This window comes from Litorilituus lipolyticus (assembly GCF_006439335.1).
GTDB lineage: Bacteria > Pseudomonadota > Gammaproteobacteria > Enterobacterales > Alteromonadaceae > Colwellia > Colwellia lipolytica.
On the sequence record NZ_SAWY01000020.1, the window covers coordinates 1 to 115,343 of the forward strand.

The 115,343-nt window shown below is 37.9% G+C and carries 93 protein-coding genes (1 of these 93 running past the window's edge); 49 read left to right on the plus strand and 44 right to left on the minus strand.

Annotated features, from left to right (window positions below):
• Window positions 1–100 (plus strand): integrase core domain-containing protein (locus tag EPA86_RS09355; protein ID WP_140603182.1); only part of this gene is annotated, 100 nt, incomplete at its 5' end.
• 55 nt (window positions 101–155) lie between these two features.
• Here the strand turns inward: EPA86_RS09355 and EPA86_RS09360 are convergent.
• Window positions 156–2,321 (minus strand): M3 family metallopeptidase, encoded by a 2,166-nt coding sequence (locus tag EPA86_RS09360; RefSeq protein ID WP_140603183.1) that lies wholly within the window; start codon window positions 2,319–2,321, stop codon window positions 156–158.
• A 343-nt stretch (window positions 2,322–2,664) separates the two neighbouring features.
• Window positions 2,665–2,979 (minus strand): EF-hand domain-containing protein, encoded by a 315-nt coding sequence (locus EPA86_RS09365; protein ID WP_170309618.1) that lies wholly within the window; start codon window positions 2,977–2,979, stop codon window positions 2,665–2,667.
• Between the two features lie 420 nt (window positions 2,980–3,399).
• Between EPA86_RS09365 and EPA86_RS09370 the strand changes: the two genes are divergently transcribed.
• The 3 genes from EPA86_RS09370 to EPA86_RS09380 are packed head-to-tail and all read left to right on the plus strand — an operon-like array spanning window position 3,400 to window position 6,756.
• On the plus strand, window positions 3,400–4,815 hold the full coding sequence (locus tag EPA86_RS09370; RefSeq protein WP_140603184.1) for a HAMP domain-containing sensor histidine kinase: 1,416 nt from the start codon (window positions 3,400–3,402) through the stop codon (window positions 4,813–4,815).
• A 4-nt stretch (window positions 4,816–4,819) separates the two neighbouring features.
• Window positions 4,820–5,380, plus strand: a complete 561-nt coding sequence (locus EPA86_RS09375; RefSeq protein WP_140603185.1) for a hypothetical protein — start codon at window positions 4,820–4,822, stop codon at window positions 5,378–5,380.
• A gap of 23 nt (window positions 5,381–5,403) precedes the next feature.
• On the plus strand, window positions 5,404–6,756 hold the full coding sequence (locus EPA86_RS09380; protein ID WP_140603186.1) for a sigma 54-interacting transcriptional regulator: 1,353 nt from the start codon (window positions 5,404–5,406) through the stop codon (window positions 6,754–6,756).
• Between the two features lie 33 nt (window positions 6,757–6,789).
• Here EPA86_RS09380 and EPA86_RS09385 read toward each other — a convergent pair whose 3' ends face one another.
• Both EPA86_RS09385 and EPA86_RS09390 read right to left on the minus strand, forming a co-directional pair.
• Window positions 6,790–7,725, minus strand: a complete 936-nt coding sequence (locus EPA86_RS09385) for an SEL1-like repeat protein (RefSeq protein WP_140603187.1) — start codon at window positions 7,723–7,725, stop codon at window positions 6,790–6,792.
• A 201-nt stretch (window positions 7,726–7,926) separates the two neighbouring features.
• Window positions 7,927–8,838, minus strand: coding sequence for a LysR family transcriptional regulator (locus EPA86_RS09390; RefSeq protein ID WP_140603188.1), 912 nt, complete (start codon window positions 8,836–8,838; stop codon window positions 7,927–7,929).
• Between the two features lie 294 nt (window positions 8,839–9,132).
• Between EPA86_RS09390 and trxA the strand changes: the two genes are divergently transcribed.
• The 5 genes from trxA to EPA86_RS09415 all read left to right on the plus strand — a co-directional run bounded on the left by trxA (window position 9,133) and on the right by EPA86_RS09415 (window position 15,024).
• A complete protein-coding gene (gene trxA, locus EPA86_RS09395; protein ID WP_140603189.1) occupies window positions 9,133–9,489 on the plus strand; it encodes a thioredoxin in 357 nt (118 codons plus the stop codon).
• Window positions 9,490–9,602: 113 nt separating this feature from the next.
• Window positions 9,603–10,808 carry an NnrS family protein gene (locus EPA86_RS09400; protein ID WP_140603190.1) on the plus strand — a complete coding sequence of 402 codons (1,206 nt, stop codon included), beginning with the start codon at window positions 9,603–9,605 and terminating at the stop codon, window positions 10,806–10,808.
• 89 nt (window positions 10,809–10,897) lie between these two features.
• Complete coding sequence (locus tag EPA86_RS09405) at window positions 10,898–11,860, plus strand: D-2-hydroxyacid dehydrogenase (protein WP_140603191.1); 963 nt, start codon at window positions 10,898–10,900, stop codon at window positions 11,858–11,860.
• A gap of 87 nt (window positions 11,861–11,947) precedes the next feature.
• Complete coding sequence (locus tag EPA86_RS09410; protein WP_140603192.1) at window positions 11,948–14,395, plus strand: Ig-like domain-containing protein; 2,448 nt, start codon at window positions 11,948–11,950, stop codon at window positions 14,393–14,395.
• A 50-nt stretch (window positions 14,396–14,445) separates the two neighbouring features.
• Entirely contained in the window at window positions 14,446–15,024 is a 579-nt protein-coding gene (locus tag EPA86_RS09415) for a GNAT family N-acetyltransferase (RefSeq protein ID WP_140603193.1), read from the plus strand.
• 19 nt (window positions 15,025–15,043) lie between these two features.
• Here the strand turns inward: EPA86_RS09415 and EPA86_RS09420 are convergent, their stop codons facing one another.
• The 10 genes from EPA86_RS09420 to EPA86_RS09465 form a co-directional block, all read right to left on the minus strand.
• Window positions 15,044–15,343, minus strand: coding sequence for a hypothetical protein (locus EPA86_RS09420; protein ID WP_140603194.1), 300 nt, complete (start codon window positions 15,341–15,343; stop codon window positions 15,044–15,046).
• A gap of 113 nt (window positions 15,344–15,456) precedes the next feature.
• Window positions 15,457–16,137, minus strand: coding sequence for a uracil-DNA glycosylase (ung, locus tag EPA86_RS09425; RefSeq protein ID WP_140603195.1), 681 nt, complete (start codon window positions 16,135–16,137; stop codon window positions 15,457–15,459).
• Window positions 16,138–16,147: 10 nt separating this feature from the next.
• Window positions 16,148–17,461, minus strand: coding sequence for a threonine synthase (gene thrC, locus EPA86_RS09430; RefSeq protein WP_140603196.1), 1,314 nt, complete (start codon window positions 17,459–17,461; stop codon window positions 16,148–16,150).
• Between the two features lie 34 nt (window positions 17,462–17,495).
• Window positions 17,496–18,488 carry a homoserine kinase gene (thrB, locus tag EPA86_RS09435; RefSeq protein WP_140603197.1) on the minus strand — a complete coding sequence of 331 codons (993 nt, stop codon included), beginning with the start codon at window positions 18,486–18,488 and terminating at the stop codon, window positions 17,496–17,498.
• Entirely contained in the window at window positions 18,488–20,974 is a 2,487-nt protein-coding gene (gene thrA, locus EPA86_RS09440; protein ID WP_140603198.1) for a bifunctional aspartate kinase/homoserine dehydrogenase I, read from the minus strand. The genes thrB and thrA overlap by 1 nt, the downstream gene beginning before the upstream one ends.
• A gap of 318 nt (window positions 20,975–21,292) precedes the next feature.
• On the minus strand, window positions 21,293–22,291 hold the full coding sequence (locus EPA86_RS09445) for a sensor domain-containing diguanylate cyclase (protein WP_140603199.1): 999 nt from the start codon (window positions 22,289–22,291) through the stop codon (window positions 21,293–21,295).
• Window positions 22,291–22,899 carry a chemotaxis protein gene (locus EPA86_RS09450; RefSeq protein ID WP_140603200.1) on the minus strand — a complete coding sequence of 203 codons (609 nt, stop codon included), beginning with the start codon at window positions 22,897–22,899 and terminating at the stop codon, window positions 22,291–22,293. The genes EPA86_RS09445 and EPA86_RS09450 overlap by 1 nt, the downstream gene beginning before the upstream one ends.
• Window positions 22,896–23,261, minus strand: coding sequence for a response regulator (locus tag EPA86_RS09455; protein WP_140603201.1), 366 nt, complete (start codon window positions 23,259–23,261; stop codon window positions 22,896–22,898). Before EPA86_RS09455 ends, EPA86_RS09450 begins: the two co-directional genes overlap by 4 nt.
• 451 nt (window positions 23,262–23,712) lie before the next feature.
• Entirely contained in the window at window positions 23,713–24,441 is a 729-nt protein-coding gene (locus tag EPA86_RS09460) for a M48 family metallopeptidase (RefSeq protein ID WP_140603202.1), read from the minus strand.
• Window positions 24,442–24,465: 24 nt separating this feature from the next.
• A complete protein-coding gene (locus EPA86_RS09465; protein WP_140603203.1) occupies window positions 24,466–24,834 on the minus strand; it encodes a YebG family protein in 369 nt (122 codons plus the stop codon).
• Between the two features lie 434 nt (window positions 24,835–25,268).
• Between EPA86_RS09465 and EPA86_RS09470 the strand changes: the two genes are divergently transcribed.
• The 3 genes from EPA86_RS09470 (at window position 25,269) to EPA86_RS09480 (ending at window position 27,046) form a co-directional block, all read left to right on the plus strand.
• Complete coding sequence (locus tag EPA86_RS09470; RefSeq protein ID WP_140603204.1) at window positions 25,269–25,613, plus strand: DUF3718 domain-containing protein; 345 nt, start codon at window positions 25,269–25,271, stop codon at window positions 25,611–25,613.
• A 325-nt stretch (window positions 25,614–25,938) separates the two neighbouring features.
• Window positions 25,939–26,283 (plus strand): DUF3718 domain-containing protein, encoded by a 345-nt coding sequence (locus EPA86_RS09475; RefSeq protein WP_140603205.1) that lies wholly within the window; start codon window positions 25,939–25,941, stop codon window positions 26,281–26,283.
• 418 nt (window positions 26,284–26,701) lie between these two features.
• Window positions 26,702–27,046, plus strand: coding sequence for a DUF3718 domain-containing protein (locus EPA86_RS09480; RefSeq protein ID WP_140603206.1), 345 nt, complete (start codon window positions 26,702–26,704; stop codon window positions 27,044–27,046).
• A 93-nt stretch (window positions 27,047–27,139) separates the two neighbouring features.
• On the opposite strand, the gene mrcB is transcribed toward EPA86_RS09480, so the two are convergent.
• Together mrcB and hrpB are read right to left on the minus strand one after the other, a co-directional pair.
• Complete coding sequence (gene mrcB / locus EPA86_RS09485; protein WP_140603207.1) at window positions 27,140–29,446, minus strand: penicillin-binding protein 1B; 2,307 nt, start codon at window positions 29,444–29,446, stop codon at window positions 27,140–27,142.
• A 13-nt stretch (window positions 29,447–29,459) separates the two neighbouring features.
• Window positions 29,460–32,018: an ATP-dependent helicase HrpB gene (gene hrpB / locus EPA86_RS09490; RefSeq protein WP_140603208.1), complete on the minus strand. Its 2,559-nt coding sequence runs from the start codon at window positions 32,016–32,018 to the stop codon at window positions 29,460–29,462.
• Between the two features lie 156 nt (window positions 32,019–32,174).
• On the opposite strand from hrpB, the gene EPA86_RS09495 reads away from it, so the two are divergent.
• The 7 genes from EPA86_RS09495 (at window position 32,175) to EPA86_RS09525 (ending at window position 37,152) form a co-directional block, all read left to right on the plus strand.
• Window positions 32,175–32,663 (plus strand): acyl-CoA thioesterase, encoded by a 489-nt coding sequence (locus tag EPA86_RS09495; RefSeq protein WP_140603209.1) that lies wholly within the window; start codon window positions 32,175–32,177, stop codon window positions 32,661–32,663.
• Window positions 32,660–33,193, plus strand: a complete 534-nt coding sequence (thpR, locus tag EPA86_RS09500) for an RNA 2',3'-cyclic phosphodiesterase (RefSeq protein ID WP_140603210.1) — start codon at window positions 32,660–32,662, stop codon at window positions 33,191–33,193. Before EPA86_RS09495 ends, thpR begins: the two co-directional genes overlap by 4 nt.
• Window positions 33,194–33,320: 127 nt before the next feature.
• On the plus strand, window positions 33,321–33,770 hold the full coding sequence (locus tag EPA86_RS09505; protein ID WP_140603211.1) for a hypothetical protein: 450 nt from the start codon (window positions 33,321–33,323) through the stop codon (window positions 33,768–33,770).
• A 144-nt stretch (window positions 33,771–33,914) separates the two neighbouring features.
• Window positions 33,915–34,631 (plus strand): DNA/RNA nuclease SfsA, encoded by a 717-nt coding sequence (gene sfsA, locus EPA86_RS09510; protein ID WP_140603212.1) that lies wholly within the window; start codon window positions 33,915–33,917, stop codon window positions 34,629–34,631.
• Window positions 34,632–35,017: 386 nt separating this feature from the next.
• Window positions 35,018–35,464 carry an RNA polymerase-binding protein DksA gene (dksA, locus tag EPA86_RS09515; protein ID WP_140603213.1) on the plus strand — a complete coding sequence of 149 codons (447 nt, stop codon included), beginning with the start codon at window positions 35,018–35,020 and terminating at the stop codon, window positions 35,462–35,464.
• A gap of 19 nt (window positions 35,465–35,483) precedes the next feature.
• Window positions 35,484–36,392, plus strand: a complete 909-nt coding sequence (gene gluQRS, locus EPA86_RS09520; protein WP_140603214.1) for a tRNA glutamyl-Q(34) synthetase GluQRS — start codon at window positions 35,484–35,486, stop codon at window positions 36,390–36,392.
• Between the two features lie 94 nt (window positions 36,393–36,486).
• On the plus strand, window positions 36,487–37,152 hold the full coding sequence (locus EPA86_RS09525; RefSeq protein WP_140603215.1) for an SDR family oxidoreductase: 666 nt from the start codon (window positions 36,487–36,489) through the stop codon (window positions 37,150–37,152).
• Between the two features lie 69 nt (window positions 37,153–37,221).
• Here the strand turns inward: EPA86_RS09525 and EPA86_RS09530 are convergent, their stop codons facing one another.
• Window positions 37,222–38,997, minus strand: coding sequence for a GGDEF domain-containing protein (locus EPA86_RS09530; RefSeq protein ID WP_246058357.1), 1,776 nt, complete (start codon window positions 38,995–38,997; stop codon window positions 37,222–37,224).
• A gap of 330 nt (window positions 38,998–39,327) precedes the next feature.
• Here EPA86_RS09530 and pcnB point away from each other — a divergent pair, with 330 nt between their 5' ends.
• The 4 genes from pcnB to panC all read left to right on the plus strand — a co-directional run bounded on the left by pcnB (window position 39,328) and on the right by panC (window position 43,006).
• A complete protein-coding gene (gene pcnB / locus EPA86_RS09535; RefSeq protein ID WP_281284874.1) occupies window positions 39,328–40,677 on the plus strand; it encodes a polynucleotide adenylyltransferase PcnB in 1,350 nt (449 codons plus the stop codon).
• 9 nt (window positions 40,678–40,686) lie between these two features.
• Window positions 40,687–41,181, plus strand: a complete 495-nt coding sequence (gene folK / locus EPA86_RS09540; protein ID WP_140603218.1) for a 2-amino-4-hydroxy-6-hydroxymethyldihydropteridine diphosphokinase — start codon at window positions 40,687–40,689, stop codon at window positions 41,179–41,181.
• A gap of 146 nt (window positions 41,182–41,327) precedes the next feature.
• Window positions 41,328–42,122, plus strand: a complete 795-nt coding sequence (panB, locus tag EPA86_RS09545) for a 3-methyl-2-oxobutanoate hydroxymethyltransferase (RefSeq protein WP_140603219.1) — start codon at window positions 41,328–41,330, stop codon at window positions 42,120–42,122.
• A gap of 14 nt (window positions 42,123–42,136) precedes the next feature.
• Window positions 42,137–43,006 (plus strand): pantoate--beta-alanine ligase, encoded by an 870-nt coding sequence (gene panC / locus EPA86_RS09550; protein ID WP_140603220.1) that lies wholly within the window; start codon window positions 42,137–42,139, stop codon window positions 43,004–43,006.
• Window positions 43,007–43,145: 139 nt separating this feature from the next.
• On the opposite strand, the gene panP is transcribed toward panC, so the two are convergent.
• Entirely contained in the window at window positions 43,146–44,789 is a 1,644-nt protein-coding gene (panP, locus tag EPA86_RS09555; RefSeq protein WP_140603221.1) for a pyridoxal-dependent aspartate 1-decarboxylase PanP, read from the minus strand.
• Window positions 44,790–45,138: 349 nt separating this feature from the next.
• Between panP and EPA86_RS09560 the strand changes: the two genes are divergently transcribed.
• A complete protein-coding gene (locus EPA86_RS09560; protein WP_170309619.1) occupies window positions 45,139–45,663 on the plus strand; it encodes an outer membrane beta-barrel protein in 525 nt (174 codons plus the stop codon).
• A gap of 48 nt (window positions 45,664–45,711) precedes the next feature.
• Window positions 45,712–47,007 (plus strand): Ig-like domain-containing protein, encoded by a 1,296-nt coding sequence (locus tag EPA86_RS09565; RefSeq protein ID WP_140603223.1) that lies wholly within the window; start codon window positions 45,712–45,714, stop codon window positions 47,005–47,007.
• 501 nt (window positions 47,008–47,508) lie between these two features.
• Here EPA86_RS09565 and trmB read toward each other — a convergent pair.
• Genes trmB through EPA86_RS09580 form a run of 3 tightly spaced genes read right to left on the minus strand, consistent with a single transcriptional unit; the run spans window position 47,509 to window position 49,909 of the window.
• The gene (gene trmB, locus EPA86_RS09570; RefSeq protein WP_140603224.1) at window positions 47,509–48,186 is read right to left on the minus strand and encodes a tRNA (guanine(46)-N(7))-methyltransferase TrmB; all 678 of its coding nucleotides are present in this window, start codon (window positions 48,184–48,186) and stop codon (window positions 47,509–47,511) included.
• 13 nt (window positions 48,187–48,199) lie between these two features.
• A complete protein-coding gene (locus EPA86_RS09575; protein ID WP_140603225.1) occupies window positions 48,200–48,964 on the minus strand; it encodes an ABC transporter permease in 765 nt (254 codons plus the stop codon).
• Entirely contained in the window at window positions 48,965–49,909 is a 945-nt protein-coding gene (locus EPA86_RS09580) for an ABC transporter ATP-binding protein (RefSeq protein ID WP_140603226.1), read from the minus strand. It abuts the gene before it with no gap.
• Between the two features lie 301 nt (window positions 49,910–50,210).
• Here EPA86_RS09580 and EPA86_RS09585 point away from each other — a divergent pair, with 301 nt between their 5' ends.
• On the plus strand, window positions 50,211–52,520 hold the full coding sequence (locus EPA86_RS09585; protein WP_140603227.1) for a S9 family peptidase: 2,310 nt from the start codon (window positions 50,211–50,213) through the stop codon (window positions 52,518–52,520).
• A 61-nt stretch (window positions 52,521–52,581) separates the two neighbouring features.
• Here EPA86_RS09585 and EPA86_RS09590 read toward each other — a convergent pair whose 3' ends face one another.
• Complete coding sequence (locus EPA86_RS09590; RefSeq protein ID WP_140603228.1) at window positions 52,582–54,837, minus strand: ABC transporter substrate-binding protein; 2,256 nt, start codon at window positions 54,835–54,837, stop codon at window positions 52,582–52,584.
• Window positions 54,838–54,956: 119 nt separating this feature from the next.
• Complete coding sequence (locus EPA86_RS09595; protein ID WP_140603229.1) at window positions 54,957–55,358, minus strand: nuclear transport factor 2 family protein; 402 nt, start codon at window positions 55,356–55,358, stop codon at window positions 54,957–54,959.
• A gap of 112 nt (window positions 55,359–55,470) precedes the next feature.
• Between EPA86_RS09595 and EPA86_RS09600 the strand changes: the two genes are divergently transcribed.
• The 4 genes from EPA86_RS09600 to EPA86_RS09615 all read left to right on the plus strand — a co-directional run bounded on the left by EPA86_RS09600 (window position 55,471) and on the right by EPA86_RS09615 (window position 58,192).
• Entirely contained in the window at window positions 55,471–56,223 is a 753-nt protein-coding gene (locus tag EPA86_RS09600) for an SDR family oxidoreductase (RefSeq protein WP_140603230.1), read from the plus strand.
• 348 nt (window positions 56,224–56,571) lie between these two features.
• A complete protein-coding gene (locus EPA86_RS09605; protein ID WP_140603231.1) occupies window positions 56,572–57,342 on the plus strand; it encodes a substrate-binding periplasmic protein in 771 nt (256 codons plus the stop codon).
• Window positions 57,343–57,387: 45 nt separating this feature from the next.
• Window positions 57,388–57,633 carry a DUF6868 family protein gene (locus EPA86_RS18520; RefSeq protein ID WP_425462569.1) on the plus strand — a complete coding sequence of 82 codons (246 nt, stop codon included), beginning with the start codon at window positions 57,388–57,390 and terminating at the stop codon, window positions 57,631–57,633.
• Between the two features lie 154 nt (window positions 57,634–57,787).
• Window positions 57,788–58,192 (plus strand): nuclear transport factor 2 family protein, encoded by a 405-nt coding sequence (locus EPA86_RS09615; RefSeq protein WP_342777398.1) that lies wholly within the window; start codon window positions 57,788–57,790, stop codon window positions 58,190–58,192.
• A gap of 53 nt (window positions 58,193–58,245) precedes the next feature.
• Here the strand turns inward: EPA86_RS09615 and pulA are convergent, their stop codons facing one another.
• The 3 genes from pulA to EPA86_RS09630 all read right to left on the minus strand — a co-directional run bounded on the left by pulA (window position 58,246) and on the right by EPA86_RS09630 (window position 68,289).
• The gene (gene pulA, locus EPA86_RS09620) at window positions 58,246–61,110 is read right to left on the minus strand and encodes a pullulanase-type alpha-1,6-glucosidase (RefSeq protein ID WP_140603234.1); all 2,865 of its coding nucleotides are present in this window, start codon (window positions 61,108–61,110) and stop codon (window positions 58,246–58,248) included.
• 182 nt (window positions 61,111–61,292) lie between these two features.
• The gene (locus tag EPA86_RS09625; protein ID WP_246058336.1) at window positions 61,293–65,492 is read right to left on the minus strand and encodes an alpha-1,6-glucosidase domain-containing protein; all 4,200 of its coding nucleotides are present in this window, start codon (window positions 65,490–65,492) and stop codon (window positions 61,293–61,295) included.
• Window positions 65,493–65,694: 202 nt separating this feature from the next.
• On the minus strand, window positions 65,695–68,289 hold the full coding sequence (locus tag EPA86_RS09630) for a hypothetical protein (RefSeq protein ID WP_140603235.1): 2,595 nt from the start codon (window positions 68,287–68,289) through the stop codon (window positions 65,695–65,697).
• A 463-nt stretch (window positions 68,290–68,752) separates the two neighbouring features.
• On the opposite strand from EPA86_RS09630, the gene EPA86_RS09635 reads away from it, so the two are divergent.
• From EPA86_RS09635 to EPA86_RS09650, 4 genes are all read left to right on the plus strand, one after another.
• Window positions 68,753–71,734: a TonB-dependent receptor gene (locus EPA86_RS09635; protein ID WP_140603236.1), complete on the plus strand. Its 2,982-nt coding sequence runs from the start codon at window positions 68,753–68,755 to the stop codon at window positions 71,732–71,734.
• A 190-nt stretch (window positions 71,735–71,924) separates the two neighbouring features.
• A complete protein-coding gene (locus EPA86_RS09640; protein WP_140603237.1) occupies window positions 71,925–72,851 on the plus strand; it encodes an aldo/keto reductase in 927 nt (308 codons plus the stop codon).
• Between the two features lie 90 nt (window positions 72,852–72,941).
• Window positions 72,942–74,027, plus strand: a complete 1,086-nt coding sequence (locus EPA86_RS09645; protein ID WP_140603238.1) for an MBL fold metallo-hydrolase — start codon at window positions 72,942–72,944, stop codon at window positions 74,025–74,027.
• Between the two features lie 277 nt (window positions 74,028–74,304).
• Window positions 74,305–76,887 carry a PilZ domain-containing protein gene (locus tag EPA86_RS09650; protein WP_140603239.1) on the plus strand — a complete coding sequence of 861 codons (2,583 nt, stop codon included), beginning with the start codon at window positions 74,305–74,307 and terminating at the stop codon, window positions 76,885–76,887.
• A gap of 23 nt (window positions 76,888–76,910) precedes the next feature.
• Here EPA86_RS09650 and EPA86_RS09655 read toward each other — a convergent pair whose 3' ends face one another.
• From EPA86_RS09655 to EPA86_RS09670, 4 genes are all read right to left on the minus strand, one after another.
• On the minus strand, window positions 76,911–77,546 hold the full coding sequence (locus tag EPA86_RS09655; RefSeq protein WP_140603240.1) for a thiol:disulfide interchange protein DsbA/DsbL: 636 nt from the start codon (window positions 77,544–77,546) through the stop codon (window positions 76,911–76,913).
• Window positions 77,547–77,654: 108 nt separating this feature from the next.
• Window positions 77,655–78,863: a hypothetical protein gene (locus EPA86_RS09660; RefSeq protein ID WP_140603241.1), complete on the minus strand. Its 1,209-nt coding sequence runs from the start codon at window positions 78,861–78,863 to the stop codon at window positions 77,655–77,657.
• Between the two features lie 84 nt (window positions 78,864–78,947).
• Window positions 78,948–80,741, minus strand: coding sequence for an alpha-amylase family glycosyl hydrolase (locus EPA86_RS09665; RefSeq protein ID WP_140603242.1), 1,794 nt, complete (start codon window positions 80,739–80,741; stop codon window positions 78,948–78,950).
• 86 nt (window positions 80,742–80,827) lie between these two features.
• Window positions 80,828–82,480 (minus strand): alpha-glucosidase family protein, encoded by a 1,653-nt coding sequence (locus EPA86_RS09670; protein WP_140603243.1) that lies wholly within the window; start codon window positions 82,478–82,480, stop codon window positions 80,828–80,830.
• A gap of 340 nt (window positions 82,481–82,820) precedes the next feature.
• Between EPA86_RS09670 and EPA86_RS09675 the strand changes: the two genes are divergently transcribed.
• The 3 genes from EPA86_RS09675 (at window position 82,821) to EPA86_RS09685 (ending at window position 88,038) form a co-directional block, all read left to right on the plus strand.
• On the plus strand, window positions 82,821–85,307 hold the full coding sequence (locus EPA86_RS09675; protein WP_140603244.1) for a glycoside hydrolase family 31 protein: 2,487 nt from the start codon (window positions 82,821–82,823) through the stop codon (window positions 85,305–85,307).
• A gap of 3 nt (window positions 85,308–85,310) precedes the next feature.
• A complete protein-coding gene (locus EPA86_RS09680; RefSeq protein WP_140603245.1) occupies window positions 85,311–86,297 on the plus strand; it encodes a glucokinase in 987 nt (328 codons plus the stop codon).
• Window positions 86,298–86,535: 238 nt separating this feature from the next.
• Window positions 86,536–88,038, plus strand: a complete 1,503-nt coding sequence (locus EPA86_RS09685; protein WP_140603246.1) for an MFS transporter — start codon at window positions 86,536–86,538, stop codon at window positions 88,036–88,038.
• Window positions 88,039–88,129: 91 nt separating this feature from the next.
• On the opposite strand, the gene EPA86_RS09690 is transcribed toward EPA86_RS09685, so the two are convergent.
• The 3 genes from EPA86_RS09690 to efp all read right to left on the minus strand — a co-directional run bounded on the left by EPA86_RS09690 (window position 88,130) and on the right by efp (window position 90,563).
• A complete protein-coding gene (locus EPA86_RS09690) occupies window positions 88,130–89,152 on the minus strand; it encodes a LacI family DNA-binding transcriptional regulator (protein WP_140603247.1) in 1,023 nt (340 codons plus the stop codon).
• Window positions 89,153–89,283: 131 nt separating this feature from the next.
• On the minus strand, window positions 89,284–89,949 hold the full coding sequence (locus EPA86_RS09695) for a porin family protein (protein ID WP_140603248.1): 666 nt from the start codon (window positions 89,947–89,949) through the stop codon (window positions 89,284–89,286).
• Window positions 89,950–89,993: 44 nt separating this feature from the next.
• On the minus strand, window positions 89,994–90,563 hold the full coding sequence (gene efp, locus EPA86_RS09700) for an elongation factor P (RefSeq protein WP_140603249.1): 570 nt from the start codon (window positions 90,561–90,563) through the stop codon (window positions 89,994–89,996).
• A 106-nt stretch (window positions 90,564–90,669) separates the two neighbouring features.
• On the opposite strand from efp, the gene epmB reads away from it, so the two are divergent.
• On the plus strand, window positions 90,670–91,686 hold the full coding sequence (epmB, locus tag EPA86_RS09705; protein ID WP_170309629.1) for an EF-P beta-lysylation protein EpmB: 1,017 nt from the start codon (window positions 90,670–90,672) through the stop codon (window positions 91,684–91,686).
• Window positions 91,687–91,734: 48 nt separating this feature from the next.
• Window positions 91,735–92,040 (plus strand): hypothetical protein, encoded by a 306-nt coding sequence (locus EPA86_RS09710; protein WP_140603251.1) that lies wholly within the window; start codon window positions 91,735–91,737, stop codon window positions 92,038–92,040.
• Window positions 92,041–92,044: 4 nt separating this feature from the next.
• On the opposite strand, the gene EPA86_RS09715 is transcribed toward EPA86_RS09710, so the two are convergent.
• From EPA86_RS09715 to EPA86_RS09725, 3 genes are all read right to left on the minus strand, one after another.
• Window positions 92,045–93,586, minus strand: coding sequence for a mechanosensitive ion channel family protein (locus EPA86_RS09715; RefSeq protein WP_246058338.1), 1,542 nt, complete (start codon window positions 93,584–93,586; stop codon window positions 92,045–92,047).
• A 291-nt stretch (window positions 93,587–93,877) separates the two neighbouring features.
• Window positions 93,878–94,384, minus strand: coding sequence for a DUF3016 domain-containing protein (locus EPA86_RS09720; protein WP_246058339.1), 507 nt, complete (start codon window positions 94,382–94,384; stop codon window positions 93,878–93,880).
• Between the two features lie 75 nt (window positions 94,385–94,459).
• Window positions 94,460–95,032, minus strand: a complete 573-nt coding sequence (locus EPA86_RS09725; RefSeq protein ID WP_140603254.1) for a DUF4136 domain-containing protein — start codon at window positions 95,030–95,032, stop codon at window positions 94,460–94,462.
• Window positions 95,033–95,173: 141 nt separating this feature from the next.
• Between EPA86_RS09725 and EPA86_RS09730 the strand changes: the two genes are divergently transcribed.
• Together EPA86_RS09730 and EPA86_RS09735 are read left to right on the plus strand one after the other, a co-directional pair.
• On the plus strand, window positions 95,174–96,865 hold the full coding sequence (locus EPA86_RS09730) for a substrate-binding domain-containing protein (protein WP_140603255.1): 1,692 nt from the start codon (window positions 95,174–95,176) through the stop codon (window positions 96,863–96,865).
• Window positions 96,866–97,048: 183 nt separating this feature from the next.
• Window positions 97,049–97,636, plus strand: coding sequence for a hypothetical protein (locus tag EPA86_RS09735; RefSeq protein ID WP_140603256.1), 588 nt, complete (start codon window positions 97,049–97,051; stop codon window positions 97,634–97,636).
• A gap of 168 nt (window positions 97,637–97,804) precedes the next feature.
• Here EPA86_RS09735 and groL read toward each other — a convergent pair whose 3' ends face one another.
• From groL to EPA86_RS09750, 3 genes are all read right to left on the minus strand, one after another.
• Window positions 97,805–99,457 (minus strand): chaperonin GroEL, encoded by a 1,653-nt coding sequence (gene groL, locus EPA86_RS09740; protein ID WP_140603257.1) that lies wholly within the window; start codon window positions 99,455–99,457, stop codon window positions 97,805–97,807.
• Window positions 99,458–99,639: 182 nt separating this feature from the next.
• Window positions 99,640–99,930: a co-chaperone GroES gene (locus EPA86_RS09745; RefSeq protein ID WP_140603258.1), complete on the minus strand. Its 291-nt coding sequence runs from the start codon at window positions 99,928–99,930 to the stop codon at window positions 99,640–99,642.
• A 144-nt stretch (window positions 99,931–100,074) separates the two neighbouring features.
• The gene (locus EPA86_RS09750; protein WP_140603259.1) at window positions 100,075–100,581 is read right to left on the minus strand and encodes an FxsA family protein; all 507 of its coding nucleotides are present in this window, start codon (window positions 100,579–100,581) and stop codon (window positions 100,075–100,077) included.
• 230 nt (window positions 100,582–100,811) lie between these two features.
• Between EPA86_RS09750 and cutA the strand changes: the two genes are divergently transcribed.
• Together cutA and EPA86_RS09760 are read left to right on the plus strand one after the other, a co-directional pair.
• Entirely contained in the window at window positions 100,812–101,123 is a 312-nt protein-coding gene (gene cutA, locus EPA86_RS09755; protein ID WP_140603260.1) for a divalent-cation tolerance protein CutA, read from the plus strand.
• 4 nt (window positions 101,124–101,127) lie between these two features.
• Window positions 101,128–102,954, plus strand: a complete 1,827-nt coding sequence (locus tag EPA86_RS09760; protein WP_140603261.1) for a protein-disulfide reductase DsbD — start codon at window positions 101,128–101,130, stop codon at window positions 102,952–102,954.
• Between the two features lie 61 nt (window positions 102,955–103,015).
• Here EPA86_RS09760 and EPA86_RS09765 read toward each other — a convergent pair whose 3' ends face one another.
• Genes EPA86_RS09765 through EPA86_RS09775 form a run of 3 tightly spaced genes read right to left on the minus strand, consistent with a single transcriptional unit; the run spans window position 103,016 to window position 107,175 of the window.
• Entirely contained in the window at window positions 103,016–105,475 is a 2,460-nt protein-coding gene (locus EPA86_RS09765) for a putative bifunctional diguanylate cyclase/phosphodiesterase (protein WP_140603262.1), read from the minus strand.
• Between the two features lie 13 nt (window positions 105,476–105,488).
• Complete coding sequence (locus tag EPA86_RS09770) at window positions 105,489–106,775, minus strand: TonB-dependent receptor (protein ID WP_211664924.1); 1,287 nt, start codon at window positions 106,773–106,775, stop codon at window positions 105,489–105,491.
• Window positions 106,753–107,175 carry a type 2 periplasmic-binding domain-containing protein gene (locus EPA86_RS09775; protein WP_211664925.1) on the minus strand — a complete coding sequence of 141 codons (423 nt, stop codon included), beginning with the start codon at window positions 107,173–107,175 and terminating at the stop codon, window positions 106,753–106,755. The genes EPA86_RS09770 and EPA86_RS09775 overlap by 23 nt, the downstream gene beginning before the upstream one ends.
• Before the next feature lie 309 nt (window positions 107,176–107,484).
• On the opposite strand from EPA86_RS09775, the gene aroQ reads away from it, so the two are divergent.
• The 6 genes from aroQ to EPA86_RS09805 all read left to right on the plus strand — a co-directional run bounded on the left by aroQ (window position 107,485) and on the right by EPA86_RS09805 (window position 111,313).
• Entirely contained in the window at window positions 107,485–107,943 is a 459-nt protein-coding gene (aroQ, locus tag EPA86_RS09780; protein WP_140603425.1) for a type II 3-dehydroquinate dehydratase, read from the plus strand.
• A 116-nt stretch (window positions 107,944–108,059) separates the two neighbouring features.
• Window positions 108,060–108,509, plus strand: a complete 450-nt coding sequence (gene accB / locus EPA86_RS09785; protein ID WP_140603263.1) for an acetyl-CoA carboxylase biotin carboxyl carrier protein — start codon at window positions 108,060–108,062, stop codon at window positions 108,507–108,509.
• Between the two features lie 23 nt (window positions 108,510–108,532).
• Window positions 108,533–109,879: an acetyl-CoA carboxylase biotin carboxylase subunit gene (gene accC, locus EPA86_RS09790; RefSeq protein WP_140603264.1), complete on the plus strand. Its 1,347-nt coding sequence runs from the start codon at window positions 108,533–108,535 to the stop codon at window positions 109,877–109,879.
• Window positions 109,880–109,973: 94 nt separating this feature from the next.
• On the plus strand, window positions 109,974–110,141 hold the full coding sequence (locus tag EPA86_RS09795) for an oxidoreductase-like domain-containing protein (protein ID WP_140603265.1): 168 nt from the start codon (window positions 109,974–109,976) through the stop codon (window positions 110,139–110,141).
• 125 nt (window positions 110,142–110,266) lie between these two features.
• Window positions 110,267–110,872 carry an outer membrane protein assembly factor BamE gene (locus tag EPA86_RS09800; RefSeq protein ID WP_140603266.1) on the plus strand — a complete coding sequence of 202 codons (606 nt, stop codon included), beginning with the start codon at window positions 110,267–110,269 and terminating at the stop codon, window positions 110,870–110,872.
• 252 nt (window positions 110,873–111,124) lie between these two features.
• Window positions 111,125–111,313, plus strand: coding sequence for a hypothetical protein (locus tag EPA86_RS09805; protein ID WP_140603267.1), 189 nt, complete (start codon window positions 111,125–111,127; stop codon window positions 111,311–111,313).
• Between the two features lie 104 nt (window positions 111,314–111,417).
• Here the strand turns inward: EPA86_RS09805 and EPA86_RS09810 are convergent, their stop codons facing one another.
• Both EPA86_RS09810 and EPA86_RS09815 read right to left on the minus strand, forming a co-directional pair.
• Entirely contained in the window at window positions 111,418–114,498 is a 3,081-nt protein-coding gene (locus tag EPA86_RS09810) for an efflux RND transporter permease subunit (RefSeq protein WP_140603268.1), read from the minus strand.
• Window positions 114,491–115,343 carry the 3' portion of an efflux RND transporter permease subunit gene (locus EPA86_RS09815; RefSeq protein WP_140603269.1) on the minus strand. It continues 2,429 nt past the right edge of the window, so 853 of the gene's 3,282 nt are visible here — the last part of the coding sequence; its start codon lies off the right edge, out of view; the stop codon is at window positions 114,491–114,493. Before EPA86_RS09815 ends, EPA86_RS09810 begins: the two co-directional genes overlap by 8 nt.

The following is a 115,343-nucleotide window of genomic DNA, read 5'->3' on the forward strand; positions in this document are numbered from 1 at the left end:
AAGAAAAATGGTGAAAGAGTCCATTGCGATTTATAATAAGCGAAGGCCTCATATGGCCTTAAAATACAAAACGCCTGATGAAATTCATCAAGCGTTTTAGAAAAAAGTGTCAACCTATATCAGGACAACACATTATCTTAGGTTAAATAACTGTACTATTTAACAGGGAATCCGCGGTCACGCATTAATGCTTCAACTTTTGCATCTCGACCTCTAAAGGCACGGTATGCGTCAGCAGGATCAACAGCATTTCTTACGCTAAATAAATGATCAACAAGTTTTTGAGCCACTTCTTCATCATAAAAACCACCAGGCGCTTCAGCGAATGCTTCTGCAGCATCAGAGGTTAATACTTCAGCCCACATATAACCATAGTAGCTTGACGAGTATCCTTCGCCGCTAAAAACATGACCAAAATGAGGACTACGATGACGCATTACAATTTGCTTAGGCATATTTAAGGCATTTAACGTGTCACGCTCAAATTTATCAGCATCAATACCTGTAGGATCAACAGTGTGGAATTTCATATCAACTAATGCAGATGCTAAATATTCAGTAGTTTTAAAACCTTGATTGAATGTTGCAGCTTGTTTGATTTTAGCAACTAATTCAGCAGGCATTGGCTTGCCTGTTTTGTAGTGAACTAAATAATTATCAATCACTTCATCCGTTGATAACCAACGCTCTAAAAGCTGTGATTGGAATTCAGTGTAATCACGTACGCCACTGTTCAGCGTTGGATATTCAACTTTTGACGCTAAAAAGTGTAATGCGTGACCAAATTCATGGAAGTAGGTTTCAGCATCAGACCAAGAAATTAACGTAGGTTGTCCTTCAACCCCCTTACTGAAGTTAGAGTTATTTGACGATAAAACATTTTGCTTACCGTTAAAGGTAGTATGGCTACGGTATGTCGTTGCCCAAGCGCCTGAACGTTTGCCTTTACGAGCAAACGGGTCTAGATACCACAAACCAATATGTTCACCAGATGTTTTATCCGTTACTTCCCATACTCGTACGTCTTCATGGAAAACTGGTACAGAACCGTCAGTTACTTCGCTAAAGCTGAAATTGAATAAACGACCAGCAACATAGAACATTGCTTCACGTAAATTATTTAACTGTAGGTATTGTTTTACTTCATCTGAATCAAGGTTGTATTTATCTTGACGCACTTTTTCAGCATAAAAACGGTAATCCCACGGTTCAATGTTTTCAATGCCGTCTTGTTTCTTACCAATCGCTAACATATCGGCAACTTCTTCATCAACACGAGCAATGGCTGCAGGCCATACTGCTTCCATTAATTTAATCGCATTTTCTGGAGACTTCGCCATGCGATCTTCTAAGCGCCATGATGCATAGTTTTTGTAACCTAAAAGACCAACACGCTCATGACGTAATTGTAAAATTTCAGCAATTAATGCGTTGTTATCAAACTCATCGCCATTGTCGCCACGGCTGTAGTAGTTTTCCCATACTTGCTTTCTTAATTTGCGCTCTGTTGAATAAGTTAAGAATGGATCCATTGAAGAGCGTGTATTAGTAATTGCATACTTACCTTCTTTACCACGCTCTTTCGCCGCCGCAGCCGCAACTGTCACAATTGATTCAGGTAAGCCACCTAATTGTGCTTTGGTTAAGTACACAACGTAGTTTTCTTCATCAGCTAAAACGTTATTACCAAATTTAGTATGAAGCTGGGCTAAGCGTTGGTTAATTTCAGCATAACGCTTTTTATCTGCTGCATTAAGTGTTGCGCCATTACGTGCAAAACTATTATAAGTTAATAAAACTAAACGCTGCTTTTCAGGAGAAAGTCCCTTAACTTCGTCTGAGTTATACACTGCTGCAATACGTTGAAATAGTTTGTCATTTTGGCTAATTTTTGAGAAGAAAGCTGACATTTTTGGTGCTAATTCAGCTTGTAGCTTTCTAAATTCAGGTGTTGATTTATTTGCACGCCAAATACCATAGTAGGCGTATAAGCGGTTTAATTCAGCGCCGGTCTTTTCCATTTCAACGATAGTATTTTCAAAGGTAGGTGCCGCAGGATTGTTTGCTATAACATCAATCTCAGCTAAATTAATAGCCATTGCATGTTCCATCGCAGGGATGATGCCATCAATCGTCACTTTATCAAACGCAGGTACACCTTGGAATGGCCCTTGCCACTCGGCTAGTAATAATGCCTTCGACTGCTCTACCGCACTTTTTTCTACAACAGCGCTGGCTTGAGCATTTGCTGTATCGTCACTTGTACTACAGCCCATTAGTATACTTGATACTAAAAAGGCACTAATAAATTGTTTATTCATTTCATTATCTCGATGTTATGTAGATTAAATATTCTCTTTATTATTGCTTTACCGTTATGTGAAAGTTAGCCGCTAAATCAGCCGCACACATTACTGTTTTCAAAGAAACACTTCCCATAAGATAACACCATATTAACAAGTATTTTTCCTGAGCAATACATTTGCTTGAGTTATTCACCGCTTAATATCGACCACTAAACGTGTTTAGCGCATTAAACCTGGGTGTAGAAAATAAAAAAGGCCGGCAACCAAAAATTGGTGCCGGCTTAAAAAAGGGGGTATGTTGGTTGGGAGTCCCCTTTATAACAATTGGTCGAGGGTAACCATGTTTACAATGAGCTATTTATTTCGCACTAGCGACATAGCTTTCTAGTTCTTTTTGAGTTAATAAATTATCAGAGTTGCTGTCTATTTCACTGAACGTTCTCGCTAATAATTTGTTATTACTTGCTTTAACTTCCGATAGACTTAACTCACCATCTTTATTGGTATCTAATGAGCTAAAAGCAACAGCATCTGATTTTTTTGCAACTTCAGTGGTCGCATCTTTTGCTTTAACTACATCCGCTTCAGTTTTTTCATTAGCGTTTACGATAAAAGAAGCCGTAATAGCAGTTGCCACAAATAGGCTTACTTTTGTTAAACTTAAACTTTTCATTGTTGTTCCTTGCATAATTCAATAGTAGGGGTAATACAGCAGCTGTATTGAACTGGATATAGCACAAGCCATACCAACAAAACTAAGTATTTGTTTTATAAGCACTTTCAGCATTGCATACAGAGTACGAAGCCACAAATGCGTCTCCAATTAACAACAATATTTATTTTTTCTTATATATTTAGTAACCACTTCATTCAAATAAATAAAAATAACCAAATAAAAACAAAGAATTACAACAAAGCCAAGCCTCTTATGTAACTGTCTCAAATTAACGACAACATTGTTTTCTGTGCAGAATTAACTTAAAAAGGGAGGCTAAGTTTACACACTAACCTATTCTGGATTTAATAACCTTTGAACAAGCTTACTTTTAGCCGCACTTTAACAAAGTTAACGAGCAAACTTTCTAAGTTATCTATGGTGAATTTGATCTTACTGGGCTTTTCATTTGTCGCTCTGCCGTTAGTGATCTCATTACTTTTCACAGCAAACAAGTTATCTTATTTGGCACAACAAAGTAGTGAAACTATTTTTGAAGTGGCCTCTTTAACACAGCTAAACACTAAGCTTTCAGATTCATTAAGCAATATAGAACGCTCAGCCAGTCAATATTTGGTACTTAATGATGATGAATTACATCAGCTTTTTATTAAGCAACAACAAGAGCTTAGTCAAATAATTAAAAAAACCCTTAAGCAAAACCCCAACAAAACACTAGCCCAATTACTAAGCCAAGTACTTACTGCAAGCATACAAATTAAAAGTCAATTAAGTTCAGATAATCTAAGCAATATCAGCCTTGAGCAGCTGCAACAAGAGTTTAAAAAGCTAGTCATTCTTAAGGCTGAAATAAAACATTACAGTAACTCGTTAATTAAGCAAAAAGCGGATGATGTTCAACGTTCAAATGAAAAGGCACGAAGTAATATATTTAACAGCTTATATATTATTCCTGTGAGTTTACTTATTGCTTTACTCTTTCTTGTCATTATCATTCGTCCACTAAAGCGCTTAATTTCGCGCATACAAACTCTAGAGCAAGGTAACTTCCAAAATGAAATTACCTTTTCAGGTGCCGCTGAGTTTGAAGGGATTGCTCATGCGCTTGAAATGATGCGCGTCAGACTTCACTCTTTAGAATTGCAAAAATCCAGTTTTATTCGCCATATATCTCATGAACTGAAAACACCACTTGCTGCTATTAAAGAAGGAACAGAATTAATTTACGATAACAGCGTAGGCCCATTAAATAGTGAGCAACAAGAAATTTGCGATATTATTAAAATGAGTGCCCATAGGCTTCAATGCTTAATTGAAGACCTACTTGATTTCAATATTGTCTTAGACTCTACCAGTTTAGTTGCCAGTGAAAATATCACTTTGTCACCATTACTTTCTGAGGTCATTAATGAAAGACAGCTTGATATTAAACGCAAAAACTTAACTATCATTACACCTGATAATGATATTCAGCTGCACTCAAATGCAACTCAACTAAAAGTTGTGTTTGATAATATTTTGTCTAATGCAATTAAGTATTCGCCTCAATCTGGCACTATCACCCTCTTAAGTCGATACCAAGAAAATGACGTTGAAATAGCTGTTATTGATGAGGGTATAGGGATCTCTTTTGAGCACCAAGATAAGGTTTTTGATGCCTTTTATCAGGGAACTCCGCCTGAACATAGCCAGATTAAAGGCAGTGGTTTAGGGCTTACTATCGTCAAAGAGTTACTGTCACGTTTACAAGGGACTATTCAGTTTGTGAACAGAGAAATTGGCGCTGAAGTGACGATTAAGTTGCCAAACGCTAGCCCCACATATAAGAAGTAATATTATGTCGAAATTAATCTATAAATACCTAAGGCACGACTACCATTTACTAAGTAAAAAAGTATTATGCGGGTTAATACTTTTGTTATTAAGCGCTTGTCACATTACTCCTAAAACCATAGACCCAGTCTTTAGCTACAGCAGTTATTACTTATGGCTTAAAACCTTAACTCAAGCAGAGTTAATGACTGAAATTGATAAACAAAAGCAATTTAGCCAATCTCAAAAAGACTTAAATTCATCGATTAAATTAATGCTAAGCCATAGCTTACCAAGCTCACCTATTTATCAACCTTACCAAGCAAAAACAATGCTTAATCAATACACTATTTCTTCAGCAAATTTCGGTAATGAAGCCAACCTTGCTTTTTTATTGCTACTAAAAGATCAACTTAATGCCCAACTGTTACTTATTGAAAAGCATAAGCTCAAACAGCAAAAGAGCCTGAAAAAAATAAAGCAACAACAGCAGGAAATCACCCAATTATCCTTCCAGCTTGAATTACTATCACTGAAGTTAGAACAGTTAAAAGAAATAGAAAAAAGCATTAATCAACATAATTAATCACAAAAGCAATGAGCCAACTAATGAATAAAAGTCATGAAAGTAAAATACTGATTGTAGATGACGATCCGAGTTTACTTCGATTATTAAGCATTCGATTAAATGCTGCAGGTTATCAAGTAGAATCAGCCGCTAGCGCTAAAATTGCTTTAGGTATTTTACAAAGCTACCAACCGCAAGTAGTTATTAGTGATTTGCGTATGGAGGGCATGGATGGTATGGCGCTATTTGAACAGATTAGGCAGCTTCACCCTAACCTTCCGGTTGTTATTATGACCGCACATGGCACTATTCCCGACGCTATTAATGCCACTAAACAAGGGGTTTTTAGCTTTTTAACTAAACCGTTTGAAAGTCAAGAATTACTCGATACTGTACAGCAAGCTATTCGACTACAGCCCTCTGTCACGCAGGAATCCAACCTTGACAGCTGGCGAGAGCATATTATTAGTCGTAGTGCAGTTATGGAGTCATTGTTACAACAAGCCAAGCAGGTGGCTCCAAGTGATTTCAGCCTATTAATTCATAGCCAAAGCGGTACAGGTAAAGAGTTACTTGCTAAAGCCATTCATCTTGCAAGTCATCGTAAAGACAAACCGTTTACTGCCATTAACTGTGCTGCCGTACCCGAGCAATTGCTTGAGTCAGAACTATTTGGGCACTGCAAGGGGGCATTTACTGGCGCAGAAAAAAACCATCAAGGCTTATTTCAGGCGACCGATGGCGGTACTCTGTTTCTCGATGAAATTGGTGATATGCCAGCAAGTTTTCAAGTCAAATTATTGCGAGTATTACAAGAAAAAGAAGTACGCCCCATTGGTAGTACTCAATCAATCAAAGTTGATGTCAGAGTTATTTCTGCCACCCACAAAAATTTACAACACGCCATTAGAAATAAGTCCTTTAGGGAAGATCTATATTATCGCCTCAATGTAGTTGAGCTTGAGTTACCACCACTAGCTGAGCGACAAGAAGACATACCGTTACTCGCCCAATACTTTTTAAAACAAGCAATGACTCGTTCGAATGCCGCCATCAAAAGTTTTAGCCAAGAAGCCATGGAAATACTCATCAGTGCGCCTTGGCCAGGTAATATTCGACAATTGCAAAATGTTGTTGAACAAAGTGTCGCGCTTTCAACAGAGTCGGTTATTACCGAGGTATTGGTTAAAAATGCCCTACGTGATGAAACCACGCAGTTTCCTTCTTTTGTGCAAGCTAGAGATCATTTTGAACGTGATTATTTATCAAAGCTTTTAAAGATAACGGCAGGTAATGTTTCACAGGCTGCAAGAATCGCGCAGCGAAATAGGACAGAGTTCTATAAATTGCTTAACAAGCATCATTTAGTCGCTGAAAACTATCGTGAAAATTGATGCTACTACGAAAGTAAAAATAAAGCGTTCAGGTTAGTTTATGACTGAGCGCTTACTGAGCGAAAAATCTATTTCTCTTACCTTAATGTTAACGCCCGCACTTTGTAATTGTTGAAAGAAATCAACGATATTACATTGCTCGACTTGTTTACATACAATTTCATATTTGAGAATGCCAGCTTTATTGCTTTGTAAAGCTGCTTGCTTAAACCAATATAGCGCCAAGTTTAAATCTTTAGTGTATTCTGAAGATAAATACGCTTGTGCTAATGCAACTTGCCCCTTGGCATAGCCTAGCTTTGCTGATTGTTGCCACAAGGTAAAGCTTTGTTCAATATAATCTTCAATATGCTTAGATTTTGCAACGGCATTTGCTTCAATAAACTCACGCTTTCCAGGTATAAATATTTGGGGATTTTCTTTATCAATCTCATTTTTATCTGGACTAACATTATTACCGTACAAAACATCATGCACAGGCCTTTTTACCTTATAAATCGCCCCTTTTTCAAATAAGCCATGTAAGGATTCTAGGGAAAAGTCATAACGTTTTGGCTCTAAATATTCGTGATAGCGCAATTGGCCATAACGAATACCATCAATAACCGATTGCTGATTGGGGTATAGCAAATTTCCATAGCGCAGAGTAACAATACTCCCTGTTATATCAACAACCTTAGCCACTCGGTAGCGCTCTTTGGGACGCACATTATTAGTGAGTTCTTTAATATCTAAGAAGTAAATATCATTAAGGTTAGGTTGTAATAAGTAACTTTGAGTTTCTATTTGTTCAATATCACTTTTATTCACTTTTGAGACAATAAAATAAAGAATAAGCAGCACCACAATTAATTTAAAGACATCACTTGCATTCACTGAAAACACCGAACGGATACTGAATTTTTTAACAGCTTTTTTATGTTGGCTGACATCACCTGAAGAAACGGATGCTTTTGGTAATAATTCCATGTAATAACCCTTGTATGATCCGAATTGTCTTAAAAGATAGTTACGCAAGTTTATGAGTAAAAAATACTTGAGTATGGCATTTGTAACGTGTGCTTGGTTCTCAGCTTAATAGCTTACTCTTAATCAGCATTGCTATTAACTACCGATAATTTCGTAGTAGATAATTTAATATACGTTAAAGCACAAGATGAAAGCAACTAATTACAATAATTGACCAATTCGGCTTTGAAAAAAATCTAAAAATGTTCTGGTTTTTACGGCAATATTTCTACTTTGATATAGCACCGACAAGCGTTGTGCTACTGGCGGACATACCATATCTAGCATACTAATATTTTGTTGCTTAGCTTGATTATTGATAACATACTTTGGCAGCTTACAAACGCCTAAGCCTTGTTGACATGCTTGTAAGCGCATCTCTGGGCTCGACAACACTGCGCGCCCCTTGACATAAAAAACGTGTTCCATTTCCCCTTGTCTAAAAAACCAAGGCTCATTTTGTTCTGCTAACACACACTCAATCGTTGCTAAAGTGTCAATTGTTAATGAATTTGCATCATGATCGGCTGGAAATATCTGCTCATAATATTGCTTTGAAATATAAATCGCCTGTGGAAAACTAGCTAACTCACGGGCAATCCAATTTGAAGCAGGTAAAGTTTGTTCATGTAATACAAACGAAAGATCATAATGAGGATCAAATGCAGGCATAGAGCCCGAATAGTGATGACAAGTCACTGCAATTTTAGGATGTTGCTGCAAAAAATCAGCAATAATATGACTTATCGCTCGGTTAAAAAACTCCAACGGTAGAGAGATATTGATTTGTCCTTGCAGCTCATTATGAGTTAAAGCTAACCTTTCTTCGACTTGAGATAGCGCCTCAATATGCTGTCGGCTTTCACAAAAAAGTAGTCGGCCAGTTTCAGTGAGTTGCTGACTTCTGGTTGTTCGAATCAGTAATTCGCAACCTAACTTCTGTTCAAGCTGCATAAGACGACGACTCAATTTTGACTTTGCGATATTAAGCTTTTTGGCTGCCGAGGTAAAAGAGCCCTCTTCAACCAAAACAACAAAAAGACGTAAATCATCAATATTGGCAATATTATTCATCGTACCCTTATTACTCCAATAGCCAATCCTGCAACTCATTCAACCAAGGCTGTTAATTGGGTGTGCTAAGTTAAGCTCAATGCTCTCACACAATGTATTCAACATAGTGGTTAGGCTGATTTAATTAAACAAATTTAATTTACCAGCTTTATTGTTCTATTTACAGAACAATAAATCCTATTAGCACCAGCTAATCAATTAACTCAATTTTAATTACTATGACTTCCACATCAATTCAGCAGTAATGCTATTGACCATCGAAACAACTATATTAAATAAATTAAGGAGTCATTTATGAATGATAGCGCCGCATCAATATCTGCAACCAATAACGCAGTCACAATGTCACAAGAGATAACAGCAGAGCAATTTCAACAAGAGGTGATTGAATATCAAGGAAAAGTATTAATCGATTTTTATGCCCCTTGGTGCGGCCCTTGTAAAATGATAGCCCCCATTGTTGAACAAATAGCTCAAGAACAAAGTGACTTAAAAGTGTTGAAAGTCAATGCGGATAATAGCCAAGCCTTAATGGCAAGTTATGGCATTCGCGGAATACCTACTTTACTACTAATAGAAAATGGTGAGCTAAAGGCTACTCAAGTTGGTGCCGCTTCTTTAAAACAGGTACAGCAATTTGTTAACGGCTAACAATAAATCTGTGATTTATTGATCTAATTCGAGCATCATTTCGCGCTATTGATTACAATAGCGCTGAATTCATCAACAGGGCTATTAGCTCTCCTCGATAGAAAGGCATAAAAATGATGCAAATCACTGATCTGCAACAAGAGCAAAAAATTACTCCGCTATTACGTTTGGGCTTTCGCCCGTTTTTTTTATCAGGCGCAATATTTAGCGTATTAGCTATTTTACTATGGCTTTTAATGTATCGAGGTATAGTCAGCTTTTCACCATTAGGTGGTGGTTATTGGTGGCATATCCATGAAATGGTATTTGCCTTTGGTGGCGCTATTATCGCGGGGTTCTTATTAACCGCGGTTCAGAACTGGACAGGTGTTAGAGGTGCACAAGGTACTACGTTACTTGTACTATTTCTTTTATGGCTTGCTGGCCGTATTGTTTTATTATTTCCTGAGTTACTTGGTAACACTATCACCACGATAATCGACTTAAGCTTTTTACCTGCCGTAGCTTACGTATTAGCGAAACCTATTTTGGCAATTAAACAATATCGAAACCTTTTCTTTGCACCATTACTCTTATTATTAACCATTGTTAATATTGAGATGCATGTAGCGATATATTACCCAGAGTCCTTCTCTATTATATATTCTGGTTATGCTGGCGTTATGTTAGTGACCTTTTTAATGTCAGTAATGGCTGGGCGTGTTACGCCAATGTTTACCGCTAATGGCACTAAAACCCAAAAAGCAACACCATTACCTTGGTTAGATTTTATCACCAATGGCAGTTTAGCGATTGCAATGTTCTATTTAGTCTTTCACCCAATGCTCGCTTTTTCGCCAACATTCTTTGGTTTATTGCTTATCATCGCCGGTATTTTTCAAACCATAAGATGGTTAAGATGGCGACCTTGGATCACGCTTAACGTGCCATTACTTTGGTCTATTCATGCAGCAATTAAGTTTATTTGCTTTGGACTTATCGTATTAGGGGCTAGCTATTTAATTCCTGAATTACCAAGTAACCATGCTTGGCACTTGCTTACCGTTGGCGGTATGGGTGGTTTAATTTTAGCTATGATTTCACGTGTTTCTTTAGGTCACTCTGGTAGGCCATTAACACCACCTAAATCAATGACTATTGCATACATTGCCATTAACCTAGCAGCAATCATAAGGGTATTTGGTCCTTGGGCTTTACCTGAGAAAACACAACTATTTATCGATATCAGCGCTACTTTCTGGATGTTTGCCTTTGCGATATTTGTGATTAAATATGCACCAATGTTAACCAAGCCAAGATTAGATGGTCGCCCAGGCTAAGCTAATAGTTCACTCAACCCAATACTATCGTTAAGCCTCAGCAAGAATTATACTGCTGAGGCTTTTTATTTTTCATAGGCTATCCCCATATGCACGCTGTTTTTCTTGATAAACAAACCTTTAGTTCATCTATAGACTTCAATGCAATCGAACGTGAAGTAACGAAGTTAAGCTGTTATAACATGACGCAAACAGAGCAAGTTATTGAACGTTGCCTTGATGCAGAAATTATTATCACGAATAAAGTGTTATTAACTAACGAAGTGCTAAAACAGTTGCCTAAACTAAAACTTATTTGTATTGCAGCAACGGGCACAAATAATGTTGATATTAATGCGGCTAAGTCACTAAATATTGCAGTTACCAACGTTAGTGGTTACGCTGGCACATCAGTAGCACAATATGTTTTTGCACAAATATTAAGTTATTACCAACAAATTGAACATCATAATAACAATACGGCACTAGGCTTGTGGTCGTCTTCTGAAACCTTCTGTTATCACGGAAATGCCATCGCTGAATTGGCAGGGAAGAGTTTAGGCATTGTCGGTTATGGTAATTTAGGTCAAGCCGTCGAACAAATTGCTAAAGCCTTTCAAATGCGGGTATTAATAAGCGAAAGACCAAATGCAAAATCAATAAGAGCAAATAGGCTCTCATTTGAGCAGGTTGTTCAACAGGCTGATATTCTTAGCTTACACTGCCCTCAAACACCTGATACTGAAAAGGTAATCAATGAAGAGGTATTAAAGCAAATGAAAGCTTCAGCAATGCTAATTAACACCGCTCGCGGTGCATTAATTGATAATAATGCTCTCTTGCTAGCGTTACAAAGCAAGCAAATCGCATTTGCGGCATTAGATGTACTTGAACAAGAACCACCGCCAGCCAACCACCTTCTGCTAAATACCAATCTAAGCAATTTGAAAGTGACCGCTCATATCGCCTGGGCAAGTAGTGAAGCTCAGCAGCGCTTGATCAACTTGTTGGCTAAAAACATCACCAGCTTCAAGTCTGGTACTGTACTCAATCGTGTTGATTTAGAAACATAATTTATTCTACCGTTATTCGTGGACTTTTATTTTATAGCACTTTATTCTTGCTAATGTACTCCATCATTTTGCCTAGGAATTATAAGCATGAGAAAACTCAGCTTTTTATCGATTTTATTTTATTTAGCACTACTAACGGGATGTAATGGCCATACTGATAACGGTGACAGTTCAACACCTAATGCTGTCGCAAGCATTCAGTTTAGTCTGTTAGATAGCCAAGGCAATACAAAACAAAGCTTTAACAAAAATGAAGCGATTACATTACAAGCCAAATTGCTTGATAAAAATAATGCTATTGTCGCGAATAAGGCCGTGGCTTTCGCGGCTACCATTGGTACGTTAACTGTCAGCTCTAAGCTTTCAGACAGTAACGGCATAGCAATAGTAACTTTAACTAATGAAAATGGCTCTTTAGGTGCAGGTATCGCTGGAGCAGCTATTGGTGATGTTGTATCCAATACCATAGAGTTTGAATTTATTGATACGGAAGTGCCGTCCACCTCTCCCAAAATCACTAGCGCCATGATGCTAAATGGTGAAGCGGTCAATCAATTTAAAGCCGACCAGCAAGTTCAGTTAATTGCCACCTTAACCGATGAAAATGATCAAGTCATGGCGAATCAATTAGTGAGTTTTACTGCTGATATAGGCACAGTTTCACCAGCAACGGCTTTAACTAATGCACAAGGCATTGCCAGTGTTAATTTGAGCAGTGATGATGAACAATCGATAGGTGCAGGTGTAGTTTCTGCTTCTTTTTCCTTAACCAACGATCTTGAAAACGCCACGATTAATAGCACATTTAACTATCAAATATTACCTGCCGATGCCATTGTTGATAGCGATATTCGTTTAGGCTATTTCGATGACAATGAAAACTTTATTGAAGGCCAGATAAAATTATCAATAGATAACAACCAAATTAGTGCGGGTGGCACGTTAGGTTTAAGTGTTGATTTAGTTGATGAAACAGGTGCACGTATTTCTTCTCCTGTGCCAGTATCGTTTACTTCTAACTGTGTTCAAAACGAAAATGCTTCCATTGATGCCTCTGTGTTAAGTATTAACGGGACTGCTAGCTCAACATTTGAAGATATCAGTTGCGCTGGCGCAACTGGAACAGATGATGTCATATTAGCCACAGTAGCACTTAACGGAATCACCAGTTCCGCGAGTGAAACCATCACAATTAGTGGAGAACAATTAGGTTCAATCGAATTTATTTCTGCTGAGCCTAATGCCATTGTTTTAAAAGGAACTGGCGGTCAAAATAAGCAAGAAACTTCAACGTTAACTTTTAAAGTAAAAAGTGATTTAGGAAATATCCTTCCACAACAAGCCGTTGATTTCACCTTAAGCACAACCGCTGGTGGTATTACCTTAAGTCGCAGCTCTGGTTTAACCAACTCTCAGGGCTTAGTCACAACACAAGTCTCTGCTGGCTCTGTTCCTACAGCAGTTCGTGTTACCGCGACAGCAACAATGGATATTGATGGTGCAAGTCACCAAGTACAAACACAGTCCGATTTACTTTCGATTAACACTGGCCTAGCTGAACAGCGTTCAATGACTATCGCAGCAAGTGTATTAAACCCTGAAGCCCATAACTATAGCGGCGAAAAATCAACAATCACCGCTTGGCTATCTGATAACTTTAACAACCCTGTTCCAGATGGCACTACGGTCAACTTTACCACTGAAGGTGGTTTAATCGAACCAAGTTGTTCGACCGTTAATGGTAGTTGTTCGGTTGAATGGGAAAGTGCTGAACCAAGAGTGGCTGATCACCGCGTCACAATTTTAGCCACAGCCCTTGGCCACGAAACCTTTTTTGATACTAACGGTAATAATGTTTTCGATGATAATGATGGCTCAGCAATTTCTGCTGATGGTAATTGTAAAGCCGCTAATGTCGCCTCAGGTTTTGGCAATATTGCGGCACAATCTTCTGGCTTTATTGATATGTCAGAAGCATGGCGAGATGACAACGAAAACTGTACTTATGAAGTTGGCGAAAAGTTTATCGACTTCAATAACGATAACGTATTCAACAATGAAGATGTTTTATTTAACGGTCCACAATGTCAAGGCGATAAATGTGCTGATGAAGCGATGCAATCAAGCCATGTTAGAAAAGCATTAGTGCTCGTTATGGCAAGTTCAAGCGCGGAGTATTATTTAACTGATGATTTAGGGACCACAATTTACGAGCAAAGTTCTGGCGCCTCTACTCCTATTCCTGATATTAGCGACGGAGCCAGCAAAGCCTTTATTTTTAGCTTTGCGGATACGGGTATTCCTAATCAAACCATGCCACTAGATACTCAAATTGCCATTAGCGCCAATGCAGGTGATCTACAAGGCAATACCAATGCAGTGGTAACAAATAACGCCGGACAAGGTTTTAGTAGCATGGAGTTTTGGTTATCAAATGAAGCTGGTGGTAGCCCAACAACAGCCATCATTACCATTACTATAACGACACCTAAAGGTCATGTGACGTCTATGATTACCAGTGTTGAGCTGCTATAGAATGATTCAATTCTCCCGTAACTCACTGATCCAGATAGAGAATATGTAGTATGTCTAACGAGATTAATTATCACCCCTTAACAGCTGAGTATTATCAGCAAGTTATTGACTTGGGCAATAGCGTACATGGTGATGGCTACCTAGATTCCAATAAAATTGTGCTTTGGACAAATAAAGGCATTAGTCAAATCAATGGAGAAACTGTCAATACAAACTTTGTCGCCTTGCATCAAGATAAAGTCGTCGGTTTTAGAATTACTTACTCTGCTAAACAATGGCCTATTGATCAGTGGTGTAGCCCTTCATTATGGCAAGTGCCTCAAGAGCAATGCTGCTACTTTAAATGCAATACCGTGAATGAACAGTATCGCGGTAAAGGTATTGGGAAAAAACTTCTGATGCTCGCCATTGAAGCTGCAAAGAAACAAGGAGCCGTTGCAGGCATAAGTCATTTATGGAAGCAAAGTCCCAACAATAGTGCGGTAAAATACTTCACGCATTGTGGCGGTAAGCATATCGCCTCACACGTAGGTAAATGGAACGAAGAAAGTAAGCAAGGTTATTGTTGTGTGATATGTGGTTATGACTGCCAATGTGAAGCAGCTGAAATGATTATTTATTTTGACTAAAGCAGTTTAAAGAATAAGTTCAATCAACTTCATATTGTTGTAGCAGTGACGCCAAATGGTTTTTAACGTCACGTCCAAACAATGTTAATCCATGACTTGTTAAGATAAACGATGAAGCACTGCCCATTTCATGGGCAATAAGATTTTCATGGCGTAAAAAGGCAATTACGCCAATATGCGCTTCCCTTTTCTCAGTATCATCTTGCTCATCAGGATATAAGTCGACATAACCTATCTTTGTTGATGCAGGGAAGTTTTCCATCAAGGTGGTTAATATCTTTATGGCACTAATATCAAATTTCTGAAACTGACTGTCCATTACAAATCCTCATTTCCTCTTCAACAGTTCAAGATTTACTTATGTTATTACCTTTAAACATAGCACAAATCAGCCATTAAGACGCAATAGGTGAGTTTTAGCGAATTTTATCTTTACTCAGGAATAGACCAGTCTATTGGTGCTTTTCCGACTTGATTTAACCATTGATTCGCTTTTGAAAAGTGCTGACAACCAAAGAAGCCACGATAAGCAGAAAGTGGTGAAGGATGAGGCCCTTTTAACACACAATGTTTATCAGTATTAATGTGCTTACCTTTTTTGTGTGCGTGAGCTCCCCACAAAATAAATACACATCCATCATGTTGCTCATTCAAGGTATTGATAATAGCATCCGTGAATATTTCCCAGCCTAACTTAGCATGAGAGTGCGCCTTAGCTTGTTGCACCGTTAATACTGTATTCAGTAGCAACACACCTTGTTGTGCCCAAGCAGTTAGATTTCCATGACTTGGCGTTGAAAAAGTATCTATATCAGTTTCAAGCTCTTTATACATATTCACCAATGACGGAGGAACTTTAATACCCTTTTGCACAGAAAACGCTAAACCGTGGGCTTGGCAAATGCCATTCCCCATACCGTGATAAGGGTCTTGTCCAAGAATAACCACTTTGGTATCACTTAACTCAAAAAAGCCAAAAGCATTAAATACATCCTGCGCTTGTGGAAATATCTTAATACCTTCAGCTCTTTGTTTGGCAACTTCGCTTTCAAGTTGCTTAAAATAAGGCAGCAGTGATTGCTCATCAATCACTGTTTGCCAACTTTGAGTCATCGTCATTGGTTTATTTAGCTAATAAATAAGCACGCAACTGTGCGAAGTCTGCCGACATATCCATCGATAAAATAGGTTCGCCTGCACAATCAGCTAACTCTTTTGGCAAGCCGATTGGCTGACCAATAATACTCTCAACCACTTCTTTGAATTTAGCAGGATGTGCTGTTCCTAAGAACACACCAAATTCACCTTCTTCAGCGCTATATTGCAGTGCTTTATAAGCAACAGCGGCATGAGGCTCAGATATATAACCTAACTTAGTTAGTTGAATAACTGTTGACTGTGTTTGTTCTTCATCAATAGATACTGAGCTAACACAATCTGCTGGCACAATACCAGATTTAAGCATGTGCTCGACACGTGGCCAGTTATTAGGGTTGCTTACGTCCATAGCATTTGAAATAGTCGCAACAGTTTCATGAGGCGACCATTCACCTGTTTCCAAGTAACGAGGAACTGTATCATTGGCGTTAGTTGCCGCAATGAATCGTTTGATTGGTAAGCCCATGGCTTTAGCAAATAAGCCTGCGGTTAAGTTACCAAAGTTACCACTAGGCACCGAAAACACGATACTGCTTAAATCAGACTTAGCACGAGAAAGTTGTGCTACGGCTTCAAAGTAATAACATACTTGAGCAAGTAGGCGACTGATATTAATCGAATTAGCAGAGTTTAATCCAATAGTTGTCGCTAACTCATTATCATCAAACGATTGCTTAACCATAGCCTGACAATCATCAAAACTGCCATCAATGGCTAAGGTTTCAATGTTTCCGCCTAAGGTGGTAAACATTTTTTCCTGAAGTAAGCTAATTTTGCCTTTCGGATACATGATAACAACACGAATATTATCAATACCATGAAACGCATGTGCGACCGCAGCACCTGTATCACCTGACGTTGCAGTTAAAATTGTTAGTTTCTTTTCAACACCCGTCGCTGCGGTTTCTTTTTGGCAAAATGCTTGCAAACATTTAGCCATGAAACGACCACCAAAGTCTTTAAACGCTAAAGTAGGGCCATGGAACAACTCTAAAATAGCTCTATCAGTACTAATAGGTTGCAATAATGCAGGGAAATTAAAGGCATCAGTCACAATAGTGGTTAATTCAGCTACCGTGAGATCTTCTGCAACAAACGGATGCAATATTTTAACACTACGCTCAACTAACGGCATCGCTAGTAACTGAGTGATTTCACTTTCACTAAATTTAGGCAATTCTGTTGGAAAAAATAACCCTTGGTTTTTACCTAAACCTTGCTTTACCGCACCGGCAAAACTCACCTGTTCATCGTTTTCTTTTAAATTATAAAATTTCACTTCATCATTCCTAAAAATTCTTGTTCTTAAATGTCTATTTTGCTGCTAACTCTGCAGCACCATTTTCATCAACTTGACACACATGAACAAAGCCAAAGCTCTGGCCGTTCACCTCTTGTAAATAATGTGACTCTAACCACTGGGCAAACTCTTTCGCCTGTTGCTCACTTTGGCAAACACTAAAGAGTGTTGGACCAGATCCCGAAATACCTACGGCTAAAGCACCTTGTGCCATTAAATAATCATGTGCTTGCTGATATTTTGGTAACAAACTTGTGCGATAGGGCTCAGCTACAACATCAGTTAATACAGAAAATGCTTGTTGTTTATCTTGTCGATGACAAGCATCAACAAAGGTTGCTAAATTTTGCCCATGGCGTATTACATCAGCACGAGAGTATTGTGCTGGTAGTACTTCCCTAGCCGCTTTTGTTGAAACTTCAATACCAGGGTATGCCATCACATAAAAACAATCATTAAAGCTTGGCAAAGTACGCGAAATAACTTTTTCATCCGGTACCATTAATTGCAAACCACCGTAATAACAAGGTGCGACATTATCATAGTGTAAGCTACCACTGATTTGCGCTTCCATTTGCCCCATCATTTCCAGCATTTCTTGCTTTGAAAAACTAAACTGCTGGAACGTTTGATAGTAAAGGTTTAGTGCTGCAAGTGCCGCAACAACAGAGCATGCACTTGAACCTAAGCCACTACCAACAGGCATTTTCTTATCAAGGGTTAATGAAACGTCAACAACTTCTTGATTAGCCTGCGCTAAGGCCTGATTAAATAATAATAAACACGACCATACTATATTATCTTCTTTATTGCTTGGCAGTTTATCTGCAAATTGACCTATCACAATTAAATCACTGCTGTTGTCACTGTATTCAACGTCGACAACATCGCCCAGAAGAGTACCATCTACTGGCTTTACTGCCATACCGAGCACATCAAAGCCAACGCTAACATTGCCAATTGATGCAGGGGCAAATACTGAAACTTTTTGCTTATTGTTAGCCATTAGTGCTGTTGCTCCCATGCCAGTGTTCTTAATAAATCACCAAATACACCTGCAGCTGTTACCGCAGCTCCTGCGCCGTAACCACGAAGTACAAAAGGTAAAGGCTGGTAATAACGACTATGTATAGCCAGAGCATTTTCACCATCTTTAATGCTAAATAATGGGTGCTCGGCGCCAACAGCTTCAATGGACACTTTACATTGTCCGTCCACGATATTACCAATATAACGCAGTACTTTGCCTTCTGCTTTAGCTGCCGCAATACGCTCACTAAAACTGCCATCAATTTGTGCAAGATTATCCATGAACTGATTAACATCGCCAGAGGCATCAAAGTCATCAGGTAGTACTGACTCAATAGTGATATCTGAGAGCTCTAATTGCATACCAGACTCACGCGCCATGATTAACAATTTTCGCGCCACATCCATACCACTCAGATCATCACGCGGATCTGGCTCAGTAAAACCATTTTCTTTTGCGATTGCTGTTGCTTTAGAAAGCGCCATACCTTCATCAAGCTTGCCGAAAATATAAGATAGTGAACCAGATAGCACCCCTTCAAAGCGCTGTAACTCATCACCTGCTTTGATTAAGCTTTGTAAGGTATCAATCACCGGTAACCCAGCACCGACAGTTGTTTCATAGAGAAATCTGCGGTTAGTACTTTGCGCTGCATTGCGTAGTTCTTGATAATATTGCCATGAATCCGTGTTCGCCTTTTTATTTGGCGTAACAACATGGAAACCTTCATTCAAATAATCAACATAACTCATGGCAAGTGCTTCATTTGACGTAGAGTCAACAAATACTGGGTTGATTAAATGGTTATCCCTAACAAATCCTTTTAAATTTTCAATAGTAACCGGCAGTGCTTTTTTGCTGTCAATGCCTTGCTCTAAAACCAATTGCCAGTTATCTAAATCTATTCCTTCTTTCTCAAAAACCATACCTTTACTTGTGGCTATACCATAAACTTTCAACGCAATATTTTGCTCTTTTAAACTGGCCTGTTGCCTTGATATTTGAGCAATTAATTCACTACCAACAACACCACAACCAACTAAAAACACATCGATGGTTGGTTTATGTGAGAAGAAATTCTGATGACTCACCTTCATCGCATCAGTACATTTACGTTGCTCTACCACTACGGAAATACTACGCTCGGATGAATCCTGTGCGATGGCTACCACGTTAACTCGCGCTTGAGCAAGCGAACTAAAGAACTTGGCAGCAACACCTCGTTGGTGATGCATGCCATCCCCCACCAAAGAAACAATAGATAAATCATCTTTAAGTGCTAATGGCTCCAGTAAGCCATTGAGTAATTCCAGCTCAAACTCTTCTTGCAGGCTCTGCTTTGCTTGCTCAGCATCATGTGAGTAAATACAAAAACTAATGCAATACTCACTAGAAGATTGACTAATTAACACTAATGAGATGTTTTCACGGCTCATCGTGGCAAAGACACGACTAGCCATACCAACCATACCTTTCATGCCAGGGCCTGAAACATTGACCATAGTTAAATCATCTAAATTAGATATCGCTTTAACACGCTTTTGTTGGTCACTTTCATTGGAAATAAGTGTACCTTCTGCACTTGGGTTACTGGTGTTCTTGATTAAACAAGGGATATGGTACTGGGCAATCGGTCCAATAGTTTTTGGATGTAACACGCTTGCACCAAAATATGAAAGCTCCATGGCCTCTTGATACGATAAGTAATCGAGTAACTTAGCTTCTTTGATCATGCGAGGATCAGCGTTATATACTCCATCAACATCCGTCCAGATTTCACAACATTCTGCTTCTGCACAAACGGCTAATACGGCAGCAGAGTAATCTGAGCCATTACGGCCAAGCGTCGTTACTTCAGCAATTTCTGAATTACTCTCTGCATTAACACCGATGAAACCCGGCATTAATGCAACAGGATTTAATTTTTCATATTCTTGAGAAAATTTTTCCTTAGAGAGAACAAGATCTGCTACTGCATTTAATGATGACTCATTCGTGTATAAAAACTTCTCTGGCGAAATTAGCGATACATTAACACCTTCGGCTTGAAGCACTGCATCTAAAATAGCCACACTTAAACGTTCACCTGTACTGATTATGCGTGCGCGAATATGATCTGGGCAATATGACAACATAGTTGCACCTTGCATATACCTTTCTAACTGGTGTTCATAATTAGTTAAAGCTTGCTCACAATGTTGATGATTAAAGCTAGTAATACTGGCAGATAAGTCGTCGATAATTGTGGTAATTGCGCGTTTGAAATGCCCTAAATCAGTTACTAGCTTTGCTTCGTCACTAATATTCTCTGCCATAGCAACTAAGTGATTAGTTACCCCTTGTGGAGCAGAGACAACAACGGCAAGGTTTGATGTTTGTCCCTTATCCATGATGATATTCGCAACTTGACGAAAACGCTCTGCCGAGGCAAGTGATGAGCCACCAAATTTAAGTACACGCATTTTGTTTCCCTTTTTTAATAAAAGTAAGCAGTTTTATACAGAATTTCTTTAGTACAAAAAAAAAGCCCGTAACCTTTTTCAGGTCACGGGCTTCGATAAAATTTCTATTTTTTACACGTTAGCCAGCGACCGCCATCCTAATTCGGGTGGTGGTTGTAATAATAATGGTAAGTTGGCTGTTTGTAATTTTCATAGTTATAAAATGCCTGATACTCGATAAGGTGTCAACCTATTTTGAGTATTTACTCTGAATAAAAAGTTATAGTTTATGAATAAAAACAAGATTTGAAGTAATTGTATGCGAGAATTTTGAATTTTCTAGGCTGAAACTTGCTTTAATAGCTCATTATCACTGCCTGAGCAAACCTGATTTCGACCATTGTTTTTAGCAATATATAATGCATCATCAGCATGCATAATTAAACTTTCAAAATGGCTGTCACGTTCTGTTAATTGAGCTACGCCGATACTAACGGTAGCAATGATATTCGACTCTTTAAATTTTATAGGTGTATTTGCTACCGTTTGACAGATGCGTTCAGCTAGCTCGATAGCACCTAAAATAGATGTTTCAGGTAATATTACAGCAAACTCTTCACCACCATAGCGCCCGAAAACATCTTCAACCCTTAATAAATTACCAATAGTTTTACTGATTTCAATTAAGACTTGATCACCACCTTGATGACCATAGTGATCGTTTAACTGTTTAAAGTTATCAAGATCAAACATAATCAATGAAAGTGCTTTATCATGCCTACGCGCTTTCGCAAACTCTTGCTCAAGAGACTCTTGCCAATGTTTACGGTTATATATTTGCGTTAAGCCATCTATTCGACTCATCAAAGCAAGCTTATCTAAAGCTTTTTGCAGCTGACCTTGGTAATGACAAACATCGGTTGCATCTTCAATAAGGATACTTATGTACTCAATTTTTCCCGATTCTTCCATCGGTAAAAAAGTACAATTTTGCGCCATAAACTCACAATCAGTAGTGATAGGCCTCGTATGTGGTAATTCAAATAAATGACGTCTTTGTTCCCAAGAACAAAAATTTGGAGTACCTAATTGCAATACACTGGATAACTTCCTTGATAACCACCTTTCTGGCAGTTCAGAAAATACCTCGAAAACATTTTTACCAATGATATCATTGCTAACTTTTGTTGAATGCACTTCTAAAAAGCTATTCCACATAACAATATTAAAATCAGTATCTAATATTAATATGCCGGTATTTAACTGATCAGTAATTTTGCTAGAGAGTTTCTCAGCAAACTTTTTAGTAACTTCATCAGTTAATACACCTGGATTCATTAGAGTTCTTCCAATATTCTGTTAAGCACGACTTTTATGTTATTAATTGCAGTTTCTGGGATGAGCAATACCATATTGCAATTGAAGGAATAATCAGTCACTTGATAATTAATATTAACTTTCAAAGCTAAGTCCCAATTAAAGGTTAACTGCTCAAGATGCTCGGACAAGCTGTTTGCTCTACTTGGTAATAATTTCGGCGCGCTATAAGAGATTTGATTTTCAATTTGACTTGCAAACACGTTCAAAAAGGTAGTCGTCAAAATAGAGCTAATATCTATAAGCTGTTCATCTTTAGATAACTCATCTGGCTCATAGCCCAATAGATCGGCTAAACGCTCTGAATCTTCATCCTGATAAACTAATAATGCTTCTCCGCGTATGCCTTCATAGCCAAAGAAACCTTGACTAACAACAGCCATGGCCGCTTGTTGTTGATCTAAAGTCGTAGCTAAACTATCAGCATCGACACTTTCAATACTTGGTACTTTTAAATAAACAAAACTATCTAAATATCGCGCAAGCTGATCACTCGCTTGCCCCATGGCAACATTAATAAGCTCTTGTAAACAATCTTGCTCATCTTCAGATAAATGTAACTTATTCATAGTAAGCCATGCTTCTCTAGGTTAGATTGAAGCACATCTGCTTTAATAGGTTTTCTTAAAAACTCTTTCGCTCCTAAACCTAACACTTTGCTTTGCATTTCTGGTTGAATATCAGCGGAAATAACAAAAACATGGCAATCAACATTCAACTTTTGAATACCTTGCAACACGCCAACACCATCAATACCTGGCATAGTGAGATCAAGGAAAAGTATATCGATTTCGCCATTTCGCAAAATAGTTAAGGCTTCAGCACCATGCTGTGCAGTTTGAACATTACTGTGCCACTGTTCTGGAAGGCTTCTAAGTACCTGCTTTCGAGCCATATTTGAGTCGTCACAAATAAGTACTGTAGGGTTCATACAGGAAAGATCCTTAGATTCTTATTATTTTAATGCAGACAATTTACCCTAAATAAGACAAATTGTTAATCAACATTTGCATTTTTTTAAAATAATAGCTAAGTAAATCAGAAAAATTTTATAAATGAATATGTTACCGTAAATAACAATAGGATTACTTCATAAAAAAATGTCAATTAAGTCTTTTTCAATAGAGAGGAAAGAGATGAAAATATAATTTTAATTATTAAATCAATTCAACAATTAATGCAATCGAAAGACCAGCTGAAAGCAAGTAGACAAAGAGAACTTTAGCTGTATGTTTATATTTCTTCATTTCATCCAACCGATGGGCGATGGGGGTGTAATGAAGGTATATTATATTTCGTCAGTTGGATGTTTTTTAATCCATATCAACTTTCAGGTTGATAGTGTTTAAATATTACCGCTTAACTGTAGAGATAATTATCAGCTAACGAGGGGTTAGCCACTGCAACTGAGATTGATGTTGCTTAAACCAATGTTTTGCCCTTTTATACTCAGGATAGTAAGAAGCCACCAGCTGCCAAAAGTCGGAGGAATGGTTTAAGTGCTTTAAATGGCAAAGTTCATGAATGATGACATAATCAATGATATGACTAGGTGCCATCATTAATAAGTAATTAAAACTTAATTCACCACGGTTGTTACAACTTCCCCATCGTGACTTATATTGTCGAATTTTATAAGCCGAAGGACATAAAGAAGTTAACTCACTTAGCTCTGCAAGCCTTTGCGGTATTGTATTTTGCGCATGATGTTTATAAAAACTTTCTAACTGTTTTTTAACCATTAAGGCTTGAGTTTGAGCATTTTTGGCTTTTTCTTTTTGACGATTAGCTAATTCAACAACAAGATACTTCTTCCCTTGCTCATCAGTACTAGGGTAAGTATTTTGTTTAGGAGCAAAACCTATCAATAAGCTATGTAAATCGCCCATAAATAATATGCTGCAGCCATGATGAAAGGTACAACAATCCTCATCATAAACATTTAGCTGCTCATCTATTTTCGCCTTTAACCAAGATGATTTTTGGCTAATAAAGTCATTAATGACTTTTTCAGAAACGTAATTAGGTGCTCGAACTACGACTTTGCCCAACTTAACTTGCAGGCCTACTGTTTTTCGACGATCACTACGAATAAGCTGATAGCTAACCATAAGTTAATAGCACGTATTTATTTACTAGCTTGCTTCACTTAACTTCACCGCTTTCGCTTTGCCCGGCTTCTTCTTTACTTTCTCTTCCGCATTTTCGCTGTTTTGAACATCATCTTCATTATTAATATCAACAGCTTCAACCTTTTTTACTGTTTTTTTCGCCGCTTTTTTGGCGAGTAAAGCAACAAGCACTTCATCTCTATGCTGAGCTAAATAGATACTTAATTCCTCAGAAATATTATCCGCTATATCAATAGGTGCTTGGGCAAATACTTCAGCTAAGTTATCAGCCATATCCAACATTTTGTCATATTCATCTGCTGATTTCTTATCCATAAACGTTTTTGCCTCTACCCCGTGTCTAATTACAACAAACCGACTCTCAACTGCCATTAGTTTTCCTTATTCACTTTTGCAATGCTCACATTAATATGATTGCTCTACTAAAAGCAATCACGTCAACAGTAGCACATCCACAACAAAAACTGTATATAAAAACAGTAAAAATATATTTTAAATCAAATCCCAAGGGAAAATTCGCTCTTTTACCTTGGCATCTATCGTGAGGTGAATTGACTTTCTAGTGAGTTTTTTATGTACAAATAACACTAAATGTAAATAAAAAGTCCTACTTAGTTAGCCACGAAAAATAATTAATTCTTATAAAACAAACAGATTCGCTTTTTCATATTTGTTACAAATCCATTTTTAGTTACATTCAGCATAAAAATACGTACAACTTTTTTCAAAATAAACGCCACTATTATGAATACGAACCCGTTGGACAGTTCGTATTTATGACAATCAATTTACAGTAGGGATTTATTATGAAAACAGCAAAATCAGTAGTATTTGGGATTACATCAACTTTATCACTATTAGCTATTAGCTTACCAAGCCAGGCTGCAACGCCAACACATATGGAAACTGCTTTAGTTAGTGTTTGTAAGGCGGCTCAAAGTAACAGCGTGCAAAAATTAAAACAGCAAACGAAAGCATTTAGGCTTCAAGAAAGAACTGTTGCCTTAGGTGTTGTCTGTAATGGCGAAGACATTATTAGTTTCGCAGAAACTCATGGTGCAAACAAAACGGCTGCTAAACTGCAAAAAAGCATCAGCAATGTCAGCATTACCGATATCGCAGCTGTTTCAAAAATTAACGTTACTTTTTAATGCTTATGAGATATTAGATACGGCACTTGCGTTTTAATTTGTAAGTGCCCTTCTCAACTTAGCTTGCCCCAGCTTCTTTGCTATACCTACTTAAAAATCAATACAATTATCTACCCCACCATCTGAACAACACCTCCGATCAAAAATGCAATATCACCTTTCAAACAGCAAAGCTTTATTTAAGCCATTAATACAAGGTTACAAATAGAGCAATTAATACATACAAAACAAAGCAATTGAAATAATTTGAAATGGAATACGATATACAATATGTATTGAAGCAATAATTGCTTCAATCATACTAAATTTAAAATAAGGATTATTTATGAATACCATCAAGAAATTATTACTAGGCTTAACTACAAGCTTATCGTTAATAGCTATCAGTACCCCAAGCTATGCCGACATGAGCCCTCATATGGAGCAGGCTTTGGTTAGTATCTGTAAAGCCGCAAAAAGTAATAGTGTGCAACAACTTCATAAAGCGACAAAAGCTTATCGAATTCAGCATAAAACTGTTGCTGCTAAGGTAGTATGTAATGGTGAAGATATTATTAGCTTTGCGCAAATACATGGTGCACATAAAACAGCGTTAAATTTGGAGAAGAGCATAGCTGAAGTAAATGCTACAGAAATTGCGGCTAACACAAAACTAAGCGTACAATTTTAACTAGAGATAATCGTTCACAAAGAGCATTCATTTCGCTAATCAAAATGTCTTGAAGTGATTGCTCTTTTAATTTCGCCACTATTACTGTATAAAAACCCAGCCAAAAAGCTATTTCCTTGCCAAAAATCACATAAATTTAGTCATACATAAACTCAATCACCGTAAGATAAATGACATCTACAACATGTTTCGTATGTCCAAATATCAACAGATGTAAAACTTTGTAACAGTAATATCTACTGGCTAAAAATCGTTCATCATGCCTTTCAATCACTTAGCAAATATTAGCTGAGAATAGTTCGTATTTTTGCTTACATCCAAGGGAGAAAAATTAGTAACTTTTTGGCGAAAACAAGCCACTATTATTCATGAGCGATGCATATAGTGTTTCGCAATTTTAAACTCTAGGGAGAAGATCATGAAAAATGTAAAAGCAACATTACTAGCATTAACTACAGCAGTATCAGCAATTGCAATTAGTGCACCAAGCCAAGCAGCAATGAACCCTTATATGGAATCAGCTTTAGTTGAAGTATGTAAAGCAGCACAAAGCAACAGTGTACAAAAGCTAAATCAAACCACTAAAAACTACCGTCTACAAGACAGAACAGTTGCATTAAAATTAATGTGTAACGGTGAAGATGTTATTAGCTTTGCTGAAAACAGTGGCGCAGAAAAAACAGCTGCAAAACTTCAAAAAAGCATAGGTAAAGTTGATATTACCGATATCGCAGCAGTTTCTAAAATTAACGTTACTTTTTAATCAATATTGAGAGAAGCAAAAATGCGATTAGAAATATAGCACTCAATAACCACTATTGAGTGCTTGTTTTAACCGAATAACCACCTATCCTAGCTAATCTCCAAAAAACTTCTCTAGCCAAGAACGATTATCTTTTTTAACCTTTAAACACTGTTCAGAAATAATAATACCGGCGGAAATTGCTGGGTAGCTTACTGTACCATCGCAGCTTTCCTTAACAGCATTACCTGTTTTCAATTCAAACAAAGTCATTGCAACGCTATCAGGCGTTGATAATTGATATGAAGTTACGCCGTTTCTTTTTATAAAATCAGCAAAAAGAATTAAGGCACCACTACTGCCTGTTAATCCTGTTGATTTATTATCATCTTTGCCTAACCATGTAGTTATCAAATTATTATTGTCGTAGCCAACAAACCAACTATCTCTTAAATCATTACTCGTTCCGGTTTTGCCTGCTAATTCTGCCCCTTTTACGCGCCAAGTTAAGGATTTTGCCGTGCCTGTTTTAGTCACTTGGTTTAGGGCAAAGTTAATTAGATAGCTAGCATTAGTGGAAAAACGTTGTTCTACCGTATCTTGATATTGCCACAGTGTTTCACCTTGAGCTGAAGTAACTTTAGTGATGGCATGAGCTTCTTTATAACTACCTTTTCCTGCAATAGGCAAATAAAGTTGATTCACTTCAATGGGAGACATATTCATGGCTCCTAATAACATTGACGGTCTCATCGTGATGTCTTTTGGATAACCTAAAAGATGAATCGAATCTGCGATCTTCGATAACCCTAAACTCATCCCTAAATTTACCGTTGGTACATTGAGTGACTTAATGAGAGCTTCCGCTAAGGGTACTTGACCACGATATTGACCATCGTAGTTTTTAGGTTGCCATTGCTGGCCTTTTTCACTGTTTAAAGTAATCGCTTTATCATCAAGCAGTGTGGCGAGGTTATACTCTTCATAACGCTCTAATGCGGCAAGATAAATCGCTGGTTTTATCAACGAGCCGATGGGCCTTTTTGCAGATAAGGCTCGATTAAAGCCAGCAAAATCTGTATCTCTATCCCCAACAATCGCTTTGATTTCACCCGAAGCAATATCAGTCACTATCATGGCTGATTGCAAATTAGCCTGTTGGTGCTTCTTTTCCAACAAAGGTAGTTGCTCAGTAACCGTTTGTTCAACTAATTGCTGGCTACGAAGCGAAAATCCGGTATACACTCTTATCCCTGACTTTTGTAACTCAACGGGAATAACGTTATTCAGCTCATGCTTTACTAGCTGCATATAAGCTGGATATTTTTGCTGACTAAACCGACGCTGCTTCCGTATTTGCAACCTTGACTCTAACGCTAAAACAAACTCATCTTGCGATAAAAAATTTTGCTCAAACATTAATCTCAAAATTAAGTCTCGTCTTTGCTTTGCTCTATCACTATGTCGCCATGGGTCGTAATAGCTAGGACCTTTAATTTGTGCGATGAGCAGGGCAATTTGCGCATGATTCAGCTCTTGAATTGGCTTACCAAAATAAAACTTTGCAGCTAAGCCAAAACCATAAATGCCATTAGCATAATGCTGTCCTAAATATACTTCGTTAACATATGCTTCAAGTAATTGATCTTTGCTGTATCTAAACTCTAAAATCAACGCCATCAAAGCTTCTTTCACTTTACGCGTTAAACTTTTTTCACGCGTTAAGTACATATTTTTAACGAGCTGTTGAGTCAAGGTACTACCACCTTGAACGGTTCGGCCCGCGCGCAAGTTTTGATAAAAAGCCCTTAAAATAGCAAATGGCGAAACACCCTTATGATGATAAAAGTGCTTATCTTCAATTAATAATAAGGTATCAAGCAATTGCTCAGGAATTTCTTCTAAGCCAATTAATACCCTATCTTCTTGATTATTTGCGACTATTCTCGCTAAAAGTAACGGCTCCAAAGCAACCTGCTGAACTCGCTCATTATTGACATAAAGGTGTACTACACGGTTGTTTTCTTGGTCTATGGTGATGGTTTTTGCCTGCACTAAACCATCTTGATGCTCAAACGCTCGCTGAAAAATAATTAATCGACTCTTTGATTGCGCGAACTCTCCAGCATGCTTTACTTCACTAACTTTTTGGTAGCCATTTGCCAATAACGAAGCGGCCAGTTTAGGTAAATTAATTTCAGCATCAAAATGAAGATGCTCTGCTTTCCCATAGACCTGAACAGGTATTTGCCAGCGCTGGCCTTCAAAGGTTTTTGTCACCTTAGCATCTAAATAAATCATATAGATAACCAAAGACATTAAGACAGCAAAGCAAAGCTTAAGCAGTGTTGTCATTAGCCATTTTGTCCAAGACACTTTTGGCTGTTGCATTGTTTTTGTTGAAGTCTTTTTTCTAGGCATTTAATTATATTTTTTAAGATTGTATGTGACGTTTGGTTTTGTTTGTCGCTTGGGCATTAGCAGGATCATCAGGCCAATAATGCTTAGGGTAACGACTTTTCATGTCTTTTTGCACTAACTCATAGCTTCCGCGCCAAAAAGCAACGAGATCTTGAGTCAATTGAATAGGTCTTTGAGCAGGTGATAATAACTCTAATAGTAAAGGTATACCTTGTTTATTCTGCACAATACTCATATTTTGATAAAAACCAATAGCAGGCGTGGTGCTTTCACCATAAAGCTCTTGCATAGGTAATGATACTTTCGGTGACATCTCCATGCTATATGTTATTGGACAACGACGCCCTGTAGGGCCAATAAAATGCGTTGGAGCAGCTTGCTCTAGAAGTTGTTGTTGCTGGTAATCAAACAATGACAACAACATAGTCGATAAATTTAACTTATCTAACTGCTCCTTACTGACAACATCACCGGTAAAAGGCATGAACCAAAGAGATAGTTGCTCCAGTAATAATGCCTCACTGTAAGGGGGAACTTTTAGTTGAGCATCTTGTTGCTGATAGTGCGCTAACCACTGCCACCTTGCAACAAATAAGGCATCTTGTTTGCTCCAACGCAAATAACTTAGTCCTTTGCGCAAAATAAGCTCTACCCAGACAGATGATAAGTCTTGTAAGCAGTCGCTACGCGATAAGGCTTGCTCTTCGATAATAATCGCGGCAAGTTTTCGCTGCTTACGCTGAATAATCTTATTGCGCTTTTCATCAAAAAAGGCACTTTTTACTTCAGTAATTTGATGAGAAAAAAACTGTTCAAGTGCAGTCAATGAAATACTCGCCGCAAGCCTGACTCTAGCACCTGACTTAAGTTGCATCATATCAGCAATAACAATATAGGGCTCTGCTGCCAATGCATCTTCTTCATTTAGCGATACACCTTTGCCATTACTACATATATACTCACCGCGATTTCCTCTGGTTTTAGCTATGCGCTCAGGAAATGCAAATGCAAGTAACACTCCAGTATACTCAAGAGACACTCCAGTAAGGTCGAATGCTATTGATAAAGCTCGAGCAAGGCTTTTCGCTTGCTGAAATACGCGCTGATAATGGTTATTTTGCTGAGATTTTACACTAGTTAACACCTGTAAACGCAAGGTGAAATCACCATTAAGCTGCGCTTGTTCTTTGGCAAAAATATCGCGCTCTTCTAGTGTTGCTGCAATTAAGCAAGCAAGTGAAACCATCTGAACTTTTTGAGTTGAAAAGACTCTTTTGGCTGATAAAATCATATGAGCAAATCGAGGATGGCAACTTAAGCATGATACCTGCTCACCATGTGCCGTTAACTGTCTTTGTTCATTGGTAATATCAAGACTAAATAACTCTTGCCATGCTTGTTGTTCAATTGATGCTTTAGGTAATTCAAGCATAGGTAAATCAGCTAATTGATTAACTCCCCATCTTGCCGCTTCCATTATCGTGGGCAATAAATCTTCTTGCTGAATAGCATGAGCACTATGCTCTGGCCGCCTTTCAAAATCATCTTTTGCGTATAATCGAATACATTTTCCGGCCATTAACCGACCTGCTCGGCCTGCTCGTTGAATAGCAGATGCTCTAGCGATATTACGCTGCACTAGCTTATTGGTTAATGTTGCATTGTTATAAACCGCAACTTTTTCAATACCACAATCAATGACTAAATCAATACCTTCAATGGTCAAAGATGTTTCAGCAATGTTGGTGGCCAGTACGATTTTTCGTTGATGCGCAGCACAAGGAAGAATAGCTTGTTGTTGCTCTTTTAATGGCAACTCACCATATAAAGGCGAAATAACAACATCTTTAGGGGCGACCATTGCTAACTCTTTTGCGATGAATTTAATATCAGCAACACCCGGTAAAAAAACCAAAATTGAGCCTGAATGTGTAGCACATTGCTGCTTGATAATAGATACCGCATGCTCTCGCCAAAACTGATTTGATTTGGCTGCTATGTAAGCTAACTCAACAGGATAGCTTCTTCCCTCACTATGCACTGTTACTGCATCGGATATCTCTGCTGACAGCGCACTGATATCTAAGGTCGCCGACATCAGCAATAAGCTTAAATCTTCGCGTAATGCTTGTTGAACTTCGCGTGCTAAAGCAAAGGCTAAATCCCCTTGCAAGCTTCTTTCATGAAATTCATCAAAAACAATTAACGCGGTGCCGGTTAACTCTGCATCATGTTGAATTATTTGCGTGAGGATCCCTTCGGTGATCACTTCTAATCGAGTAGATTGTGAGACTTTACTTTCATTTCTAACCCGGTACCCAACAGTTTTACCAACAGGTTCAGATAATTGACTTGCCAAAAAACTGGCAATATTTTTTACCGCCAAACGCCTTGGCTGTAGTAAGTAAATTTTTTGCTGAGAAAATTTAGCCATAGTTAATAGCCAAAGCGGCAAACAGGTAGATTTCCCTGCACCGGGAGGCGCAGATAAAATGACGGTATTATGCTGTGTTAAAGTTTGGCAAAACGTGTCTTTGATCGCTTCGATAGGCAATGAAGAAGATACAGGCATAAAGAAAAGGGTCTCAACTTACAACTGCGCCAGTGTAGCTACTTTACCTGCTTGATACAAATGCCAGATCAAAAATGTTGAACAAAAATCGCTAACTCGTTGAACTTGCCTATAATTAACAGCATAAGCTCGTTAAAACATAGTTAAGGGCAAGTTATGACAAAAAAAGCGCAAGAAAACACCGTAGAGTTTTGCTTTTTAGCAGAGCCAACAGATGTCAATTTTGGTGGTAAGGTACATGGAGGCATGGTAATGAAATGGATCGACCAAGCCTCATATGCCTGTGCAGCCAAATGGAGTAAGCGCTATAGCGTCACTATTTCAGCTAATGGTATTCGGTTTATTAGACCAATCTTAGTTGGCCAAATGATCACTGTTTGTGCTCGTATTGTGCACACGGGTCGAAGCAGTATGCACATATATGTTGTAGTGCGAGCGTGTGATCCCAAAGATCATAACTACGTTGTAACGAACCGTTGCTTTATTACGTTCATGGCTACGGATGAAAGTGGCTACCCTGTGAAAGTTGCCCAATACACGCCAGAAACTGAAGAAGAAGAAAAGCTAGAGCAAGTCGCTATGCACGCTAAAGATTTTGCTATTCAATTAGATCAAGATTTTGAAAATCAATTAGGCTGGAAATGAGTCGGTATTTTATCGCCCTTGATATATCAACACAAAGTAAGCAAGCAATTGCTCAATGGCGTTCAGAGCACCTTAACGAAAAGATAAATAATGCTAAAGCCATTCCGTGGGCTAATTTTCACATAACACTAGTATTTATCGGTCAGTTATCTAGTGATAGTTATAACGAGTTAATTGCAGCGCTTTCCAAAGCTTTACCACATGGGCAACACAGCCAGCATGAGCTTTTACTTTCTCATATTGGTCTTTTTAGTAAACCTAAAGTTCTCTACATAGGTCTTAGTGATACTCCTGACTGGCTATCTTCGCTTCAACAACATATCCATGATATATCTCAGCGGTTTCTTGAAGGTCCACAGCATACAAAATATCTACCTCATCTCAGCATCTACCGTAAAGCGACATCACAACCTGAATTCCACACAAAATTGTCAATGCCCTTAACAATAAAAAGTTTTAGTCTATATCAATCAATATCTTCACATTCAGGGGTTAAATACTTTCCTAAAAAAACTTGGTTGATGTCATAAACCCTTACCATTATTAGCAATAATTTTTTTCATAAAAACTTGCAAAGCGGTAAAAACATGCTTACTTGGCACGGGGAAAATTTCTTGCTATTAGTAACAGTTCCCTTGAATAAAAAGAGAGTGAAAAATGCAATATTCAGCACACGGACGTTACGCCATTGAACAACAAAATAATATTCTCCTCGTTGATGCACAAGGACCATTTAACGAAGTACTTGCCGCTCAATACCATCAAGATATTACTGAGATTACCGAGAAGATGACTGGCGAACCTTGGGGGTCACTCATTACTTTTCGAGGCAACAGTGTCTTTACCCCCGATGCTGAAGAGCAACTGATAGAAACCACCCGCTATCGTATAAAAAGAGGCATGATTGCCATTGCCGTAGTTATTTTAGATAGTGCAAATGCCGACATGCAACAAATGCAATTACAACGTATCTATCAAGAATGCCAAATCAATTTTCATGTGTTTAGCGATCAAGAAAGTGCAAAAATATGGCTAGATACTTATATAGAACAAGCTACACACCCTATCAAAATGAAACAAAGTCATATGACAAAAAAGTATCAGTGAAAAAGCCTCGGCAAGATTGATATCTTAATGCGACAAAAATGCATAAAATAACATTATTCTGGTTTAACCACTGATAGTAAGCCCTCTTACAATTACTGATACAACAAATTATACTTTGTTCAAATTATACAAAGTATGCCAGTAATGAAGTTTTCCCCCCCCTTAGACAAAGCCATTTTAATTAAGCGATATAAACGCTTTTTAGCCGATTTATCCTTCCCTGATAATTCTATTCATACTGCTCATTGTGCCAACACCGGCGCAATGAAAGGCTGTGCAGAACCTGACGATACTGTGTGGTATAGCACATCTGATAACCCGAAAAGAAAGTACCCTTTTAGTTGGGAGCTTACTCAAACTAAGCAAGGAGATTTTATTTGTGTAAATACACAACGTGCTAACCAACTAGCAGAAGAAGCATTGAACAACCAGGTTATTACAGAGTTATCTGGCTATACCTCATTACAACGTGAAGTAAAATATGGCGTGGAGAATAGTCGTATTGATATCTTACTAACCTATAAAGATAAACCCGACACTTACATTGAAGTCAAATCAGTCACTTTACTTGAAGAAGGCAAAGGTTACTTCCCTGATGCCGTAACAACGAGAGGACAAAAGCATTTACGTGAGCTTATGGATATGGCTTCGCAAGGCTATAGAGCTGTTTTACTGTTTACCATACTCCACACAGGTATTAAAAATGTCCAACCAGCAGCGCATATTGATAAAAAATATGCACAGTTATTAGCAGAAGCAGCGGCAAATGGTGTAGAAGTTTTAGCTTACAAAGCAAATATTGATTCTGTTTCGATGAGTTTAAGCTCAGCTATAACAGTAGATATTCCACTTTTAAAATAGCAGCATAAAGAGCTTAGCTTTAAACATGTCGGTATAAACATTCATAGCTCGTGAGATTTTAGGCCAAGGCCTGTAATTATTTTGTTAATAAAGATGACTAATGACAAGATAATTATTGACTAACCCTAGTAAAAATTGCTAAAAAAGCTTGCTCGCAAATAAAGGTAAATAGTTTTTGCGAACAATAATAAATATAAAGCGCTGATTAATCTAAGATAAATATATATTTTTCCATATACGGTTGATTTTTTTCAACTGCATCACAATATAAAGCAGATTAATTTAGTCATATATAAAAATATTGGCACTTACAACCAAGCACTGTCACGGAAATATGTGATATATTTATAAATAGTCTTGGTCTATGTAGCACTAGGAGATTAAGCATGCCAAACAGCACAAACAAAGCATTAGGTATTTTAGCATTAGCCGGCGTAGAGCCATATCAAGAAAAAGCTAATGAAGAGTACATGAACGAAACACAACAAGAGCATTTCAAGAAAATTTTAGATGCTTGGCGTGTACAACTTCGCGAAGAAGTTGATCGTACTGTGACTCATATGCAAGATGAAGCGGCAAACTTTCCTGATCCTGTTGATAGAGCAGCTCAAGAAGAAGAGTTTAGCCTTGAATTACGTACTCGAGATCGTGAACGTAAACTCATTAAGAAAATTGAAAAAACCCTACAACTCATTGAAGATGACGATTTTGGTTTCTGTAAATCTTGTGGCATTGAAATTGGTATTCGCCGATTAGAAGCAAGACCTACAGCAGATCTATGTATTGAATGTAAAACCTTAGCGGAAATTAAAGAACGCCAAATGGCTGGTTAATAATACCAACCTCTTCCCTATGGAATTCAACTCGTCTGAACGACCACCAGCTAACACCATTATTAGCTACCGTGGTCGTTTTGCTCCTTCTCCTTCGGGATTACTTCATTTCGGTTCTCTCATTGCTGCCTTAGCAAGCTATCTTGACGCAAAAGCACATCAAGGAAAATGGCTAGTCCGTATTGAAGATATAGATCCACCTAGAGAGTTAGCGGGTGCTAGTACGACTATTCTAAAGACATTAGATGCCTACGGACTACACTGGGATGAAGAAGTACTCTACCAAAGTCAGCAATCTGAACGCTATATCGCTCTGCTCTCTCAATTAAAGCAACAACAATTAAGTTATTATTGCCAATGTACTAGAGCACAAATAAAGCAAGCGGGTGGTATTTACCAAGGGCGTTGCAAATACTTATCATTACCTGAGCAAGGTAGTGCAATTCGCCTGGTTAATCATTTTGCCATAAATGAGTTTGAAGATATTTTTCAAGGCAAGGTTACCTGCGATATAAATCTCTCAAGAGAAGATTTTATCATTCATCGTAAAGATGGCTTATTTGCTTATCAGTTAGCTGTTGTTGCCGATGATATTGAACAAGGCATTACTCATGTTATTCGCGGTTGTGATTTACTTGAACCCACCGCAAGGCAATTAACCCTTTTTAAAACATTGGGGAAACCCGCGCCACAATTTGGTCATGTGCCATTAGCCGTAACTGAACAAGGCTATAAATTAAGTAAACAGAATAAGGCCCCTGCTATTGACATTAAGAAGCCGCAAGCTTCTCTCATTGCTGCCCTACACTTTCTGGGGCAACAGCCAGAGAGCCACCTATTAGAATCGAGTGTTGAAGAAATTATCCAATGGGCTACTCAACATTGGCAAAGAAGTAACGTTCCAAAGACTTCTCAAATAGTTATTTAACCACAAACCAACTAGAATCAATTCAAGCTATACCCCCAATGATGAATTGAAAGTAAATTAACAACCGAATTAAGTTACCTACTGAGGAAAGAATATGTCTAAAACACTGGTAATTACCGGAGCTAACCGTGGAATAGGTTTTGCTATGGCAAAGCTTGCACATAGCCAAGGACACACTGTTTTTGCCTTATGCCGCCATGCTTCTGCCCAATTAAACAATCTAGGAGTAAGGGTCATAGAAAACATCGATGTCGCCACCAGTGAAGGGCTAAACGAAGCTAAAGCTGCTTTAACTGATGTCCAAATTGACTTGCTGATCAATAATGCCGGAATTTTGCGCGATGAAAGTTTGCAAGATTTAAATACAAGCACTATTCGAGAACAGTTTGAGGTAAACGCCCTTGCGCCTTTGAGCTTAACTCACGCTTTATTAAACAATTTACCCCATGGAAGTAAGGTTGCCTTAATTACCTCCAGAATGGGCTCAATTGCCGATAATACTTCTGGTGGACGATACGGTTACAGAATGTCAAAGGCCGCGTTAAACATTGCCGGTATGTCATTAGCCCAAGATTTAAAGAGTCATGGTATAAGTGTTGGTATTTATCATCCCGGCTACGTACAAACAGATATGGTCAATCACGGCGGAGATATCAGCAGTGACGAAGCCGCTACGCGTTTACTGGGTTTAATGGATAAGTTAACACTGGCCGAATCAGGTGTCTTTAAACACTCAAACGGTGAGACTTTACCTTGGTAAACTCATCTGATTAATCTCTAAGCCTTGTGCTGCAATATCACTGCGACACAAGGTTTTATCTTTTAGTGTTTAACCAACCTGCTGATCTAAAACGTCAAAATGCTCGCAACAGCTAGGGCCGCCTCGACGACAATGAAAAATAGCTGAGTGAGCAAAGCGCTTAGCTTGTTTTTTAGCATCACTGGCAAGTTCTGCCACATCATGGTGTGAATGACATAGGTTTAAATTTGGTTCAACAACACCAATAGCCAAACTCAATAACGGATAAAATTGTAACTCTCCTGTCCTTGATTTTGCTTCTATACCACCGGCATTGACATGCTCTAATGTATAAAAAGACTTAATTTCTTCATCGAACGCTTTAATAATGTTTTCGCAACATGTTTGCCATTGCTCATTTTGAAATATCACGACGAAGTCATCACCACCGATATGGCCAACAAAATCGTTATTAAGACAGTGCTTTTGTAAAATAGCCGCTAGTAATTGAATAATTTGATCGCCTTTGGCATAACCATAAATATCATTAAAGGGTTTAAAATTGTTTAAATCAAAATAAGCAAAATTAAATGCTGATTTTTGCTTTATTAACTCATCTACTTGGCGATAGATTGGTACATTTCCAGGTAACATAGTTAACGGATTAGCATAGCGAGCATGTTGCAATTGTTGATGGGTTAACTGTCTTAATAAATCACGTATTGAACCAATACCAATATACCTGCCCTTTTCAGTGATAATAAAATGCCAAAGCATTTTTTCATCATGTTCAGTAGTGACTAGCTGAGCCACCTCGTCAAGTGGCGTTGAAGATTCAACAATGACAGGATTAGGCATCATCGACTCTTTAATCGCTTTACGTTCATTTAAAGATCGGCCGTAAGGCGTCGAGAACAACTCTAGAATATGATCTCTTAACACCATACCCACTGGCTTATTCCCCTCTATGATTGGGATAGAATGAATCGTAGGATTTTTATGTAAATAATCAACCACATGCTTTGTTTTGGTATCACTTGCCAAAGAATGGCCTTGCCTTAGTAATGATGAAGCTTGATGCTCTATATGAACAGGGAAATGTTGTGATCTGCCATGATGGGTGATAATTAATGGTAATTCACTAATGGGAAACGGCTCAGGTCTGGCGAATAAATACCCTTGGTATAAACGCAAACCTAAGGCTTCAAGTTGTTCAAATTCTTGCTCAGTTTCTATACCTTCTGCAATGACTTGGGCATTTATAGTTTGGCCTAAGTTTAAAATACTCTTTATAAATTCTCGCTTGACGGGATCTTGATGGCATTGATTAATAAAATAACGATCGATCTTAACAAAGTCAGGCTTAAGTTCGGACCATAGCTTTAACCCAGCATAACCTGAACCTAAATCATCAACGGCAATTTGAAAGCCTAAATTTTTATAATGTAATAGCGCTGTTCTTAACACGTCAGGTGTATCAATGGGATATTTCTCACTTAGCTCAATCACTACCTGTTCAGGTTTTAATTGGTGATCTTGCAAATAAGATAAGGTTTTACCTTCTGGGTGATCTTCTTGCAGAAAAAGCATTGGGCTAATATTAAGAAATAACTTACCTTTAAGCTTCAATTCGACAAAGCGTGCAATTGATATCCTTCTGCATACTAACTCTAATTCAGACAATAAAGAAAAGTCTAAAGCATTATCAAATAGAGCTTGCGGACTATGTAGAGGACTATCAGATGGCCCACGTATTAATGCCTCATAACCTAGAAAATTATTCTTACACGTGGAAAAGATTGGTTGAAAAAAAGCCGATAACCTTTGCCCTTTAATGATGTTAACCAATTCATCTTTTAAATCCATCACGTTACCACTTCATCGTCATTTTACATTTTTCGATAGTGTAATCGTGTTTTATGACAGTTCAGTGACAATATTGAATGGCAACTTTATCGATTTATTAGAGGAGTAACCACACAGATACAACCAACAAACTGTCGTTTTTTTATGCTGTTTTACCTTGCTATAGTTCTCTTTTGCAGCGCACTGTTATATCATTGCGCGATTATTTTTTAGTGTTTTTTTAAAAGGTCCTCTACTATCAAAAGCGTTATCAATTTATGTAAAAAAGTTTTAACTGGCAGAGCCAAAAAGCCACAAGCTTCAAAACTTGCAAAAACACTAGAACAGCCCATTGTTTTATCTCGTGATGAACACCCTGTATCACGCCAATTTATCAGTCCAAACGCATTAAAAGTGCTGTATCGCCTAAACAAAGGTGGCTACGATGCATATCTAGTCGGTGGTGGTGTACGAGATATTTTACTGGGTTTAAAACCTAAAGATTTTGATATTGCAACCAATGCCACACCAGAGCAAATTAAAGCACTATTTCGTAATTGTCGCTTAATTGGCAGACGTTTTCGTTTAGCCCATATTGTTTTTGGACGAGAAATTATTGAGGTAGCTACCTTTAGAGGGCACCACGACAGCGCGAGTGAAAAAGAAAAAAGCTGCAAAAAAACATCCAAGCAAAGTGAACATGGCATGCTGCTTAGGGATAATATCTACGGCAGCATAGAAGAAGATGCTGAACGCCGCGATTTCACTATTAACGCGCTATATTATTCAAGCAAAGATTTCAAAGTTTATGATTTTGCTGACGGTGTTAACGATGTTAAAAATAAAACCATACGTTTAATTGGTGATCCAGAAACACGTTATCGTGAAGATCCTGTTCGTATGCTTAGAGCCATTCGCTTTGCCACTAAGTTAGATATGTCCATTAGTGAAGAAACGCGTGCGCCCATTAAATCACTAGCTCCTTTAATGGCTAATATTCCGCCGGCAAGAATGTTTGAAGAGTTCTTAAAAATGTTTATTTCAGGTAAAGCGGTAGAAAACTACCAAGCATTACGTGAATATGATTTATTTAAGTTTTTCTTTCCTGGCGTTGAACAAGCCTTAAGAGAAGAAGAAAGCAATTATCCTTATATGCCTGCTTTTATCAATCTTGCGTTAAGCAATACTGATAAACGTATCAATAACGAACAAAGAGTGACTCCAGCCTTTTTATTTGCCGCTATGCTTTGGTACCCGCTACAACAACAGATTAAGCAAATAAAAATGCATAACTCATTAACTCCACAAGATGCTTTCTTTGCGGCATTAAATGAAGTCATGCCTGAGCAACAACGCGCTATTGCTATTCCAAAACGCTTTCAAGCTGTTATAAAAGATATCTGGATATTACAAGATAAGCTCAGCAGAAGAGAAGGAAAGCGTGCTTTTAAAACCTTTGAGCACCCTAAATTTAGAGCCGGTTACGATTTCTTATTGCTTAGAGCTGAAATTGAGTCTGGCAATGAAAAACTTACTGAACTCGCTAAATGGTGGACTGACTTTCAACAGGTTTCTGCTGAAGCAAGATTGCAAATGATCAAGTCGGTTAAAGGTCCGCAAAGTGGCAAGCGTCGTACGCCGAGAAAGCGCAGAAAACCAGCCGCTAAAGCAAATAGTACAGCCAATACTCAAGATAGCTAATAACGATTTATGACTACAGCATATATAGGCCTTGGCAGTAATTTATCTAACCCTAAAGCGCAAGTTAGACAAGCTGCTGCCGAAATAGCAAAAATTAAGCAAAGCAGCATTGTTTCAGCCTCTTCACTCTATTTGAGCAAGCCCATGGGTCCTCAAGATCAGAATGATTATATCAATGCAGTTTTGGCTTTAAAAACAGAATTAACAGCCATTGAATTACTCGACCAATTACAAGCAATTGAAAATGCAGCAGGCAGAGTAAGAAAAGATAATCGCTGGGGCGCTCGCATCCTTGACCTTGATATTATTTTATTTGGTGACGAGATCATTGAAAATTCACGACTCACTGTTCCTCATTATGGTATGACAGAACGCGAATTCGTGCTTTACCCACTTGCAGAAATAGCACCAGATTTAGTTCTACCTTCAGGTCAGCCATTGAAATTATTGCTTGATAACGTCAATAACAATGACATGTTAAAACAAGAAGCACTTTGTTTTTGATAATTCACCATTTTTCTTTTCTACATAATGCGCAGTAATGTTATTTATTAGGAATAAATAGGATAAACTAGTCTTAATACTATACTTAACGCTCAGCATAATGTGTGTTTGGTATAGCAAACATATTGATAAATTTCGGAAAAATTATGGCTAAAATTACCACCGCGAGTCTGCTTAAAATGAAGCAGCAAGGCGAAAAAATCTCAACAATTACTGCTTACGATGCCAGCTTTGCTAAATTATTTGATCAAGCCGGCATTCATGCCATCTTAATTGGTGATTCTCTGGGTATGGTGTTGCAAGGTCAAGACGACACTTTACCTGTGACTATTGAGGATATGGCTTATCATACTCAATGCGTTAAACGCGGCGTGACTGAAACATTAATTATCGCCGACATGCCTTTTATGAGTTATGCCAATAAAGAACAAGCACTAGAAAACGCCGCAAAACTAATGCGAGCAGGTGCCTCTATGGTGAAAATGGAAGGTGGTGCTTGGTTAAATGAAACCATTGCAGCGCTTGTTGAACGCGGTATTCCTGTGTGTGCTCACCTTGGTTTAACACCTCAATCAGTCAATGTTTTTGGTGGTTTTAAAGTACAAGGCCGAGACGCAGAAAAAGCACAACAAATGATAGATGATGCAAAAATGCTTGAAGCAGCAGGTGCACAATTATTAGTATTAGAGTGCATTCCAAGCGATTTAGGTAAGGCGATATCTGAAGCTGTTTCTATTCCAACTATTGGTATTGGCGCGGGTAAAGAGACAGACGGTCAAATCCTTGTTATGCATGATGCACTAGGTATATCTTGTAGCTATATGCCTAAGTTTTCTCGTAACTTCCTAAAAGACACTGGCGATATAAAAAAGGCCATTGAACTATATATCAGTGAAGTTTCATTAGGTAACTTCCCTGGCGAAGACCATATTTTCAAATAAATAATTAACTCATTATGATTACAGTTAGCGATATTTTACAATTGCGTCAACAAGTAAAAGCTTGGCGCCAAGAAGGCTTAACCATTGCGTTTGTGCCAACCATGGGAAATTTACATGAAGGGCATATTTCGTTAGTTGATGAAGCCCATAAACATGCTGATAAAGTCATTGCTAGTATTTTCATTAACCCTATGCAATTTGGTGCCAATGAAGATATAGATAATTACCCAAGAACCATGGAAAATGATCAGCAAAAACTCATTGCTGCAGGTACTGATTTATTATTTACCCCCACCCCTGAGATTATTTACCCTAAAGGTATTGCTAAGCAAAGTTTTGTTGAAGTACCTAATGTCTCAGAAGGTTACTGCGGTGAAAGTCGACCAGGACACTTTCGTGGGGTAGCAACGGTGGTATGTAAACTCTTCAACCTAGTACAACCCGATGTTGCCTGTTTTGGTTTAAAAGATTACCAGCAGGTGCAAGTCATACAAACCATGGTTGAAGACCTATCAATGCCGATTGACATCATTGCCGTACCGACAGTACGAGAAGCAAATGGTTTAGCGTTAAGTTCAAGAAATGGCTATTTAACCGCCGAAGAAAAGGCTGTTGCTCCTGCATTACAGCAAAACTTACAATGGTTAGCACAAGAGATTGAATATAGCCGTAAGAACAGTCCTGACCATAGCCCAGACTTTATTGGCTTAACCAAGAAGGCTTCAATGGCAATTGATGCAACAGGGATGAAAACAGACTACATTCATGTTTGTCATGCCCGAACCTTACAACCTGCCAGTGAAGATGATACAGAATTAGTCATTTTAGCCGCAGCTCATTGCGGTAAAGCTAGGCTTATTGATAATTTACAACTATTTCTTTAAGCATTTACCACTTTACAGAAATAGTCATGAAAAACGGATATAAAAAAAGAGCTTCATGATTATGAAGCTCTTTTTTTATATCAAATTTTAGATGAGCAATTAAAATAAAATAAAATAAGCATTTATCTTTGCTGAATCACTAGCTAGCTGCAGATAATAGCTGAGGTAAAAAGTTCTCACTTTCTTGAGCAAGTAAACATTGCTCTGCCAAAATATCATTCAATATAGCTTTACTTGTTAATGGGTTAGCTAAAACAACGCGAAAAACAATCACTTTCTCGCCATTATAACGAGCCACTTCAATGCGTGTACGAGAAACAAAAGAACGGCCATCTTCACGTTGACGCTTTTGAATAAATTTCGTTAACTTCCCTAGTAGTAAATTAATTGCTGATAGCGCTTCTGTATCATTATCAATACTAAATTTTGTCAGTAATTTTTGCACGACTTTAGGCGCATAACGATAGGTTAATAAGCATAATTCAGGTTTAGTGATCAGCTCAAAATCATCATGCTGATTAATTAAATCAGCAAAGTACTCTGCCTTTTCAATGGCTTGGTTTATCAACATCTCATAGCCAGGTCGGCTAATAATATGCAAACTTGAGTAAACTAGCATTGCCATACCCGGTCTTGAACCTTCTAAGGTATGACTACCTAAATCCTTCGAGCCTTTACGTAAAATATATTCTGCATGATGCTCAATAGCTGCAACCGATTCAGGATCTTTAAAAATGACTAAACCTGCCCCCATAGGCACATACATTTGTTTATGTGCGTCAATGGTTACAGAATCAGCTAACTCAATACCTTTAAGCAAAGGACGATACTTATTAGATAATAATGTTGCGCCCCCCCATGCCGCATCAACATGAAAATGACATTGATACTGCTGAGCGATTGCTGCCATCTGTTCGAGGGGATCGATATTACCGGTTTCAGTTGTACCAGCGACACCAACAATCGATAATACTTTAATATTCTCTTTCGCTAACTGCTGACATTTTTCAGCTAACTTTTTGCAATCGATTTTATTATTTTCATCAGTAGCTATAGCGATAACACTTTCTTGACCAATACCTAAAATATCGGCCGACTTTTTCAGTGAATAGTGTCCGCGTTCAGAAACGAGTATAGCTAAACCTTTATATCCATAGTGCTGTAAAGCAGCAAAAAGCCCTGAGCGAGACACACCTTTAAAGTCACCATCAGGTTTTAATAGCTTATTACGTGCAACCCATAGTGCGGTGATATTTGCCACAGTTCCACCTGAGCAAAAAGCGCCTAGCGAGTGCTTTGCGCTGTGCATCCACGCTTGATAAAACTCTTCATCTTGTTGATAGACTAAATTATGCATCATCCCCAGAACTTGACGCTCAAGGGGCGTAAACGCTTTAGACGTTTCAACCTTAACTAGGTTTTGATTTAGACCAATCATCAACTTAGATAATGGCAAAATAAATGAAGGTAATGCCGAGGTCATATGACCAATAAAGCTTGGACTAGACGTATGGACAGATTGTGCAACGAGCTTATCTAGTAAGTGATCCATATGATCAGAAACAAAAGCTGGTTGCTCTGGAATTTGGGCATCAATAAAGTCTTGTTCAATATCAGTTAAGGCATTTTTTGTGGCAACAATGTGATTACCTAAAAATCCAGCCAAATTTTGCGACATCTCTTGCTCAATTACCCCTAACGTTGAATCCGGGGCTTCAGCAATAGTAAATATGCGATGTAATGATTCTGGCGTTGCCTGTGCTGTACGCTTAGCTGCTCTCATAAATGTTCACTTTTCAACACGTAATGTGAAGGTATGACCTAAATTAATACTGAGTTGTTCTCGGTGTAAATCCATAACTCCATTTAAGAAAACACCCAAAGAAATAAGCACAGCACTTTAATAAAAAACAACGCAAAAGTCTCGCATTTTTACTGTTATTTATCGACTATTCATCAAAGTTATAGTGCATTTCTCTGCTTATTTGTATCAAAAAAGCTACATTTTTCTTAAAGCTATTCTTAACTAAGCTATTAACGATATTGAATATTCAGAAAAAAAGAGAAGTCATTGACCATTGTTAACGTGCTGTATATCCTTGCAGCTATCTTTGTAGATGGAAAACAAACTCATGCTAAAAACTATCACTGCTCTACTGTTATCACTCGCCATGCTGACTTCATTTAAAAGCTTTGCGGATACACCCTATATAGGCATTGACTATATTCTAGGTGATATTGATATCTCAAGTGAGAATGCCGAACCCAGTTTGACGGCAATCAGAGCAGGTGTCAGCAATAATAGAATAGCCTTTGAGGCACAATATTTAATTTCTAATAACAGCGATAATATTTACCGCATGGAGTTTGATTTAGAGAAGAGCGTAGGCTTATATACAGTACTACAATCTGAGACCATGAGCGGTTTTCGCTTTGATGTTTCCTTAGGCTACGCCATGAATGAGTTAACGGTATCAGGCCCAGAAAATACTTATAACAGTAAAGATGAATATAATGGTTTTGCCTGGGGAGTATCTATTCAACAAGAGCTGCCCTTCTTTGATAATACTCAAGTAAGGCTTGGCTACCAATCTCTCTATAAAGATAGTGATTTAGAGATAACCGGTATTTCTCTTGGCTTAACTTACCAGTTTTAAGCTTAATGTTAGCTAATATTTTTATTCAAATTTCCTAAGGCACATATCATGTTCAAACATATTAATTTTCCTCGCCAAAGCGCCCTTATCGCCTTATGTCTTTCAGGCTTTCTACTAACGGCTTGTGATACCGACAGCACAGATTCAGCTGAACTAGCACGGGCGGTAGAACTAGAACGCCTTCGAGCGACTGGCGAAATTATTGAAACAGTGACAATTCACGGTGGGCAAACTCGCTTAATAGAAAGTGAAACCCACCAATTAAGCGCTACAGGTGTTGACAGTAATGGTGACACAAGAGATGTTACCGATGAACTTGAATGGACGTCCAGTGATGAAACCATAGCAAAAGTAAACAGCAAAGGGCTTGTTACCGCCGTGGCTAATTCAACCGTTAATCAAGGGTTGGTCACCATTACCGGCACAACAATTAATGGTATGTTCAACGATACTGAATTATCGGTAAGTGATGTTGCTGCAAGCGCCATTGAGCTTAAGCAAAAATCACCTGAAACTGGTAATATTTTCACCTGTATTGATGCCAGTGTTGATAGCAATGTTACCTACGAAGATGGTTATATCTCTTTAAACACAGTACGCGGCATGAGTTTTTCTGTTGACGATATGACGACTGCTAAAATTGATGATAAAGGCAATATATTTACTTCAAGCGCAGAAATTGAAAATACCATAGTTACAGCATCTATTGGCGAAATATCTGATCAACTGAGCGTTACAGCAGATCCTAGCAGCTTAAATACCTTAGCGATTTTACGCAATGATGAAGAAATAAATCTCATTTCATTAGATGTAGGTGATCGTTTATCTTTTAATGCACAAGCCACGTTATTAAGCGAAGTATCCGAAGAGTCTTTTGATATTGATAATAGTGTTGCATGGCAGTCAGGTAATGCCACGGTATTTGGTATCACTGCAGACGGCGAAAATAAAGGGACTATTTTAGGTTTGAAACCTGGCATAACGACATTAAGCGCATTGTGTGGCGGTAAAAAAATTAGTGCTACTGTTAATGTTTCAGGTGAAGCGGATTTAGATGAGCTACAAATAAATGATGGTGAAGCCAATATTACTATCAGTAAAAATACCACTTTAGATTTAACTTTATTAGCTAAATATACCAGCGAAACCGCTTCATCACTTAATGTGACTGAGTTTACTCAGTGGTCACTTAATGGCAGTGAATTAGTTCACGCTGAATTAATTAAACAAGGTACAAGTAATAGTACATATCAACTCACAACTGCAAAAGATGTTACCGGAACTTTAATTGTTTCCGCAATATACGATGGCAATACCGTGAGCGTTATTATCACCATTGAATAAACCGTAACTTTGAAAGTAGTACCTTCGAGCACTACTCTCGAAGCAATGCCTTCAAAAACATGCCTGAACACGGCGTCATTCATTGAATAGCATTGGAAATAAAAAACCGCCTCTTGGGCGGTTTTTTATTAACTTCTTTATCTGTTAACCCATAGACACTTTGATATGTGGTCAATACTTAGACTTAGATCCACGCAGCGGCATAAATTAAACCTGCTTGCACAAGTAAAATAATAGCAAGAGCACTTTTTAATACTTTATGTTTAATAACAGTCATGGTTTCTCCTTAAACACGCTAATACTAATTAATTAAAAATTAGCGTAATTCACAATTAGTCTTCATTAATAACTAAATGGCTGCAATCACCATACCAAAACCATTAACCTATTGATTTATTGGTGTTTAATGAGGTTAATCAAAAAAGCCATTGCATCACTGCAATGGCTTTTTAGTCAGTATGAATAAATGTTAGTAAATTTAACTAGCTATTACATAAGTCATTAGTAGCTAGCCGCTTTAACCAATAACTGCCAACATTGTTGACCACTTGCCTGATATTTAGCCTCAAATGGTGTAATAGGTTCAGCATCATTAACTTCTGTTATCTCCCCGACTAAACCTGCTATATCAGCGGCTTCTTGAAACTCTTCCAAGTATAGTAACCAATTGCTACGAAGAATAATTTCTTCACCTAAAGTGATCAACACTGGAAAAACAGCACTGCCATGCCAGCGACGTTGTATATGCTTAGATTTAGGCCAAGGGTTGGGATACAAAATATAATGCTTGCTGATCGGCCAATTTGCCGCTTTTACTAAACGGTAAAAGTCATTTAAATCTGCCCTGATTAAGTAAAAATTATCACCGTCATAAGTATGCTCTACATTACGATTAATTCGATGTGCTGATTTATCAACTCCAATAACCAAGGCATCAGGATTACGCTTTGCAAGGAGGCGAGTACTTTGCCCTACACCACAGCAAGAGTCTAAAATAATCGGGCCATCAAAGGCTTGCACAATAGCATTTATTTCATCAAAGGCATCTTTAGTATGTGCCTGATACGGTTTCTGAAAAGGGTGAGTTAAATGTTTTTCAACAATTTCTTCCAGCTTTTCATGAATACCCTGCTGATTGGTGACAATGGCTTTAGAATCACCGGTATATTGCTCATTCATCTCGTTTACCCTACTAACTTCTTAATCCAATACCTTTACTGATCAGCACCATTGCCGTAACAAATAAAGTCACAATAAAAAAGCCAATTACAGCAAAGGCTGTCACTAAACTCACGTCAGATATACCTAAAAAGCCATACCTAAATGCATTAACCATATAAACAATAGGATTGGCTTGCGAAACACCTTGCCAAAACTCAGGTAGCAAACTGATTGAATAAAATACGCCACCTAAATACGTTAGCGGTGTTAGCACAAAGGTAGGAATAATCGAAATATCGTCAAAACTACCAGCAAAAATAGCATTAATTAATCCCCCCAAGGCAAAGGTTGCAGAGGTTAAACTCACTGTGGCAATAATGACCCAAATATTATGCACTTGAATATCGACAAAAAATAATGCAACAAAGGTTACGATTAGGCCGACTAAAATACCACGACACATACCGCCGCCAACATAGCCCGCAACGATAACCCAATTTGGTACTGGCGCTACTAACATTTCTTCAACATTTCGCTGCCATTTGGCACTAAAAAATGACGACGCGACATTTGAATAAGAGTTAGTGATAACACTCATCATAATAAGGCCAGGAACAATAAATGACATATAGTCAAAACCACCCATTTCACCAATACGCTTTCCAATTAGTGAGCCGAATATCACAAAATATAAACAAATGGTAATTGCTGGCGGAACTAAGGTTTGCACCCAAATTCGCATAAAGCGATGAACTTCTTTATGTAAAATACTTTTTAATGCAATGGTATTATTCATTTAAGCTTCTACCTTACTGTTTTCTTTTGTTTTATCAGCTTGATTAATTAAGCTGACAAAGAGTGCTTCTAATCGATTACTCTTATTTCGCATACTTTTTACCTCAACATCTTGTGATGATAGTTGTGCAAAAACCTGATTCAAACTCTGCTTTTTACTAATATCAATTTCTAGGGTGTGATCATCCAGTTGTCTCGAGACAACACCATCTAATGAAACTTGATGCTGAATCGGCGCCAAATCTAAAACAAAGGTTTCTGTATCGAGTTGTGCTAATAAACCTTTCATCGTGGTATTTTCAACAATTTCACCACCATCAATAATCGCGATATTGCGACACAGCATTTCTGCCTCTTCTAAATAGTGTGTGGTTAAAATTATGGTGATGCCTTCTTTATTCAGTACTTGTAAGAAGTCCCACATTGCTCGACGTATTTCAATATCAACACCTGCGGTCGGCTCATCAAGAATTAACATTTTTGGCTCGTGCATTAACGCTCGAGCAATCATTAAACGACGCTTCATTCCACCAGAAAGCGCTCTCGCTGGTTCATTACGCTTGTCCCATAACTCAAGTTGTTTTAGGTATTTTTCTGCACGGATTAATGCGGTTTTTCTATCTACGCCATAGTAACCCGCTTGATTTACCAAAATATTGGTCAACGGTTCAAATTGATTAAAGTTAAACTCTTGTGGCACTAAGCCAATATGACTTTTTGCCTCTTCCAAGGCGTTATCAATATCATGACCATATATTTTAACTTGCCCTTGTGTCTTATTTACCAAGGAGGTCATCACGCCAATGGTCGTTGATTTACCCGCGCCGTTAGGGCCGAGTAAAGCAAAAAAGTCACCCTGCTCAACTTTCAGTTCAATATTTTTTAACGCCTGAAAGCCACCTTTATAGGTTTTCTTTAAGCCGGTAATTTCTAATGCATAGGTCATAAATTGTCTCGATGCGATCAAAGTCTCTCAATGGTTACTCAATATGGTGATTAAACTATCAATTTCAATAGCCGCTCGTTGATATTTGTCACAACATTACACTTGCGCGTTAAAGTAAAGAGTCGCTTACTTGAAAGTTAAACAACAGTTATTCACCAGTCTATTCAAGCCACTCAACGCCTTTCCCTTGTCATGACATTGTATACAAATTATAGTGCTTACAAGATCTTGTCTAAAACATTCAGGCTTTTATTGTTAAAGCTACGATAGAGTAGTTAACATGAGAGCTTAAGGAAATTTAATGTCTAAACCTTTTTTCAAGCAATTCAACATTATCACAACTGTTGCATTAGCCATTTCGTTAAGTGCCTGTCAAAGCACATTAACTCAAGAAACAACTCAACAACAATCGGCTACTGCTTCACAGCAATTAACTCTAAATAGTATCTATAAAGAAAAAGCTTTTAAGTCAGAGCGTATTGGCCAGATTCGCTGGCTAAGCGATGGTAGTGGCTATTTAAGTGTAGAAAAAAGTGAGCAAGCAAAGGGTCAAGGTAAGAGTATTGTTCAATACGATCCAAAAACATTAGCTGCCACTATCTTAGTCAGTGCAGCTCAACTCACACCTACAGGAAAAGAGCATGCTTTAAGCATTGATGATTATCGTTTTTCAGATGATCGCAGCAAGGTACTTATTTATACCAATAGCAAAAAAGTTTGGCGTTCAAACAGTCGTGGCGATTACTGGTTGTTTGATATTAAGCAAAATAAATTAACACAATTAGGAGGTGAGCATGGCAACACCAGCCAGCTGATGTTTGCTAAATTTTCTCCTGACGCCCGCAATATTGCCTATGTGCTGCACAATAACCTTTACCTGCAAAATTTATCCACACTTGAAATTACTCAACTGACCAACACCGCGGGTAATGGCATAATCAACGGCTTATTTGATTGGGTCTATGAAGAAGAATTTCTGATCCGTGACGGCTTTCGCTGGAGCCCTGACGGCAAAAAAATTGCCTATTGGCAACTTGATACCAGTGGTAGTAAAGATTTTATTATGATTAATAATACCGATGCTTTATACCCAACACTAACTAAATTTCCTTACCCTAAAGTTGGTGAAACCAATGCTCTTGCTAACGTGGGGATTGTTGATATCAGCAGTAAAAAAACTACATGGAGTAAACTGCCTAATAACTCTCGCAACATGTATATTCCACGCATGAATTGGTCAGGTAATAGTGATGAAATTCTCATTCAACATGTCAATCGTAAACAAGATACCAATCACCTTTACTTAACCAATGCCACTACGGGTAAAGTTAATCTAGTGATGACTGAGCAAGAAGAAACTTTCCTTGATTTTTTTGATGATGCGCGCTGGCTAGATAACGGCAATAGCTTCATCTGGACCAGTGAACGCAGTGGTTGGCGACACCTTTATCGAATTACTAGAGACGGCTCATCAGTCATTAACCTAACTCAAGGTGACTTTGATATTACTAGTATTAAAGCCGTTGATGAAAAAAATGGCTGGTTATATTTTATCGCCTCGCCTGACAATGTCAGTCAGCGTTACTTATACCGCAGTAAACTTGATGGTTCTTTGTCTAACCAGCGTGTTACTCCTGAGCAACATCAAGGCTTTAACTACTATCAAATGGCAGATAACGGCAGTTGGGCGATACATTCGCATTCCAGCTTTAGCCAACCAACGACCAAATATTTGGTCAATATTGCACCTGATGCTGACAGCAAACATGTTAGCCAGCATACCCTTATGAAAAACAGTGCATTAACGGCTAAATTGGCGAAAATCGATTTAGCTCAAACAGAATTTTTTCAAGTTGAAGCACAAGACGGTGTGGTACTCGATGGCTATATCACAAGACCAGCCAACTTTGACGCCAGCAAAAAATACCCAATCATCTTCTACGTATACGGTGAAGCTTGGGGACAAACGGTACAAGATAAATGGCGTGGCAATGCCTTTATGTGGGATCAATTGTTAACCCAGCAAGGCTTTATTGTTGCTTCTATTGATAACCGCGGTACTCGCGCACCAAAAGGTCAAGCATGGCGTAAATCCATTTATGGTGGTGTAGGTATTTTATCTTCACGTGACCAAAGTGATGCACTAAAAGCCATGAGTAAACGCTGGTCTTACATTGATACAGACCGCGTTGCTATTTGGGGACACTCTGGTGGCGGCTCAATGACCTTAAACATGCTATTCAGATACCCTGAGCAATACCATGTAGGTATTTCATCAGCACCAGTAGCAGACCAGTTACTGTACGATACTATTTACCAAGAACGCTACTCAGGTTTACTAGAAGATCACGCAAAAGGTTACAAACAAGGCTCACCTATTACCCATGCAAAAAATTTACAAGGTGATTTATTACTAGTGCATGGTACCGGTGACGATAATGTCCATTATCAAGGTGCTGAACGGTTAATTAATGAATTGATTAAGCATAATAAGCAATTTGAATTTATGTCATATCCTAATCGCAGCCATAGTCTGCGAGAAGGTAAAGGCACAACCTTGCACTATAAAACCATGAAAACCAATTTCTTAAAAGAGCACTTATTAAACTAAGTTTTTCTTTAAAATTCACGATAGAACAGTGGGGCGAATTACGACTTTGCCCCACTAATGATCATAATAAATACTGCTGACAACATTGATATAGTTCATCAATGTTAATTGGCTTACCAATATGTTTTTCAAAGCCATGCTGTAAGTAATACTGAATATCACTCTCCATGACATTAGCAGTTAAAGCAATAATTGGAGTGTCAGGATAAAGTGGTTTAATAACCTTACAAGCTTCTACCCCGTCTAATATTGGCATTTGAATATCCATGAAAATAATATCAAAGTCATTATTTTCCATTAACTCAATGGCTTCTTGCCCATTGCTCGCAACCATAACTTGCGCTTTTGTTGGCTTAATCATAGTTTGAAAGATAACCTTATTAATGTTGTTATCTTCAGCTAATAATATTCTTTTTCCTTGAAGGTCAGGCACTTGTTTCGAATTCGATTTAAAATCATCATCATTCACCTCCACAGGTGAAAGAGGTAGCAACACTTTAAATGTAGAGCCTTTAGTTAACTCACTATCCACAATAATAAAACCATTCATTAAATCGACTAAACTATGTGTAATTGCCATACCTAAGCCCGTACCACCAAACTTTCGAGTGGTTGAGTTATCTGCTTGCTCAAAGCGATTAAATAATCGTTGTACTGCATCTTCTGACATTCCTACGCCAGTATCTTCAATATGAAAATACAGGTTTCCTTGTTCATTGGTATCAATGGAAATGGTTACACTACCTTGTTCTGTAAACTTAACCGCATTTGAACAAATATTGAGTAAAACTTGTTTCACTCTCACGGCGTCACCCAGCCAACCATTTTGATAACGTTCCCCCTTAATCACTTTCAATGCGATAGATTTTTCATCCGCTTCGATTTTTAAAGCAGCGTATACCGCATCAACAATAAGATTTAAGTTAAAGGGCGCCTGCTCTAAATCAAGCTTTCCCGCCTCTATTTTCGAGAAGTCTAAAATATCATTAATAATGGTTAGCAGTGTCTTTGAAGAATACATTGCTTTATTTAACAAATCATTTGCTTCAACGGTTTGTTGCATTTGCTTTAACAATTGCAACGTGCCTAAAACCCCATTCATGGGTGTTCTTATTTCATGGCTCATATTCGCCAAGAACAAAGATTTGGATTTATTTGCTTCTTCAGCAAGTTGTTTGGCTTGTTCGACTTCTTGTTTTTGGTTAGAAAGGGCTTCGTTTTGCTCTTGTAACTGCTCATTGTTATAGGCTAATTCTTTAACCTGTTCTTTCACTATGCGCTTTAAACGTTTATTAAACCGCACTTGTACGATGAAATAAGCAATAAATAGCAGCATTAAAATCATGACAAAATAGGCAAATCGATTATTTAGTTCAAATTGTTTGGGGGCATAGTCCTCTAGTAATAATCCCTCAACGTTTGATTCAGCAGGCGCCATTTTCAAATCTTTATAGGTTTGAGCAATACGTTCAAAACGTGCAGGAAAAACGTTACCTATAGGCACAAATGTCGCCTTGATTAAACTTTCAGTAATTCTGGCTTCTTCCAATAGCCTATCTTTCGATTTATTTACATGATATTTATTAATAATGAGTTCGACGATTTCTTTTTGATGCTCTAAGGCATATAACCAACCTTGACGGGTCGCTTCTACAAAACGTTGTACGCTTTCAATATCCTGCTTAATTCTTTTTTCAGTTGTGAATAGTAAGTCGCCATAAAAGTCTATTCCATAGCTCGCGGGATCAATAAGGTTTACGGCGAGGTTTTTTTGCTGATAACTAAAGGGTTGATCGGAACGATAAGCAGCCATCACTTCAGCCGTTCCTTCCGTTAATGCCCAATCGTTGAAGTTATGTGGCACAAACTCATACTTACCTTCATAGACACCGAACATTTGCAGTAATGCCTGTAACGACGCATCATCGACACTTCGTTGAAACATGATTTTTTTGCTATGCAAATCATAAGGACTTGTAATATCTAAATTTTTCAATGACATAAATACGAGAGGGCTAGTTTGAAAAACTGTACTGGCAATAACAACAGGTGCACCATTCAAACGTTGCATAACAATAGAAGAGTCTGCTATGCCAAAGTCAGCTCTGCCTTCTAACACATCGTTTATAGCACTAGTATTTATATCCCTTTCTCTTATTTCTACCTCAAACCCAGCATCCTTATAAAAGCCTTTCTCCTTCGCGGCATAAAAACCAGCAAACTGAAATTGATGAAACCATTTCAACTGCAATACAACTTTCTCTTGTGAAAACACAAAGGGAGAGAAAAATAACAAGGCCAATATAAGTTTTTGCATGTATAAAAAAGCTCCTTAGATAGTATTGTTAGCTTAGCTTATTTTAGACTTAATGGTATCGACCTTACTCACTGATTGTGCAGTAAACCTTTCCACTGTTCAGTGAAAGTTTTTCCATTTCAACACTTTGAGGAATGATGCTCAACAATAAGCCATTCTCCATTACGACAATGAAGCGTGATACTAAAACGTGCCGCTACAGATTTTTCATTATCGCCATCCTTGAGTAAAAAGGTATATAGCCCAGAACATACGGCAGTATTATCGAAATAGCGCAGATAGTTTTCGATAATATGTACCGAACAAGCTTGATGAGTTAATAACTCCTCAAAGTAAGTTCTAATTGCTGGATTAGTTATGCGTTGTTTAGTGGTAAAAGTACCCCAAAGTGCTGCGTCATGAGCATATAACGAACAAATCTTATCAACATTTCCTGCTGACACACCTTCTTGCCACCTTATTAGCAAAGATAATATTTCTTGTTGTGGGGTGCTCTTGTTATCATCAATAGCATTATTCATTTTATTACCTTGCTAAAACACTTCATTTAGATTCTAACTATAAAGCGAAGTTTATTAATGAGATAGCAAATCTGAAAAATAATATTTTTAATCATAAGTTTTCAAGGAATCTATGAAACATAGCAAAGTTGCCATAATTACTGGCGCTGGTAGAGGAATTGGTGCCGCAACGGCTAAGTTGTTTGCTCAAAATAACTTCGCCGTATGTATTAACTATAAAAGCGACTCAGTATCAGCAAATAAAGTTGCGAAAAGCATTACTGACATTGGCGGGCATTGCATTACTGTCCAAGCTGATGTTTCTTCTGAAACAGATGTTAACCATTTATTTAAAACAGTTGATGAACAATTAGGAGCACCAACTGTATTGGTAAATAATGCCGGTATTTTGAGAACACAATCTCGATTAGAGCAAATGACAGCAGAGCGAATCAACAGCATATTAATCAATAATGTCACTAGTTACTTTTTATGTTGTAAAGAAGCCGTTAAACGCATGTCTACTCGCCACGGTGGATTTGGCGGTGTTATTGTTAATGTATCTTCTGGCGCAGCACGCTCTGGCTCGCCCAATGAGTATATTGATTATGCGGCTTCAAAAGGCGCTATTGATACTTTAACTAAAGGACTTTCCTTAGAAGTAGCAGCAGAAGGGATCCGAGTAAACTGTGTACGACCAGGATTAATTTACACAGATATGCATGCTGATGGCGGGGAGCCTGAACGCATTGAGCGGCTGAAAAGCAATATTCCAATGCAACGTGGTGGCCAGCCAGAAGAAGTCGCAGAAGCTATCTATTGGTTAGCATCCGATAAATCATCGTTTTCTACGGGCAATTTTCTGGATTTAGCTGGTGGTTTATAGTTCTATTGTTCTTTTTTATTTGACATTGCATCGGTTTAGTAAAGAAAAGCAATATGCCTTAGTCAGAGCAACATCTAAGAGAATTGTATGGCATAACTAACAAGCGAAGCTAAGGTTCGCTTGTTTATTAAAATGAGTCCAAAGCTTAACCGCAGCTTCACGAATACTCTGTTCACCCTCTGTTTTTCTATCTGTTCTTTTGGCCTCAAAGTTAATTAATGCCCCTATTTGCTGCTGATCACTATTATTTTCTTGTGTTGATATTAAATTTCAATCTCATGCCATCAAAAACTAGGCAATATTCAATAAGCGCAGAAAATTATAATTTCTTTGCTAAAATAAAAGCTTATGAATAAAAATACCTCTTCTAAAAAAATATATCTTTATGCGCTGCTCTTATTAATCATGGCGCGACCTGAAATCACGTGGGCGAAAGATTTATTGCTTTTAAGTGATGATGGACCGCCTCATATGATAGAAGCGACAAAGGGCGGTATCGATATTGATATAACTAGAGAAGTGCTGCAAAGCATGGGACATAATGTCAGAGTCGGCTTTGTTCCTCTAAAGCGCAGCATGAAACAAGTAGCTAATAAGGAAGCTGACTTGTTTTTACCCACCTTTTTTCAGCAAGATACTGAAGAGTTATTCATTTCAGCGCCAATTATTAGTTATCGCCCTACAATCTTTACATTGAAAGAAAATAATTTTGTGATTGAAGAGATATCTGATTTATCCGGTAAAATGATTATCACCTTTCAAGGGGCTACTGGATATTTTGGTGATGAATTCATGAAAGTATCTAAGAATTCGGCTTATCAAGAGTTACCTGATATGTCTATACTTCCCGAAATGTTAATCAAAAAACGGTGTGATGTAGTTATATTAGACTACTATATTTTCTATTACTTCTTACAAAAATACTTAAAACAGAACCCCAAAGTCCCCTTTGAACACAGGAATATAAAAAACACTTCATTGTTTCCTGCTGTTCAAGCCCATGTAGGGTTTAATAACTCTCAATTGAGGGATCAATTTAATGAGCAATTAGTGAAATACAAAAATAGCAATAAAGATAAAGCGGTCATCCATAAATACATAGCACCTATCTTAAATTAGCGATAAGCTGTTATCTAAAAATTTCTCTTAATCAAAGGACTTATGATGACAAGCAATGAGTTAATTACCTTTTTTGGCTGTAGCGCCATTATTAATATAATTATTCTTTTGTTCACCACATTTATGTTAACTCTATTTAAAGGGTTTATTGTAAGCACACACAGTAAACTCCTAGGAGTGCCAAAAAATGAGCTACCTGCACTGTATTTTAAATACCTTGCTCACTACAAAATAGCCATTATCATGCTTAATATCGTACCTTATATTACTTTAAAATTAATGTACTCATAAAATTGTGAACAGCAATATGTTGCGTCTGCCTAGTCTCATCATTTGTCTTTTTCCTTGCCTATTAGGGCTGACTGCTTGCACCTCAACTAAGCATGAAACCCTTCAGTTAAGTAGTGAAAGTTCGTATAAGTTAACTAAAGAGTTAGAGGATGTAGTGAATAGCTATTTCAAGATCTATCAACAGCGTTCTGATTTTAAATCATTTATGTCTTTCTATCATGAGCAAGCACAGTTTGAAGACATTGTTTATGGTAATCACTTAAAACACAAAACCGATATAAAAGCGTTTTTAAATTGGCAACGCGGGGAGTTTTCCCTATTAAATAGCGACCGACTCTTCACAATTAATCATCAAACAATCGACGAGCAAACAGTGACCACTCAAGGTTACTTTCACCAATTTAGCTATGATGGTCAGGTACTTGGTCCATGGTTATTTGTCATGGTGCATGAGTTCGATAGCCAGCATAAAATCATTAAACAAACTGACTGGATAAACTACACGCCAAGAGAAAATTATTTAGGTGGTGTAAACATGAATAAAGTGCTTATTCCCTAAGCACTTTATAAAGTTTTTTATTCATTTAAGAGAATCTGCTTTAGTTATCTAGATTAGCTAGATTCTTTAGCTCTAACAAACACCGCAGTTGTCAACGCAGGAACGATTATACTTTTAGCGTTCACAACACTTTGTTTTACCACGTCATCAGCCCCTGCGGCTTGCTCTTTATGTAATTGATAACCTGCAAAGTTTAGCCCTTGTGCTGTTGTTCCAGCAAACTTTTGGCTTTGCGCTGAGGTATTGAATATCACTAAAACACTTTGGTAATTTTGATCAACTTGCTGCCCTACTTGATCATTTAATTCCATTACAATCAAACCCGTTTGCGCATTCTCGCCCGTGTTTAAAAAGCTCACTTTTTCCAGAACTTCTTTCGCTGTGGGTAACCTAAATAATGGTGATGACATTCTTATAGCTAACATTTGAGTAAAGACATCGCTGCTAAAAGTTATATGCTTTGATGAAACTTGATCTCTGCCTTGATGGCCTGCCATGACTTCTTTAATTAACGGCCAGTTTTCTTTATCTTTAGCCTCTGGCGGTAAGCCCACATGATAAAAATTACTCTGCTTTGAAAAATCTACACGATTAAACCAGTCACCATAATCATAACTATCACGTAAGTAAGATTTTGAACGTAAAAACTCGGCGCCTAAATGTAAAAAAGGAATACCTTGTGCGTACATAGCAAACGAAATACTTTGTAGATGTAAACGTACTCTGTCGTTTGTTGAAAGTTCAAACGGTAAGCGGTATTGGCTATTATCCCATAATGTTTGGTTATCATGCTTAGACACATAATTAATGGTATCTGCAGGATCTAAGGCATAACCCGTTGGTTGATCACCATAAGGGACGTCTTTGCCCTGCACATGTTGTCCATGCTCATTGATTAAAGCAAACTCTGCTAAATTACCTGCTAAGCCAATCCGTAGTTGCGCCATTTTTAAATGATAGTCGCTAAGATCTTTTGATGAACTTTGTTGATTATTGGGCAAAGTTAGTAAACCATTACCAACCCCCTGCCCACTACGTGTATTGTTTCCTGAACCACGTACCGCATCACGAAGCCTGTCGGTAAACGTACCGATTTCAGTACCGCCAAGCTCTAGCTGACTCGCTTGGGTAAACTGACGATTATGCGCTACTTCACCAAAGTTCCAGCCTTCACCATAAAAGTAAGTATCACTGTCGACCGTTCTTACTGCTTCTCTTGCTTCAAGCATTGCTTGTTTTGGCTGATGCCCCATTAAATCAAAGCGAAAGCCATCAATTTTATAGTCTCGTGCCCAAACCACTAAAGAGTCTGTCATCAGCTTAGCCATCATAGCGCGCTCAGTTGCGGTATTATCACAACAAGTCGATTGCTCTATAGCTCCTGAAATAGAGTTAAGTCGGTGATAGTAATTGGGGACAATTTTATCGAGTACTGACTTATCTTCCAAACCCGACTCGTAAGTATGATTATAAACAACATCCATTATCACTCGAAAGCCGAGGCCATGAAGGCTTTGTACCATTTCTCTAAATTCTATAATACGTGCTTTGCCCTGTGGGTTCAGAGCATAACTCCCTTCTGGTACTGTGTAATGATAAGGATCATAGCCCCAGTTGTAGTTGTCATATTCTCTTAATTCACTAACCAGTTGTTGTGCTTGGCTGCCACTTGGCTCAAAACCTGAAAGCACCGAGTATAGCGTTTGCTCTGGTTTTACCATGACCTTGCTATTGTCCTGACATACAAAAGCGTGGGGTGCTATATCACAGACCTTAGCCATATTGTCATAAAGATCAATCGCTTTGCTTTTGTCTTCATTAACCGTACCAATATCATAGGTGGGCAATAAATGAACAGTATTTAACCCCGCTTTTTGCAGTGATTTTAAGTGTTGAATGCCGTAAGAGTCTTGTTCGCTAAACGCTTTATATTTCCCTCGAAAGCGACTATCAGACAGTTTGCTATCAATAGAGCTAAAATCGCGAATGTGCGTTTCATATAAAACATGATCTTCTACATTATTAACTTCAGGGACCTGATGAGACTTCCAGCCTGATGGCTGGGTATTTTCTGCTGCTAAATCGACAATTTGTGTATAGTGACTATTCATCGATAAGCTTAAAGAATAGGGATCTGTGGTAATGAGTTCTTCAACCTGTTTACTGATTGGATGGTATACCGTTATTTTATATTGGTAATAACTACCGTCTAATACCTTAGGAACTGTAACTTGCCAAACACCGGTACTTTCATCTTCAACAAGAGGAAGTATTTCAATGGCTGCTATGTCTTGCTCATTCGCTTCAACAGCATTTTTATCAAATAGGTGAACTTCAACCTGTTTTGCTGTGGGTGCCCATAACTTAAATTGAGTTTGTTGAGCCGTTAACGTCGCGCCAAGTGCTTGAACTTCATTGGCATCATTATCTCCTTGCGTATACAAAGCATCAATAATTGCGCCTGTTTGCACAAAAGAAACGTGTTGTACTTGTTGTGCTGTATCAAGGGCTAACACCATTAATTGCTGCTTTAGCCAAGATTTTGCTTCATTAGCTGATAAGCCAACTTGATAGGCTTTAAAGTCAGCTAAGTGGGGAAACTGTTTTTGTATTGCTTCAGGCAAAGTTGTTGCGAGCAACATAGTAGCATCGATTACAGCACCATCAGCCTTGATAAGTTGATACACCAAGTTATCTTCATTTTTCGGTAATAGTAATAACTCGGGCGTTAACCAATGAGCTGCGCTATCCGTTGCTTGACTGGCTAAAGTAGCAGCCTCAGCTAATTGCTCAAGGCGAATACTTGAAACCGATTGTTCAGGCGATAGTACTGACTGTTCACTGCCTCCACAACTCGATAAATACAAAGGCGCTAACACAGCCGCAAGGCTCAATAATGAATGAGAATACTTTTTCATAGGGATAATTTAATTGCCATTTTTATAATGACTAACTTACTTGCTCATCTAGAATAAAAGAACTTTTTTTGTCATTTTGCATACGTATTCAAGCTAATACTTACACAGCAAATGAAAAAGGCTTGCTGGTTTAAACCAGCAAGCCTTTGAAATTTAGAGCAATAACCATAACTTCGATAAGGTTATGGTTGGCATTGTTGAATAATCAATGAACCAACATTACTACCTCTGGCTGGATTTGCTTCATTAAGAGTTAATAAGAAACTATATTGCCCTTGGCTCAACGATGTTTTGTTGTTGTTAGTTCCTGCATCATCATAGGCAACAGAGTAACTAACACCTAAGACAAGATTTTCACTATTAATGTCGCTACTGTTTTCAGCTTGAGCCCATAATTGTGTAGTCCAATTACCATCATCAGAAGCAAGCTTAAATTGCATATCACCAGAAAACTCAGCTACTGCCTGATAGGTATTATTGCCTTTATAGTGCAAGCGATACTGTTCATCAGCTCCCCAGCCTGAATGATCACCTTTAACAAATAATTGGCCACTACCAGCAATATCAAAGGGAATATCATCTGTTGAATCTGCTAAAGCTGAACAATCAACCGAAGGAGAAACACTGGTAATTGCTAAACTAGGTACATCTGATGAAGCATCAAGTATAAATTGATAGCTACCAGATGTGGCAGCGTGCATCGCAATATCGCCATTAGCGTTAGTTAAACTAATAGCACTATTCGTAACATCTATATCAGTAAAGCCCAAATTTAATACCGTGGCATCTGCAGACGTTAATCTAAAGGTTTGCGCGCCAGCAGTAATATTTAATTCAATTTGGTAAATGCCATTACCTTGGTATTCAAAACTATCATCAAGGGTTAAGCCTGAATCATCCCAACTGGTCATAGTGCCACGTAAGTAAACAAGGGTATCACCATATGGCGCAACATCAGGTGCATCTCGTGTAATACCTGCAGCTAAACCAGCACCTTGTGCGCCTTGCTGCGGCTTAATAAATACTGCCGTGGTTAAAGCAGGTACAGTAAAGGTGCCATCATTCAGCCCTTGACTAAAACTCGCTGATTGCACTGTGCTGTCTGCAGAATTTTGTTGCACTGAGTGCAGCTCAAACCCTTGCGCAGTTAAAATAGTATGCGATTGTTCACTGTTACTACCATTGATAACAACAACTATGGCATCATTTTCACTATCTAAATCAGTTAAACCTGTACCATCGTCAATACTCATCACAATCAAACCCGCCGTTTGCTTGCTACCGGTATTATGAAAACCAACGCGTTCAAGCACTGCTTGCTCTGTTGTTAATTTAAATAATGGGCTAGCTGCACGTATGTTCATAAACTCTTTGAATATTGCCGAAGAAAATGCAATATCTTGACTCATGGGCTGGGTTTCAAGGTTGTTGTTTAAGGTCGACATTTGTGTCCATTTGCCTTGATTATCCTGTGCCAACGGTAAACCAACATTCCAGTTTGAAGTTTGCATAGTAAAGTCGATTCGGTTAAACCAATCACCAGCATCATAAGTATTTCTATCGAGTGACTTAGAACGTATTAAATCACCACCCAATTGTAAAAAGGTTATGCCTTGGCTCATTAACGGTAATGTACCTGCTATGTTTTGCATACGTACGCGCTCTGCAATACTTTTCTCTGCTTCAATACCATATTGCAGTTGATCCCATAAGGTTTCATTATCATGCTTTGAGACATAATTAATGATATCAGCAGGGTCTTTTGCATAAGAAGGGTGATTTGCAAAAGTACTTGCTAATTTAATATTGTCATTTCTATCTTGCAGTGAATAATTAGCTAAAGTACCAGCGAGCCCTAATCGCATAATATCTATATCAGCAAGGTTAGGTGAACTATTAAATAAAGTCGCACTTCTGATAACATCGCGTGGGCGATCATTAAAGGTACCTACTTCACTACCAGCCATATTGTTCTGCTGTGCTTGCAGGTAGCCTCTGTCGGTGCGTGTCCAACCTTCACCATAAAAATAATTATCAGCATCAATGGCTTGCACCGCTTCACGCGCAGACAAAATAGAATCCACTGAATTATTGCTCATAATATCAAAACGAAAACCATCAAATTTATAGGCCTGTGTCCACAGCTGTAATGAATCTGCCATGAGCTTGTCCATCATAAGGTGCTCTGGTGCGGTATCTTGACAACAGGTCTCATTAATCACATTACCTGTGGTTAAATCGCGGCGGTGATAGTAACCAGGCACCACTTTATCAAGCACTGAGTTATCCCATAAGCCAGAAGAGTTGGTATGGTTATAAACAACATCAAGCACTACGCGTAACCCCATTTCATGTAACGCTTGATTCATAGCACGCATTTCAATAATACGCGTAACACCGTCAGGATTTGAAGCGTAGCTACCATCAGGAGCTGAAAAGTGTTTCGGATCATACCCCCAGTTAAAGCTATCTAAACCACGCATTACATCAACTAACGCCTGAGCACTTTGTGTATTTGGCGAGTAACTTTCCATCACAGACAATAAGGTTGCGCTATTATCTTCAACACCACAAACCGGTGCAGAACTATTAAGCGCACATAAATCGGCCACTGTGCTTGTTAAATCGACGGTTTTAGTTTGGTCTTCATTAATACTGGCAATATCATTTACCGGTAAAAATTGAAAGTGAGTTAAACCTGCATCTACGAGTGATTTTAAATGCTGTACAGGTACTGAGTTTTCTTCGGTAAAAGCAAGGTATTTTCCTCGATTTTCAACAGAAGTGCTCTCATCAAAAATACTAAAATCACGAATATGACCTTCGTAAATAACCGCATCTTCTGGGTTAGCAATAGTTGGCACAATATGTTCATCCCAACCAGCAGGTTTCAAATCATCATCGGCTAAATTTACAAATTGCGAAAATTCACCATTGGTTGATAACGACACTGAATACGGGTCAGTAGCTTCAATAGTTTCAAAGCTTTGATTTTGTGGATGATAAACGTTTAGTTCATAGCGATAAAACAACCTATCATTTGAGTTACTTAATTCAAGTGACCAAAGACCTGTTGTTGAATCGAGTGTCATTGCATGAGTGGATAATAAACTTTTATCTGCATTATATATTTTAAGATTAACTTGTTTGGCTGTTGGTGCCCATAAAGCCGTTGAGATGATATCTCCACTGTAACTCAAACCTAGGGTAGCCTCATCAGCATCGCTATTACCTTGGGTGTATAACGCATCAAGAACACGTGGAGTTTGTACATAAGTTGCCGCAAGCACAGTATTGGCATTATCGTAAGCAATAGCCAGTAACTTACCCGTTAACATTTGCTTAGCTTTGCCTGCATCGACTGAAGTGGCAACAAATGCAGATAGCGCTTGATAACGCGGCATGCCAAGTTCTACAGCATTATTTTCTGCCTGCTCCAAGAATTCGATATAGTTATCACCTGCTATGCCTGTTTCGCCATCGTAGCCCAACTCATCAACATCGCTACTATAAACACGCACTTTACTGACGCTAGCATTAGTGTTTACCTGCCAGAAAACAGACTCAGGGTTTACCCAATGTGCTGCGGTATCAGCAATTAAGGCTCCGCTAGGGTATAACGTTGGTTGGCTATATAATTCGTTAATCCCTGATAATGTCCAGATCATTCGCTCGCCGGTTAAGTCAGCTTTATGATCGATACCACCAATGTCTTTATCATCCCCTTTATGAACAATAAAATTCGCACAGTCACTGCCATTGCCTTTTAAATCAATAAGCCAATAGGCGCCATAGTTTGGATCTACTCCCGATTGAGCTTGCCCTGTAGCCCAATCTGTTCCAGCATCACTGGCAAAATCTGCATAGGCGTCACATTCAGCGTTGTTCCATAAGTGCAGTACCCATTGTGAGTAGCTCGCATCTGGACGGTTATAAAAAATAACTAATTGATTATCACCTGCACTAACCACTGGTGTAGGCAAAGCATTAGGATCTGAAATATTTACAACTAAACTCTCTTCTGCACTGGCATTACTGGAATCAGTTACCGAAAATGATGCCGAGAATTCACCTACATTTGGATAAGTAATAGAAGTCGAAGTTGTTCCTTTACAATCAGCTATAGTGACATCATCTAACTCACCACCTGGCGACAACACACAGGAAAGCGCGTCGTTATCACTGTCTGAAACAGACCATGAAAAGGTGACGGAAAAGTCATTAACTGCCGATGAAAAATCACTAATCGTGGGAGCATTATTTACAGGAGGAGGATTAACAACAGGGCTATCATCTCCACCGCCCCCGCCACCACATGCAGCTATCGTTAAGCTTAAAGAAGTACAAAGGAGAACCTGTTTAACACTGGCTGTTATTTTCACAACATAATCCTATTTTTATAATCGTTATAAGGTTAGCTTCATGCTATCGGTTTGCTTAAATGCTGAACAGGGATTACATACGTATTCAATCAGTCAATTTTAATTTTCAATGCAAAAAAAAGAGTGTTTCTAAAATAGAAACACTCTTTTAATAAAGCTATAAAGAGAAAGTAAGCATGAACTTACATCCTTGTTACAGTGATTATTTTGCGGTAACTGTCATCGTTTTTGTTACGCCATCTTCAAAAGAAAATACGTAAGTACCTGCAGGTAAATCAATACCGATGTTATTGTTAGTTTGAGCAAGCTCTAAGGCAACTCCAAGTTCAACTTTAGTGCCTGCAACTTCAACACCATAGTTATAACCTAATGAACCACCCCAACCTTCGTCAGCTACTTTAAACTCACCAGGGCCAGAAATAGTCACTTCCATTGAGTAAGTACGTGAAGCCTCAGCTGTATTGCCTGAGTCAGTGCCCATGAACATTAATTGGTTTGCATCTGATGCACCCCAGTCAGTAATGCTGCCACGTAAATATAGCGGCGCTTCTGACACTTTAACAACAGGGTTGGCCGTATCAAAGTTAACTTCAAATTTGTACGTAGTCGACTTGTCAACAACAACACGCATGTTACCGCCATCATCAGTCACAGTTATTGCATCTGAATCAGTTGACATTGCTACATCGTTAAAACCTAAGTTTACAACGCCCCAAGATGCATCAGCAAACTTAAAGGCATGGTTTCCGCCAGCTTCTAAGCCATACAATACGCTATAGCTACGTTCATTGGCGTTCCACATAACTTGGTCTGCTTCTGGTGATGACCAACCATTAATAGAGCCACGTACAAACACTGGTGTTGTACCAAATGGTAATGCTGGCTTAATTTCGATAGTCGGCATATCAGGGTTAGATAAATCTAAAACAAAGTCGTACTCTGCAGCACTGTCTGGTGTAAATGATAAGGCACCGCCGTCACTTTCAAGTGCTAAAGGTGTACTTGCTGTAATAACATTATCAGTACCAATGGCACCAACAGCAAAACCTGCGGCTTCATCAGCAATAGTAAAGGTATACTCTTCAGCCATTAACGCTTTTCTTAATACGTATTGACCATTAGCGCTATATGTTAACTCAATTGTTTCACCGTCAAGGGTAATACTTGGGAACGCAGCCACAGGCACTTCATTAATGGTAAGTTCAACCGCAGTTGTATTCGAAGCATTGACTAAAAATTGATAAATCTTCTCTTCTGCCATTTCAACAGACATGTTTTGACCAACGCCTGAGCCAACAGTCATAGTAATTGTTTTACCAACACCTGACTGATCACCACCTTTAATGCTACCGAAACTTGCTGGTTCAGACCAACCTTCATCAGCAACTTTAAACTGGTGAATAGTAGAGCAGTCTTCCTCTTCAGTTACTTCGCAGTCTGTATCATATAAGTAGTTCAATCGATACTGACCATCACCTTGATAAGCAAACATTGCATCTTCTGTTGCTGACCAACCATTAAAGCCACCTTTAATATATAAGGTAGTATCATCTGGGTTAAAAATTTCAACACATTTAGAGGCTACATCAACAGCACCAACGCCCACTGCAACGGTATTGTCTGGGCACATCAACTCTTCACCTAGACAAAGCTCACCTGAATCATCAGCAGTTAAGCCCCAACCACATGCTTTTATACCTGACGATGCTTCAGCACCTAAGTAAGGGTGTTGGTTAATAAGTAACATGCCATCAAGTACGTTTACAGGGAAGTCATCATGAGCGAAAGAGTTTTTATCTAAATTGTGAAGTACTACGTTCCCCGCAGGGCCAATTGGCATAGTTAAATCACTGTCTGAAATCTTTTTACCTGTTGCTGTATCATTGAAAATGATATTGGCACAATTGCTGGCATCTTCTAATAAATGTAACTTCCAGTAGTGACCATAGTTACCATCAATACCTTTGTTGTCATTCGCATAGGTAGAGTTAGAACCCCAACTTGCAATACTGTCATCTTGGTAGGCGGTACAATCGTCATTGTTCCATGTATGTACTACCATATTTTCATAAAGTGCAGTGTTATCGCCACCATCTACGTGATCTTCATGACGATAAAACGCAATAGCTTCATTTGGACCCGCAGTTACTTCTGGATCTGGTACACCTAAAATTGGGTTTTGCTCAGGAACGATACATTCATAAGTTCCTGACTCATCGATTACTTTATAATTAGGACATGATAAAGGTGGTGTATAACAGATTTCATCACCATCCATCTCTGGCGTCGTGGCATTAACTGCTCTTTCAATGCGTTGCGATGGGCCTAAATAGTTTGCTGGTGGAATTGCAGCAAACCATGCTTCAAACCATGCATCAAACTCATCACCATAGATAACGTCTTGACCCTGATCTATTTTAAATGCGCGTGCTTCTTCTTTAGCAATAGCTTGACGCTCTTGCTCTTCTAGGGTTAACCCTAAAATGCTATATAAATCTAAATCTTGATATTTAAATTCGGCTTCCCAAGCTTCTTCATCAAAGTCATCGCCTTGTTCTGCTTCTGCTGCAGCTTTTGCCTCTGCTTTAGCCGTGGCTAAATCAGCTTGCTCTTTATCTGATAATGGGTATGAATCAGGACTTGCGATTTGCACAATCGAAGGACTCTTACACCAAAGACCTACCTCTTTGAATACGTCAGTTATTTCAGGCTGATCTTGATCACTACCACAGCCAGTAAGTGCGGTACTTACGGCAATAACAGACCCAAGCATGAGGGGCTTAAAATTATATTTCATGAGTTTATAACTCCATTAACTATATGGTTTTAGTTTATGTGCATATAAGTTTGTTTTGCATGCCCTTGATTTAATAGATACTAACTCATTAAACCTTACTTCGCTGCCTAAGTAGGGAATACAATATGTTACTCAAGATTCCGATTTATTAATTTGTGTAACACCTTAAAGCTACACAAAGACAACAAACATGTATATATAGCAAAGCCTCTGAATAGCATTGAATACGTATGCATGACAATGCTGCCTTATGAATACGTATGCATTTAACATTTGCTTGTTTTTTGACTAACTTGTTCATACACTAAATTTGCTTGCCTAGTTCTATAATAAGAAAAACTAAATAAAACAACACTATAGTGTATATAAGAAATAAATTCCGATAATAAAAGAAAGCAACTACACATTGCGACAATGCAAAACATTTAGCATAAATACACTTTGTATTTATTAAGGAATACACATGAAAAAGTTTAATCTCAGTGCTCTGTCTATTGCACTTATGATAGGTGGAGTACAGCTCGCTGCAGTGCCAAGCTTTGCTTATGCTGCTGAAGCAGAAGCAAGTACAAACGCAGAAGACTCAACGAAAAAAGAAGATGATAAAAAATCCGTTGAGGTCATTGAAGTAACAGGTTTTAGAGGCAGTGTAATTAAATCACTGAATACAAAACGATTTTCAGATACGGTAGTAGACGCTATCTCTGCTGATGATATTGGCGGCTTACCTGATGTTTCTATTGCCGACTCATTAACACGTTTACCTGGTGTTACTTCTGTACGTATAGATGGTCAATCAAGTGAATTGAACGTTCGTGGTTTATCTGGTGGCTTTGTTTTTTCCACCTTGAATGGCCGTGAAATGGTATCGACCAGTGGTGGTCGAGCAGTACAATTTGATATTTTCCCGTCTGAACTAGTCTCACAAGCGCAAGTATACAAATCTCAAAAAGCATCTTTAATTGAAGGTGGTATCGCCGCAACCATTAACTTAGAAACTGCCAATGCTTTAGACAATGACGAAGATCATTCATTCCGTGCGTCTTTACACGGTAACTACAATGAAGCAGCAGCAGACAATGAAGATTCAGACACCTTTGGTCGCCGTTTAACACTTTCTTACCAAGGTAAATACCTTGATGAAACTTTAGGTGTTGCAGTAGGTTGGGCGAATATGTTCCAACCAACCGTTTCAAGCCGTTTTGTAAACTACCAATTTGATAAAAGAGATTTATCTGCAGCCTATGATGGTGCACCAGAGGAAATATTAGTTTCTTCCGGATTTGAAATTAATGAGCGTGGCGGTGAAGACAAGCGCGACGCCGTAGTATTAGCACTAAACTGGGAACCAAGAGATGATTTAAGGTTCCAATTTGATGGCTTCTATTCAAAATTTGATTCAGAAAAGTGGGATCGTGGTCTGCGTGTTTCAGGCATTAATAATATTGCCGTCGCTGGTTCTACACTTTTATTAGATAACCCATTAATGGCTAATGGTGCTCTTGTTGGTGGAACTCTTTATCGAGACCGTGACGGCACAGCCGCAGCTCCTCCATTTCCGGGTTCTTCTAGAGATTTAAATATTCAAACTCAAGCTGATGATAATACTACTGAAAGTGAAATGAAATCTTTCGGCCTTAAATCTGAATGGGATATTACTGATGACTTGACTATGGTTGTTGATTTTTCTCACTCAGAAGGTAGCGAGACCTACAAAGATCAGGTTATGCGTATGGCCTACTTTGAAGACTCTAGTGCAGAATATCCAGTAATTGATGACAACATCATCTTGAAGTATCAACTTAATGGTTTAAATAACCCTTACTTAGAGTTTAATCAAGATTTTACTGATACTGCCCATATGATGGTTACCAGTGCAGAATCATACCCACATTATGAAGATAATTCGTCTGATGCCATTCGTGTAGATTTTGCTTACCAATTAGAAAGCGAAGTATTTAGTTCAGTTGAGTTTGGTGCGCGTGCATCACAACGTGAATACGAAGTAAGCCGTGGCCGCTTCTTATACGGCACCACAGACTACAACATGCGAAATGGTCAATATCTTACTTTTGGTACTGACGCTGATGGTAATACCATCATTGTTGATAACTTTGCACCATTTGCTTTAGACAGCACTAATTCTACAGTAACAAGTATTGGTGGTGATTTATCGGGTATGCCGAATTTCTTATCTGTTGATAATGACGCTATTTTAAATGCATGGATCCCTGGTGTTGACCGTACTCCTGTTAGAACGTGGGAACATGATTGGACGATGACGCAAGGCAACTTAGTTGAAGAAGATGTCTTAGCTGCTTACTTCCAAATTAATATCGATGCTGAGGTATTTGGCTTACCGGTAACAGGTAACGTGGGTGTTCGCTATGTTTATTCAGATCAAAGCAGTACAGGCTTAGTCAGTGTTGGCGCAGGAAATGGTGACCCAATTGCTGATGATTTGGGTGAAATCAATAACAACTGGCAACGTAAAAAAGTAGGCGATAGCTACAGTGATTTCCTACCTTCATTAAACCTAAACTTTCAGCTAAGTGATGATGACCAATTACGTTTTGCATACGCAAAAGTAATGTCTCGCCCAGATATGCCAACAATGGCTAACAGTGGTAACTTTGACTGGGTTGAAGATAAAGACGAAGGTCGTTATCAAATCAACTTAAATAGTTCAACTAGCCCATTCTTACGCCCATTTTATGCAAATCAGTTTGATTTATCCTATGAGCATTACTTCTCTGAAACTGATGGCGCCTTTGTTTTTGCTGTTTGGTATAAAGACATAGAAAACATGGTTGGTGATGCTGAAGATAAAAACTTCGACTATGAAGCCGCAGGCATTGAAGTACCACCGACACCAGAAAACAAACTATATGACCCAATTACTGGTGAGCTAATAGATTACGCTAATGGTACATACTGGCATGCTGAAAATAACGCTGATGCAGGTTATATGCGTGGTGTAGAAATTGGTTATACCCAAACATTTAGTTTCTTGCCGGGCTTATTATCAGGCTTAGGTGCTAACGTGAACTTCTCTTACACAGACAGCGAAATTCAAGTGGAGTCACAAGTACCGGGTGAAGATGGTGCTCCGGGTCCTATTGAAGGCCTGTCGCCACGAGTTGTAAGTGCAACCTTATTCTACGATTGGGAAGAGAAACTATCACTTCGCTTTAGCGGTCGATACCGTTCAGCTTATTTAAGCCAACAAATCGCTATTGGTAGTGCACAGTCAGCTTACTTTGATGAAGAAACCATTTATTCAGCGCAAGCGTCATATAACTTCACTGATAACTTCCAAGCAGTTGTTTCAGCGGATAATATTACCGATGAGCCGAATATCTCATACTTTGGTGATACCTCAAGAACGGGTACTATCCAATACTTCGGTCGTACCATCTACTTTGGTGTTAATTACTCGTTCTAATCGAGTAGCGTAAACGACAAATAAAGTGCAATAGCTAAGGTTATTGCACTTTTTTTATATCAAAAACATACTTACCTTCTTACAATTAAATACTTAAGCAATGTAGTAGTTTGTGCCAATACCTTTTAAGATAGCACCTTTTAAGCTAGTGACTTTTCATTGCTCATTCAGACAATAGAAAACTAAACTTATGCAAAATATATCGTTACTTAATAACCTTAATAAATTCAAACAATCACCTCCAAATTTACTACCTTCAAGCCGCTTAATTTACGGCTGTATGCGAATTGCAGGTGATAATTCTGCAGTTGATAAAGACAAAGGGTTAAAGGCTATTCAAGCAGCTATAGAGGCGGGTTATAATCATTTTGACCATGCCGATATCTATGGAGCGGGTCAGTGTGAGCAATTATTTGGTGAATTGTTAACTCATTCTTCCCATTTAAGAGACCAGCTAATCATTACCTCAAAAGCAGGGATAAGACAATCTCCGCAGCGCTATGATTTTTCGCATGATTACTTAATACAAAGTGTTGAAGGCTCATTAAAAAGGCTAAACACTGAATATCTCGATATTTTTTTATTACATCGTCCTGATTACTTATTTAATGCTCAAGCACTGGCTGAGACTTTTAAGCAATTAAAGCGAGAGGGCAAGGTTAAATATTTTGGCGTAAGTAACTTTAGCCCATCTCAAGTATCATTATTACAATCAGCACTAGATGAACCACTTATCATCAACCAAGTAGAAATAAATCTGCATAACATCAGCAGCTTACAAGATGGTACGTTAGATCAGTGTCAACAGCTTGGCATAACACCTGTTGCATGGTGCCCTCTAGGCGCTGTCGCTTATCCTGCTTGGGGAAATACGTTTTCAAAAGATGATGAGAAACGTATTAAAGATGAGATATCTAAACAAGCGACAAAATATGATGTTGAAGCATGGCAAATTAGTTTAGCTTGGTTATTAAAGCACCCTGCGAATATTTGTCCTATTATTGGCTCAACAACTCCAAGCCGTATTAATGCAGCCAAACAAGCGTTAACTATCGACTATAGCCATGAAGATTGGTATCACTTATTAGAGGCTCGTAATGGTCAGCCATTACCTTAATAGCCACTTTATAAATGCTTAACCAGTATCCTAAATCAATAACTTAAAACAATAACTTAAAACAACAACCTCAGGGTAAAAGAATACTTTATGATCAGATTATGCTTACTTTTAATGATTTCAGTTTTGCTTTTAGGTTGTGCTAGCAATCAGATCGAGAGAGTTCAACAAGAAACGTCTGTAATAAAATATTCAAAAAAATACCCTAGTGGTGATCGCTTTGACAATTTATACCCGGGCAGAAAGGACTACCCATTAACATGCCAAGAAAACTGCTACCCTTCATCACAATATGTACTTTGTCAGAGCGAAGCTGAACAGTGCCAGTTTAATAAAGAGCAAACCCCACCAAATCTAGAAGCTGGATTTAAAATAAGGTGGCTAGGCCATGCCAGCTTTTATATTGAAAGCCCTGATGGCAGTAGTATATTAATAGACCCTGTTAGCGGTCAGTTTGATTGGCCAGTTGATTGGGCATTTAGGCTCAGCGCTGGTTTTTTCAGAAATGAAGCAAAGTGGCCTACTATGGAAGAAATTAGCAATGTCGATGCCGTCATGTACTCCCATATTCATTATGATCATTTTAATAAGAGTGATATTGCTGCTGTTGGTAATAATGCCGAATTTTTAGTACCGCTAGGCTTTGCTGAGCATTTTCCAAACAATGGTTATAAAATCAATGAAATGAGTTGGTACTCGGCTAAACGTATTGGCAAGCTTAATATTAAATTTGTACCTGCTCACCATTTTAGTAGTCGTATATGGGTCCCCTATCTTTATGAAGATAATGATAAAACGCTATGGGGTGGTTGGGTAGTAGAGCATCAAGGGAGAAAGATTTTCTTTGCTGGCGACACCGGCTATTCAAAACATTTTGCCGATATTCAGCAACGTTATGGCGACATGGATATATGCCTAATGCCAATAGCTTCCTATTACCATAAAGAGAATAGCGATTGGTATCGCTATGTCCACACAACCCCCGAAGACAGCTTAATTGCAGCTCAAGAACTTAACTGTAAAGTAATGATCCCATGGGGCTATGGCAACGCCAGTTGGAAAATGGGCGATCATAGTTCACATTCAGCCTTATTACGCTTACTACACATGTATAAAGAAATGAACTCCTCCATTCCGTTACATATTTTAAATGAAGGCGAAGAGGTTGTTTTTTGACCCCCCCCCCTCAAAAAACAAAAAAATAGAAATACAATATACAAAAGCAACATTTCAAGTAAACGATTCTATTTATTGTGAAAAACAAAACATTTTCGTCGAAAAGCACTTTTGTATGACAAACAAAATTGTATACAAAAATGCTTTTTTATTGGAAAACGGTTGAAAAGCATGCTACAAGTTACTATTCATACTAGGATGAAAACTTATTTTTAACGCTTCAAATCTATTAGAAGGAGACAATAGAAAAAGCTTGCTGTAGAAATAGATAATAATAATGAATAATAATTTGAGTCCAGATTTAGCCCCTTATCAAGGCATAATATTGAGCTTAGTTGCTTATGCTAACCATCATAAACTTGATCATCTCATTGAAAAGTTAACACCTAAGCTAAAATCTTCTGTTCGTTTTCTAATAAAAATGGAAATAAAACGTGTCGCGAAGCCATGTAATTTAGTGATGGATTTTCGTTCAATGTTTGATAACTGCGAAGAAGTTCACCATAACGAGCAATGCCACTACCTAGATGAAATTTCAAAAACGCTATTCTTAGAAAGCGTGCAAAACAATCAGAATAATTTCTGTATTTACATGTATAACGAATTAACACAGAATGCTAAAGCACGCTATGTTGAACAGAAAAAAAATCAAACAGAACAAGAAAAGAGGCTAAACAATTCACTTAACGTTGCAGTTGCCAGCCCTATTAATTTAAGTAATCAAAACTATTTTCATGAAGATCCCAATAGCTTCCACTCAAAATGCAGAGCATTTACTTATGATCCTTTAGGTATGTCTCTAAACGGTAAACTTGCGATAGGCAAACAAGTTGAGTTAATTGATTTAAATATTTCAAACTGCATTTTTAAGACAACGATAGATATTACAGACATTGAAAATGATGAGTTATTTTTGTGGTTTTATGATCATGATAAAATACTAAACTTCGAGCCAGAAATCACCCTGCCCTACAAAGTCGTTAATAAAGAATATAATAACGGTTTTTATCATTATCATCTCAAGCTATCGCAAGCTTGCGCACAAGAAATGTTAACGTTACTTACCAAGCTGCTACAGCAAAAATTCGCAGCGAACAAACCGCACCGTAAAAAACAAATTATCCCCCTTATCGACTCGGTCATGGCAAAAAGTCATGAACAATATCTTACTTCTCGAATTACCGATATCCCGTTATTATGCGCAAAATACACTTCAGGGTGGAGACCTGATAGCGGGCTTTTCACGGAATCAAATAAAGACCTTTGGCAGTTTTTTTCTGACAATGAAAACTTAGCTCCTTTTTCTAAGTTATTTAGCCATGAACACATTCAACAGGCCTTAGATAATAACGAACGGGTAAATGAATATGCTTATATCCTCAAGCACCAGTATGCCGATAAAAATCAGTTCATCATTGTTTGGCAACACCAACTAGAAAATGATCAAAAAGCCAGAACGCTATTACAAGAAACCATTTTAGCGGGTGAGTATCGTTACGTTCGTTTATCAATAAAGCCAGTAAACGCCGTTGATGACGCTTATTTGCCTAGTGCCGTTGCTAGTTCTACTAGCCCTGCTATGGCATTTATGAATAGACCCTTATCTCGTCCGATTCTCAATTCGTTGAAACCGATAAATTACATCGCAGTGCTCACAGATATTACAGAGCTAAATAATACGTTAGCTATACCTGAGAAGTTAAAAGTAAAATCTAAACCATTACATGAAATTGCACCAATTAAGTGTTCTTCGCAATTTCTATTGCCACGCTTAACACGTAAATCCCAATTGAAAAAAGTAGTACTCGACCTTCATGACTCTCGAAGAGAAGAACGCTTTAGTTTAGAAATGGATATCAAAATTACACGTTGTGGAAAATCACCGTGTAAAATCAAAGGTCACACTGTAAATATTTCATCTCGTGGCTTGGCTGTTCACTTAGCACAACCTTTAACCTATAAGCCTGGGGATATTATTTCCCTCACGCTTAAAATACCGACGAGCGTTGATAATAGCGTGAAAAATATCACTTTACGACAGCAGAAATATCAAATACTTGCTGGAAATGATACTCAACTTAGGCTAGTCATTAGCGGCATAGAAAAACGCCATGATGGTTGTAAATTTTTACGAGAATTTATTCTTAACAATATGGATGATTTACAGCTTGCCAGCGCCCTTCCCGGTGAAATTTACGGCATGTCACAAGCCATTCGTAATATTTACGCAAAAAACCATTTGTCAGTCCCTTTCTTTATTCATCAAGATAAACGCCAGTGGTATATTAACTCACTAGCATTAAACGCTGACACTAAGTTTCCGTCTTTATCGAGCGAACAAGCGTCAGATCAAGACATGTTAGTCAAACTCATTAATCAAGAAAAGTTTCAAAACTATTGCTTAATTAAGCTCAATAAAATAGCAGAACAAAAAGATTTTAATGTCTTTTATATGGTGACCGTACCGCAAGTCTCGGCAAAAGAAAGCGAAAAGCTATTTTGGTTTGGTGACTTAGAACAATTACAAAAGTCAGGAAAGCTGCCTGAAGTTATGGGAAAAATTAAAGCGTTAGGCAACCCAACTATCGTAAGGGTTCAAATCTCTAAACCACAGGGTATTGCAGCAAAGGGCTTTATTGATGAGTTACATTACTTAAAGAAAATATCACCCAATGATGCCAATGAATTAATTAGCACGATTGAACAAGTTGCAGGAATTGGAGAAGTGACCGATCACACTGAGCAAGTGCTTGAGATAGTGAACAGCTATTTTGCTAATAAAACAACACAAGATTTTGCTAATAAAACAACACAAGATTTTGCTAATAAAACAACACAAGATTTTGCTAAAGCGGGTTAACAAAACCTTGTGTTAATTGATAGTTAGTTTAACGTCAGTAAATAACTGATAATATTTTTATAATCTTCAACGAAATTCTTTTGATCCAACGCTTTAGAATTAATCGCGTATTTACCATTCACTACGAAGGCTGGTACACTTTTTACGAATCGGCCTTGTGATAGTTTGTCTTGAATTTTCTTATTACGTTTTGCTTGGCTAACCACAGCAAAGCTTTTGATACCTTTATCAAAAGTAGCGCCATCACCACCAGCAGCAATAAATAGCTTTCTTACATCTTCAATTCCATTAACCTGCTTACGATCTGTTTGTAAGTAAGCAAAGGTTTTGTTGTTGTACTGCTTTTCAATTCCAGCACGCTCAGCGAGTAACAAGCCTTTACTTAATAAGAACTGATTATCTGCCGAAGTTGCGCCCATAAAATCAACATGCGTTTTCGTTAATGGTACACCTTCTGGTAGCACTTTCTTTAAATCAGGTAAAACCGTTTCAAAGCGACGACACGCAGGGCAGTAATACGAGAAGTATTCTCTAAGCTCAGGTTTAGCTGCGCCTTTACCTGGAATAACTGAATAGTGTTTACCTTCTTCATACTTCGCAGCATTTGACATAAAAGGGACAAAAGCGATAACGAATAAAGCAATGAGTAGTTTTTTCATAAAAATCCTGTGTTTAAGCTTAACTAAGATATATTCAAAAAATGATATCACTATTTGCTACCACAAGAAAACACTAGCCTACTGTACTATGTAAAAAGTTGTAACGAGTTAATGGCTAGTCTTGCCATATTTATCAATAATTTCTTCTCTTAAGCTTTTTAATAGTTCTAGAGTAGCATTCATATTCTCAATATAGCCTGTGGGTTCATTGACACCAGCACATACTGTTGATTTTCCCGCAAGATTATATGGAAACCAAAAGAGGGAGTTTCCTAAAGAGTACTCACATTGCCGTTGAATATCTAATAAGGCTTGTTTATCAATAGATTGTTGATATTGAACATTCAAAACTTTAGCGAGTAAGTTTTCTGTAGCTTGTTCATTAAATATTCCCTTAACTATATTGCCCAAAATCATTTCAGATTTTTTCTCATGGTTTTCGCTTGCTTTAATTGCTTGTTGGAAAAAAGCAGAGCCAAACTGCCACTCACCTAACGCAATAAGCCCTAGATCAGGCCCTGAGTTTAGCGTCGGTAATACTGTATCTAAATTCGCAATGTTTCCATGGGTATGACTTAAGTCTGCTAAGATGATATTTACCCAACGAAGAAAGTTTTCATAGCGATAAAATGTTAAAGAATTCCCCATCCTTGTGTGAGAAGACATAAAAATCATCTTTCTAAACATAGCTTCTTGTTTAATTGCAGCTAGCGTACTTGCTAATCTATTACTTTCTGCTTTTCGCCAGATACTTAGCATTTGCATATCAAATAGCCTTGCAAGCAGAAAGTAATCACCCATGACACCATAGCTCGTATTTTCAGGAATAATTTCAAACCAAGCAGTAAGTGCAGACATTGTTTCATAACGCTTTTGCAGTAACTTAGTACCATCAAGCAGAACATCAATTTCTTGTTTTTTAGCGATTAAACTTTCTCGACATTCCTTTCGATCAAAGCCCAAGTTTTTACAGTCAGAAATAATATTGTAATGAGAGCTCTCTAATAAATTAATATCAGCTAAAACGCTGTTATATATCTCATGTTTAGGATCTTTACTTAAAAGCGCAGTATTTTTTATACCTTCAACAAGAACATCTGCACCTTCAGGGGCTTCTATTCCCATAAGATAAATAAAAGCATTATCTTTATCAGCTACGTTCGCTAATTGTTCAAGTTTTTGTTCAAACTCAATAGCAAGGGGGGATTTGTCTTCATCAACGATGTTGATAATAACCAGCAATAAATAGAGTGATAGTGGTAAGCCAAGTAAGAGAAATGCGAACCATTGAAATGATGTATTTAGAGCCCGTTTCACAAAGAATATCCTTATATACTAATACGTTATTAGCATATAAGGATTCATGTCTTGTGTACAGGTATTTGCGCTAAAGGTTATGCATTACTTCGTGTTGAAGATAGCAAAGCTTAAGGGGGCAATTGAAATAGTATTTCCTTGCAATTTAGTATCTGCATTGGCAGCATGCATTAAGCTAAGTGGCAATGCTTTTAAACTATTAGCATTCAAAGACAACTGTTGTATTTTTGTGTCGGTATTAAAAGCAATAACCAGCTTTTGCCCTTGGTATGCTCTACTAATTACAAATAACCCAGGTGTCTTTTGAGCATACAAGGTCTCTTGCTGACCAAAACGTAATGCAGGATTTTGCTGATATAACTGAGTTAATTCAACAACCTGCTGGTAAAATGGATGATTAGCATCAAAATTATCATCAGCCGTAGTGCGCTTAGTAGCTAGTAAATAATCCTCATTATAACTAGTCACTTTTGAAGGCATCATGTCTTGTCGCGACGCTTGGTCACCACCATAACCTATAAAACCTTGCTCATCACCGTAGTAAATGACAGGCACACCGCGAGCAAAGAATACAATGGCATTGGCTAACATATTTCTTTGAATTTGGGCTTGTTCGCTATAGTTAAATTCACTGCGTCTAACAAAATGAGCAAATCGCCCCATGTCATGATTACCCGTGAAATTTACGAGCTGATTTGCATCGGTTTGACTATTACGATAAAGATGATCTTTAGCAAAAAGTTTGGCTAACTCATCAGTACCTTGTTGTTTCACTAAGGTTTTTTCTAAGGTACTTTGTAAGGCAAAATCAAGGACAGAAGGCAGCTTAGCTTCAGTGGTATATTTACTTAGTGCTTCAGGTTCAAAACTATATACTTCACCGAACATAAAGAAGTTTTCTATGCCTTGCTTTTGCGCATGAGACATAAGTGCAGGTGAAAATGCTTGCCAAAACTCCATATTCACGTGCTTCACGGTATCAATACGAAATCCGTCTGGCTTAAATTCGTCAATAATATCTTGATAAATTTTAATCATACCCTTAACAACATGGTCGCTATTGGTATCAACATCATCTAAACCGGAAAAGTCACCTCTAAGCGCACTTTCGCCCTGCCAAAATGAGTCACCTTGGTTATGGTAAGCTTTAATGTCATTTAACCAATCGGGTGTTTTAACATTTTCATTACCAGCAGGAATTAACGGGGTATAACTATCACCTTTTGCCACTTGTGCCATAGATTTAAAAGGGCAACTATCCCCTTCTACTAGCCAACCTAAGCCATCTTTGCCATGGCATTCTTCGTATTTAATTACATCAGCGGTATGGTTGGTGATGATGTCAAAAAACACTTTCATATTGCGTTGATGTGCCTGATCGATAAAGTGCTTTAATTCTGCATTAGTACCTAAATGCGGATCAATTTCAGTAAAGTCTAAAATCCAATAACCATGATAGCCAGAGCTTCCTGTTTGCATGGCTTGATTTCGTAAAACAGGAGTTAACCAAATAGCTGTAATACCCATGTTATCTAGGTAATCAAGTTTTTCTGTTAAACCCGCTAAATCCCCGCCATGGTACATACCTTTGTTGGTAACATCTAAACCGCCATGAGATAAAGCACGTTTTGCATCTGTGGCTTTTGCTCCTAAATCATTTGATTTATCAGCATTATGAAAACGATCAGGTAAAACAAAGTAAAACACTTCATCTTGAAATGCACGCTGCTGATAAGGTGCAAGATGCTTGGCTTTGGCAATATAGTGTTTATTCGTATTTTGATTAACCTCTTTATGAGCGTAAGCACTAGGGGCTCCCGCCAAAATAGTGGTCAATAATGAGGATAACAATAAAGTATATTTGCTGAGTTTTTTCATTTTTATTATGCTCTATTCAAGGTGTTCATGTTAACCAATAGAAAAAACACCTCAATGATTTATTTCATTGAGGTGTTCAAAAAGCGTTATATTTTTGCGTAAAAACAACCAAAAGCTGGTAAATCAATACTCAAGTTATTTCCTTGAACTTGTTTAAGGCTCCCTGACAGTAAATTATGCTCTGTCAGTGCTATTAGGTTGCTTTCTTCAAACGTCTCAATACAAGAAAGATCTAAGTTAGTTTTTTGCGAATGCTCACTTAAATTGAAGCAAATCACTAACTGTTCTTGCTGGAAAGTTCGCACAAAAGCCAATATTGGTTCTTCACTGGCTAACATTTTGATATCGCCATATAAAATAGCAGGTTGGCTTTTACGCCACGCATTGAAATGACGATAGCTATTCAAAATAGAATCCGCTGATAATTCTTGCTTGTTAACAGACTTAACAATATGGTCAGGCGACATAGGTAACCAAGGTTTAGCTTCACTAAAGCCAGCATTAACTTGTGAATCTTGCCATGGATGTGGTGTTCTACAGCCATCTCGTCCTTTAAACTGTGGCCAGAAAGTAATGCCATATGGGTCTTGAATATCTGCATAGGCTATATCGGCCTCAGTTAATCCAAGCTCTTCACCTTGGTAGCTACAAACACTACCGCGCAGTGAAGCTATCATAGCAAATAACATTTTGGCAAAGCTTGGAGCTTCATAGCCTCCCCAACGAGATACTACGCGTTGCACGTCATGATTAGAAATAGACCAGCATGGCCAACCATCGCTCACACGTGACTCTAATGATTCAACCACTTGCTTTATATAGCCTGAAGTAAAATTGTCAGTTAATAAATCAAAGCTGTAACCCATGTGCAATCTTGCATCACCTTGGGTATATTCTGCCATAGTTTTTAACGAGTCTTCAGATGAAATCTCACCTAACGCTACCGTACCAGGATACTTATTAAGTAACGTACGAATAGACTCGATAAAACCTAAGTTTTCATCTTGAGTATTATTAAAATAATGATACTGATAGGCATAAGGGTTTTTCTCATCAAAACCAATGCTTTGTCGTAATTCTTTCGGCTTGGCAGGGTTATCGCGTAACTGTGCATCATGAAAACAAAAATTAATAGCATCAAGTCTAAAGCCATCTACACCGCGCTTTAACCAAAACTCTACATTATTTAATACTGCTTGGCGTACATCAGGATTATGGAAATTTAAATCTGGCTGACTTGATAAAAAGTTATGCAAATAGTACTGCTGACGGCGAGGCTCCCACGTCCAGCCTGTGCCACCAAAAATTGATAACCAGTTATTTGGTGCCGTGCCGTCTTCTTTAGCATCTGCCCAAACGTACCAATCTGCTTTATCATTGGTTTTATCTTCACGACTATCAAGAAACCACTGGTGTTGATCTGAGGTATGGCTTAATACCTGATCAATCATAATTTTGATACCTAAAGCATGAGCTTTCACCACCAATTCATCAAAATCAGCTAGTGTGCCAAATAATGGATCAATATCGCGGTAGTCACTAATATCATAACCAAAGTCTTTCATAGGTGATTTGAAGAAAGGAGATATCCAAATCGCATCTACACCAAGACTGGCAATATAATCTAATTTGGCAATAATACCGGGTAAATCACCAATTCCATCTTGGTTGGCATCATTGAAGCTACGTGGGTAAATTTGATAAATTACCGCACCGCGCCACCACATTTGTTCACTCATGTATAAACCCCGGGAAAATTATCAGTAAACATTTACGTTTACACTTTGTTATTGAATACATTTGGTTAAAACAGTCACTATTGAAAAACAAAACAAGTTACTGTGAGTCAACCTATTAAAAAGAATACGCAATAACCTAAAGAGGTAACAGGGCTTGCATACGTATGCATGAGCAATGCAAGAAATTACATACGTATGTATTTTTTGATGAACTCTTTACCCTTTGTGGCTTTGAACTGAATTTACATGCAATGCTGTTTGCATACGTATTCAAGATGTCGCGGTGACTATACTGAGGTTATTATCATGATATCACTGCACTATTAATAAGAAGAACCGCTTGAAATTATTTGTCAGAACCTCCGCTTTTACTCTGCTCTTTTCTTTAGTGCTTTTAGCTAGCACCCTATGGAGTGCTAATGTTTTAGCAAGTACTCAACCAGATACTTATCAAAGTCACGTCTTTGAAAAGACTTATTTGAAGGTTAACACTGCGCAACATACTATTCACTTGACTGCTTATGACACTGCAATAGAAGTGCTTTATCAAAGCGATAAAACACCACTCCCCTCATATGCAATAAAAGAACAAGCCAAACCACATGCTGCACACTTTCAAGAGGCTAACAATGAATTACTCTTTTCTACAGGAGAACTAACTGCTGTTATTAACAAAAGTCCTTTTAATATTAAGTTTTACCATCGAGGTGATTTACTTATCGGCGAAGAAGCCGGTTACGTAAAGCAACTTAAAGAGCAAGGTGAGAAGGATATTTTTCACGGTTTTCGTTTTAAATTAAGCGAAAGTGAAAAACTACTTGGTGCAGGCGAACGTGTACTAGGAATGGATAGAAGGGGTCATAGGTTACCACTTTATAATAAAGCACATTATGGCTATACCACTGAATCTAACCAAATGAATTTTTCTATTCCTGCAGTATTATCAAGTAAAAAGTATTTATTACTATTTGATAATTCAGCCAAAGGCTGGTTGGATTTAGGGAAGTCTACATCTGATATTCTTCAATTTTCAGCCGTAAGTGGCCGCGCTTCATATGTGATATTTTCGGGTGATAGCTATCCAGACATCATTCACAACTATGTAAAACTAACAGGTACACAGCCAATGCCCCCTCGCTGGGCTCTAGGTAATTTTGCTTCTCGTTTTGGTTATCGTTCTGAAAAGGAAGTAATCTCGACCGTAGAAAAATTCATAGAGTTAGATATCCCGCTGGATGCTTTAGTACTCGATTTATACTGGTTTGGCAAAGATATAAAAGGCCATATGGGCAACTTAGCTTGGGATAAAGAAACTTTCCCAACCCCTGAAAAAATGATGAACAACCTTAAAGAAAAAGGCGTAAAAACAGTGCTCATTACTGAGCCTTTTGTACTCTCAAGTTCAAAAAAATGGCAAGATGCGGTAGATAACCAAGCGTTAGCAAAAGATGCCAATGGAAAAGCTAAAACCTTTGATTTTTATTTTGGTAATACAGGGCTAATTGATGTTTTTAATGAAACAGGTCGTCGTTGGTTTACTGATATTTATCAAACATTAGATAAACAAGGCGTTAGTGGTTGGTGGGGCGACCTTGGTGAGCCAGAAGTTCACCCAAGCGATACATTACATACCCTAGACAATGGTCTCAAAGTCAATGCTGATGCTATTCATAATGTCTATGGCCATCAGTGGGCAAAAATGCTCTATGAAAATCAACTCGATTTACACCCAAATGTACGCCCTTTTATACTTATGCGCTCTGGCTTTGCGGGTTCACAGCGCTATGGCATGATCCCTTGGACTGGTGATGTTAGTCGCTCATGGGGTGGATTACAGCCACAAGTAGAACTTAGCTTGCAAATGAGTTTACTGGGTTTAAGTTACACACACTCAGATTTAGGTGGCTTTGCTGGCGGCGAAAGCTTTGATAAAGAACTGTACATACGTTGGTTACAATATGGGGTTTTTCAACCTATTTATCGTCCACATGCACAAGACAATATTGCGCCTGAAGTCGTTTTTCATGATAAAGAAACCCAAGATATATTACGTGAGTTTATTAAGCTGCGTTATCAATTACTGCCTTATAACTACACATTGGCTTATCAAAACAGTACTACCGGTATGCCACTTATGCGCCCGTTATTTTTTGAAAATGAACACAATACTCAATTCATCAATAATGCACAAAGTTACCTCTGGGGTGATGCATTCTTAGTTACACCAATTGTTAAAGCTAAGCAAAAAGAAGTCGAAATACAGCTACCTCAAGGCGTTTGGTTTGATTACTTTTCAGGTAAAAAGTACCAAGGCAACCAGACAATCTCTTTGCCGACAGCACTTAAAACCTTGCCCGTAATGGTTCGTGCAGGTTCATTTATCCCAATGGCTTCAACTATGCAATCTACCCAAGAATACAGTAGCCAGCAATTAACACTGCATTATTATGCAGATAAATCTGTAAAAAACAGCTCAGGTCAAATGTATGAAGATGATGGTGTTAGCGTAAACAACATTGCCAATCAACAATATGAAATACTTAACTTTTCAGTAAATAATGAGAGCAATTTATCATTTAAGCTATCTCATCAAGGACAATACCAAGGGATGCCTAAGTATCGAGATGTTAACTTAGTTATTCACCACTTAGAAAAGCGACCAAAAGAAGTCAAATTAAATGGTCGTAATTTAAAAGTAGCGCAGAACGATAAAACGCAAGCAATTTGGGATGCTACGAAGAAAACTTTCACAGTAAAATTCACTTGGCAACATGAGAAACATGGGCAACAATACCTACAAAAGCCAATAACGCTAAGTGTAAAATAAGCCATGAAAAGTAATCAGCCAAGCGCATTAAATTTAATCGCCGATATCGGTGGAACCAACATTCGTATCGCCCTAGCTGATGCTAATGCCGAACAAAAATTTACTCACATTGAAACCTATCGATGTGCAGATTTTACTGGTTTAAGCGAAATCCTCGCTCTCTATATTAGCAACCAAGGGTTCCATGACAAGACAATTAACGCTTGCCTGGCAATAGCTTGCCCAACTGACCAAGACATTATTTCAATGACTAATTTGCCTTGGCAGTTTTCTCAAAAAGCCTTAAAAACTGAACTAAACCTCAGCAGCTTATCGTTTATAAATGATTACACCGCGATTGCGATGGCTATTCCTTTATTAAATGAACAGCAAAAAGTACAAATTGGTACGGGTAAAGCAAAGACAGGAATGCCCATTTCCGTCTGCGGCCCAGGAACAGGCTTAGGTGTTGCAAATTTAGTAAACATCAATAACCAATGGCATTGTATTAGCGGTGAAGGTGGTCATGTTGACTTTGCGCCTGTGAGCGATGAAGAAATTCAAATCCTAGCGAGTCTGAAAAAAATCAAAGAACGTGTTTCATATGAACAACTATTATCAGGCTATGGCTTAGAACAAATATATACAGCGTTAGTTGAAATAGATCAGGTTGATGCCCCTGCTAAACTATCAGCACAGCAAATTAGTGAAAGTGCAAAGAACGCTAGCTGTGCTACTTGTAACAAAGCATTAGATACTTTCTGCAAAGTACTAGGAAGTTTTGCGGGTAACCTTGCCTTAACATCAAATAGTCAAGGTGGTGTTTATATTGCGGGTGGTATAGTACCGCGATTTATAGATTATGTTCAAAACAGTCAATTTAGAGCACGTTTCGAATACAAAGGGCGTTTATCAAATATTCCAAAATCAACACCAACCTTTGTTATAACTGAACCTCAACCAGGTTTATTAGGTGCTGCAGCTTATATACTGCAACAGCAAAGCCAATAAAAACAGCATTACTCAGGTAAAATGCCCCGTTGAATACGTATGTAAACGCTAGTTCAAACAATCTTTAGTGAGTATATTAGTGCTATTGAAAATGATTTTTCAATGCACACTCTGTTTGATATTGGCCCAGATTTTAGGCAAAAGCACTCGTTGTGAGTGCTTTTTTTATCAAAATCAATAATGCCAATAAAACAGTATAATTATAATGATAAAACTAACGTGATAAGAGCATTCAATTATGAGCAAACAAAGTCCCCAAGCCGTTGGCAAACCCAAACTCAGTTTTTGGCAAATATGGAATGTTAGCTTTGGTTTTCTTGGCGTTCAGTTTGGCTTTGCTTTACAAAATGCTAACGCGAGTAGAATTCTTTCTGACCTAGGCGCCGATCTTCACTCTTTATCTTTATTTTGGCTTGTGGCGCCGATTATGGGGCTAATAATTCAACCTATTGTTGGCTCTGCATCTGACAAAACGTGGAATCGATTAGGCAGACGTACTCCCTATATTTTAGCGGGCGGTATTGCTGCAGCAATAGGCATGCTATTAATGCCAAATTCTGCAACGCTAGCAAGCTTTATCACACCATTAATTTTTGGCGCTATGATGCTAGCCATAATGGATGCTTCATTCAATTTAGCTTTTCAACCATTTAGAGCCTTAGTGTCTGACATGGTACCTGCTGAACAACGAAATATAGGCTACTCCATACAGTCTTTTTTAATCAATATTGGCGCGGTTCTTGGTTCAATTTTACCTTTCGTATTAACAAACGTGATCGGTTTAGAAAATACGGCAGGTACTGGCCAAGTAGCCCCTTCGGTTATTTGGGCTTTTTATATTGGTGCTACCGTGATGTTAGGCTCTGTATTATGGACAGTATTTCGAACTAAGGAATACGCTCCAGGTTGTAACGGCTTAGCGACTCTAGACACATCAAAATCTGAAGATTCACTCTTTAAAAAGTTATCTGATTTCTTCGGCTTAATGAAAACCATGCCTGCAACAATGAAGCAATTAGCCACAGTGCAATTCTTCTCTTGGTTTGCGTTATTTATCATGTGGGTTTATACCATGCCTGCAATCACTCAACATATTTGGGGTATAGAGGCTAAGTGGTTTGATCCAGACTATCTAGCGTCTATTGCTGTTGTCCCTCAAGAAATAGCGGCCGCAAAAGGTACAGCCGGTGACTGGGTGGGTATTATCTTTGCTGCTTATTCATTATTTGCGGCAATTGCTTCATTATTTCTTGCGAAAGTAGCCAATAAAATAGGCAGAAAGCTCACCTATTCCTTATCGTTGCTTGCAGGCGGCTTAGGTTACCTAAGCATTATGTTAATGCAAAACCCTGAACCAACAATGGTAAACCTATTTATTACTCAAATTGAAGTTCCACAAGGTGCCGTATCATTGTTTTTACCTATGGTAGGGGTGGGTATTGCATGGGCTGCTATTTTAGCGATGCCTTATGCTATTTTGGCTGGCTCTTTACCTGCGAAACAAACAGGCGTATATATGGGAATATTTAATTTTACCATTGCTGCACCACAAATTATTTCAGGGATTTTTGCAGGTTGGATCTTAACTACAGTATTTAATAACCAAGCGATTTATATCATTATGCTTGCAGGTATTTCTATGGTGCTAGCAGCCATGTCGGTTTACTTTGTTAAAGAAGGTACTGAACAAGCAATAACAACAGAAGGTAATGATCGTAAAAGTGCAGTCACAACAAGCTAAAAGTTATTGCCTGTAAACATCAAAAAAGGACGCATGGGCGTCCTTTTTTGATGTTATAAATTCACTTATTGAAATCCTCAGTAATCAGCGGCTACTCTCCACATGATTTTCTAACGACTAACTCAGGTTTTATGAGCGAAGTGCTTACATCTTCTCCTGCAATAAGTTTTAACAAACTTTCGACTAACATTTCACCCGCAATTTTTGTATCTTGCTTTACTGTGGTAAGTGGTGGAAAAGTAAAACTCGCAATAGCGATATCATCAAAACCCGCGACAGTGACTTCTTCTGGAATAGACTTACCATGCTCTTTTAAGGCTCTCATTGCGCCTATGGCGATCAAATCACTGGCTGCACAAATCGCATCAAAAGACTCATTACTTTCAATTAACCGACACGCAGCTTTATATCCAGCTTCTTCAGTATAAAGCGCATTAAATTGTAGTTCAGGGTTCACTGTTAAATTGTGTGATTTAAGTGCTTCACAATGACCTTTATAGCGATCAAAAAATTCAGGTGCATGGCTAGAAGCACTACCTAAAAAGGCAATATTTTTGCGACCTTGATTTATAACATGCTCGGTAACTTCTTTGCCGCCTTGAAAATTATCACAGCCAATCGAAACAAGAGATAAATCTTCTACCTCAGCGCCCCAGCGAACAAAGTGCGTTCCTTGTTCTGTTAACTGGACGAGCTTTTCTTCAAAATCAACAAAGTCGCCATAACCTAATAGTATTAAACCGTCTGCTTTATTACTGTCTTCAAAGTCTGCGTGCCAATCATCACTCGCTTGTTGAAAAGAGACCAGTAAATCATAGCCTTTATTCGAGCATGCTCGAGTAATACTACCCAACATGGATAAAAAGAACGGGTTAATCGCTGAATCATCATTTGTAGGATCTTCAAACAATAGCAAAGCAATAGTATCACTTTGTTGAGTACGCAAATTACTAGCATTTTTATCAACTTTGTAATTTAGTTCTTTGGCTATAGCTTGAATTTTTGTGCGGGTAGCCTCATTGACCAGAGGGCTATTGCGTAATGCTCTAGATACGGTGGACTGTGAAACCCCCGCTCGGTATGCAATATCAAATGAAGTAGCTTTATCTTTCACATTGGTATACTCAAAACAACTGTATTAACAAGAATATACTTGCTGGAATTAGATTGAAAGCCTAAATACAAAAAAGCCTAAGTATTTCAACTTAGGCTTTTTAATCATTGTAAAGAGTCATTGGCAAAGTGTTAGAAGATTGAACCTATTTCTAAACTAACCATACCAAGGCTTAAGTCTTCTGAACTGCTCAAATCTACCCAGCTTTGTTTGTAACTTGCCCTGAAAAACATACTGTTATCAAGTTCATAACGAACACCTGCTGCTACATTATAAGAAAAACGCGTATCTGAGTGAGTATTTTGATAACTGTCACAGATATAACCCCACCAAGGATCCCACCAACAAATACTACCAGGAGGACCATCAGCAATATTGCTGTCTAAAAAGCTCCATCCTAACCCCGCTTGTACAAACGGTGTAAACTGCTCTTTTAAGACATGATAAACAACATTAAATTGCGTCTGATAAATATTCATTTGGTGATCAATTTCAAAAGTATCACCGTCATCCTCAATTAATTTAGCTTGATAATCAGGCTTAACTGATGAAAAATCAAAATTAACTAATACATGAGCATTAACGTTATAGCCTAAAGTGAAACCCCAACCATATTCACTATCTAAGTCTAAGGATGATTCATTGCCACCCTTAACATCAGCAGATTGGCTGTTAACTAATTGGAAACTCGCTTCCCATCTATTTTCACGTTTAGTATAACTCGCAAACGCATCAACACTCATACATAGCAAAGTACAAAAGAGTGCCATTTTCATTAACATTGTCTTGGTAAACATATCATCTTTCCTTAGTGCTATATTTATTTATCCAGCAATTACTTTTACTTTGCTGCACGAGAAACGTACTCACCAGAGCGCGTATCAATTTTTACTTTCTCACCGATTTGTACAAACAATGGCACACGAATTACTGCACCAGTAGTTAACGTTGCAGGCTTACCACCTGTACCGGCAGTATCACCTTTTAAACCAGGATCAGTTTCAACTATATCTAACTCAACAAAGTTAGGTGGTGTCACCGAAATAGGCGTGCCATTCCATAAAGTGATAGTACAAATATCGCCTTCAGCTAACCATTTTACTGCATCAGCAACGGCTTTTTCTTCTGCGCCAATTTGCTCAAAGGTTTCATTATTCATGAAGTGCCAAAACTCACCGTCAGCATAAAGATATGCTAGCTCAACATCCATAACATCAGCGCCTTCAACCGACTCACCTGATTTGAATGTTTTCTCTAACACCTTTCCTGAAACCAGTTTACGAATTTTTACGCGGTTAAACGCTTGGCCTTTACCTGGTTTAACTAATTCATTTTCTAGTATGTTACAAGGTTCGCCATCTTGCATGATTTTTAAACCAGCTTTAAATTGATTCGTGCTGAAGTTAGCCATAAATATACTCTTTTTTTATTAATTGGATCTCAGTTGCGTTATTATTCGCATATTGCTATCAACTTATCTTAGATAACATTAAAGAGATTATAAATTGAATTTAGAATTGCCGCAGATAATACCTCAAATAGAAAAAAATTTGCACACTTCTTGGCAAAAAGATTTGCGTGAGGTCATAACTGATCCCAAAGAGATGCTGCAAATGTTAAATATATGTCCTGATGATTATTTGCAACATTTCAAAGCAAGAAAATTATTCCCTGTTCGTGTGCCTAAATCCTTTATCAATCGAATGGTGAAAGGTGATATAAACGATCCTTTATTAAAACAAGTCATGCCGCTTTCCCAAGAGTTTGTTATTACAGAGGGTTACAGTCTTGATCCGTTAGAAGAACACGACACAGTAGCTGAAGGTCTGCTGCATAAATACCACAACCGCGTTTTAATGGTAGTTAAAGCAGGCTGTGCCGTTAATTGTCGTTATTGTTTTAGACGTCATTTTCCCTATCAAGATAACAGCCCAAATAAGCAACGTTGGCAAGAAGCATTAACTTATATAGCTAAGCATAGTAACGTAAATGAAGTGATTTTCAGTGGCGGCGATCCTTTAATGGCTTCTGATGAGCACCTTGAATGGTTAATAAAACAGCTTGAGAAGATTTCTCATGTCAGAAGGATCAGAATCCACTCAAGATTACCTGTCGTCATGCCAAGCAGGGTGACAAACAAACTGGCAACCATTCTTAAGCAATCACGATTAAAGAGCACTATTGTATTACATATCAATCACCCTAATGAGATCAATAAAGAGTTCAACGATGCATTAGAGCCTCTTCGCTGTGCACGTATTCCTCTATTTAACCAAAGTGTACTACTTAAAGGGGTAAACGATAATGCTTCATGCTTAATTGCTCTGTGTGAAACATTATTTGATATCGGTATTCAGCCTTATTATTTGCATTTATTTGATGCAGTACAAGGAGCAGCTCATTTTGACGTTGATGAAGAAAAGGCTAAGCGATTAGCTAACGAAATGTTAGCAAAGTTATCTGGTTTTATGATGCCAAAATTAGTTCGTGAAATTGCAGGACAACCTAACAAAACACCGATTAATCTGGCATAATTTGCCCAGCATAACGCAAAAATCTCAACTCGAATTTAAAGAATCATTATGACCAAAGCAATTGAACAACAACTTATTGAAAATATATCTATTATCTTAAAGAAATCACTATCTGCTGATGCAACATTAGCCGATTTAAGAGAACAAAAGAAAGCCAGTTTTGAAGCCATATTTAAAAAAGATAGTGGTTTTCAGTGCAGCGCAAATACTTTTCAACCGTATGTAGAAGAAGTTGCCGACGACTTACTAAAATGGCAAGCTAACAAAGACCAGCAAATACTTATCGCTTTAGTTAAAAAAATTGAACAACTATTTACTGTACTTGGTAATTTAGAGCAAAGTTATAGCGAATAACCCCTTAGGTTAAGTTTAAATTTCGCTCATTCACTACTTGTAGCTGACAGTGATGTTGTTCTAACAAAGATAATATCGTTAAATTTAACTCATTTATTTCATCAAGATATTCATCAAAATCAGTAGTATTCACGTAAGCAAGAATATCAAGTTCAAGTCCCAATGTTGTATATGCCTTAAAGTGAGTTCTTAGTGGCTCACTGGCAATCTTTTCATGTTGTTGTAAATGTGTTTTTAACTCGTCCAAGAAGTTATTAATATTTTCTCGACGACATTGCGGCGTTAATAATAGTTTAGGTCTAAAGGCTATTCTCTCTCGCTCAGAATAATTTTCAATATCCATATCAATAAACTTAGCATTCGCAACATAAATAACCGTTCTATCGAGAGTTCTAATGCGTGTAGAGCGTAAACCTATTTCTTCCACTACTCCATAGCTTTGACCAAAACGACAGAAGTTCCCTATTTTAACAGGGGCAGAAGTATACAAAGTAATAGCGCCTATCATATTCTCCACAGTTTTTTGTGCAGCTAAAGCTAGCGCTAAGCCACCGATACCCAAACCAGCGAGTAACGTTGATGCGTTAAAGCCTAAGTTTTCTAACCAAATTAATGAAGCAACAATGACAATGAATAGTTTAGCTACCGTACCAGCTGGTCTTAACAAATACACTGCAAGTGGCTTATCTTGAGCAACAAACTTGTCTGCTAATACCACCTTTAATAAATCAATAAGACGAAAACACACCCAACACCAAGCAAAAATAAGAATGGTGGAACCTTCCATTACCGCTTTAACTGCTAAGGTAACATTAGAGCTATCAACAAGATTTCGGGCGATAATAACAGCAAACAAAAATGCCGCAGGACCTTTAATAAAGGCTAACGGTGCACTTGATATTTTAGGATAAATACGTTTTAACAGGCGAACTAAAAGCCATGCACTTGCATACGAGGCAATGTAAGTGCAAAGCAGCATCAATGTGAAATATAACCACTGCCACAACATAACACCAAAAAAGTCGATGCTAGGTAGATTTCTAGCTAACCACTCCCCTAAAGGTGTATAAGAAAATGCAGCAAATAAGAAAGGAATCTTTTCTACTGTCGCATTTGATACTTTCCATATTTTTACTCGATCTTCTTGACGAGGTACACGTTGCATCAAGATATCATATTGCTTTTCTTTAACAGAAACCTTGCCTATAGATTCTCTATATGTCGGCAAACCATCATTAATATTTCCTCGACGGTGATCACTTATACTCGTTAGATCAACCCACAATTTTCGATTTAGCACGACATAGAATTGCCTTGCTAACTCTTCTTTTCCAACGGCTAAAGTCTTTTCCGAAATATTTCTATAATCTAAATAATTACTGGCCAGTGTTAAATCCCCCGCCCGCATTGCCAGTAAATAACCTGCGATAGCACTGCGCGGTTGCCCTCGTTCAAAATCATCAAAAGGTACATTAACATCATGTTTATCAGCCATTTCTTCTAATGTTTGCGAAGATTTTTCTTTTTGTTCTAAAATCTCCTTCACCGACACTTCTTTGGACTGACTAACGCTTTGCCCTGTGACATGAGCTGATATAAAAAAGCTACATAAAAGAAGCACTAGAGAAAAACTTTTAACACGGGATATATGAAAGAACATGAAGCAACATTCCAGTTTATTAACGAAATACCTTTATCAATAAATAATAACGTAGTTTTATCCAGTGAGTAAGCCATATTTGATCTTCCAACTACCTCAAAGAGTTATTTGGAATTTAAAATAAAAGCGTAAAAAAGCCGCTTAAAAGCGGCTTTATTCTGCAAGTTATCAATACCGTTACTTAGAGACGGCTGCTAGCTCAGCTTGAAAGGTTTCAGCAAACCAATCATCTAACATCTTTTTCTCATAACCTAAGGCTTTATTACGATATTTTAAGTTTGAAGAACTCATAAAGTTCATATCGCGAACTTTTACCGTATCGGCTTTTAACTCTTTACCGTTTGCATCTAGTAGTTGATATGAGAAGTTCATGCGCGGTGGATAATTATGCTTTACTATGCGCATTCTATTAATACCACCAGCCATAGTATCACCGGCTAAATCCACGTCGGTTACAATAATCTTTAATACTTGCTCTTTAGGGAGTTGAGACGCTAACTCAGCAAAGTGATCTTCCAATTGCTTAAAGGTGCGTTCACGAAATCGGCTGCGATTTTCATTACCTTCATGGATGTCACGATAACTTTTATAGTCTTTCCATTCCACTTCACTTGAAGCAGCCCATGCAGATGGCATTGAGATAGCAACGGAAATAAAAATAGTTAATAAAGTTGTTTTATTCATTAGTATGTCCCTCATCTAGTGCTTTCATTATCATTAGACCAAAAAAAGCACGTTTAACTTGCACATATATGTTATTTAATTGTTTTTATTTGTAGCGTAAAATTGTTTCATTACCATATGAACAATATGCTCTGTCCGCGTCTTTCGCTCACTGGCATCTAATTCTTTATGTGCAAAACCTTGAACAGCCCCTCGCCACACTTTCTTCATCATTTGTGTATCTTCAATATAAATTAGAAAGCTGCCCTTATCTAAACCTTCGCTGGCGGGTAGACCTGGCGTTACGCCAAATTTTTCATTAATCGTTTCATCAGATAAGTCAGATGCTAATGCAATACCAAACCCTACATGAAAGGCTGCAGCTTTAGTGGTTGAATTGTATCGAAAACCATTTTTCTCAAGCTCTTGAATAATGGCATCAGAATACTGTTTATAAATATTTTGTGTTTGCTCAGCTTTTAATGACGTTTCTTCAACATATTTAGGGTCGAGAGAGAAAACACTACCTTGTGGATATGAAACAGGTAAATCTCTTACGCTCGAAATTGCTAAGTTACTTTGCTTACTAGGCGCTTCAGGTTCTACTTGCACACAGCCAATCAGTGAAACACTAACAATCGCCAAACATAATTTAAAAAGTTTATTCATGAAATTTCATTTCCAACAATGGGTTACTTTCTTGAAACCATTATACAAAGTTAATGGTTTCAAGAAAGTACTATTCGTCATAAAACTGCAACGCTTTGTAATTATGCTGTGCTGATTTTATGGCAACAGGAAGTAAATTACATGGAATCAACCTTCTCTGGGATATGGAATACGGAAAATAACGCTCTTTCATCCGTATTAAATACATTAACACAGCTCGCTAATGAACATTTCGACATTGAAATTTCACCACATAAGATGCTTGAAGAAAGTCATTATAGAGAGTTAGTACTTAGTGAATTAGCAAAGTTAGACCACCAAGAGATCAATGAACTAATAAGCTGGTTGCAAACACCAATAAAGAAAAACCCAAAGACTAAGGCACGACCTTTTCGTTTTATAGCCGTGACATTAGCATTAATAGCTATGATTGGCTGTGGTTATTGGTATTCAAGTTCGATGATATTGAATGAACCTACACTTAAAGCCCCTATAGTAACGATAGAAAAACAGTCACCTAAAGTAGAACAGACGAAACAGGCGTCTAAAATTGATGAACTTCCCCCAATTTTAGAGCCTATCCCGAGTATTGCTTTTCGGTTACATGGCTCAAATACTATTGGTGAGAAGCTTGCACCCGCCTTATTAGAAGCATTTTTAACACAACAAGGTGCTCAACAATTATCATGGAGAAAAGGAGCTAACTCTGTTGAACGAGAGTTACACTTTCTGCACGAAGGTAATAATAAATTTATTGAGTTACATGCTCACGGATCTAGTACTGCCTTTGCCGATCTCAAGTTAGCTAAAGCAGAAATTGGCATGGCTTCTCGTCGTATAAAAAATACAGAACTCCTAGAGCTAAGCGCTTCGCTAGGCTCATTAGATCAAGTGGGAAATGAACATATTATCGGCCTAGATGGCTTAGCTGTGATTGTTAATCAAAATAATGGATTAAAGAAACTATCCACAAAAACCCTTGCAAAAGTTTTCTCAGGAGAAATAAATAATTGGTCACAATTAGGCGGCGAAAATAAAGCAATCACAATTTACTCTCGCGATGAACATTCAGGTACTTGGGATACCTTTAAAAATTTAGTGTTAAAAAAATATAGTAAAAAACTCTCAGATAAGGCAATTAGGTTAGAGTCAAGCACAGAACTCTCAGCTAAGGTATCTCAAAATGAAAATGCCATTGGTTTTATCGGTCTAAATTATGTTTTACATAATAAAGCATTAGCCATAGCTGCATCAAAGAACACTACAGCAATATTCCCGACGCGTTTTACCATAGGTACAGAAGATTATGCCCTTGCAAGACGCTTGTATTTTTACACGCCAACCTCCGCTTCACCTTTAGTGAAGAGTTTTGCTCAATTCGCTATTTCTACTCAAGGACAAAATATTGTCGCTGAAACTGGGTTAATTTCTCAGAATATAAAATTAGAAGAGACCTACTTACAATCTGACGCGCCTTCAAAATACAATCATTACGTAAAAAATGGTAAACGCCTTTCTCTAAATTTCCGCTTTGATTATGCAACTAAGGATTTAGATAACAAAGGCAAAAGGGACTTGCACCGATTGGTCAGTTTTATGGAGCAACATAATGGCCGTCGAATTGCTTTGTTAGGTTTTTCAGACAGTGTTGGTGCACAATTAAAAAACCAAAACCTTTCCCTGCAAAGAGCAAAGTCTGTGGAATTAGAACTCACATCTCGGGGTATTCCCGTGATGTCCGTTGAAGGTTTTGGTGAAGCATTACCGATTGCTAACAATAATACTGAAGCCGGAAGAAAACGTAACAGACGAGTTGAGGTGTGGCTCCTTTAGTAGCCAAGTTAATAAGGGTATGTTGATATTCACAGGCAAAACGTGTTTATAAATGCTTTCGCAAGCTACTACATAAATAATGTCGAATATTCAACAGCCCTTGCTAACGTAAAAATTACTTAATATTTTTGAAACAATGTAGGCATACAATATAGATATCAGCTGCACTATAAGGATATCAGCATGTTTACTATTTTATCTAATGAAGCAAAATTAATCAGTTTTTTACAACAGGCTACCCATGAAGAGTGCGTTGAAATAAAAAACAATTTTGAACAAGTTATTGAGCTATTAAGTGCACCTGTAGCAGAGTTACTCGCTAATCGTCGTCACTATGGAGTGCTATTGCCACAAGGGAATACCAACCTACCCCACTCTAATGATGTGGCTGAAAATACCACTTTGACGTTATCGGTATTACTTAATGAAGCTTCCTTAATTCAATGTATTAATATGCTCTGCCTGACTGAAGCCGTTATTGTACGAGACAACTTTGATAATTGCCTCGAGTTAACAATATTTAACTCAACACCAAAGACTGGCACAGGAAATAATACCCCAAACTCAAAAAGCAATAGCAAGATGGTACAGCGCGTTAACGATGAACAAATCAATAACGTATCGCCTATTCGTATTAACGAAGTAAAACAACGCTTAACACAAGCGATGGATTATTCAGATGATCAAAAAGCACAAATAAAAAATAAATTGAACAAGCTATTATTCGAAGCTAACACCACCAGTGACACAAATTTTATCAAACAAGCATAGTTCAAGAACATAATTCAATAGCCAGTTTGCTTATAACAAGCTAGTTTGCATCATCAAAACAAAAAAGTATTGATATAATAACTTGCTAAAGTATATAAAAAAGCCTGAATATCACTATTCAGGCTTTCGTTTATAGAGCTAGAGCTACAGCAATAGATTTAAAATCTACTACATCATGCCGCCCATTCCGCCCATACCGCCCATGCCGCCCATATCAGGCATTGCAGGAGCTGCAGATGCATCTTGTGGCGCATCAGTGACCATTGCTTCAGTGGTTAACATTAAACCCGCTACAGAAGCTGCAAATTGTAACGCTGAGCGTGTAACTTTAGTTGGATCTAAAATACCCATTTCAATCATATTACCGTATGTACTGTTACCAGCATTGTAACCATAATTACCTTCACCATTACGTACTTCATTTAATACAACTGACGATTCATCACCACAGTTAGAAACGATTTGACGAATTGGCGCTTCCATCGCGCGAATAGCAACGTTAATACCGTGAGTCTGATCTTCATTAGCGCCTTCTAAATCTTTAATAGCACTTGCTGCACGAACTAGAGCAACACCGCCACCGGCAACTACACCTTCTTCAACAGCTGCACGTGTTGCATGTAATGCATCTTCAACACGGGCTTTTTTCTCTTTCATTTCAACTTCGGTTGCAGCGCCAACTTTAATTACTGCAACACCACCAGCTAACTTAGCTAAACGTTCTTGAAGTTTTTCTTTATCGTAATCAGAGGTAGACTCTTCAATTTGACCACGAATTTGAGCTACACGAGCTTGAATATCAGCTTCTTCACCAATACCATCGATGATAGTCGTATTATCTTTAGAAATGATGACACGCTTCGCTTGACCTAAGTCTTCTAACGTAGCTTTTTCAAGCTCCATACCAATTTCTTCAGAAATTACTGTACCCGCAGTTAAGGTAGCAACATCTTGAAGCATTGCTTTACGACGATCACCAAAACCAGGTGCTTTTACTGCAGCAACTTTTACAATGCCACGCATGTTGTTCACAACTAATGTAGCTAATGCTTCACCTTCAACATCTTCAGCGATGATAAGTAATGGCTTACCTGCTTTAGCTACGCCTTCTAATGTTGTTAATAATTCACGAATATTTGATACTTTCTTATCAACTAATAAGATGAATGGGCTTTCCATTTCAACGGTGCCATTTTCTTGGTTGTTGATGAAGTAAGGTGATAAATAACCACGGTCAAACTGCATACCTTCAACTACATCCAACTCGTCAGTTAACGCTTGACCTTCTTCAACAGTAATAACACCTTCCGTGCCTACTTTATCCATTGCGGTAGCAATGATTTGTCCAACTGTTTCATCAGAGTTAGCTGAGATAGTACCTACTTGTTCAATAGCTTTGTTATCTGTAACAGGCGTTGAGGCATCTTTTAATGAGGCAACCGCTGCAATAACAGCTTTATCAATACCACGCTTAAGATCCATCGGATTCATACCTGCAGCAATTGATTTTAAACCTTCATTAACGATAGCTTGTGCTAAAACAGTTGCAGTAGTAGTACCATCACCCGCTTCATCATTGGCTTTAGAAGCAACTTCTTTCACCATTTGTGCGCCCATATTTTCAAACTTGTCATCAAGTTCAATTTCTTTAGCCACACTTACACCATCTTTAGTGATTGTTGGACCACCAAAAGATTTATCTAAAACTACGTTACGACCTTTAGGGCCTAAGGTTACTTTTACCGCGTCAGCTAATACATTAACGCCTTGTAGCATTTTTACTCGTGCGTCATTTCCAAATAATACGTCTTTTGCAGCCATGTTATTTATTCCTATGATTTTGTTTATTTATAAAATAATTAGTTTTAAGTCTCCACACCCAAAAGAATTTTTAATTAAGTTAATTCCCTTAAGAGTAAAGAAGAAGCACGGAGCTGACACTAGTCAGTGAGTACTTCTGATGCCGCACTTAAGATGAAGAAGCGACATTAAAATTTCTACGACTATTCAACGATCGCTAAAATGTCAGATTCTGACAAGATCAATACTTCTTCACCGTCAATTTTTTCAGTTTTCATGCCGTAGCCTTCACTGAAAATAACTTGATCACCAACTTGCACATCAAGAGCGCGCACTTCACCGTTTTCTAAAATGCGACCTTTACCTACAGCAACTACTTCACCACGAGTTGATTTTTCAGCTGCGCTACCGGTTAACACGATACCGCCAGCAGACTTTGACTCAACTTCTTTACGTTTAATAATTACACGATCATGTAGTGGACGAATGCTCATCTATTCTCTCCTGAGATTTCTCAATTATTGACTAAATTCACTACCCAAGGGGTAGACTAAAACTTGTTGCTAATAGAAATGGGGATAAAAAAAGCCGACACAAGGCCAGCTTTCACTTTTTTTTATCCTATTGGGTTAGTTCAATCAGTCTTTACGCTGAAATTCACCTTCTAACGTCTCTCCATGATGATGAGAGGTGGGTTTATTTTCTTGTGAAAAAGGTTGTTGTTGTCCTTCATGTTCGTACACATTACCTTGGCTCGCCTGATGAAAAGAAGCCCCAGCACTAAATTGATTCACTTTCATATTCTTTTGTACTTGTGCTGCTATCGCGCTACGCACACCAGGAATAAGCAATGACAAGCCAAAAATGTCAGTTACAAAACCAGGGGTAACGAGTAACACGCCCGCTACAAGCAACATTAAGCCTGTTACAATTTCATTTGAAGGCATTTCACCTTGCGCCATTTTGCCCTGTACCGACTGAAGAGTAGCAATCCCCTGTTGACGCACATATTTAGCGCCCAGCCATGCGCTTAAAATCACTATAGCAACAGTTGGCCATACACCTAAAATTTCACCCACTTGCATTATCACAGTGATTTCAATAATAGGTACAACAATAAAAAGTACAAACAAAAGCCGAAACATATAATTACCTTGCTGATAAACCCAAATTAGGGCAGTACAGATAAAATTATTTTATAAGGTTTTATCTATGATGAAATATATATTGGGCTGAGTTGGTCTTTTTCAACTAAGTTCACGCTCTGTTACAAATAAGCGCGATTAGCTTGACCTAGTTAAAAGGATAGCCCTTAAATAATATATGACGCTTAGGGTATACTATCAAAACTAAACATGTTGCTAGGTGGTGTAAATTGTATCAATTAGTATTAACAACTTGCCCCGATATAGCAGTGGCAAAAACTATTGCTGAAATATTAGTAAGTAAAAAACTGGCCGCATGTGTAAACATAGTGCCTAATATTACTTCTGTATATCAATGGCAGGGAGAAATGCACTGTGATGAGGAAGTGCAACTTATTATAAAAACACTTGATACAGTTTTTACACAACTAAAAGAAGAAATAAATCTAGTACATCCTTATGACGTAGTAGAAATTATTGCCCTGAACGTCCAGCAGGGTGATGAACATTATTTAAACTGGATTTCTAACGCACTGAATTAATTGAATGAAGAATATTATCTCTATCTGGCTTATTGCCGCAATTAGCTTATTTATTGTTTCAACACCAACGCAAGCACAACAATCTATTTTTGATGTCTCTAGTAGCTCACTATTTAGCAATGACGATGAGTTTTTAAAAGTTGATGAAGCATTCATTTTTAATTTTCATCAACAAGATAATCAACTAAGCATCACTTTTGACATTGCTGAAGGATATTACCTATACCGTCATCAATTTAAAGTTTCAGGTCAAGATGTTAGCTTTGAGCCTTTAGATTTACCACAAGGCATAGAGCACGAAGATGAATTCTTCGGTGTTCAACAAATATATACTGAACCACTAACATTTATCATCAATATAAAAGAAGCGAAAAAAGATGCTCTGCTGACATTAAGCTACCAAGGCTGTGCCAAAAAAGGCTTATGTTACCCACCTGAGCGTAAAAAAATACAGTTGAATAAAGTTGATGCTAATAGTGCTAGCAGCGCTAATGTCTTATCTGCTATTGCAAATGAACCTGCCTCGACGCAAGTCCCTCAAACAGTAGAAAATAAAAGTGAACAGCATCAATTAGTTGATATGTTAAAGCAAGACAGTGTGCTGTTAACTTTATTGGCATTCTTTGTTGGTGGTTTACTATTATCTTTCACGCCTTGTGTATTCCCTATGTACCCTATTCTGACTGGCATTATTGTGGGTCAAGGCAAACAATTAACCAGTAAAAAAGCATTCAGTTTATCTTTTGTCTATGTGCAAGGTATGGCAGTTACTTACACTATTTTGGGTATCGTTGTCGCGATGGCAGGAGCAAAATTCCAAGCCGTTTTTCAGCACCCTGTTGTTTTAATTAGCTTAAGTGCTTTATTCATATTTTTAGCTTTATCTATGTTTGGCGTGTTTAATTTAGCACTACCAGCAAGCTGGCAAGAAAAACTTAATAACTTGAGTAACAAGCAAAAAGGTGGCTCTTACTCTGGCGTATTAATGATGGGCGTCATTTCTGGCTTAGTCGCTTCACCTTGTACTACAGCACCATTAACAGGGGCTTTGTTATATATTTCTCAAACAGGTGATGTGTTATTAGGCGCCTCAGCGCTTTATGCCTTAAGTTTAGGTATGGGTTTACCTTTACTCGTCTTAGGTAGTTCTGGTGGTAAATTATTACCAAAAGCTGGTGCTTGGATGAATATCATCAAAAATATTTTTGGTTTACTTTTATTAGCCGTACCTATTTTCTTACTTGATAGACTTATTCCTGCACTAGCAAGTGAAATCTTGTGGTCTATATTATTGCTAGCAACTGGCGGGTACTTTTTTGTTGCCAATCAGGCTTCAAAAAACGTAAACAACTTTGGTTATGGCTTACGTGCAGTAATAATATTTGTACTTATCTTCTATGGCGCAAATAAACTATATCAAACAGTATTTCCGAGTAGTCAAGTCATAGCTCAAGTAGAGCAAGCACATATCAATTTCACCAAAGTGATTACACTGGATGAGTTACATCAAACTGTAGCTGATGCAAATCAGCAAGGTAAAACTGTTATGGTCGATTTATATGCTGATTGGTGTATCGCTTGTAAAGAATTTGAGAAGTACACTTTTGTTGCGCCTCAAGTGCAACAAGCGCTCAACAACACTCTTTGGGTACAAATAGATATGACAGAGTTCGACTCTGCTTCGAACAGTGAGTTAGCAAAGCATTACAATATTTTAGGATTACCTTCTATTTTATTCTTTGATTTAAATGGTAAGGAATTAAGCAACCAAAGAACTACTGGCTTTATGGGAGCAGATGAATTTGCTGCCCATATCAATAGTTTTTTCTAATAAACACTTAAGAAAAATAGCATTAATTGGCCTGAGTCTAGTTCAGTTTCTTGATCTATACTCAGGCAGATTTAATCACATCTGACTCTACTTTTAATTTCCAATAACCAGCAGATATATGTTTATCCATAAAGGTAAACAGCTCAATTTCAGGCACTGGTTTTGAATAATAGTAACCTTGAATTAAATCACAATCATTTTCCGATAAACTCATGAGTTGCGCTTTAGTTTCAACGCCTTCTGCAATCACTGTTAGTCCTAAGTTTTTAACCATAGCAATCGTAGATTTAATAATTTGATAGTCAGAATGATTTTCTAACATACCGAAAATAAAGCTTTTATCAATTTTAATGACATCGACAGGTAACTTTTTCAAATAAGCTAGTGAAGAGTAACCGGTTCCAAAATCATCAATAGCAAAGCTAAAACCAATATCTTTTAATGCCTCCATCATGGCGATAGTGTGATCAATATCTTTTACTAACGTTTGCTCGGTGAGCTCTAATTCAAAGCTCTGAGCTGTTAGAGAGAATTCCTGTAAAAGCGACTGTAAAAATGCCGGCAAATTAGCATCTACGAACTGACCAGCCGATAAATTAATAGCTATACGAATATCATTTAAACCATAACGCTTTATTTCAACAGCAAGCTCAAAACAGCGACGCATGATCCAATATCCCAATTCAATCATGTGTTGTGAGTTTTCAAGAATAGGTATAAAGTCTTCTGGTGAAATCATACCTCGTTCAGGGTGTTTCCAGCGCAGTAACGCTTCGAAGCCGTAGAGTTTTTTAGTTTTTGCACATAACTGTGGTTGTAAACTTAAGCTAAACTGCTCCCTTGCTAATGCCTGCCTTACTTCCCCTTCTAACATGACTCGATGCGCCACTCGTTGGAACATTTCTTGATGATAAACATGGTATTGGCTACCGCCACTGTCTTTTGCTTCATACATAGCAATATCTGCATGACTGACTAGATCGTCCGCCTTTTCATTGGCAGACTCCGTATAAGCAATACCAATACTGGTAGAAATATAGAAAATACTAGAATCAAGTTTGATTGGCTCTTTAAATTGTTGAAGTACTTTTTCAGCTACGTTAATGGCATCTTCAACATTGGTTAAGTGGCTTAATACAAGTACAAATTCATCGCCGCCAAAACGACTCGCTAAATCAATTTCTCCGACACTTAGCCTGACACGTTCAGCCGCTTGCATTAGTAGTTTATCACCAATATTATGACCATTACTGTCGTTAACTTTTTTGAAATCATCTAAATCTAAAAACAATACCGCGACACCACCTTTATAACGACCGATATTAGCAATAGACTTTCTTAATTGATAATTGAGCATGTTTCGATTTGGTAAACCAGTGAGCAAATCGAACATTGCAATATTTTCTAATTCATTGGTTTTTTGCTCAACTTCAAGGTTAAGCTGCTCTAATTCAAAACTTAACTCGACTGCAGAATCTGACAATATATCGAGTTCATCGGCAAATATTTTTTGTCCCTTAAACTTCACTTCCCTGAATTGATCAAACTTCTTATGGGCTAACAAAGGCAAAGCATTCGATAATTGCAATAAACGTTTGGTAAATGGACTTGCTATGACATAGACCCAAATCGCTAAGGCAACAAAAATGCCTGTTAACGACAACAAGAAATTCCAGCGATAACTTTCATGTTTTTGCTTATAATCAGTAACATCATCAATTAATGTTAAGTAGTATTCCTGCTTTTTATTTTTAGCCAATAACAACATGTTGGTGAGGTAGTTAGCACCCGCTAAATCCGATGATAATCCTTGCTCAAGAACCGACTCTAGTACAGTAGTATTCCCTTTTGAAGTTAAAAGAGATTGAGTTAAATCCATATCGGAAGCAGAAATAATTTTGCCATTGCCAAATTGAAAGTTATCATGTTGAGCAGAGGAGAAACTTAAGACAGCCACCTCTCGGTTTAACGCTGTTTTAATAGCATAGAGCATATCAACTAATGAAGCGCTCATCGTTACAACAACCATATCTCCACGTTTATTTAATAACGGTAAACTTAATAACAGTTGACAATTATTAGGGCAATAAATTTGGTTTCTGGGTTCTTGTAACCGAAACACTTGCGAAATATTTGCTTGTACTTCCATGGGAAAGTTATCTGTGGCAAATAATATTTCGTGATTACTATCAACCAGCCAAATATCTTCAACATTTAAATGCATCTGTAGTGCATCATACTGCTGATTAAGTTGTTCACTTAAAAGCGAAAAATCTTCTTGTTGAGATAATTTGATCAGGTCAGTAAATGACTCTATCCACAAGGTTAATTTATTTCTCAGAATATCATTATGCAATATAACCTGAGTTTGACCTTGCTCTAATGTTGTAGCCCTAAATTGACGATAATCTTCTTGTAATCGCATCAATGATAAGGAAGAGAAACCAATAGCAAGCAATAATAACGTTGAGACAATTAACGTTAATAATTGGGTAGGTACACCAACAAATTTCTTAGTCATAATACTACATCTCTTAGAACCAATACATTAGTTGAGCGGCCCATAACTGCCAATCTTCAGAGTCATTTATTCTTGGATTAGGCACTACAACAGGTGTTAGACGCCCTGCACCATGTACCCAGTGATACTCCAATCTTAAACTCAAGTTACTGGTAAAGTCATAGGTCAAGCCTAGCGTTGTATCTTTATGATAACCAAAATATGCTGGAATCAATCCCATACTTTCTTCTTCTAATTTCTTCCCATCTTTATCTTCTTTATTTAGGTAGAAATCTTCGTAGCGAGCTAAAAAGGTTAAATCTGAAGTAATTTTATAGCGGGTTTGAAAATAATAGCCCTGCGCTATATTGTCACTATGAAATTGCGGAAAGTAAAAACCTGTAGTTTTAAATCTCGACTGATAAACCTCACCACTAAATTCCCAAAATTCCCCCTCATACAAAGCATTTAAAGTATAAAATTGAAATGAAAATTCAGCATCAAAGAAAGCATCTGGCTTTTCGGGCTTAGCGCTTTGATAGGTAAAATCAGAATCAAGTAATGATAAGCCAAATCGCCATTGCGAGAAGGCAGGCTGCCAATAAAAGCTCGTTTGTAAATCAAATTCTTGCTTTGCATTGCCTGTTGCAAACTCACTAAGTAAGTTCATAGCTTGCTCATCTGAGATTGGTGAACGCCCATAAGTTAAGTTAAAGTCAAAATTACCGTAATCATCATTACTGTGACTTAATTTTACTCCTGCGCCATCATGGCCAACGGCTATATCTCTAAAGCCATCAAAATACACAGATTGAGGAAGTATAATACTAGGGCGAGCAAAAGGTACTGTTCTTGTACTTGAATATAACCAATGGTTATTCTTAGAACGCCCTGCATATATATTGAGTTGCCAATTTTCTGTAGCAATAGCTGACCAATCAATTAAAGCATAGTCAACACGAACACCTTTTTCATAGCGATTGCCACCATCTAAATAGACAACTTGTCCGGCCAACCTAAACTGTGAACTTAATTGCCAAGAGGCGTTTAAGCCAACTTCTGTTAATTCTGTTGATAATGAGCCATCGTCATTGACAAAGTCACTACCATTAACATCGATTACACCTAAAGCAACAAAACCATGTAACTGCAAATTATCAGTATCAAAAAACTCTTGATTATTTGACGCTTCTAGGTCGACTGTATTTTCTTTAGGTTTCGTACTTTCTTGGGCATATAGCGGCATTGACATCAAGGTCAATAACACAAGAAGGAAAGCACCTTGAATTATAGCGGCACTAGTTTTCAATTTTGATAACATTTACGGCTCCTTCGTCAAGGTTGTTATCTTGGCTAGGCGTATCTATGTAACCTATAGCCCCAGGTGTTGACTTGATTGCATTAAACAGAGCTTCAGGAGTTTTCACTATGGTTGGTGCAACTCCGAGCCCTGAGTATGTCAACTTATGCCAAATTCGATTTAGCTGATAAGGAAAGACTTGCAGCCTTTCTTTGGAGAAACGTTGATGTAATTCATGCTGACTTGGCAGTACAAAGACTTTAATAGTACTGTTATCAGACCAACGTAATTGCCGCATCGTATAGATACGCTTTAACTGAGAAGTTGAGAGAGTAGAGTCTTTTACAGAAATATGCGCAATAACTTCAACAGCATATGCTGAAGAAGCGATAGGTATTCCTATAATAAGAAAACTTAACAAAATTAGTTTTTTGATAGTACGATCCTTGTAAGAAAGCAAACCCACTTAATATGCCGACCAAATAATCTTTAAAATCAATCAAATAACACATCGAAAGCCTAGAACTCATTGTAGTCAATAAATTCCATTAATGCCACAAATCATCCACTTAAAGAGATTAGACCAGTATTTTGCTGCTAAATTCTTCGAAAACACTATAATAATCGCCAATATTAAAAAAATTGAGAAAAACTCAGTTTATTGTTCACAGCCTTCATGATTTATGTAAGTATTGGCGATATCGCAACTTTAGACGTATTTTTACAACAAATGACAGCAAAATTTAAAGTTTTAGTGTTAAATGGCCCAAACTTAAATATGTTAGGCAAACGTGAACCAGCAATCTATGGCACAGAGTCATTGAATGATATTGTCGAGTTATTAACAAAAAAAGCACAACAATTTGAAATGCAACTTGAGCATTTACAATCTAACGCAGAATATCAGCTGATAGATCGTATTCATCAAGGTCATGAAAATGTCGACTTTATTATCATTAACCCTGCGGCATTTACACATACAAGTATTGCGTTAAGAGATGCGTTGCTAGCAGTATCAATACCTTTTATAGAAGTGCATTTTTCCAATGTACATGCCAGAGAAGAGTTTAGAAAACATTCTTTCTTATCTGACATCGCTGAAGGAGTTATCTGTGGCTTAGGTTCTCAAGGCTACTTTTTTGCCTTAGAAGCCGCAAAGCAGTATTTATTAAGCAAACAGGCTAATTAGTCTAAGGGCGTTTTTCCATTTCATATGAACTACGCCAAACGAAACAAATTATTACAGTTAGTCTTTTTAGACTAACTTACTATTAAATCAAGTATTATTGAAACAAAGGTGTTCAAATGGATATTCGTAAAATAAAAAAACTTATTGAGTTAGTTGAAGAATCAGGCATTAACGAATTAGAAATATCAGAAGGTGAAGAGTCTGTACGTATCAGCCGCGGCGGCTCAGTAGTTGCTACAGCACCAGTTGTACAAGCAGCACCAGTAGCAGCGGCTCCTGTTGCAGCGCCAGTAGCAGCGGCTCCAGCGGAAGCAGCAGCTCCTGCGCTTTCTGGCCATATTGTTCGTTCACCTATGGTTGGAACTTTCTACGCGTCAGCTTCTCCTGATGCACCTGCTTTTGTTGAAGCAGGCCAACATGTTAATGCTGGTGACACGCTTTGTATTGTTGAAGCAATGAAAATGATGAACCAAATTGAAGCTGATAAATCTGGCGTTATCAAAGAAATTCTTGTGCAAAACGAAGATGCTATTGAATTTGACCAACCGCTATTCATCATTGAATAAGCCCAACCTAAAAGGGTCATTCCATGTTAGATAAAGTTGTTATCGCCAACCGTGGCGAAATTGCACTAAGAATATTACGTGCATGTAAAGAGCTAGGTATTAAAACAGTTGCTGTACATTCAACAGCTGATAAAAATCTTAAGCACGTGTTATTAGCAGATGAAACTATCTGTATTGGTAAAGCACCTGCAATGGAAAGTTACTTAAACATTCCTTCAATAATTACTGCTGCAGAAGTTACTAATGCGGTTGCTATTCATCCAGGCTATGGCTTTTTAGCTGAAAATGCAGATTTTGCTGAGCAAGTTGAACAGTCTGGATTTGCCTTTATTGGTCCTAAAGCTGAAAGCATTAGAATTATGGGTGATAAAGTTGCTGCTATTCAAGCAATGAAATCAGCTGGCGTACCGTGTGTTCCTGGCTCTGATGGCCCATTAACAGATGACGAAGAAGTTAATAAGGCACATGCTAAACGTATCGGTTACCCGGTTATTGTAAAAGCTGCCGGCGGCGGCGGTGGCCGTGGTATGCGTGTTGTTCGCAATGAAGAGGAATTGATTGATTCAATCAACCTGACTAAAAAAGAAGCAGGAGCATTCTTCAAAAATGAAATGGTTTACATGGAGAAATTCCTTGAAAACCCTCGCCACGTTGAGATTCAAATTGTCGCAGACGGTCAAGGCGGCGCAATTCATTTGGGTGAGCGTGATTGTTCTATGCAACGTCGCCACCAAAAAGTAGTTGAAGAAGCTCCAGCACCAGGTATTACCCCTGAAATGCGTGCTAAAATTGGTGAGCGTTGTTGTAACGCCTGTATTGAAATTAACTATCGGGGCGCAGGTACATTCGAGTTCTTATATGAAAACGGTGAGTTTTACTTCATTGAAATGAATACCCGTATTCAGGTAGAGCACCCTGTGACAGAGATGATTACAGGTATCGACTTAATCAAGGAGCAACTACGTGTTGCTGCTGGACTACCATTATCTTGTACACAGGATGATATTAAAATTTCAGGTCACTCAATCGAATGTCGTATTAATGCTGAAGATCCTCGTACTTTTATACCTTCTCCGGGTAAAATCACACGTTTCCACCCACCAGGTGGCTTAGGTGTTCGTTGGGACTCTCATATTTACGCAGATTATTCTGTACCACCTCACTATGACTCAATGATTGGTAAACTAATTACTTGGGGTGATAATCGTGACGTAGCAATAGCTAGAATGAGAAATGCGTTATCTGAGTTAGTTATTGACGGTATTAAAACTAACATTACCTTGCATCAAGACATCTTAAATGATCAAGGCTTTGTTAATGGTGGTGCTAACATCCACTACTTAGAGCATAAATTAGCTGAACTTGAATAGTTTTTGGTAAATTATTATCATAATAGCTATCTAAAAAGCTCTGCCTTGGCAGAGCTTTTTTATTATATTTGGCCCTTAAAATAGAAGAATAGTTATGTCGGATTTAAAGGAAAAACCTACGCAACCAGAAGATGATGATTGCTGTGGCGGTGGTGCGTGTAATCCATGTGTTTGGGATCATTATTACGCCGAACTTCAAAAATGGCGGATAGAGCAAGCTAAATTAAAAGAAGAGCAAGCAGATAAAAACAACAATAAATAAATAAATAAATAAATGAGTGAAACCTAATCCTTGCCCACATTTGCCTTTATTAAATAATCTGGCAAAATAAACCAGCAATATTGACTAACCGATTAAAACTCATGGAAAAGGACAAGGAAAACAATATGAAAGCCCTTAAAAATACGCTAATAGCTTCATCACTTGTGATCACATCATCAGCCCTTACTGGTTGTGGTTCAACCGCAGAATCAAGTGCTGATTTAGCAACAAACTACCCTGGATTTTCTGAAGGAGCAAAAGTTTACTCTATTGTTAACCTTCACCCAGATTCTCCAAAAAACCGTCTATACGCGATGAATTATCAACTACCTCGAGTGTTACCAATTTGTAGTGAGTTTATTATTCAAGATATAGCAACAAAGCGCATTGAATTAACTTATAAAGGGATGGACTATTATTACGATTGGGATAAATACACCCGTTCTGCAGGTCAATCATTAGCAGAGAACTTTAACTTGTTCTTTAGCGAATCATGTGATGAAGCGAAAGCTAAAGTGAAGCAATTAAGTCAACTTGATCAAGACGGTATTAAGAAAGGCAAGCCATTAGTCGGTATGAGTAAAGAAGGGATTTTACTCGCAATGGGTAGACCACCTATTCACGCTACTCCTGATCTAGAAGGCAACAGCTGGACTTACTGGATTAACAAGTGGGCTAGAAACATTATAGAATTTGATGAAAATGGCAAAGTAAAAGAAATCGTGAAATAAACGTCATCCTTCTCGTTTTCATAAAGCCAGTATTATTACATATACTGGCTTTATTCGTACTGGCGGTTAATTTTAATACTACAATTAATTACAGCTCACCTACAATTCACAACAGTTATAGCTAAAACTTAACGCTACTATTACCTTACCAATAAATAGTGAGGTAATGCATATGTTTACTCAATCAATACCGACTCAACGATTTAACAATGTTATAGAGCAAAGAAGAGGCGATAGCACACAAGATTCACTATGGGAAAACTGAATTTAAGCCAACAATTCTCGGTGTGTAGTCTTGGCCAGTTTGGTTATATATTATCCTATGTACGAACTATCAATAATAAGAACCTAGCCATACTCAAGCTTGACAATAAAATAGCAACCATCAATGAAGAAGGTGCTATTAATATTAGCCCCTACATTTCCATAAGAGGCATGTAGTTTCTGAAAATCTAATCTTTTAAGCAAAAGAAGAGACAGTTCATAGAAACTGCCTCTTCTAACTTTTAAATAACTTTTAATTAACTTTTAATTAATTTGAGTTATTAAACTTTAGCAATACGTTTTGCAAAGCCATTCGCTTTGGCAAATCCAATACTCGAACGATTAGCTAAACGAGTAAACATTAGATAGCACCACGGCACCAAAAATAAGCTGGTGATCGTTGAAAAAGTTAAACCACCAATAATGGCAATCGCTAGTGGTGAGTATGACGGACCATCCCCCCCTATTTGCGTAGAGCCTAACGCTAATGGCACCATGCCTAACACTGTAGTCGCTACCGTCATCAATACTGGACGAAGTCTAGTGACACAAATATCAGCAATAACCGACTCTAACTGTTCAAGTTTAGGCGACATTTGATTAATTTGATCAATCAATACTATCCCATTATTCACCACGATGCCCATGAGTATTAAAATTCCTATCATGCCCATCACAGACATGTTGGTGCCCGTGATTAAAAAGAACCAAAATACACCAACAATAGAATAGATAATTGAGCTAATGATCGCTGCAGGCAGCAATAATGACTCAAATAGGGCAGCCATAACAATATATATCATTGCCAGCGCTAACAGCATGTTCACCATCATAATATTCTGCTCTTGCTGCTGACGGTTAAAGCCACGACCTAACTTCCAAGAGTAACCTGAAGGTAAGTTTAACGTAGCCATGGCTTGTTCAATGCGCTCTTTAGCTTGCTCCATTGTTATTTCATTTAAATTTGCACCTATAGTAAGTGCTGTATGACGCTCTTCCCGATAAATAGTGGCTAATCTAGGTTGTGCTTTAAAGTTCGCGACACTTTCTAAACTAATATCTTGTCCATCTATTTGGGTGATTGGTAATTTTTTCAGCTGGTTTAATGAATACTTCAAACGCTCATCGTAAAGTAAGCGAATATTCACTTCACCATTAGGATCATGTCTAAAGCTGCGTAGTTGCAGGCCTCTTAATGCTGTACCCACAATTTGCGCGACTTGGCTTGAATCTAAACCTAATTGATTGGCTTTAAATCGATCAATTACAATCACCATTTCTTTTTGATGTTGTGAGATATCACTCTTAACATCAGCCAGGCCCTCAACATGAGATAGTACAGGTACAATTTGCTCTGAAAGCGTCATCAACATTTCAGTTGATGGGCCTAATAACGTTAAACTAACCCCACCAGATTTAGCACTTTGCCAACCAAAGTCAGGCTTTGCTTCCGCAAAAACTGGCATATTTTTTCGGATACGTTCTTTCAAGGTATTCATTGAAATATCACGATCTTCTTTTAATAATAATGTCGACGATGCGCGTTCACCATTGTAATAGCTATATACAGACTCAATATAAAATTCTTCTTGATTAGCGTATAAATACTCTTCCATACGATCAACCATTGCCTCAACATGTTCCAGCGGAAATTGCCCTTCAACATGATAGCGCATAAACAAGCGAGTACCGTCTTGATTGTCATTGTTGTCTGAAGTAATAACGCCCATAGGTATTGCTGTACTTGCCAATATTAATAGTGCGACAAAGCCTGTAATTTTTGGATGCGCTAATACCCAAGTTAAGCTACGTTTATATTTTTGACTTGCTTTTGACGGTTTATTATCAACTTGTTTAGCACCGATATTATCTAATGATATTTTACTTAGTAATAAAGGCAGTAAGGTTTTAGCAATCAATAAAGACGCCGCTAATGAAATGCATATCGCAATAGCAACATGCTCTAAAAATACCGTTAATTGAACTTTTTCGCCGATAATATTTGGCATAAAAACAATCATTGTCGTTAACGTACCTGTCATCACGGCAAGTGATACTTTATCTACCCCTAATAGAATATTGCTTATTTTTCCTGCTTTATCCTTAGCTGGTGTGGCTTTATGTTGCGCCGCTATAGATTCGGTAATCACAACAGAATTATCAACTAACATACCTACAGCAAGTAATAAGCCCATCATAGATAATATGTTTAGAGAATAATCTAAAAAGAACATCACCGCTAAAGTGATACAAATAGAGAAAGGTACTGAAGCGACAACGAGCAATGTCGCTGTGGTATTACGAACAAAAAGATAAAGCACGATAAATGACAATGCCGCCCCTATTGCGCCAGCCATTAGTAGGTCTGACAATGAATCAGTAACTCCTTTAGCTTGGTCTTCCATCATAAATATGTTGATACCGCTAAATTGTGGACTTTGTGAAATTTCATCAACGAGCTTAACCACTCGACCTGCAACTTCAACCAAATTAGCGCTGGACTCTTTAAATACATTCACGCCGATAGCATAACTTCTATCTAAATGTCTGCCATCTTGTCTCTCCGGTTGCTCAAATTGAACACTAGCGACATCGCCTAAATAGACATTATCTTTTACCATTAGCGCATTAATATCATTTAAGTTAGTGAATTCACCTTTCGGGCTGATACGTATGGTATTGGTTGCCGACTTTAAAGAACCAGCATTAATAGTAAAATTATGAGCCTGTAATGTTTGGGTTAATTGGCGAACATCAACACCATGACTTGCCATACGATCACTTAGTAAGCGAATTGAAATTTGCCTTTGATCAACACCGTACAGCTCTACTTTAGATACACCGGTTAATCGCTCAAGTGGCTTTTTCAAATAATTGTTTAGTAACTGAAAACTATTCTTTAACTCACGTTCACTTGAGATACGTAATGTAAGTATTGGCATATCAGCCGTTGAAAACTGATAAACAAAAACACGCTGTAAATCTTCTGGTAACAAGTGACGAACAGCATCAATTTTTTCACGTGCTTCAATAGCCTTGCCGGTTAAGCTGCTTTCCCACTCAACCTCAATACCAATTTCACTGCCGTGTTCTGTTGAACGTGAATTAAGGCGCTGAATACCGCCCATAGTCGCCAGCGCTTCCTCCAATGGTTTTGTCACTAATCGCTCAACTTCAGCGGGGGTTGAAGCTTGATAAGGCGCACTAATCATCATTTCGGGAATATCAATGCCCGGCCACTTCTCTAGCGGTAGTAATTGGCTTGCTGCAACGCCCATTAACAACATAGTCAAGCAAAGCATCATGGTCGTCACTGGCTTTCTAATAGCCAGTGCAGTTAGGTTTAAACGGCTTTTAGACATTTTGAGGCTCCGTTAACGATTTAACCTGAGTTGACGTTACATTTTGCTTGTTAGATTCCTCATTAAAACGCTTATGATCAAACAATTGATACAGGGCTGGTAAAATGATTAAGGTCAAGAAAGTTGAACACAATAAACCACTGATCACTGTAATCGCCATTGGCGTTCTTAATTCAGCCCCCTCACCCACGCCTAGCGCCATGGGTAATAAACCTAGTGCGGTTGTGAGTGTTGTCATAATAATAGGTCTTAATCGTGATTGGGCCGCTTGCTTAATAGCTTCAACTTTATCCTTGCCCTGCGCTCTTAATTGATTAATTCTGTCGACCAATACAATGGCGTTATTCACCACTATACCTGCCAACATAATTAAACCAATAAACACTATTACGCTAATATTGCTGCCAAATAGGTACAAACCATATATGGATCCAACACCGGCAAGCGGTACGCTAAATAAAATTAACAATGGCTGTAATAGTGATTCAAATTGTGAAGCCATCACTAAGTAAACTAAAAATACCGCCAAGGTTAACGCCATGATCATCGAGTTAAACGACTGTTGCATCTCTTCACTTTGGCCACCAAACGTTGGTACAACTGACAAAGGTAATTTTAATTGCTCAATTAACTGACTGGCATGAGCGACAGCACTGTTTTGATCTCCTACTGCAATATTGGCACTGATCACGGCAACACGTTGCTGATTAATACGGTTTATTTGAGCAGGCCCTACAGTTTCCACTATGTCACTAATGCTGTCTAAGGTAATAGGAAAATCACTATTTGGATTCACCACAAGCTCTCGTAAATCTTTAACCGAATCACGCTGTTTTTCATCACTG

Coding starts and splice junctions, on each gene's coding strand:
- EPA86_RS18520 (WP_425462569.1), top strand. CDS start 57,388: ATGACAAGCAATGAGTTAATTACCTTTTTTGGCTGTAGCGCCATTATT.
- EPA86_RS09805 (WP_140603267.1), top strand. CDS start 111,125: ATGGGAAAACTGAATTTAAGCCAACAATTCTCGGTGTGTAGTCTTGGC.
- EPA86_RS09720 (WP_246058339.1), bottom strand. CDS start 94,384: ATGAATAAAACAACTTTATTAACTATTTTTATTTCCGTTGCTATCTCA.
- EPA86_RS09450 (WP_140603200.1), bottom strand. CDS start 22,899: ATGAATAAGTTACATTTATCTGAAGATGAGCAAGATTGTTTACAAGAG.
- EPA86_RS09595 (WP_140603229.1), bottom strand. CDS start 55,358: ATGAATAATGCTATTGATGATAACAAGAGCACCCCACAACAAGAAATA.
- panB (WP_140603219.1), top strand. CDS start 41,328: ATGGCTAAAATTACCACCGCGAGTCTGCTTAAAATGAAGCAGCAAGGC.
- EPA86_RS09365 (WP_170309618.1), bottom strand. CDS start 2,979: ATGAAAAGTTTAAGTTTAACAAAAGTAAGCCTATTTGTGGCAACTGCT.
- EPA86_RS09770 (WP_211664924.1), bottom strand. CDS start 106,775: ATGTTATCAAAATTGAAAACTAGTGCCGCTATAATTCAAGGTGCTTTC.
- EPA86_RS09505 (WP_140603211.1), top strand. CDS start 33,321: ATGCAATATTCAGCACACGGACGTTACGCCATTGAACAACAAAATAAT.
- EPA86_RS09760 (WP_140603261.1), top strand. CDS start 101,128: ATGAAGAATATTATCTCTATCTGGCTTATTGCCGCAATTAGCTTATTT.
- EPA86_RS09695 (WP_140603248.1), bottom strand. CDS start 89,949: ATGTTTACCAAGACAATGTTAATGAAAATGGCACTCTTTTGTACTTTG.
- EPA86_RS09590 (WP_140603228.1), bottom strand. CDS start 54,837: ATGCAAAAACTTATATTGGCCTTGTTATTTTTCTCTCCCTTTGTGTTT.
- EPA86_RS09360 (WP_140603183.1), bottom strand. CDS start 2,321: ATGAATAAACAATTTATTAGTGCCTTTTTAGTATCAAGTATACTAATG.
- EPA86_RS09385 (WP_140603187.1), bottom strand. CDS start 7,725: ATGGAATTATTACCAAAAGCATCCGTTTCTTCAGGTGATGTCAGCCAA.
- EPA86_RS09750 (WP_140603259.1), bottom strand. CDS start 100,581: ATGTTTCGGCTTTTGTTTGTACTTTTTATTGTTGTACCTATTATTGAA.
- EPA86_RS09585 (WP_140603227.1), top strand. CDS start 50,211: ATGTCTAAACCTTTTTTCAAGCAATTCAACATTATCACAACTGTTGCA.
- EPA86_RS09445 (WP_140603199.1), bottom strand. CDS start 22,291: ATGAATCCAGGTGTATTAACTGATGAAGTTACTAAAAAGTTTGCTGAG.
- trmB (WP_140603224.1), bottom strand. CDS start 48,186: ATGAATGAGCAATATACCGGTGATTCTAAAGCCATTGTCACCAATCAG.
- mrcB (WP_140603207.1), bottom strand. CDS start 29,446: ATGCCTAGAAAAAAGACTTCAACAAAAACAATGCAACAGCCAAAAGTG.
- EPA86_RS09455 (WP_140603201.1), bottom strand. CDS start 23,261: ATGAACCCTACAGTACTTATTTGTGACGACTCAAATATGGCTCGAAAG.
- EPA86_RS09725 (WP_140603254.1), bottom strand. CDS start 95,032: ATGAATAAACTTTTTAAATTATGTTTGGCGATTGTTAGTGTTTCACTG.
- EPA86_RS09420 (WP_140603194.1), bottom strand. CDS start 15,343: ATGGACAGTCAGTTTCAGAAATTTGATATTAGTGCCATAAAGATATTA.
- EPA86_RS09800 (WP_140603266.1), top strand. CDS start 110,267: ATGAAAGCCCTTAAAAATACGCTAATAGCTTCATCACTTGTGATCACA.
- EPA86_RS09525 (WP_140603215.1), top strand. CDS start 36,487: ATGTCTAAAACACTGGTAATTACCGGAGCTAACCGTGGAATAGGTTTT.
- EPA86_RS09470 (WP_140603204.1), top strand. CDS start 25,269: ATGAAAACAGCAAAATCAGTAGTATTTGGGATTACATCAACTTTATCA.
- EPA86_RS09670 (WP_140603243.1), bottom strand. CDS start 82,480: ATGAGTGAACAAATGTGGTGGCGCGGTGCGGTAATTTATCAAATTTAC.
- thrA (WP_140603198.1), bottom strand. CDS start 20,974: ATGCGTGTACTTAAATTTGGTGGCTCATCACTTGCCTCGGCAGAGCGT.
- accC (WP_140603264.1), top strand. CDS start 108,533: ATGTTAGATAAAGTTGTTATCGCCAACCGTGGCGAAATTGCACTAAGA.
- EPA86_RS09380 (WP_140603186.1), top strand. CDS start 5,404: ATGAATAAAAGTCATGAAAGTAAAATACTGATTGTAGATGACGATCCG.
- EPA86_RS09415 (WP_140603193.1), top strand. CDS start 14,446: ATGTCTAACGAGATTAATTATCACCCCTTAACAGCTGAGTATTATCAG.
- EPA86_RS09630 (WP_140603235.1), bottom strand. CDS start 68,289: ATGAAATATAATTTTAAGCCCCTCATGCTTGGGTCTGTTATTGCCGTA.
- EPA86_RS09665 (WP_140603242.1), bottom strand. CDS start 80,741: ATGAAAAAACTCAGCAAATATACTTTATTGTTATCCTCATTATTGACC.
- EPA86_RS09795 (WP_140603265.1), top strand. CDS start 109,974: ATGTCGGATTTAAAGGAAAAACCTACGCAACCAGAAGATGATGATTGC.
- hrpB (WP_140603208.1), bottom strand. CDS start 32,018: ATGCCTGTATCTTCTTCATTGCCTATCGAAGCGATCAAAGACACGTTT.
- EPA86_RS09605 (WP_140603231.1), top strand. CDS start 56,572: ATGAATAAAAATACCTCTTCTAAAAAAATATATCTTTATGCGCTGCTC.
- EPA86_RS09390 (WP_140603188.1), bottom strand. CDS start 8,838: ATGAATAATATTGCCAATATTGATGATTTACGTCTTTTTGTTGTTTTG.
- EPA86_RS09710 (WP_140603251.1), top strand. CDS start 91,735: ATGACCAAAGCAATTGAACAACAACTTATTGAAAATATATCTATTATC.
- pulA (WP_140603234.1), bottom strand. CDS start 61,110: ATGAAAAAGTATTCTCATTCATTATTGAGCCTTGCGGCTGTGTTAGCG.
- EPA86_RS09530 (WP_246058357.1), bottom strand. CDS start 38,997: ATGGATTTAAAAGATGAATTGGTTAACATCATTAAAGGGCAAAGGTTA.
- EPA86_RS09575 (WP_140603225.1), bottom strand. CDS start 48,964: ATGAATAATACCATTGCATTAAAAAGTATTTTACATAAAGAAGTTCAT.
- EPA86_RS09400 (WP_140603190.1), top strand. CDS start 9,603: ATGATGCAAATCACTGATCTGCAACAAGAGCAAAAAATTACTCCGCTA.
- EPA86_RS09580 (WP_140603226.1), bottom strand. CDS start 49,909: ATGACCTATGCATTAGAAATTACCGGCTTAAAGAAAACCTATAAAGGT.
- EPA86_RS09640 (WP_140603237.1), top strand. CDS start 71,925: ATGCAAAATATATCGTTACTTAATAACCTTAATAAATTCAAACAATCA.
- thrB (WP_140603197.1), bottom strand. CDS start 18,488: ATGGCTAACAATAAGCAAAAAGTTTCAGTATTTGCCCCTGCATCAATT.
- folK (WP_140603218.1), top strand. CDS start 40,687: ATGACTACAGCATATATAGGCCTTGGCAGTAATTTATCTAACCCTAAA.
- EPA86_RS09560 (WP_170309619.1), top strand. CDS start 45,139: ATGCTAAAAACTATCACTGCTCTACTGTTATCACTCGCCATGCTGACT.
- EPA86_RS09685 (WP_140603246.1), top strand. CDS start 86,536: ATGAGCAAACAAAGTCCCCAAGCCGTTGGCAAACCCAAACTCAGTTTT.
- accB (WP_140603263.1), top strand. CDS start 108,060: ATGGATATTCGTAAAATAAAAAAACTTATTGAGTTAGTTGAAGAATCA.
- thpR (WP_140603210.1), top strand. CDS start 32,660: ATGAGTCGGTATTTTATCGCCCTTGATATATCAACACAAAGTAAGCAA.
- dksA (WP_140603213.1), top strand. CDS start 35,018: ATGCCAAACAGCACAAACAAAGCATTAGGTATTTTAGCATTAGCCGGC.
- groL (WP_140603257.1), bottom strand. CDS start 99,457: ATGGCTGCAAAAGACGTATTATTTGGAAATGACGCACGAGTAAAAATG.
- EPA86_RS09465 (WP_140603203.1), bottom strand. CDS start 24,834: ATGGCAGTTGAGAGTCGGTTTGTTGTAATTAGACACGGGGTAGAGGCA.
- EPA86_RS09635 (WP_140603236.1), top strand. CDS start 68,753: ATGAAAAAGTTTAATCTCAGTGCTCTGTCTATTGCACTTATGATAGGT.
- EPA86_RS09810 (WP_140603268.1), bottom strand. CDS start 114,498: ATGTCTAAAAGCCGTTTAAACCTAACTGCACTGGCTATTAGAAAGCCA.
- panP (WP_140603221.1), bottom strand. CDS start 44,789: ATGAGAGCAGCTAAGCGTACAGCACAGGCAACGCCAGAATCATTACAT.
- EPA86_RS09460 (WP_140603202.1), bottom strand. CDS start 24,441: ATGGTTAGCTATCAGCTTATTCGTAGTGATCGTCGAAAAACAGTAGGC.
- EPA86_RS09600 (WP_140603230.1), top strand. CDS start 55,471: ATGAAACATAGCAAAGTTGCCATAATTACTGGCGCTGGTAGAGGAATT.
- EPA86_RS09475 (WP_140603205.1), top strand. CDS start 25,939: ATGAATACCATCAAGAAATTATTACTAGGCTTAACTACAAGCTTATCG.
- EPA86_RS09370 (WP_140603184.1), top strand. CDS start 3,400: ATGGTGAATTTGATCTTACTGGGCTTTTCATTTGTCGCTCTGCCGTTA.
- aroQ (WP_140603425.1), top strand. CDS start 107,485: ATGACAGCAAAATTTAAAGTTTTAGTGTTAAATGGCCCAAACTTAAAT.
- panC (WP_140603220.1), top strand. CDS start 42,137: ATGATTACAGTTAGCGATATTTTACAATTGCGTCAACAAGTAAAAGCT.
- trxA (WP_140603189.1), top strand. CDS start 9,133: ATGAATGATAGCGCCGCATCAATATCTGCAACCAATAACGCAGTCACA.
- EPA86_RS09735 (WP_140603256.1), top strand. CDS start 97,049: ATGTTTACTATTTTATCTAATGAAGCAAAATTAATCAGTTTTTTACAA.
- EPA86_RS09410 (WP_140603192.1), top strand. CDS start 11,948: ATGAGAAAACTCAGCTTTTTATCGATTTTATTTTATTTAGCACTACTA.
- EPA86_RS09375 (WP_140603185.1), top strand. CDS start 4,820: ATGTCGAAATTAATCTATAAATACCTAAGGCACGACTACCATTTACTA.
- gluQRS (WP_140603214.1), top strand. CDS start 35,484: ATGGAATTCAACTCGTCTGAACGACCACCAGCTAACACCATTATTAGC.
- EPA86_RS09565 (WP_140603223.1), top strand. CDS start 45,712: ATGTTCAAACATATTAATTTTCCTCGCCAAAGCGCCCTTATCGCCTTA.
- sfsA (WP_140603212.1), top strand. CDS start 33,915: ATGAAGTTTTCCCCCCCCTTAGACAAAGCCATTTTAATTAAGCGATAT.
- EPA86_RS09645 (WP_140603238.1), top strand. CDS start 72,942: ATGATCAGATTATGCTTACTTTTAATGATTTCAGTTTTGCTTTTAGGT.
- ung (WP_140603195.1), bottom strand. CDS start 16,137: ATGACTCAAAGTTGGCAAACAGTGATTGATGAGCAATCACTGCTGCCT.
- efp (WP_140603249.1), bottom strand. CDS start 90,563: ATGGCTAACTTCAGCACGAATCAATTTAAAGCTGGTTTAAAAATCATG.
- EPA86_RS09745 (WP_140603258.1), bottom strand. CDS start 99,930: ATGAGCATTCGTCCACTACATGATCGTGTAATTATTAAACGTAAAGAA.
- EPA86_RS09480 (WP_140603206.1), top strand. CDS start 26,702: ATGAAAAATGTAAAAGCAACATTACTAGCATTAACTACAGCAGTATCA.
- EPA86_RS09765 (WP_140603262.1), bottom strand. CDS start 105,475: ATGACTAAGAAATTTGTTGGTGTACCTACCCAATTATTAACGTTAATT.
- EPA86_RS09650 (WP_140603239.1), top strand. CDS start 74,305: ATGAATAATAATTTGAGTCCAGATTTAGCCCCTTATCAAGGCATAATA.
- EPA86_RS09495 (WP_140603209.1), top strand. CDS start 32,175: ATGACAAAAAAAGCGCAAGAAAACACCGTAGAGTTTTGCTTTTTAGCA.
- EPA86_RS09730 (WP_140603255.1), top strand. CDS start 95,174: ATGGAATCAACCTTCTCTGGGATATGGAATACGGAAAATAACGCTCTT.
- EPA86_RS09680 (WP_140603245.1), top strand. CDS start 85,311: ATGAAAAGTAATCAGCCAAGCGCATTAAATTTAATCGCCGATATCGGT.
- EPA86_RS09405 (WP_140603191.1), top strand. CDS start 10,898: ATGCACGCTGTTTTTCTTGATAAACAAACCTTTAGTTCATCTATAGAC.
- EPA86_RS09655 (WP_140603240.1), bottom strand. CDS start 77,546: ATGAAAAAACTACTCATTGCTTTATTCGTTATCGCTTTTGTCCCTTTT.